Genomic DNA, 115320 nt, shown 5'->3' with positions numbered 1-115320 from the left:
TGGATTACTTAGCCCCAACCCTCTCCCGCGAGGAACAACATAATATCACAATAAATCTTCTCGCGGGCGAGGGGGTTCTCTTTGGTTTTGCCAATTTTTCTTATTGAACAAAAATATATCAGGATTCCTCAGAGTGAAACGGAATTCGGGGGGCTCGAAGATTAATACCCGGATTGCGGCTGCGCCTGCATCTGGGCTACAATCGATCACCATGATTCAGAACACCCAGATTTTATAAATCCCAGATTAGCGAAACGGAATCCGGGAGCAACCCTCGGCATGATAGTATCGCATTTGTCCCCAATTGTATTTCCACCCCCCTTCCGATAGACTGATAACCTGCTTTTAGAAATTCACCCATTTCAAAGGATAAGGATCAATGGCAACGCTTTTTACTAAAATTATTCAGGGCGAAATACCTTGTTATAAAGTCGCTGAAACAGATAAGTTTCTTGCATTTTTAGATATCAACCCAAATAGTTTGGGTCACACATTATGCATCCCAAAGTGGGAGGTCAATCATTTGTTTGATATGGGTGATGAGGACTATCTCGGCTTAATGCAGTTTGCAAAAGGGGTCGCTAAGGGGTTGCGAGCAGTCATCGCCTGTGAACGGATTGGTATGGCAGTGGTTGGACTGGAAGTGCCTCATGTGCATGTGCATTTAATTCCACTTCACACCATGGCGGATATGCGGTTTGATAAAAAAGTATCACTGAGTAAAGAAGAATTTGAACAGACAGCCTCGAAATTAAATAAGGTGATAGTTGGTAAATCGTATGTTGCCTGACGTGATAAATAAGTCGCGAATAATCCTACCATTTTGAAGTTAATTGAGTATATACTTTTACAACCCTATTTTCATCAAAAGAAGAAATTGATAAGGAGATTGATATGAGTGGTGATAAAAATTGTCAGGTAATTGAGTGCGCTGGTGTTATATTATTGCGATTAAGCCTTGTAGTCGTCTTAGTCTGGATTGGGTTAATGAAATTTACTGCCTATGAAGCCCATGCGATTCATGGATTGGCCAGTAGCTCCCCATTAACCAGTTGGTTATATAGTTTGATGGATACACAAACGACGTCTAATGTCATCGGTGTCATTGAAGTGGTAACTGGCGCGCTGATTCTGTTGGGCATGTGGGTAAAATGGTTTGATATTATTGGTTGTGCAATGGCTATCATCACCTTTGCCTTAACCACCACCTATTTATTCACCGCACCCGGTTGGGAAGGATCATTAGGCGGATTTCCAGCGTTGTCCGTATTACCCGGCCAATTTCTATTGAAGGATATCGTCTTATTATCAGCGGCTATCTTCTTCTTTGGTCGCGCGTTAAATAAATAAATCAAATGAATTCAACGTCGCCCAATAGCTGGCTTTTGGGCGACCCACTGGTTACAATGAGTGGTTGTATGTTGACTCACACTGGATGCCATTATGAATAAGCTAACGACGCTTTTATTGTTAATTATGTGCCAATGCGTCGTCGCTTTGCCTATTCAAGGGACGATGGATGCCGTGAATATCGACTTTCCACCCAAGCAGCCAGTGGTGATCAAGAATAATAAAAGTTCACCGGTGCAATATATGTGTGAGATGCACGTCAACACATCCTCTGCATCCGACAATACTCTATTCATCAAACAATTAAATGGGGATAGTGTGGTCAATGGCACAACCCTGCCAAAAGGTCATACCTTATACCTAACTATCCGACCCTTGCAAACGCTTTCAATTATCGCCAATCAAGCTGCTAATATTCAGTTTACCAATTTGGGTGCGTATTTGATGCGTGGTAATTGTTACATATCTCCCTAGCATTCCTAATAACGTGCTTTGATGGTCTATAATTATACAACATGCCCCTTCGGATTAATCATGGATGTATGGATATGGAGTCTTTCCACTTAAAACGTGCTTTCATTCTAACTGCCTTGATAGTGTTTTGTTCGGCACATGTCTCCTTTGCAGCAAGCTCATTTTCAACTCAGAAATCCAATGCCATCGTTGTCTCAGATCCATGCCCGGTTGTATGGGATAAATTAAGTGATAAATATAAAAAGCCGATTCAAGTGAAGGGTGTATCCATCGATGTCAAGAAAGTTTTCATGACAAAATGCGGGGAATATCGCGACAAGCTAATTGAGCAGGCTAAGCAGCCAATTACCGATGCACAGGCCCAAGCAAAGCAGGGTTTGGATGCCGCAGTCGCAAATGCGCGAAACATGTTTTTAAGTTGGGTCGCTGAAAAATTTCGCGATAAAATCATACCCACACTCCCGCCAGACATTCAAGCAAACTATGATCCCAATTCGCCATTGATTCAAGCGAAAGCTCAGGCCTGGTTAAAACAACCCGGTCAGGAAATTTCCACCTATGTAAATGAATACATTCAAGTGCATGCGCCAAGTATTGCTCAATTAATTGCAGTATATAGCGACTTAACAGCGGGAGAATCAGCTCAAATTATCTCGGGGATGAAGGCGATTTTGCAAAAAGCACAAGACCGACTGCAGCGGTTTGTGCAAGCGAAAAAAGAAATTGAAGCGAATCCAGAAACGCCTTATACCGAGATACTGGAAAAATATGGATTTAGCGGGGCGTGGCTGGATAAATTCAAACAGTACGAAGGTCAAATTAATGCCTTGGATGCAGCCACCAATATGAAGGCGGTAGTCTTTACAACCGTTGAAGCCTTTCAAACAGATGACCCCAAAATTAAAATAGAAAAGATGTTCGATATCATGGATGCAATGAGTTCGGCTGCGTCGAACAGTCAAATACCCCTGGTTTCATTGATGGGAGACATCGTCAATAACATGGCGCAAGTGGCTAAAAAAATGTTGGCCGAGGTTCGCTCGTTAGGGGAGTTGCTGAAAAAAAGAGCCGCCTATTGTGAAGGAACGGGTGCGCCAGGCGACGATATGCGTTCCCGTATATTGGATAAACGGGGTATTTTGGCTTGCCCTCTTTCATATAGCACCTTACCCTGGCGCAATATCTATGAAACCATCGAGCCACAACAAGGACAGTTATTGTTTTGGGATGGAAGTCAATTTATCGATGGTCGTCCTGAAGGAGGCTTTAAAGAGGGTTTACAGCAAACCATGAAACTCATGACAGCAGCAAAAGCACTCGGCTATTCTGTTAACACTGGTGATATTCAATCCATTGCCAAAGTGTATAACACACCCGGTGGCATTCCGGCTTTAATGAAAGAAGGAAGCCACGTGATCGGCGATATTGCTAGTCAAGCTCAGCGATTGAAGCAGGCAATGGGGACAAAAGGTGTGTGTAGTCAGGCATCGATTATCCATCAAGTAGAAGCAATAACAGGGCTCAATTTGCAAGCATTTCTCAATGAGTTGGAAAGTGAAGGTCAATCTCGATTAATAACTACTTATGCGGCATCCTATGTAGCCAAACAGGGCGGGTTTGGCGATGTGGGCGGGCAACGCACCCAGGCTTATGAACGCTATAAAGCAATTCATGAAAAATTAAAGTCCGTGCAATTGATGATTATCGATGGAAGCGTTCGTAGCCAAACAAATCCACAAGGTGCCTGTCAAAAATGTGCCAAAGCCATCATTAATGCTAAGCCCGTCGGTGCGGTTGAAGTCAGGGGGTGCGAAGTTTGGCAAGCCAACGATGTGGGTAATTTTGTTATGCATTTGGTTGGGACGCAGCCAGCAGCAAAAGTGGCTTTGCAGGCCGTGGTGGAGGGAGCGCAAAGTGAAAAACAAACCATTCATTTACGTTCAGGCCCCCAATATGTTCGTCTTTTAGTGGACATTAAAGATAATCAAGAAGCCGAAGAGGCCGATAAAAAGAAAGAGGAGCCAAAAACAAAAGCCAAGGATCTCAATTTATGTGACTTGGCACAGCTTAATGTGGCAAAGGTGGATGAATCGTTATCGGCTGAACAAAAGCAGGTTGTGTTAGAGCGAATTCAACTCATTGAGAAAGCCCAGTCAACGTTAAACCCAGCTATTACGTCATTACCGCAATTAATCAATCAAATAGCAAACCATCAACAACTGATGGCACAATTATCGAACTGCCCTAAAATCCATTCCACCTTAACCGAATCGTGGCAACGTTTAGATGCTTTGCATCAAGCAATGAAGCAAGCAGAAAAAGGCAAGCAGGCTTGCCGAATTTCCCAAGTTGAACAAGCGCTAAATGCAATCAAACCCTTTGACCAACCAATTATGGAGCCGTTAAAGCAAACTCTACAACAGCGAATCAGCGTATTAGAGACGGCAAAGTCGGTTTATAAACAAGCTGATCAGGCATTTCGAGCTGGCGATCCAGATTCTTCCTTAGCCCATTTGCAGAAAGTGAAACAGGCATTAGTGTCAATCCAATGCCCCACCGATATCGTTGACAATGCCACTGCCTTGGTCAATGAGATGGCGAAAGCCAAAAGCAATCCAAATGCGGCGCAATCAAGTTGTAATTTATCAATTATTAAAACCGCGGTGCAAGCAATTGGCAACAAACCGGGCAATGAGGATTTAAAAATTGAGTTATTAACAAGACAAAAAGGAATGAATGCGTACCACCAAGGGGTGACAGACTTCAATCAAGGCAATCTTGATAAAGCAGAACAGCTATTCAATGAAGCGAAGCAAAAAATACGAACATCTTGTAAAAATTACCAGGGTGCAATCGATGATTATTTGAAACGAATCGCTCAGATTCGCACCACCAAAGCTCGGATAGAACAAGCGATTCGAGACTGTGACCTGGCTGTTTTAGGGGTTGCTAAATCAAAATTAGCCGGCAAGATCAATCCTTATTTACAATCATTAATTCCGCAAGTCAATTACGCCCTAACCAGCTGCGATGAGGGGGCTGCAAGGCAGAACTGTGTTCGCGATTACGGTGAAAATATCATCATTCAATCGGTTAATGGCAAATACACCTGCGCTTGTGCACCGGGTTATGTTTTGTCTATACAAACGAGTCGATGTGTCAAAAAGCAATCGACCATTGAGGAAGGTCATCCTCAATGTCGGAAAATCTATGGCGATGGCGCTTATGCTATTAAAGTCAATGAAGATGGGACATTCCAATGCCAATGCCGGTCAGGATATCACTGGCAAGATTCACCCAAACGCTGTGTGCTAACCAGCATCAAAGATGGCCATCGACAGTGTCGCAAAGAATATGGTCGAGGAGCCTATGCCGTCAGTATGAATGCGGATGGGTCTGCGAATTGTCAATGCAGCGGAGGCTATGTTTGGAATGATAGCCGCAATTACTGTCGTCGCATCACCAAAGCGGATGGTCATCGGATGTGTAAGCAACAATATGGGAACAATGCCTATGCCACGCAATATCTTGGCAATGGACGTTGGAATTGCTATATCCCACAAGTGCTCCAGTGTCCCAGTGGGTATTATTTGCTTGGTAATCGTTGTTATCCCAATATTCGCCTCAATCCGCCAGAAATTCCACAGGGTGGTTGTCCTCCTGGTTATCATCGTCCCCCTGGAGGAGGGGAGTGTCATCGTGGTTAGATACTAGCAATTGATGAGGTCTATCAAATTTGATATAATGGTGGTCCTTTCATAAAAAACGAGGTCTCGACGCCAATGCGAATTATCTCTCAATAAATCTTGGAGCGTTTTTAACGCGAGCGTAATTTATTGTTGAGGTGGTTTATGTCGATACTTTGTTCAGTTAATCAATTATCATTAATTTTTCCCGAAAAAGTCTGTTTTGAATCGTTTGATGCGTCGATTTATTCTGGGCAGCGGATTGCGTTAATTGGCGATAATGGTTCGGGTAAGTCAAGCTTATTAGAATTGTTAGCGGGTAAACGAGTCGTTGCCGATGGCGATATCTATTTCTATCAAGCTATCCAGATTGGCTATGTGGCACAAATCCCAGCCATGGCCGATGGATTAAGTGGGGCAGAGCGATTTCAGAAAGCCTTATCCGATGCCTTGTCCGATAACCCGGAGTTATTAATCCTGGATGAACCGACCAATCATCTTGACAGTAATAATCGAAAACAATTGCTCCAATTTTTACGTTATTATTCGGGCACCCTAATCATTGCGTCGCATGATCCGCAATTATTATCGATGATCCCTGATTGCTTTTGGTCAATTCAAGGTGGAAAAATTGAGCCATTTTATGGAAGTTATGATGATTTTGTTCGTGAAAAGGAGATGAAAATAACGCAACTCGGACATCAGTTAGCGAGTCTGCAACGCGATAAAAAAGCCATACATGGGCAACGTATGAAAGAACAAAATCGGGCTAAAAACGCCAAAGAAAAGGGTAAAAAATCGATTCAAAACCGTAAATGGCCGACCATTGTGTCGCATGCGAAAATGTACCGAGCAAATCAAACAGCAGGAAAAAGAAGTCAGCAAATTCATGATAAACGAGAAGAAATTATCACAAAAATTAGCGAGATAGATAGGCCAGAAATCATTGTGCCAACGTTTCATTTGCCGGCTGGATTTATGACCAAAAAATCAGTGGTTATGGTAAAAGATGGTGAGATTGGCTATGGTGATAGCATCATTGCGAATCAGATTAATATCCAGCTATTTGGCCAAGGACGTTTGGCGATTATTGGTGCTAATGGAAGTGGTAAGTCAACGCTGATTAAAGGAATCATGAATCAATCGGGTGTGCTAAAACGGGGGGAATGGCAGGGACCCAGCACGCAGGATATAGGCTATTTAGATCAGCACTATCAACAATTATCTCGACATGAAACGGTATTATCAACCCTTGAATTGGCAAGACCGGATTGGAGTCATGCCCAAATCCGATCTCACCTAAATGACTTTCTCTTTAAGTCCAATCCGGTTGTTAATCAGTCGGTGACAAGTTTGTCGGGCGGGGAAAAAGCACGATTATCGTTAGCAAAGATTGCCGCTAATCCACCCAAATTATTGATATTGGATGAAATGACAAATAACTTGGATCTCACCACCCGCAATCATGTGATCCAATGTTTGCAAAATTATCCAGGCCCCCTGATTGTGATTTCCCATGACGAGGATTTTCTTAAGCAGATAAATGTGACGGAGTATTATCTTATGTAGGGGTAAAGATAACTGAGCCGAGTCATGTTCACGGCCCCCTACGAGCGTGGTTGTTAATATCTAACTCAGTCGCTAAGCATCGTTGCGACATTCCTTCCAGGGTTGGCTTAAAAAAGCTACCGACAGGCAACTGTAAGAACTCAAACGAATCAAGCACTGCCGATGGCCCACCTTCCTTGCCTGCTTCCACGGCAGCGTTAAAGTAATGGATAATATTGTTTACCGTGAGCATTGGATTAAATAGGCCTGTCATCACCAGGGCATTGAGTAAAACCAGTGGTTTAAAATCTTGTTTATTGGTGATGGTTTCTTTGATGGGAAGGTCAAATTGAAACACAAATCCTTCGGTGATGGCCACGGCTGGGCCAGTGATGCTACCCAAAAAAGCGCCACCAGCTTTCTTTAATCGGGATATCTTTCCCTGCGTCAAAGTTATGTCCTTATAACGTTGTCTTCTTCTCTAGCATAATCAAATGGTTGCTGTTTGAGTAGCTTTTGCAGGGTATTTTTACTTCAATTACAAAAACTCGGGATAAAAGTGAATTTTGTAGCGGACAAAAAACGAAGAACGAATACGATTATCATGATTATTCCTTAGCTTGACGGCTATGGGCTCGGGCACAGGCACGTTTTAGATATGAGTTTTTGACCGATACACTAAAAAGAAATTATCGCTTGATCTGTTAATATTTTGTTAATCCAATTAAGCTATAATTCCATCCATATAAAAGCCTTATTTTTATTCAATTTGAAAAGAAGATATTAACATGACAAAAGCGCAAGATATTTTTACCACCCGAGATCAAGAAGATAGTCGAAAGTTTGAAACTTGGTATCATAATGATGATGTGCAATGGTTGGTTTGGCAACATTATCAACAACTCCCTGAGTCTATCGAGGAAGTGATGCTTCCTCCTTATGTATTTTTTGATGGGGAATTTAGCCATAAGCTTGAAGATTTAATGTGGGAATGTAGTAATCAATTGCTAAACTCAGAGGCAACCTTTTTTCCAATCATTTTTAAACCAGAATTGGGTTCTGCCCATTACATGTCGGCAATTTTGCGGAAAAATCCCGATAATGATGAGACGTGCACAATGTTTTTATTCAATCCGACTGGTTTTTCCAATGAAAAACTAACACCGGAAGACTATGCGAAAGCAAGATTAGGCTTAGAGGAAAAAAATAAGATAGGTGGAATGGACTTGGTTATTTGTCATCAAGTTGCTCAGAAAGAAAAATTTGAGAAAGAAACGGCCTCAGGACACACATTAGTCTCTTGTGGCCCGATGAGTGTGGCATTCATTCAATATGCCATGAGTCACCCTGAATGGGTCGAAAAATTAGATACGAAGAATTTTGTGCTACCTCCGGAACTAGAAGCCTTTGCCAAACTAGACGATAAAGAGCAATACCGACAGGCAGTGGCGAAATTACGTGCTAAGCATTATGGTCAACTTTCTGATATCAATGATGATGATTATACCGAAGAAGAAGCAGCTAATTTTTTTGCACCGATTACTGCCGGACTTCTTGAAGTGATGGGCACTCAAGACCAATCTCACGTTGAAACACATTCGCTTGATTTCGATGAATATCTTGAACAGCAAGACGAACAGAAAGGCACAACGCCCGTGATAACGGAAGAAGATAGTCATGGTTCTTCCCAAAAAAGCAATTTAGGTAGCACAAGCTTGACACAAGAGCCTCAAAAAGACACGCAAAGTTCGACACCCGTGCCACAAAGCGATATCCCATCTTCAAATCAACAGGTTGGCGAAGAAGCAAAAAGTCCTTTAAAATCGGATGAGTCAGATCAAGAAGAACAATCAAAAGCTTATCGATTAGCGTTAGTTGCTTTTGAAACGCATCTTAAAGAACTCCAAAAAGTCACTGATTCACTGAAGAAAAAAGGAGCAGTTAGCGAGGCTGCTTATAATCCGGCTTATATGAATGTTGCTGAAAAGGTCAAGCAGTTTCATCAAAAGCTTGAACAAGCTAAAACGACCTTTGAAAAGAATTTGACCCAAGATGGTTTACAACAATTTAAGCAAGAATGTACCGATGCAATCACTGGGGCTCGGGATGAATTCGCCAAACACCGTGGCGTTTGGCATAATCTTCATCCGATCATCAAAGGCATTATCGGCGTTTTAGCCACCATCACCGTGATTCCTGCAGTGTTAGTAGCGATTTCAAAACAAGGCTATGTCGATACTTTCTTCCGCACGCCTAAAACAAAATCGGCGGAAGCATTGGATACTTTCGAAGAAAATCTGGATAATACTGTTTATCCGAAAAAGTAATTGATGGGTGGGTCCTTAAGGATAGACGATTTATTTAATTAATAGGCTAATCTGCAAACGCCTGCGCACAGAAGGATGTCCCGGAACGTTCCTGAGTTTTGAGATATCATCGAAAATTAGTCGTTGCGAGCATTTATACAGGTCCTGAAAAACGTCCCGAACTAACTTCGCCGTCGCTGCGAGCAGCGCGAAGCAGTCTAGAAGACCGATGCGTTAAAATTAGAGTGATGTGGTCAAATAGATCTTACCACGTCAGAGATCGATCTGGATTGCTTCGCTTATGCTCGCAACGACGGCACCTTTGTCCTGTAAAAAATCTCAGATGCGCTCAGGGACAACTTCGGTACGTCAGTGCTTAAGAGCTGCCCTCGCCTCGACAATTCACTATGATTATTCTTCCTCCGTGTGTATAATAAGCCCATGTTGATTTAAACGTTTCAATAGTGGCCATATTATTAATCATCTTAGCCATGCTTATTTTCAATGGTTTAGCTATTTTCATGATGCTAAACTACCATCGGCAAGCCAAATCTACTGGCCTTTCTTGGTCTGAGTTAAAAAAACTAACCGTTAGCGGCATTATTGCTTTCTTTGCCGATACCATCGGCATGGGTAGTTTTGCCGTGAATATCTTTTTAGCCAAAACGCTCAATACGTTTGAAGATGCTGAGTTTCCAGCCATGACAAACCTAGCGCAAGTCATCCCCGGTTTGATTGAGGCCTTATTTTTTCTAACGTTGTTCCAAGTTGATATGCTGACCTTACTCACCTTGGTTTTAGCAACGTGCATTGGTGGAGTTCTTGGCGGTTTGACAATGACCCGATTAAATAAACAACCTTTGTGCATTGCCATGATGGCCGCTTTTATGGTGATAATCGTTTTGCTGTTGCTAGCTCAATTTGATTGCTTACCCATGGATGGCTCGTTAACCACATTGCGAGGTTTGAAATTATTTTTTGGGTTTGTTGGCTTAGTCATAGCGGGCTCGTTAACGGCTGCCGGGGTCGGTTTATTCGTGATGGTGCAAGCGGTGTTATTTATGCTAAATATGTCACCCATCGTTGCTTTTCCAATTATGACCATAGCCGGCGCTATGCAGCAGCCGCTAACTGCGATGATATTCCTTAAACAACCCAATTTACCCATGGCAAAAATAGGCTGGCTAAGCCTCGTTGGTTGCTTGGGCGTATTTTTGGGATTAGGGGTTGTAAGCCATTTAAATACGGCATGGCTTCGTTGGTTATTGTTGATAATTGTTAGTTATAATTTTGTCGCTGTTAGCCGAACAGTATTCGACCGGCGAAAATTTAATGCCAATAGCGTGACACAAATGAGTGAGGCGTGACTTGCCTTTTAATCATCATGAAAACTTTACATATCAATGATAATGCATTAGGGTTATTCACGCTAAACACATTGACTCCTATCATGGCGTTTTCTGATTTTAAGAGATTACCAAGGTGTTGTTATGGGATTAGATTTAAGAAAGTCACCATTTAAGCGCAATCGTAACCGCGAAAAAAATGTCGGGGATATATTTAATAAGGCGTCTACCAGCCTAAATTCGGTGATGTCGTTTGCCGTCACCCTCTTTTTTACCCCAGCATTAATGGCCTCTAGTTTGTTTTCTCATGAAATTATCCTGATGTTGGCAAACATATCCTTGTGTTTGGGTAACATAACAAATTTCGGATATCGCATTTATCAGAACGACGTTGGCAAGGTCGAAATAATCGTTACCTTATTATTTTTGGCGGCCTTTATTGCAGGGTCCTATTTCTTATTTCCCACCATTATTTCGACATCAACTCTGCTCGGGGCTTTGGCATTAACGAATCAACTTTCAGTGGGTGTGAACTTATTTTTCCTATTAAGAAACAAAATCATTCCACCAATTTTAGGCGTGTTTAGAAATATCGCTAAGAACCTTGGGTTTGAAATGCGCGATCAATATTATCGATACAAGCCATTGGATTCTGAAGAAGATGAGAGTGTTGTAAATGCCTTGTTTCTAAAGCATTTTAATCATAGTTTATATGAGGGGGCTGTCGAAGATGATTTAAAAAAGCTGAACCAATTGCTGCAAATTCTCACGGAATATATCAACGACTATGATGAAAACATGTTTGGTGATATTAACTACAAAAAATCGGTCTCGGCTATCGAAGGGCACATCGCTAAACTGACATTGGAAGGAAACGCAGACTCAAGTTATGGGTTTATCCGACAGAAAATGGCGTATAAGCAAACTAAAATAAAGCGCTTAGAGAAAGCAAAATCCGAGTTAGATAAATCAGAAAATCATGATTGGCAACATTTTTCTAAGTTCTTTAAAGGCATATACCAATCAACCTATGAGCAAGAACGGGATAATTATCATCAAAAGGCGTCGCAACTATTTGATAAAGAAATCGAACGCCAACAAACTAAGATAAATCGTTTATCAAGTTGTTTACCTTAAACATTCATTTATGAATAACAAGGATAGAGTTATGGCAACACAATGCATGCGGTATCGAGTGTATGGAAAAGTGCAAGGGGTTTGGTATAGAGACTCTACTGTCAAACAGGCCATGCAAATCGGCGGTTTGACCGGGTGGGTTCGTAATCGGTCAGATGGCAGCGTTGAAGTGTTGGCGATGGGAGAAGAGCAACAGCTTGAAGCACTCTGGCAATGGCTTCATAAAGGCCCCGCATTGGCGAAGGTTGAGTCTGTCCACCAAGAAAAAGTAGAGCCCGAGCCCTTGACGGATTTTGCGATTCGTTATGACGAGGGTTGATTTCATATTATATACTTTGTACCGGATAAAACCTCATATCTAATACTTGCCCGAGCCCGAGCCCGTATTAGTTCCTTTTTTTTGTCCGGTACAAAGGCAATATTCAAACGATCAATTACCGCTTAAGAAAACCTTAATGTGGATTCTATAAAATACACTCCTTGATTTAAAATAAATCTATTGGTGTTGTTTTTAAAATAATCAATGCCTTTAATCTATTCACTTATCAAAGCAATGACGTCAAACCTCGTGAGAATGATATGCCCAGCAAAAAAGAGTCCCTTAAAGGAAAGCGCAAGACGAAACAGCCGAAGTGGTTAAACGATTTTCAAACCTCCGGCACGGCCGGGAAGTTATCCATATTTCAGCCTGAAAAAAAGAAAATTAAGTCTTATTCTCTCAAAGAGAAACGACAACTATTAAAAAATTTAAACATTAAAGGGATGCGTCCCGAAGATTATCTTATCTCACCATTAGACCAATCGGAGCTCGTTGAAGTAAAGCCAATTCATCTCTTGAATCAAATTGAAGGGAAAGGGCTTTTTGCCAAGCAACCCATTGAAGAGGGAACGTGTGTTGCTGAATATACGGGTGAGGAATATCCTTCAGCGAAGGAATTTAGCCAATACTTAGACAGCAGCGATGAGGCTAACAACCATTATGCGATGAGGGTTGGAATAAGGATTGTTGATGCCCAGTTTAAAGGTAACTTTACTCGATTTATCAACTATTCCGATACAAATGATAATGTGGTGTTTGTTGAAGCGACCTCCAAGGGTCGAAAAATAGTCAAAGTGATGACGACCCAGAGTATGAATGAGGGGGAACAATTTTTAGTTGATTATAATGCCTATGATGAAAGAGCTTCAAAAGAGTATTTATTTTTAAACCCAGAAGATAATGATGAGTCAATGACCCAGTTTTTACAAAATCACCAGCAGCACTATCAGTTAGCCTCAGTGCCTAAATCAAAGCCCTGCTTAGCCCTCTATCAAGGGGAAATGCTGATGATGACGCCTCTAATCCAAGCCATGTTGAGTGGTAAAACACTAGCGTTCCATTGGTTAGAGACCCAAAGCGCATTACCAGCGGTATTAGTCAATGAAATGAATCAACCCTTTGATAATCGCGAAAAAGACACGCTCATGCCTTTAATGATTGCCGCAGCGATGGGCAAAACAAAGTATATCCAACAACTATTAGATCATGGCGCGCGGGTTGATAGGCAACAGAACCATTCCGGTAAGACGGCATTATTATTTGCTTTGTTCAATAAGCGGGTGAATGCTGTGGTGCAACTCATCCAAGCAGGGGCTAATTGCTTAGTCCACGACAGAAAGGATAATACAGCGTTACACCATGCCATCGATCTACTCAATGCGAAGCAGTTCAAACAAGTGTTTGATGCCTTTTTAAAACAAACTGATGATCGGGTGAGGGCTTATAATTTTATTAATCAAGACGATGAAGATATTGTTTCTTTTTGCATTCGACAGGGGAAATTTGAGCACCTTCGCATTCTTTTAGAAGCCTACCCCGATTATTTTGAAGATAGCTTGACTCGTGGAACTAAATGCGATCGAAAAAGTAACTTTGCAATCATCCAACAAGCCATCGACAACCTATCCGATCCAGATGACTTGGGAAAATTATTGGAAATCTCAGAACATTTCCAACAGTTTATCAATGATAGGTACATGTTTCAAATTCAATAACACTGGCAAGAAATACTTGAACATTGGCTTTAATTAAGATTTAATGGAGACGCACTGAAGGGAATGAACGTTCCTTGATCTGCGGTGAAAATGGATTGAGGTCTGATTTTAGGGCATGCCCTTAATCACGCAATGATGTATAAAAGGATTTCATAGGATGTTCAAATTACGCTTATTCACTTTTCTCGTTTTGCTTACCAGCTTTTTTCAATCTTATGCATGTCAGAATGCGCTACCAACCAATCATCCTGGATTTTGTGCTTCGTTCCAAATAGCAGCAAGCTGCTATTGCCAGCAAACAGGTTTACCCAAAGGCATGTGCCAGGACATGAAGCAAATACTTAATCGCATGGTGGCAGCATATGGTTCCTTACAATCGGCCTGTGCCAACCAAAGGCATACCCCTGCGCAAGATTGTGTGGATAGTTGGAATTGTTATATCAACGGTGGAAGAGATTCTAAGAATCAACTTTGCAGTGGTGATGGTCGCCGATGTGTCTGACGTTTTCTGAGTGTCAATGATGCAAAAATTAGTCTTCATTTTGCTGATATTCTTAGGGATACAAGGTCCTATCAATGCGAAGGATGCCCGCACTTCTGAAAACCATCGTTTCTATTTTGGTGTTTTAGGCGGGGCTGGCTCAACGACTTGGCGAGGTTTAGTACCCAACCTAGAAAACCAAAATATGGCACTGTCAATTTCCACACCAATAGAGGCAAAAGAAGGTGGCGCCGTCTGGGGAGGATTTGTGGATTATGAGCTATCACCTTATTTTGCCATGGAAGCAAATTATATTCGCTTCCCCAATGCCACAGTGACGTTTGATCCATGGAGTTTGTTTGCATTTAATAACCATGGACAAACCCAACTCACTACCAAAACAGACACACTATCCGTGTTAGCAAAAGTCATGATGAAAATAGCCAATTCCAATTGGCGTTTATACTCCGGTGCCGGCGTCTCCAGGCTGCATCGTCGTGATTTCGTCGTGGATAAATCGAGTTACTCACCGACATTTATCGTCGGAATGAATACACCAATCCATCCCCATTTCCTGGCTGAAATTAGCGGCCAATACACCGCTGGGTATGGGGAATCAAATCTCAATCCAAGTGATACCTATATGCCTTTTTTGTATGCAATCATGGTTAAATTGGCTTATGTGGTATAGTCATAGTTTTCCTTCACGCAAGCCTTCTTCGATTGACTGTCCACTGGCAGATAAAACTGGCTTGCCCATTGACGATAAAAGGGAATAGGGCCATCGAGTTCCGATAAGGCAGGTTCACTTAAATACGTTTTTGTTTGCCAGATGGGTAAATCTTCGGCGACATTCAATAAAAACCCTTTAAATGACTGTCTGAAAACAAGCTTATTAGCCCATCGATTAGGCATGAAACGGAGAAGCGGGTGCACTTGTTTGACGTTATCCATCGATTTCATTTGTAATTGAAACCTAAGTTCAATATGGCGGTTATCGATGGGGGTTGGTAGGACGAACCCGCAAAACCGTATGCCTAATTCAGTCACTAAAATGTGAACATTCGCATAACCTAACCCATGATGGTGTGTGAGAGTTTCGATGTTCACTAGCCCGGAGCGCCCAAACAATTTGCCATCCCGTTTAATAGCAGTCCTAACTTGTAAGTACTGGCCATTTGCTTCATATTCAAGACAAGCCCCTCGGTATTGATGTAAGGCGCTGAAATGGCGTAAATCTAGGGTGTTTTCAGTTATTTCGTGAGGACTTGATTGAAGCGTAAAAAACGCTGTTCGTGAAGGCATATACTCACTTAAATCTACCGGGTCCATTTTCCAATGTGCAAAGGTCGACTCACTGTCAAAGGCACTAAAAATAATGCCATTTTGCTCGACTAGGGGATAGGTTTTTAAGCCAACCGCCTTGCCATGAGGTTGACTCATTTTTTTGAGGGTCGTTGAGCATTTGCCTTGACCATCAAAGGTTAAACCATGAAACGGACACTGGATTTTTTGACCAATGACTTTGCCACAATGGCCCAAGTGCGTTCCCAAATGGGGACAATACGCGTCCTGCAAATGGGCATTGCCAGCGTCATCACGCCATAATAGGAACTCTTTCCCCATTAATTTTCTTGCCCTCGCTTGCCCGGGCTGTATTTCTGAAGAAAAACAAACAGCAAACCACCCTTGAGGGTAGTGTGTATAGATATCCGCTTTGTGCATAGACAACCTCCTTCAGGACTTACGAAAAGCTCCCAATCTCTTCGTTAAATAAAGTTTATAATTCGGTCATTTAGTGAATCTAAACTCCCTCATTAAAAACTTTTTTTGCCTCGACCTTTGGGTTTTTCGTAAGTCCTGTCCTTGCGCCTATTGGACAACTGAATAACAACTTAGGGAGGATCCCTAATAATCCACATCCAATGTGAAAAAAATTAACAACTTATGGGTTCATTTTTGGGGCTGATAAAATCTCCTTTTTGGTATCGGCTTACTAGCCATTGTAATACGGATTTTGTGCCAATATCTATAAACGAATGGTTGGGTGGGCTTTGGGGTGCATGCGGGAACTTGACTAAATGTTTCGCAGCCCAACCGCTTCTCAATTCGGGCGTATGATGAATAGGGATGATTTTTTTTGGGTTTAACAATTGCAAGATACTTAACGTGTCTTGGGGTAAGGGGATATTAATTCCTTTTTGCGGCATTATCCAAGAAAGACGACCGAATGGGGCAAGCAGGGTTGGAGTAATGCCAATACAAAGTGTTGTGATGGATGGACAGTCCAGCGACAATTCAAATTGTTGGCAGATCCAGACGTGATTTGCTTTTAACCATGGCAGATCAATACTATGTGGGGCAATACAGAGTGTGTGTTTGCTAGGTATGTCTTGGAGTAAAAAAGGAGTACACCCGCCATAGCCGGATAATTGCAGGGCACGAAGATGTTGGTTGATAAGAAACAGCTGCCCAACCCGACTGGTATAAATCACCTCAAAGCCAATGTGGCGTAATTTATACGCCAAGGAAGCAGGCGCCCAAATAGGCAATAATGGATTTTTTTGATATATCGCCTGGAGCGTTTTCGGATCGGAATGATCGTTTTGTCGGCTAGAAAGCAAGAGACCATCTAAGGCGGGTAGGCAAGATAAATTAAGCCAAGCAGGGGTAGTCCGCTTACCTGAGTAAAATGCCGGGTGCAAAGCGACATATTGAGGCGAGAGCCAGCAGTCAAACAAGTAGCGATGCTGGCGATGAGATATCAGAATACTACTGCTTCCGTCATCGCTAACAAGCAGTTGAAAGGGGGATGCTGCTTTTGTCTCATGCACCGCCATGATGTGAAACTCCTACTTCATTTTCAATGAGTTTTTTTGTTCTCGGATGAGCTTCCCAACCTTGTCTGTGGATGTCGTCTCGAATTCGTTTGGCTTGTTGCCAGGAATAGTTCATGTGCGCATTTTCGAGCCGTTGTTGCAAACCAACATAAATCCAAGTATTCACCAAACGAAAAGGAAGTCCTGCGGCAAATTCAGAGAAAAAGCCAAGTAGGGTCGCGTTTAGCAAACGGATATGAAATCCCGCTTGCTTGAGTGAGACAAAGCTTACGTTGTTAATTAGTCCAGGTGGGATAGGCTCAACCCAATGGCCGGAAAACCGCCAAAATCCTAGGGACAGTAATAAAAGGATGCTCCAATGGTAGCAGAACTCGGCAGATAGAAGATAGGTTGCTAGCACCACCACGATACCCACGGCAAGCCACCAACTCGCCATCACTTGAGTGAAAAAACGTTCTTTAACGCTAACAGCTTGAAATAGCCACACCAATGAAAATGCGGTTAAAGCAATGAACGCCAGGGTCTGATTATAGGCTAGCGCTAAATGACTATATAAAACCAGCTGCCAAAGAAAAGCTTCTATTGGAAAGGCTGTGTGCGTGATATGGTTATACCAATGGGTATGATAACAAGCATAGGTCAGTATTTGAGTTTCCATGCCATCTGGGCCCCAATTGTTATTTAAATTAAACGTGTAGGGCATCGATTGAAGCTTACGAATGGTGGTGGGAATGATGGCACAGGCGACATAAAATAGGAGGGTTATGAAGAGGGTGAATTGCCAAATGGTTCTCAACCATTGATCGGTTAGTAATGACATAACGCTGATTAATCCGGCCAGTGGGATCAGTGCAAATAGCCAACGAGCAACCGTTTGAGGTTTGATAATTGCCATCATGTCGCCAACCCTTATGCCGTGTTAGTTATTTTTACACTATACTGTGATCCGCCTGGCGCTGGCAACGGAGTATATCTTGAGCATGATTAATCAACGATGCATTTTTCCACGACTGCATACTAAAATCCCAAAGCTGTTGAGCTAAGTTATCAGACTGGGCTGAAGCGGATGGGTCAATTTTTTGCTTATCTTTATAGAATAAACCACTACAACCTTCAACATCTGGGGAGAGAGCTAAGTATAAGGGGGTTTCTGCCCCTTTGGGAATGGAGCGATAAAACTGACGAAACACGGCGGACACAATTTGTTCTAGTTTGCCATTATTACAACCAATTCGGGTGGCCACAGCGCCCGGATCGGCGGAATTTATGGTCACGGTTGATGGTAATTGTTTGGCAATTTGCCTCATGAATAACAGATTAGCAAGTTTGGATTGACCATACACTTTCAGACTACGGAATTTTTTTTGCCAACCAATATTGTCAAATTGGATGCGGTCCACAAAAGTATGAGCATGTGAGCCAAGCATCACTATTCGCCCTGACCCAGATGCTGCTAAACGATCTAACAACAGTTGAGTGAGAATAAAATGGCTCATGTGATTGACGGCAAAAGTTAATTCAATACCATCCTCCGATAGTTTATGCGAGGTCATAAAGATACCGGCGTTATTAATCAAGCCATGTATTTGCTCACAATGGTAGCGTAGTTGTGAGGCGGCTGATTCAACTTGCTGCTGGCTGGCTAGGTCGGCAATGATGTAGGATAGTTGGCAGTGAGGAAAATCTCGTTTGAATTCGGCGATGCGCCTGTCGGCTAAATCGGGGTTCCTGACAATCATAATGACGTTTTTATTGGCTTGCAAAAGTCCTCGCGTGATTTCTAAACCAATACCTGAGGTGGCGCCTGTGATAACAAAAGTTTGCAGCGACTGATCCATGATATCCTTCCCAAAATCTCAATCCATTTTAGTAGCATATCACAGCTGCAAAAAGAGTGCTTTTGTTTTTGTCTTGTAGGTACCAAACTAAAAAATCACTCTACTAGGACTTACGTGCCCGTGCCCGGTTTTTTTAATGGTCATTACGAACTAGCTTAATGCTGAACGGCCTCCTAAGGATTAGCCTTAAAGCCCATTGATCAAAATAGTCTACACTCTAAGAAAGTATACCCGTGATCATTTAAAAAGGGAGATTTTATGTGTCGATTTGTGGCTTATATTGGACATGATGCATTGATTGAAGATATTTTGGTAAAGCCAGTTAATTCCTTGATCAGTCAAAGTCTTCATGCTCGAGAAACGGATATGCCGACCAATGGGGATGGCTTTGGCTTAGGCTGGTATGTACCGCAATTATCCACTGAACCGGCTTTGTTTAAATCGATTCAACCGGCCTGGAATGACTCAAATTTATTGCATCTTTCTGCGAAAATTAAATCGCCTTGTTTTCTATCCCATGTCAGAGCGGCCTCTCATGGTGGTGTTTCGCATGATAACTGTCACCCGTTTATGTATCAGGACTACCTGTTTATGCATAATGGCGGTATTTATAATTTCGCTAAAATTAAGCGTCATTTAAGGCATCTATTGGAAGATGATATCTATGAGTCCATTCAAGGTGAAACCGACTCTGAGCATGCGTTTCATTTATTTTTACAATTAGCCAAAGGTCGAGATTTATCCAATATTGAGGTGGTTGCTATCACCCTGGAAGAAACCATTGCCCAAATAGAACGCTTAGTTTCCACGCACGGTGGTCCGGGTGATTCAAATTTAAATTTTGTGCTGACCGATGGCAAGCAACTGGTTGCATGTCGTTATCACAGCGAAGAAAAACAAACCCCACGAACACTTCATTTCTCCGTTGGTGATGCGTTTGTGAAAAAAGGGGATCGCTATCATATGATTGAAGGCAAAGGAAACCCGCATTGCGTGCTGGTTACCTCTGAAAGGCTCACTGATTTTAACTGTGAATGGCAAGATGTTCCTGTGAATCATCTTGTGTGTGTTTCTCAAGGCATAGGCGATGAAAAAATCGTGAAACTGCGAAAGATGGCTGTGTAGCCGCGCGGCTATCCCTGTGTTGTTAACTTGGGTATAATGCATCTTTCGTCAATCAAGGATGTTTTATGTATTTTCATCGTGCTATTGTGCGAACTCCCTCACAATCGATTGCAAAAGGACTGACCAGCTCTGCTGAATTAGGCGTTGTTGATTACAGCAATGCATGCCAACAACATCACAACTATGTGGATGCTTTGAAGTGTTGTGGGCTAGAGGTCACGACCTTAGGGGCACTCGATGATTTTCCTGATGCGTGTTTTGTTGAAGACCCCGCCGTGTTAACGCCGGAATTTGCTCTGTGCACCCGACCCGGGGCGCCCTCTCGTATGGATGAAGTGGCATTCATTGAGCCTCTGTTGGCTGAATTGTATCCTCAGAATTTACATCACATCCAATCACCTGGCTTCTTGGATGGTGGTGATGTGTTACAGATTGAAAGGCATTTTTATATTGGTTTATCAGCCCGAACCAATCTAGCGGGTGCCGAGCAATTAATAGCTATATTGAAGCAATACGACTACCAAGCCTCCATCGTTTCTTTTGAAAACATGCTTCACCTTAAAACAGGGGTATCTTATATTGCCAATCAAACCTTATTGATCCAGCACCATTTGGTTGATTGTCCGACGTTTAATGAGTTTCATAAAATTATTGTAGAGCCCGAAGAATCCTATGCTGCAAACTCAATCATGATCAATGACAAAATGCTCATGCCAGCGGGATTTCCTCGAACAATCAAAGCGGTTGAACAAGCAGGGTATGCTGTGATACCGGTTGATTTGAGTGAGTTCCGAAAAATTGACGGTGGGTTGAGCTGCTTATCGTTACGATTTTAATCATGCGCCCTTTATCAACCTGGAGTTTGGCATTAATAACCATCGGTTCAGTGGATAGCATTCGTAACTTACCTGCTGCTGCGTTGGCTGGGCGTGCCTTGCCAGGCTATTTTCTGCTAGCATTTTTATTATTTCTTCTCCCTTGTGCCATTGTTTGTGGTTGGTTTTCCTATCAATCCCCTCATGGCATCTTGGGGTGGGTTCGAAAAGGATTAGGACAGCGCATGGGGATTGCATCCCTTTGGTTGCAATTTATGCAAAATATTTTGATTTACCCCACTTTTTTCGCGCTTATTGCCGGGTCCCTTTTATTTTGCATTAACCCAGCATCTGCCAATCATATCTTCGAGATCTTTATCCTAATTAATGGGTTAATCTGGTTGCTAACCATTATCAATTTCAAAGGCATTCAGCTATCGAGTCGAGTCAATACCTTGTGCACCACCATTGGGCTGCTTTTACCCTTTGCTATTTTACTTCTCATCGGCGTATATACCTTATGGAATGATCCGCACAGTCTCTCAACATTACCCAAACCTCAGGAAGATGGCTATACCAGTTTGACCGCCATCATGTTATCGTTTTGTGGCTTGGAATTGGCTGCTGTCCATAGTCATGGCACAAGTAAACATGCCTTTAGAAATGCCGTTGTGGTGGCGGTGATTGTCATTTTTATCACCTTGCTAATGGGAGCGGTGACTTTGGCCATGATTATTCCACTTAAAAAACTGAACTTTGTCAGCGATATTCCTCATTAATCACAATCCTCCTTTTGCCTGCATGGTTTATCCAGCCTTATCAACGCATTGGTAATTCAGTCACGACTTGTTAAAATTCCTACCAATTCTCAAAGTTAACTATTAGATAACTATCTGCTAAACCGTTCACATTTAATTGGAAATTAGTGCATAGTCTTGAGTTTAGCGCAAAAACTGTATAAATTTGCATTTTTATGATTATAAATAAATCAATATGATTTATGTAAGTGTATTTAAGGAGTGGTAGACGTGATATTAACCTTTAATGGCATCCAGTACAAACATAAAGCGATACTGTGGGATTATAATCCCGGCAGTGACAGTGCTTTATGTCAGCTGTCCGTGTTGGAACCTGAGCCCGATATTATCTATTCCCCCGATAGTATAAAAAACAAATTAAAAACGAAAGGATATGAATTTATCAATTTTGAATCGGGAGCTGTGGTCATTGCGAATGTCTCTTCGATGCTTAATCACTTTCCCATGCACCCTGTTCCCGAATTAAACAAAGCCGAATCGCCAAAGTTATCCAGGGTACGAAAGGAGAAAACTCGTTCTCTGAGCGGGGGGGCACCTTCCTCATTAACCCGAAAATTACAGCGCACAGCGAGTAGTCTGTCTCTTTTTTCAGGATTATCGCGAAGCGGTAGCGAAACGCATTCTGACTCCTCACCGGAAACGAAGCGGAAAACTCGAAAAGAATTAGTGCCAGAAACAGAATCAGATAAAGCGAAAGTTCCTGTATTGGAAAGTAAAAACCTTCAAGCACAAGCTTTGTATTATAAACTAGTCAATCACAAGGAACGACAGGATGCTAAACGGCAAAACTATACCTCGATTCTGATAGGACAGCTAATTTTGCCAGATTTGGATGAAGCAATTTGGCGACAGACATTGGCTTGCAAAGAGAAGTTTATTGAAGTAACGGAACGAGAAAAAGCACAATCAATTGATTGGTTGAGAACCGCAACTTTGGTCAGTAGAAAGCTTCAGTTGCAGCAAAATGAGCTACTTTATCCGATAAAAACTGAATTGGTTGATACCCTTGAGAGAATATTGATTGCTTTCAACAAACTATTTAATCAGAAACATTTAGAGCTCGGTATTCGGCATCGTGAAGTGCTCTATTTCTATTTACGAGACGCAGTGAGTGAGGCTATGTCTCATTCTCAGTTTTTTGAATTTCCAACGGAGGTTGAAACCTGGCCAGAAGATAAACGTCTCGAGGTATTTAAAGGGAATAAATTTGGGTTTGAAGCGCATAATATGCGCTACAAAAGGTTACGCGCGGAAGCCGCGATGATCAAAATATTAGCTTTAATGAACCCAAAGATCAGTCTTTCGGAAGTGAGCAAGCCGATATCTGAAAGAAACCATCGTTTTTTAATAAATCTTTACCTGCAGATTAAGCCAAGCTATACAACCCTGACCTCAATGGCAAAGTTGAAAGAGGCCGATCAACAACACTTTATCAGCATCATTCAATTTATTCATGGAATTGAAGAGTTGAGTGCTGAAGATGCTGTTTTTGCGAAGACATTACAAAATGAAGAAGCGGAGATGGTTGACATAAATAGGATTTCGTTAAAAAAACTATTTGATTCTGAAATGCAGGATTGCGTAGCTGAAGGTAAAAAGCTATTAGAACGATACTTTCATTTTCTCGCTTTACAAAAATTTAAGGAGGCAATCCTTAATGAGAATAACGCGAAGTTATGGAGTGATACTGAGCAAGCGATAACCTTGATTATTGGCTATGATAAAGCCTTGAAAGAATCCCTGGCTAAAAGTAGGAAAGCAAATCGTGCCTATGTTGATAAGCAAACGGTAATTGACGGTTTTCGCTCTTTCCAAAGGTTAGTCACACACTACCTGCAAGTCACGCTAAAGGATGAAGAGGGTATGCTTTCTGAGAAAATTGGCAATAAAGCAACAGAAGCTGCGATCGACTTGTTGAATAAGCAATGGACAGACCTACAAATTCCAGACGCAAAGACTCCCATCCCGAAATCGGGCTATGATCATGATTTTTATGTTTGCCAACAGTGGGTTGAAGCCATAAACCAAAAATTGTCTGAAATCGATTTGGCGTCATTGATAAAACATCCAAACCGAGAAAGATATCACAATCAATTTTGTGAAAAGGTTGCGAACGCGCTATTAGAAATCTACAGGGATGCAATCAATAACTACCAACCTCAAGGGGGATTAACCCTATAAGGTTTCAGGTTGATAGTAAGAAGTTAACATCGTGACAGTTTCACAGGCGATGATTTGTTTAGACAAACGGCGGACATTTGATTGCATATTGGAAATGTAGAATATATAATGACCACCTAATACACAATTATAGGCAGTATGTATGAATAATCTCACTGATAATCAATTAGCGCAATTATTCCTAGAATTTCAGAGTGACTTTCGCAAAAAGCAAAAAGAAGGGAGCGGAGCGGTAGAGATTACCCAAAACCTTGGTGAGAAACTATATTGGTCATTACAGCATGGCCACTTGCAAGAATTGCATCCAGCGGAAAAGCATAAAGCATATCAAGTGCTTGACACAGTGATTCAGTCGATGCCTGCTTATCGAAATCTACCCAAAACAGAAAGAAGGATAGAAATCCCAACTACTTATAAAGAAGTGAACCATCATCACTATCACAGAGATTATTATTGCGGTCATTCCGACCCATGGTTGAATTGGATGATTTTATCCAATCTTTCGAGACCCACTTATACGTATAACTACAACTATGGTGGTTCGTATGACAACCATCATCATGGGCGAGAAAAAGAGAAAAAAGACGGCGATCCATTAGCGCAGCTAGTGCTGTTATTAATCTTAGCTGCCTTAGCCCTATCGGCATTTGTACTCGCTTTTTATGCCTTACGCGAACTCATCGATTGCGGTGACAGAATTCTCCATAACGAAGGGATGATGAGAGCGCTTGTGTCATTATCCATGATGGCAGCAGCGGGTTTTGCCGGTGGTTTTATTGGTTCGGTCATGCTAGCCGGTCCGTTAACAGCACTTGCAATCGCTGCTGGTATCAGCCCCATTGGTGTCACCATTATCGCAACATCGGCTTTAGCAGTGATTGGTGCTGGCACGGTTGGTCTACTATTTAGTCAGTTCAAAGTTCAAGAGCTTTTCATTCGAGATAAGAATAAAGAGGCAATGGATCCCGCTGAGCCACAACGGTTTTCGTTAACAAATGAACAAGAAAATAAGTTAACCCGCATGGGCCTAGATATTATTAAAGTAAAATGTGCGATGGTGGCTATTCGTAATGAAATGGGGGCTGACCATGTGCAAGATAAATTATGGCGTATGTTTACCGATGAGGGTGAAAAACAGCAGCAATTGTTGGAAAAATTACGTCAATTAAAAGATGGGAAATTCACACGAGAAATCACGGTTGGTGATATGACAATTGATTTGCGCGCGCCGGTTAGGACAGCGGATAATCCTTACTATTACTATTATCAAGTGCCAGTTGGAGAAGTGGCTGAGCAACCAAGACCCTTTGTGATAGCACCATCCGCACCCCCGATGGAAAACCCAAATTCATTCTATAATGGTGCTAATGGTGTTACCAATGACTTACCACCGTCTCATCCAGCCTGGGAAAATAGACAAGAGCCGTTGTATCCCGATCTCGGAAATTTATACCCCGAATACCAATAAACGGTGGCCCGGATTAGGCGAAGCCATAATCCGGGCTATTTTCTTCCTCCGCCAATTCAATCCCATTCGTTGACAAGCCAAACCCAAAAATGCCATGATTTTGGGGTGGGACATTAGGGCGTGTCCTCATTCCATTAATTGGCTGCAAATGTGCCTAATTGGCACCAAAATAACTTTGAATTCGTTAAATAGAATAATCTATTCGCCTCATTCAAAGTCATTTTGGTGCTCAATTATTCACACTTTCGCTTCAACTAATGGAATGAGGACACGCCCTAGGGACATACCCCCGGATTTACAATTGATATTAAGGACGTATTATGATTTTCAAACAACGGCTCCTCCGCTATTCATCCTTGTCTGTTTTGCTATTGAGTGTGATTAATCCCAATATTTGTTTAGCAGCTTCTCCCTTAAAAGGAGACACTCCCAAAGAGCAATATATCCAAACCATTGATTACATCGCCCGAACAGCAAAGGATATTTACTGTTATTGGGATATTAAAAAAGAGCAACACCAGGTTGATTGGCAAACAATCATTGACAATGCGAAACGACAAATTGATGAAACGACAACCTTCGAGCAATTCCAACAAATTCTGACTCAAATAGCCGCAGGGGTTCATGATGGGCATGTTAATTATATTTATCCCGGTAAGTGGGCGTTTTATGCGCCAATAAGCGTTAAGAAACTGCCTGAAGGCTATTATATTGCGAAGGTAGAGCGCGATAAAATGGGCCCTTATTCTGTGGATGTTGAACCGGGCGATAAAGTGGTCGCGGTGAATAATAAACCCATTGATGACTATATTGAAGAACTTGGCCAAACGATTTCTGCATCCACCAATCATGCCCGCCAATCCTATGCCGCCTCGGCGTTACCCGCATTAAATAAATTCAAAGAGGCACCCGAAGATAATCTTAATTTGACTGTCGAAAAATACCTAAGCAAAGAAGTCAAAACGGTTAGTTTGCCTTGGGTTCGATATCCCAATTCCTCTGCAACCAATCCTGAGCTTGCCGACGTTGTGCAGACAAAAATTTTACCAGGCAATATTGGTGTATTAACCATTACGGCAATGTCATTTGGTGAAGAGCCACCTCCGATGATTGCTTATATTAAACAGCAACTGGCTGGACTAAAAAATACAAAAGCGCTCATTATTGATGTTCGCAATAATGGTGGAGGATGGGGCGAAATTGGTGATAGTGTCGTTGCTCATTTTATTACAGAAAAGGTGAAACGTTATAAAGCGCAATTAAAAAATTCTTACCAAGCGATCTATGACCGACCCGAATTATTGGAACGATTTGACCAAACTGATCCGTCAGTTTATGAATTTTCAGAATGGATCGATTTCGATATTCAACCATTAGCGAAGGACAAACCTTTATATGGCAAACCCGTTTATGTGTTAACCAATGAACGTTGCTTTTCTGCCTGTGATACCTTTGTGGATAGTTTTTCCTCCAATCATATTGGCAAGGTTCTGGGAGCTCAAACTGGTGGTGGAACAGGTTACCCGTTATGGTTTGAATTACCATGGCATTTTGGCAATTTCCGCTTTTCAATTTTAAGAGGCTACTCCAACCATGACCGCTATTTGGAAGGGGTGGGCACGATACCCGATATTTATACCTATCAAACACCCCGTGATTTGTATCATCAAGTCGATGGCGAAATGATAGGGGCTTATAATTATGTGATGAATGAATTAAGCGGTACCAAAGACATTCATTTTGCAGAAAAAGCCGGGGATTTAAGCGCCAACTTTGCCTTAAAGCAAGCGGAGATTGTGCCTTATTATCTCGAAGAAGCGTATTGGCAGAAGGTGCAACAATAGCCTTAATAATGGGGTCAGACTCGATTGATTTTTCTAAAAATCGAAGAATTGTAACCCGGATGCAGGCGCAGCCGAAATCCGGGAACATGGCCTTATTTTGGTGCTTTGCTTTCGGGAGAAACCACTGGTGATTGCTCGCTATCTGTGCCTGGAGCGAATAATTTTAGTTTATCTTTATAAAACGTTTCTGTGCTTTCCTTTCTAGAAAATAAATGAAACACATCCAAGGCTTTTAAGATAGACTTAATCCAATCAAACACCCCTTTGGGGACATCACGTTGTTGGATAACGGCTTTTGCATCGGCTACATCCTGTTTAAACGTATCAGGCTTGGCCCGTTGGCAGATGGCATAGAGTTCAGCGACATGATGAGGCATGACGACTTTTTTGTCGTTGCCAATATCCACGGTGACACCCCCAAAGAGTCCAACGTCCCATGTTTTTTCTTCAATCTCTTTTTTCAGCGATGGGAAGAGCGTTTGCTCGAGGCTTGGTTCGGGTGACTTGTGGGTTGTCGTATCTGCTTTATAAACTTCTGTAATAGCCAATGAAGGTGCTAAGTGTTCGTAATTCTCAATCATAAACTGAAACACATCATTGAATTGAAATGAGGCCAAAAGATCAGTTGGATTTGCGTTAATAAAATTGGGTGCAATGACAGTTGCTAAATTAGTAGCGTTCATTTTAGATTTTGGTTGTTTAGTAATGTCCGTGCAAAGCTTAAGCAGATTATTGAGTATTAATTTATCTTCGGATGGCAAGTCGCCAATCGCGCTTTTTATTCGTTCTAATTTATCCTCATGAGATTTATCCTCATTTGCCTTTAACAACTTATCACGTATAGGATCACTAACCAGTGGCAGTTTTTCGATGGCCCGTAGATCGCGTATCAGCTGCTTAAGAACCCCGGCCTTAAGGTTCGGTTCATCCTTGTCACTTAGTGCGGCGAAGTTTTCCTTGAGTAGCTCTCTGATTTTCGCTTGCTTTTCTGATTCAGATGGCGATACTCGAAATATCCCTTCTTCTTGACAATCGTTTATATTAAACAGCGTTAATAGCTTAAGAATAGCTCGTTTACGGATGCTGCTGATTTCTAATTCCTCCACGGAGGATGGTGCGCTTGTCGATGGTTGTGAGTCAGGATTTGTCATGCTCTCTCCAGTTAAAATCGTTTCTGGTTGCTTCTGAGTGGGAGCGGCGGTTTGCAACGCTGCCGGCTTTTTAGGCGGTAGTGTTTGTGTTTTGGTGCTACCTGGGTTTTGTAACCAAGGATCGTTTGACTGCATTTGTTGCCCTTTGCGATAGGCTGCAACGAGGTTAAGTTGATTTTTTCCTAACTCTGATAAAAACGTTGCTTCCTTCTCAGTCCCTTTCACCGCCATAAATTGGGCAAGGATATTTAATTGGTTAATATAAAACTTGGCAAGCGGTTTATTGGGCATTTTTTCAATTGCGCCCCAAAAACTGGGTTCAACAGGCTTTTCTATCATCATTTCTAATTTATCATCATACTCTGAGACAGTTGTTTCTAGTGGCGAATCAAAATATTTTTTATTTTCGTGATCTCTGACGGGTAATACCAAGTCATAACCAGCACCCACCGCCTTCCATAAATCGTCAACAGCGCCTTGTACTGTTTGTTTGATAATAGTATCTGTTGCCCATTTTCCCATGCCAGTGGTCGGTAAACTAAGAACGGGAAGGCCTTTATCGCCAAGCTCTCCAGAAAAGGCAGCTAAGCCACCGCCCCCTTTTTTTGTATAGAGATTGTGGTTTTTCCCATGATGGGAAGCATTCCCCGGAAAAAGAAATACTGCCTTATCAGGGGTCGTTCCATTTTTCTCACAGAACTTAACATAGTTTAAATAATTGGCCCAGCCGTAATAATAGAGAAGTGACATGATTTGATCTTTTGAGGTAAACTATGATTCATTATAGCACGAATGGGCCACGATATAAACATTTGTTAGTCAGAAAATAGGGTGGAATAAAGCTTTGTCTTGGACAATTTTTAAATAAGCCGTCGTTGCGAACGAAGTGAAGCAATCTAAAACCGACTTTTGTTCAGAGATCGAACTGGATTGCTTCACTTCGTTCGCAACGACAGTTCTTTTAGGAAAGTGTCCAGTATGAAGGTAGGGTTATAAGGAAAAAGCTATCTCAAGAACCGATGATATCTTAGAACCCTAAACCCGTATACCAATGTCCTTTTTCCGGCACTTCGGCGCTGTGGACATCGAAGAGGTTATTATAGCCAATTTTCTTTTTATGCCATCGTTCATCAAACCAATGCATGTATTCACTCACAGTGTAACCAGCATCATGTAGTTTTTCGAGGGCCTCTTCTTGAATCTGCTCATGCTGGTCGCTATTTGTCATCAACTCGGAATAGCGCAGGATATAAAACGGATTTTCAGGGACTAATTGGCTGGCTTTGCGATGACAGTCTATGGGGTTATGTGCCTCTTCGGTTAAGTTGAAGAACGATATAATATCCCCCAAGGTAAAATAGGCTTTCGCTAAAATTTTTTTGAGCGGTTTTTCCTTGGTTTCTTCTAATAGACGAATGACATTGCGAAGTGATTGACAGGCTGTTTGAATGTCATGCTTATGCTCTTGTTCATGCTTTTTTTGTTCATCGGGAAATTTATCATACAGATCATTTACCTGGAATTTATTGCATAGGCAGTCAATGGATAACATCAGGCCAGAGGCTAGCGCTCTAACAATCAGCTGTTTTTCGTTTTGGTCATCTTCATTGACATTCGCATGGCAATCTTGTAGAAATTTAATCGCTTTCAGAACTTGATCAACCCTGACGGATTCTATCGGTTGGTTCTGGTTGGAGCGAATGAGTACCTGGGCGTATAAACGAAGGTGCACACGGTATTCTCTACGATGATCCTCGCTTGGATCAACATCAAGGGCTTTTCGCTTGTTTAATGCGCATTTTAAATAATAGGTGCTTGCTTCTTTAAAAGCTTCCTTTTTAAGAAGGTCATACCCTTGCTGATAATATTTCTCTCCTTCTTCAGAGTAGTAATCAGCCAAGGTCTGTTTGGCGCTTGTATGATAGGCATCCATTTCAACGGGACTTTCCTTGATAATTTCATACGCCTGGTCAAAAAAGGACTTTTCAACCAAATAGCGAAACGCATGTCGCCGATGAATCGTACTGATGTTGCTAGTAAATTGGTTGGCTAGCTCGGCATTACTCGTCTTATAACTTAAGCTTAAGTAATAACCTGCTAAAGCATTCCCCAACGGTGAGTCTTTGATGACGTGGTTTTGCAAATATTCCGTGGTAAAGGGCTTTTTGGTTAAATACTGGATGGCTTGTTGCGTGTCCTCAAGTTGTTGGATTAAAGCAAATGCAAGATCCAAGTCATTATGCTGGCAATAATAATCGATATAGGGTTGTAAGTTGTCAATCTTGCAATTCGGGTCCAATTGCAATGCCCGTTTTAAATGCTTGTGTACTTTATTTTCTCTGATAGAGAGCCAACTTAATAAACTATTAAATGCCCCTTTATTGACTTCACTCAATTGGACGTTGTATTCCGCTGCTTGTTTTGCATAGTGACTGCCAACGAGAAAATCATAATCTATTCCACTGTCTTCTAGCTTTTTGACCGTGGATGTGATTAATTGCCTATTGGTTGGATCGATGCTGGGTATCGCGTCATAAGCATCACATCGTGTGAGACTAAGACCAAAAATATGGTATGCTGTGAGGGGAATCCAAGCCTCTTTGGATTTTAAAAAGTACTGATTATCGACGTAGTAACCAATTAATTGGTTTTGCAACTGCGCGGAGGTGTTGCTGGTTCGAGGTAATGTGAGCTGTTTGGTATAATCAAGGGGCAAAGGGTAATGAATGGGATTTTGAAAGGGGGTGTGATAGCCGTGAAGATAGCCATAATAACCAAGCTTCATTAAACCCATCGTCACTTTTTCTGGTGCGCAATGATTGGTAAATCCAAAAAATCCCTTCACTAACTCAAAGACATAGTGAAACCAACTGACCGGTTTGACCTCAACGCCATTGGAATAAATATACCGCGCTTGTGATAAAGCTAGCCAATGGTGTTTGAATGAGTTTTTATCATGTTGATAGGGCAGAATATCGGGATAGTAGCGATAGGCATCAAATTGATATTCAGGAAGTTTTTCAAGTAACTTATAATTAATGTAATGCATCGGACTGACTAAGACAATGTTAAAATGAGCAACATATTAACATATAGATCTCTGCAAGTACAGCAAGTTAGCTAAATAAAGCGGTTCTGATGGATGAGCCAGCATTGAATGGAAGGTGAACGCAGACGGTAGCGTCAGCGTTCAAGAATCTATCAAATTATTGTCATGCGCAGTGAATCGTTACTGAGGAAACTTTAAATTTTCAAACATATAAACAGCTTTTAGCTGCTCGGAATTATCGTAGAAGACAAATTCATCCACATATTCGCCATTACCTGTTTCTCCATCATATAGTTGATAGTCTAAGTGAAAGCGGGCTGCGAGCCGATTTGTATCCGTCACACTAACGAATCGTTGGTGTAATTGCGTATGGGCGGATTGAATCAGTGGGAAAAATCCTGCAAAAAAAGACAGCGCATTTTTTTCACCTGCCGAGGTTGAAACAACGGTTGCATCTCCGCTGAATATAGCTTGCATACCTTCTAAATCCGCTTGAGCTAGATTATTGACATACTTTGCGACAACCGCTTGCCGTTTTTCATCCAGCGATTGAGGTTCGGCATAAGCTTGAGCAAGATGACTGCCTAGTAAAATAAGCGTGGCGAAAGTTGATTTGGTTAATTTATTCATGTTTAATCCTAATTAAATTATTATGAAGGAATGGGCATCCTATCGTATCTCATCGATAGGATAAATTACTAACTTGCTATAAGTGCTATAGCTAAATTTTATGGATATGCAGCAAATTTCACTTCGAATTTACTAGAATTTAGTTTACTATGAGCGGCTTAGACTTTAAAATTGGGTGTTTACATGAGATGGATTTCTGTCGTTTTCTTCCTTATTTGCCACGCCACCGCGCAATCGTCTGTCTATAGTTCGCAAGAGCAAAATCGACTAGAATCGTATTGGTCACAAAATATGTTGAAAAATGGGGCAATCGTTGCCTCGCCCTCCACGGAGCATCCGGATTATTATTATGATTGGGTGCGAGATAGTGCTATTGCTATGGGGCTAATTAGCAAACGCTACCAAAATGAACAACGCCTGACAGATAAAAAGCGCTTATTGCACTATGTGGATTGGGTGATGTTGACACAAAACCAGGTCTCACCTCATGGCGTTGATGTGTTAGGTGAGCCTAAATTTTATATCACCGGTCAAGTGTATGTGGGGGCTTGGGGGCGGCCACAAAATGATGGGCCGGCATTGCGTGCTATGGCATTGATAGGTTTTGCTAATGCGTTACTAACCCGTGGTGAAAGCGAGTATGTGGGCAAGCACCTCTATCAGAGAAGTCTTGATCCAAGCACAATGGGGGTAATCAAAAAAGATTTGGAATATACAGCCCACCATTGGCAAGAAGCGAATTTTGATCTTTGGGAAGAAGTCTACGGACAGCATTTTTTCACAGCGATGGTTCAGCATCGGGCGTTAGTAGACGGTGCAAAATTAGCAAATCGCCTCAATGATCCGGAGGCTGCTAATTTCTACTCTCAACAAGCACAAGCAATCAAACAGCAGTTGAGTAACCATCTGAATCCATCCACTGGATTGATTGATGCGACGCTAAGTCCCCACCCAGGCCCACAAAAATTAAACGAACTTGATAGTGCCGTATTGCTTGGGGTGTTGTTAACGCTTGGCGATGACAATGTGATTGAATTAGATAACGCATATTTGAAAAATACCATCGAATCCTTGCATGATTATTTTAAACAAGCCTTCCCAATTAACCATTCGTTACAACATGCCATTTTGTTTGGTCGTTACCCGGGGGATACTTACGATGGCTATCAAACGGATGGACAGGGAAATCCGTGGTTTATACTGACGGCAACCATGGCAGAATACTATTATGCGTATGCTTACCAAATTGCAAACCAACAGGGTGCCTGCCAGCAAGCGGAGGAAATGGCCAAACTAGGCGATTCCTACCTTCGCCTGGTCAAGCGTTTTGCACCCCAATTGCGCATGAATGAACAGATTCATTTAAGCACGGGTGTCCAACAAGGCGCTGATTCGTTGACCTGGAGTTACACCGCTGTATTGCGTGCTATTGATGCTGAAAGGAACTATGAAAACCTTATCGCATCTTCAAGTAGAAAGTTGCACTATCATAAAATGGGTGCTTTAATTGATATATGAGTTAACAAATTGTAAACAAATATATGATTAATTTTACATTAAGGCAACTTGAAATATTTTTAGCAGCAGCGACCTACTCTTCGTTTAGCTTAGCAGCAAAATACCTACACATGAGCAAACCGGCGATTACCAAGCAAATTCAAGTGCTTGAATCGCAATTAAACCTCAAATTATTTAGGAAGTATGGGCGAGGGATGCGTTTAACCCCTCAAGCCAAGGAATTACTGCCTCAGGTGAAGTTGATTCTTGAAGAAGCCAATAATATGAAGAAAAGGGTTAGTTTAGGTTTTGAGCATACTAAACCCGTATTAAAATTTTCAACTGGCCATACTTATTCGGGCATTTTATTTAAAGCGATGAAGCATTTTTCTAAATTCGAGGAAGTGGAGTATGAGGTGTTTGTTGAACCCAAAGATCGGGGTTATAAGCGAGTCGAGCAAGGCAAGGTGAATTTTTTGGTCACCGGTGTGAAAATTGATGATCCGGATTTAGTGTTTGTCCCATTTTTTAATATCCATTTCTTCTTGGTTGGGGCAAAAGCAAATGCTTCAATCCCTCAAGGCAAAATATCAGTTCAAGATATTAAACACTTACCCTTTATCCAGATTAAAGCAGAGCCGCATCAAACCGTGTTACAGACGAAAAATGATTTTGTAAAGCGTCATTTTAGTAAAATCATCCAATTAGAGTCGTATTATTCAATCAAAGAAGCGATTAAAGCAGGTTTTGGAGTAGGGGTGTTGCCTGAAACATTACTACATGATGACATGGATAAATTCCACATTCTACCCATCAATACACTCCAGTTTCAACGGCAAATATATCTCATCACTAGTAAAGAAGAATTGGCGATTAAAGATAAATTCATCAACTACATACAAACAGATTTCAAAATCGAGCATATGCTTGATTAAATCATCAATCCGTGTGCGCTCCAGATGGGGCCTGAGAGTTACACCCGATATTAAAACCCCGACGTACCGCGCTTTATATTCACTTTAACACACCAAGTTACATTCAAATTTCGTGTGTAATGCTCAGGGAGAGGGCGCTAATCACTCTTTTTTAAGCGCAAGGTTAGGGCATTGACTATGACCGATACAGAGCTCAATGACATCGCCAGTGCAGCCAACATCGGGTTGAGTAGATAACCCCAAATTGGGTATAAAATGCCCGCTGCAATGGGCACACCAATGCCGTTATAAATAAAGGCAAAAAAGAGGTTTTGGTGAATATTTCGAACCGTCATTTTCGATAAGGTATGGGCAGATAATAATTTGCTGATATCGCCCGACAAGAGCGTTACTTCAGCACTTTCAATGGCAACATCACTCCCAGAGCCCATGGCAATGCCAATATGCGCTTTTGACAGCGCGATCGCATCATTCACGCCATCACCGACCATCGCCACCTGTTCATGGTCATTTTGGAAGGATTCAATATAGTTAGCTTTCTCATCGGGTAATACCTCTGCTATCACCTTATCAATACCCAATTTATCCCCAATATCCTTGGCATTATCTTGATTATCGCCGGTGAGCATGATGCATTTCACACCACGTGCTTGAAAACAGGCAATGACAGATTTTGCAGTTTCTTTGATACGATCTGCCACAATAAATAGCGCAATTGCTTTACTGTCTTCGGCTAAATACAAGTGACTTCCCCGCTCGTTACTATTTAACTGTGTGATGTCAATTTTCAATTCATGCATCCATTTAGCACTGCCCAGGTAGATCTTGTTACCATTCATTTCGCCACTCACACCTTGCCCAGAGTGCATGGCAAATTGTTTGATTAGGAAAGGGGAAAGCGATGAGGCTTCGGCTTTGTTTAAGATGGCTTTTGCTAAGGGATGCTCGCTTTCTTGTTCTAAACCAGCTGCTAATTGCAGCGCATGCATTTCAGAAAATCCCTCAGCACAAACAATGGCCGTGATTTGTGGCTTACCTTCAGTTAATGTCCCTGTTTTATCAAAAACAAGGGTATCAATATTAGCAAACCCTTCTAATGCGGTGGCATCTTTAATGAGAATACCTTGCTTTGCACACTGACCTATACCAACCATCACCGACATGGGTGTTGCTAATCCCAACGCACAGGGGCAGGCGATGATTAACACCGACACTAAGGCAATCAATGCATAAGATAGGGAAGGCGATGGGCCCACACTATACCAGATAATGAAGGCAAGAATGGCAATAGCAATCACGGCTGGAACAAACCAGGAAGCCACTTTGTCAGCAATTCGTTGGATGGGTGCTTGGCTTCTTTGGGCATTGGCGACTTGCTGAATGATTTTTGACAACATCGTATCTGTGCCTATTTGTCGGGCATGCATGATGAAACTGCCGCTGGTATTAATGGTTCCCGCGATAACTCGATCACCCGTCTCCTTTTTAACAGGCATTGGCTCGCCTGTGATCATCGATTCATCCACATAACTGCTCCCCTCGACTAAATCGCCATCCACGGGGATTGATTCACCGGGCTTAACACGTAATCGATCGTCAATCACAACATCATCAACCGAGATGTCGATGGTTTTATCGCCATCAACGCGATGAGCAATATCAGGATTTAGCTGCATGAGGGCCCGGATGGCGTCACCTGTTTTGCTCCTTGCTTTTAGCTCCATCACTTGTCCCATTAATACCAGGGCAATAATGACAGCCGCTGCTTCAAAATAAAGCGGGACCATCCCTTGGGCGTCTCGGTAGTGATGGGGGAACCAATCAGGGAATAGTAAACCAATGAAACTATATAACCAGGCGACAGTCGTGCCTAGGATGATAAGGCTAAACATATTTAGATTGAGGGTTCTAAATGAAAGCCAGGCCCGGCGAAAAAAATCGGCACCGCAGTAAAATAGCACCAGTGTGGTTAAAATCGCTTGAATCCACCCACTGGCTCGGCCATTTTCAATCAGTTGAAAGAGATGCTCACTCATTGCTAATAAGAAAACGGGAAGTGCCAGTATCACACTCACGATGAAACGAAAGCGCATGCGACGATAGTCGTCACTTTCGCCAGAACCCGACTCAGCAAACTCAGGTTCCAATTCCATGCCGCAAAGTGGGCAAATGCCAGGACCTTGTTGACGTACTTCGGGGTGCATTGGACATATATAGGTCGCATGCTCTGCATTGGATGGGTGAGACTTCTTCGCCTCTGTGTGGTGACCTTCATGGCAATTGTTCATACCGTTCCTTGATAATTAGGCTGATTTTAACAATGGGTTTATTACTATAATTAGATTTTTTTGTTGTTTATGCAAGCGTTGCTAAGGTAACCCCATCGGTACCTACATAGAGCGCAGCGCTGAGTAATCTTGGCGTTTATTTGTTCAAGAAATGCTAGGATCACTTAGAGAATAACGGTATGCGCTAAAATCGACTGGTTATTCTAGTTTGGGAGGATCAAGTTTGTCATGAATATCCGATTGCAACTGCTCGGCGTTTTCTAGGGCTTTGGCCTTATAAGGCCTAAAAAGGCCGCTACTAAATCCAAAGGATAGAATTTGCGTTAAAACATTGACGATTTTTATAGCCAAATTTGCGGCTGCTTGCAAAAAGCTGATATCTTTTTCTAACCGAGGCTTATATTTCTCAAACTCAATACCAACTTGGGATTGGAATGAACGTAGTGAATGGACTGTCGGATTATTAAAGGCTTTTTCTTTTTCGCTGCGAAGTGCTGCAAGCAGATGGTTGGCAGCCTGTTTTGCATCACTCTCATAATCACCGATTTGTGTAATTTGATGTTCAAATGCATTTAGGAGCTCGTCAATATTTTGTGATTTTTGCCCTAATAAAGCTTCGTTTGGTAGAGTCGCTTTGGCCGATGGGCTTGTGGTATTAGGCGATTGGTTTTCTTTATCGCTTTCTAAGAGTTGAGTATCCCGTTGTTGTTTGCGTTGCGCTTCTTTTTCCATTTGAATGGCGTCTTTGATGTATCTATCCATCGAATCAATTTTATTGAGTAAGCATGCAAACGGATCTTGCTTTAAATGGCCTTTTGGGCAAATAGCACCGACTAATAAAGAGGGTTTCGTTTCAGCAGTCAAATCTTTATCATCCAATGTTGCCAGCACCGATTCCCGATCGACTTTATAGTGGGCATAACTTGTTTCATAGCCCTTAAGTAAGGGTGCCGACTTTTCTGTTTTCAGTAAGTGGTAATGCCCTGCAAGGGCTTCAAGGGTCACTTCCAATTTGGGTGTATCGCTTACTATCTCATTGTCGACGATTACCCCGCCATCTTGATTATAGATGGTGAGTGGTTGCTTTAGCTGGATGATGACGGGTTGCACTTCTTTGTATGATAACTTTGTTTGCGGATTTGCTAATTCACGGCAATAGTTCTGATAGCCTTCAGCCTGCCAGTAGACTTTTAATGCCTTATCAATATCATTCTCTGCATCGGTAAAATAGCTTTCAAATCGCCGTTCTTTGTCAGATAATTTCAATTTTGGGCGTTGATAAAAATAGTCTAAAAATTCTCGGTTGGCCTGATATAAAACCCCTTCTGGCCCAGAAAGTAAGTCTTCGAAACTTGCACCGCCTTCTCTAAATTCTTTAAATTCCTTAAATGCGGTAATCGCCCCATTCGCCATGGCCGCTTTATTGCCGGCATCGGCCGCCATTTGTGTCGCAAACCACTCGCGAAACAAAAATCCTAACACCAATGTTTTTTCAACGATAAATTCGGGGGAGAAGGGTTCAACGTCAGGTGAGTGGCGTTTATGGTATTCGCCAAAGAGCGCAAGCGCGTCGTAATTTGGGAATCGCTGCATGAGCTTAGAAGCAGCACTGTCTTCACCTAAGATGGATTTAAAATTAAATAATCCATTAGGCAGTGGCAGCTTATTTGCTAGTAAATGAGCGGCATAGGTGTGAAAAAAGCAGTTATCAAAAGCGCCTGAGACGTCAACGGCTTCTTTTATTCGCGCATCGAGTTTCTGATTCATGGCTAATTAATTAAATGGGCTAATAGTAATTATAGTTTATCAATCGATACTTAAGGAAATATGATATTGATATGAAAAATTGGTCCTGTGCCCATTAAAACCGGGCACGGGCACGGACACGGACACGCTTACGGGCACGAATTCGTTCAGTGTTTTTATCTGGCACAAAGTGAATTTTCAACTGGGCGCAATACGTTGTAGAATATCGCCAAACTAGTTAATTAATGGTCTAACTATGACGAACAGAAATTTGAGTTACCTTTCTTTGATGATGGCCCAAATGATGGTAGGGATTAATATTGTTGGATCGAAATACCTTGTTCAAGATATGCCTGTCTTAATGATTTTATTTATCCGATTCTCCATTGCCTCCGCCTTTTTATACTTAATCCATTGCTGTGTTGCGGATCAAAAATCATTGAAACTCGCAACACTCAACCGACGAGATTGGCAATATATTTTTGCCCAAGCCCTGTGTGCAGGTGTTTTGTTTAATTTCTTTTTATTACTGGGACTCCATTATACGGAAGCAAGTGTTGCAGGCATTATCACCAGTGTCTTGCCTGCCATTATTGCGGTGCTTTCAGTCATATTTTTAAAAGAACGGCTCAACTTGTTCAGTGTGTTATGTATTATGTTTGCTATCTCGGGGCTTCTGATCATCAATGCCCCTAATTTTGCCATGGCCAAATTGGATGGTCTGTTGGGGGATGCGATTATTTTACTGTCACTGCTTCCAGAAGCGGCTTACTACGTTCTTGCCAAGATTTATGACAATAAACTGCCCTTATTTTTTGCCGCGACTTTGATGAATGCCATTAATTTGCCTTTCCTGCTAATCGCACTCCTGATTGGTGGCCATTGGCAAGTTCAGTTTACACTGGTTAATAGTTCCATCTTGTTGATTGCGGGTATTAGTTCTGGCTTATTTTATGTGTTTTGGTTTTGGGGATGCAAACAAGTTAAAGGCAGTGTGGCAGGTCTTTTCACAGCATTTATGCCAGTTGCTACCTTAATTGTTGCATGGATAGGACTTGGCGAAAGAATTACTTTACTGCAGACGATTGGAATGATTCTGGTGATGACCTCCGTTATCTTCAATGCGAAAAGGGATAACTAATCCATTCAATTGTCTTTGGGCAGTGATTGCAAAAATTGCGCTATTAACTGGTTGACTGCATCCGGCTCTTCAATCATAGCGCAATGGCCAACCTTTTCAAAAAGGGTTAAGGACGAATGGGCAATTTTCTCATGCATCAATTGGGAATTTTGGGGAGAAAGGGCGATATCTTCTTTGCCGCCAATGATGAGGGTTGGACAACTAATATTGGCCAATTCGGATTCCACACTGGCTCGATTCAGAACGGGATCAGCCGCTTGGATGATGGTTTTCGGCAAACTTGAAAAATGGTTTAACCAAAATCGACTGACTGCTTCTCGTTTCGGATTATGATGGAATTTTTTGCTAAAATTCAATTTGTGAACGGAGTTTGCTACGAATTTAACCCCCAACGCTTGCGTGATGAATCTTAATAACCTGTATCGCCACATATGCGCTTCTGCTTCCGCTGACGTATTAAGCAAAACAAGCGATTTCACTAAGTCAGGCCGACGAGCAGCGAGGCGAAGACCAATGAAGCCTCCCATGGAGTGACCGACATAATGAATTTTGCCGATATTTAAGAACTCTATCAAAGCGCTGATATCGTTTGTCAGGCTATCCAGTTCATAACCATTGTCTGTCGTTTGCGTTTTTCCGTGCCCACGGTGATCGAAAATAACCGTTCGATAGGTTGACTTAAAATAGTCAATTTGCTCTCGAAATGCCTCATGAGTCATCAACAACCCATGAGAAAACAAAATCGTCTCAGGGCTATCACCTTGACTCTCATAAAAGTATTCACATCCGTTAATCGTCGTTTTAGTCATCGTATATGCCTGCCGTAGCGTCGTAATAAAAAGATATTATATAAAACCATCCGTTTGTTGGGTCCAGAGTTCTACACGAAATTTGAATATAACCTGATGTTTTTAAAGGACTATACCATAAGTCCCGACGTGCTGCGACTCGTTCGCGGCATCCAGGAGATGCTTATTAGGGAACTGATGGTTCTAGTTAAAACGGATTGCCATGCTGGATACCGCGCATAAAGCGCGGTACGGCGGGGGTTTTAATTTCGTGTGGATCTCTCAGGGCCTGCCCCCCAGGAATCAAAGGATTAATCTTCCCTTAATTATTGGTTACCTTGTTGTTGCATATCATCCACGTTTTCTTTTGCTTTGTTTAGCATTTGTTCCGTTTTGGATTTCAAATTTTCTAACTTTTGTTTCGATGCGTCTTTCATGTCACTAGCGGCTGCTTTTGCATCTTCAACAGCAGCGTCGATGTGTTGTTTGGCATCTTCCATTTTTGTTTTAGCTTTATCATTGCCACAGGCACTCATCAATAAAGCGGCAAGCAGCATGACATGCACTGGTTTAATCGTCATGACGATTGATTCCTTTTGTTTTATCTTTGTTAGTTAACCTAAATCTGTCAAAATAGACGCAACGGATTAAAGTTTAGTAAATTCAACTTGGCCAGTTTTAATATTATGCATGGCGACCACGATAGCCAGATCACCTTTATCGACAAGCGATTTCAAAATAGGACTTTGTTTGGTTATTTGCTTAGCAACCGCGGCGGCATTGGCTTTGGCAATGGCATCCACCAAGGTCATATCTGCACAAGATTTATTAGGCATTAATTTTTTAACCGCAGGAATGACTGGCTTAATTTTATCCAATACATGATCCAAATTGCCTAGTTTCACATTATTACAAGCACCAGCGACTGCACCACACGCTGTATGACCCATGACCACAATGAGTTTGGCTCCGGCGGCTTTCGCGCCAAATTCCATCGAGCCAACAATGTCCTCATTGAGAATATTGCCTGCTACTCGTAATGTGAAAATATCGGCAATACCTTGATCAAAAATCATTTCGGGGACACTTCTTGAGTCCATGCAGTTAAGCACGATGGCAAAAGGAAATTGTCCATAAGACGATTGTTTCGCTTGGGCCAGGTAATTGCGTTGTATGCCTTGATCGGAGACGAACCGTCGATTGCCGGCTATCAATTTATTCAATGCTTCATCAGGGGTTATCTTTTCTTGTTTCGCTTGAGATATTGTCTTACCCAATAAAGGAATGTCATCGTTCGCAGCAAAAGTTGAAGGTAGAATAGCCACACACAACAGGATGGTAATTAATAAACGGTTCATCGTTACTCCCTTAACGTTAGTTTAATATGGTCAGCCGGTTCATGGTCTGACGTAAGCAAATTTTTACTCTACCGTGTTAATCTCAAATTAGCAATCCTGAGATGAAAGTGTCCCTATCGCGTTTGATTTATTGTTATAAAAAAAGTCAAAGTGATAAAAATGACTTGTTGCTAATGAACACCCATGACATAATGCGCAAAAATTCAACATAGGTGTCATGTATGAAAACAGTCTTTAATTCACAACTATCAATCGGTGCGAACTATCCCACCAAAACAGGTCGTTTAAAGCAAGTGGGTGAGATAGGTGAGCAAACACCCATCCGAGTTGCATTAGTCGGCGATTCAACGTTGGATAATGGTTTTTGGGTCCAGCAAGGTTTACCCTATTCGCAAAAAACAGCAACGGTTACGCATCAAGCAGCGATGGCACTAGCAAAAGCTGAAACTAATCATCCTTATTTAGTCGCAAATTTTGCTGTGGATGGTGCAACGACTGCTGATTTGGGGCGTGATTGCTGGCTTAATAAAGTGTTACCAGCTGATGCGGATCATCCATGGTTATCGGTGAATCAGTTACGCCAAGTTGAAGATTGGCAACCCAATGTGGTGGTGATGAGTGTGGCTGGCAATAATTATCGAGAAGCATTGCAAGGTGCGTTGATTGAGTCGTTAGGTTATCAAAACATACTTAGCAGGACGACACCGGATGATGCTAAGCACTATATTGCAACGACTTTTGCACAAGTGAAAAAAAATCTCCTAGCAGAATATAAAGCGATTATTGATGATCTTATCGAACACAACCCATCAATGAGTCGCTTAGTTTTGATGTCTCAGTATTACCCCGAGTTAACTCAATTCACAGGGTATATGATTTATACTGGTTTTTCTCATGTGGCACGGTCGGAAGGCCAAACGCGCTCGGCTTTTGAAGCCATGGAAAATACCATGAATGAGCTTTATCGAGAAATTCAAACGTATGTTAGCAGCAAAGATAAGCAAGTGGTGTTTGTGGATGTGACTTCTTCCTTAAATCCCCTTGGCGGAAACCATACGATGCAAATCGAGCCAAATCATAACGGGGCGAAAGAATTAGGCAAGTTAATTGCTGAAGCGGTTTCTATGCCCGAAAGAGACCATCAATGGGTGTTAACAAACGTTGGAGATACCATTGAGAAAAAGAGGCTCACTGACGATTTAGTTAACAATTACACCGTAAAACGTGTCGAGCAATTTATCCAAGAAAGTCGTTATCGACATGTGGGCTTATTTTTTGCGCCAAGTTCAAGTATGTCCCAGCGTTTTGAAAGTGCTTATCATCTGTTGGTAGGCAAGCAATTTGATGCACAATACACCGGTCTTTTTGCGTTTGGGTTACTCGATGCGAGTGTGGTCACGGTTTTAGCGCAGTATTTATGGCGTGCTGCACTCAATGATGACAATTCAAAAGCGGCAAGAATTACAGCCGCCGTGGTCGCTGCACCCATTTTGATCATTGAACACATTGTGGCATTGGCCCTATTATTGGCTCTAAGTCTACCAATTGTTGGCATGCACTATCTTGCCAAACAATTTGAGCATCAAGATCCAGCACCCACTTTAGCCCCAGCGACGAATGCCTAGAACTGATATTTTGGATTAGAAAACTGGGTCTATTTATGAAATCTTTTATGTTATGAAACCATTGAAATAATCTATGACCGTCGCCCTCCGCTTTATGCGGAGGAAGACGGAATAACCGTTGTATTTATCACGGTGTTGGTTTTGTATTTTGGATATCTTCTTGCAAATCGGCTGCCGCCTGACCCTCGTCGGTGTGTTTTAGTTTGAATAGCGTTCCATCGAATCCCGCTAGTTGGGCGGGTATACGGCAAACAGCGTTGACGAGTTGCTTTAACATATTTAGCAAAAAGGAACCCCAGCCTAGTTTTTTATCCAGCGTAGGGATCGATTTTTCTATTTCTGCTTTACATCCGATGACAAAGTCGTTACGGGCTTTGTCTGGATCACGACTTTTTGCTTGTGCATATGTATCTTTTAACTTGATTAATTCTATGTGCAAACGATTGACTTCTGCAATGGCATCGCTATCCGAGTTGTTGCTGTCTAATTTTTTGATTTTCGATTGAAAATTGTCGAGAATTTCTTTAATCCGAATTAAGTCATTCTCGTCAGTTTCTAGGCTAGTTGTTTCGATGGGTGATTTTTTCTTGTCGCTCGTGTCACTGCTTGTTGGTGTCGATGTTTTCTCAGGGGGTAAGCTTTCAGCCGGTTTGACAAAGGGTTTTAAAGCCGCTCGATTAGCTAAGTCCATGGCGACCAAATTTAAGCGTATGGTAAATTGTTCTCTGGCTTCTTGAGGATAGTTTTCAGGGTGATCCTGGAGCTTCTTGACCATGCATTCTAAGAGGTCTTTGAAAGTATGTTCCTTGCCCCCGATGGCTATCTTTTTGTCTTGTTCGAGAGCTGCTTCGATATGTGCGCGATCATAAAATAGATGGACAACGCGGCCGTCGAGTAGCGCATCGGGCGATTTTAAAAATTTATCTGCGAAGCTGTCTAAGGTTTCGTTTGCAAGGTCTTGTGATCCAATGATTGGCAAAATGGCGTTAAATCCCCATTCGACCTGGTTTCGCATATCTTGAGCTGAGTAACCGGGCACTTGCAGTAACACGTTACTGCCTTGGTTTTGCTTAATCACGGCGATTCGATTAACAATCGATGTGAATTTTTTATGTAAGTCCTCGGTTAAGCCGATTGGTTTTTCGCTGTGTTTTTGTCCACAAGCTTGCTCAATATTCTTTACAATTATTAAGGTGTTTTGTTCAAAGTTGTCTTTTTGTTGGCGATGCAGTTGATAATTATAATTCGATTCATTATTAGGCATGATGTCTTATGACATCGAGCCCATCATGAAATCCATAGTAGATGGCATCGCGCAAATTAATAGCACCACCTGAGTTACGATATATTTTTTCGCCGCTCGTTGGTTCATGGGTAAACAAATAAGTAAGTACCTCTGGGGTCAACAATTTGGCGATATCTGGGTCCAGCAGCATTTGTCGATTGAGTGCAGCGTTTCCATAAAAGGACTGATTTGAATAGCGAGCGTAGCATATTGCTTTTATTTGTTGGATATTTCCGTGAATCGCTTCCGATGGTTCATTCGGTTGGTGAATTTTTAATGAATTAAGAAGTTCCGTGATTGTCATGAGATTGCCCTTGCTATTAGGATATCTATAGTTTAGTAGAAAATTATCAACAAAATATTAGGTTGGTGGTCTTTTTCTTTGTGCCGGCTTTGTACCGGACAAAAAACAAAGAACTAATACGAGCCCGTGAGCGTGCCCGTGCCCGTGCCCGATTTTGAAGAATTAAAAGATAAACTTTGATCTTGAAGCAGATCACCGAAAAAAGTGATTTCTGCCCATTAAAAACCGGGCACGGGCACCATTAGCATTGGGCACGGGCACGTCTTAGATATGAGTTTTTATCCGGTACAAATACCAATGGATAAATCGAGTAAAAAATACACCATTAATTATATTTGCTTCACGATGACCATAAAACATACTATAATTCGGCTCTTTGCATTGAATGCACTTTCTCAATGATGTAAAACCTCGGCAGCAAAAGGCAAATATCTATGTTTGAATGGCTTAAAAATTATTTTGATCAAACTGAAGAAAATGCACCAAATGCACCAAATGAACCCAACAAAACGCCACTTCAATTTGAGGATCTCGGCGTTCAGCATGTAATTTTTGCACGACTTGATCTCCCAGATATCCAATCACTAGCAAGCAGCTGTCGTACTTTGAATGCATACTTTAAAAATGAAGATAGAACATACCAGGTTCAATTTAACCATACAAAACCCACAACATTTACCTACAAACAAATCTGCGAACAATTTAGCAAGCATGATGAGAGAGTTCAGACACATAGAAAAAGAATTAGTCAGCTGACTGAGACAATTCGCGAGAAGCAAGAACGTATCGACACCTATCCTAAGTTACTGCAAGCTGCTGAGAACCCAACGTGCAAACCTGTCTATTCATCGATGGTAGAAATAGAAAAAGTGACGACGCTTTCCGATGAAGACAACGACAACAGCGAGTGCTTATGCGGAACTGCTTGCGTCTGTGGTGCTTGTTGTGGAGCCCCTATTGGTGCAGGTGTGAGTGGCGGTATCACCCAGAGTTTTCTTTCATCGTTCGTATGGACTTTAGTCAGTGGCGTGGGTGGCGGTGTTTCTTGCATGATGTGGCTTTGTTGTTTCATGTCAACTCATGAACTGTGTATCAAACCCTTAAGTCACTATTCACACAATCAGCTACGTCAGATTAACAACGATGTGTTTGAAATAAAAAAAGACGCTAAATCGATTGAAGAGGATGAAGAAGCAATCACAAAATTGAAAAAGGCGATTGAAAAAGAAGAACAAGCTATCAAAGATGATAAAGCACCGGTTTATTCTGCGATCTAGTCGGCACTAATTCAATTAATGGGAGCGGTCGAGTAATTGACCTTTGATTTCTTCTAACCGACGTACGATGGCCTCATCGAAATCAACCACAATTTGCTTATGACGGCTTTTAGACCCTCGCAATAGCGTCACTGCATTTTTCGTTAGGCTAAGCTGATTAGCGATAAACGCAACCAATGCCTTATTCGCTTTCCCTTCATCGGGCTTTGCTTGGATAGCCACATGGATACCCCGTTCATCGATGGCAACGAACTGAGTTATTTTCGCATTAGGCTTGGCCCAGATGTTGAGGACGATCGTTTTGTCTTTGATGCAATACCATGTCATGATTTAATCGTGATTCGAGCGCTTTGGTTTATACTAACTGAATTTGAAAAAAATGCTATTTAGGCAATCTATCTTGTTTAGGGAACGTCCCTAATATTAAAGCCCAATTTGGGCCTATTATATTTCCTGCTTCTGACGACACTGTAATTTAATCGGTTTTTTGACAAACGTTCCACGCGGGCCAACCTGGGCTTGGCTCGGATCAACGCCATGATAATATGCCTGATAAGTCGCTTGATAGCCGTTGGCTGTTTTGGTGTAGTGAATGGTGTCGGGTATGGCATAGAAGGAACCCGTGTCAGAAAATGCGATTCTAAAAAAACGCTGTTTAATGTTGTCGGAAACGGTTAAGGTCTCTTTGGTGCGCTTCATTGTTTTGCATTCAAGGCCAACACATTCATCAATATAGTGTTTTTCTTTGCCATTAATAACAATGGTAAGATTATATTCTGCCATATCACCGGGAACGTGCCCAAAAATTTTTGCTTTTCCAAATTTCGATTCGCAGTTAATTTGAATATTCGCACTCCCGGCAAATGCTTCGCTAAGCAGGCATAATAAAATGAGACTGTATTTTTTCATCCTGAAACCATTTGTTTGATGGGCGATATCATTTAGTATAGACCTTGATATATACCCAATTAACTTCAAAATGCTAATTGGGTTAGTTTCTATTGTAAGCGTGATGTCCTGTTAAATCTTAAGGGCAAGGCAGTGTCTGTCTCTTGCTTCAATTTTTATCTAACAAATCAAGCGTCTGTGGATCATTGCTCGGAAAAAACCAATTTTCTATGCTCAGCGTTAATACTTCTTTCGCAGAAATACAGCGTTGCGTGGCTAATACCTGTTCTTTACCATTTTCATTTTCATTTTCATTACCATTTTCATTGACTATCGCGTCAATAATGATAGTGTTTTGGTCAGAAAGTAATATTTTAACCGTTTTTAAAAATGCGTCACGATCGGATTGCTGATGCATCCATTGAGCAATATTGCTAAGATAAAGAGTATCGATTTGCTCCATATTATCTTTCAGTACTTTGCATAAAGCCAAAAAGGTGTTCGGTTCACAAATACTTTCTGTGATGAGTACAATCTTATCCTCTAAAGCAAGCCTTCGTAGATGATTAAATCGAGATTCATCATATAACCAACTTGTCTCTCGTTTCAGTTCTAGCTTCATTTCATCAAAGACTGAATAATGGTCGCACTCTTCATTATATGGGTATTGATTACTAACATTTAAACAAAATTTAAGGCTTTTAGGGGCAACAACATTTAAAAATGGGTCTCTTTGAACATTTGTTCTGTTGCCTTCATAACAGTGCTTTTTCATGTATTGAGTAATATTCTCAATAAAGCTAAGCCTGTCTTTACAACGAGTTAACGCTTTCAAAACGTATGAAATAAAAAGCGCATTTTCTGGGTTGATATCGCAGATAACAGCCCTAGACGATTGTCGTTTAGCGATGATGTCAAAATTATGTAAGCCAGAAAAGCCAAAATGTAAAGGCTGATAAATAGGTGGAAACAGTCCTAGTTTTCGATAGCTTGTCGACGCACCGAGTTCATTGGTATTTAGATAAATTCCCGACTGAGAGAGGAAAGGCGTATCAATACTTAAATTATCAAAGTCACGCAGAATCTTAGATAAAGGGTTTTGTTTAGTGTATTTAATTTCTCGTCTTGGAACAGGAATAAGCGTTTCAGATTTTTTTTTCATGCAGGTAAACCATCTTCATCAAAATGAGCAATCATGATACTAAATTTAGCTTAAGGCAAAATTAGGAAACTCCCCAAGTGTGTTGAAAATGTTGTGCCGGACAAAAATCGGCTCCCCCGTATTCCGCTTCGCGCTGAGAGTGGGTTACGATACGATGGACTTTCTTAAACATCAGTGCCATATTAGGCAAAAAAATTTTTTAGGGAGCCTTATATTGTTTAGAGCAAAATCGTTGTTCGTCATGCTTGGGTTAATGTTGAGCTGCTTATCAATTAGCAAACAATCATGTGCACTCACTTCCCTAACCAACCAACTGCAAGCGATTGAGGAGCGTTCGGGGGGGCGAGTTGGACTTTCGGTTATTAATTTAGGGAATAACCAACGGATTAATTATCGAGCTGATGAACGATTTCCCATGGGGTGCACTTCAAAAGTCATTGGTGTTGCAGCAATCCTCAATCGCAGTCAGCATGAAAAGGCGTTGCTAAACAAGCGAGTTTCTTACAACAAAGCAGCCTTAACTAGTTGGAGCCCCATTACCAGTCGTTATGTGAATCAAGGAATGAGTATTCAACAATTATGCCAAGCAGCCATCAGTTATAGTGACAATACCGCCATGAATTTGTTGGTCAAAGAGCTTGGTGGGGTCAGTGCGATGAATGAGTATGCCAAAACCCTGGGAGATAAAGCCTTTCGTCAAGACAATATTTGGCCTGAGGAAGCCAAATCGGGCGGGAATGATAAGCGAGATTCATCCACGCCGGCGTTGATGGCGTCGAATCTTTATCAATTACTGATTGATAATACGTTGCAGGCAAAACAACACCAACTGTTGCAAACATGGATGTTAGAAAACACGACCGGCGATGCCCGTATTCGCGCGGGGGTGCCTAAGCAATGGCGGGTGGCTGATAAAACGGGGTCGGGGACCTTTTATGGTACGACCAATGATATTGGCGTTATCTATCCAACGCATTGCCCACCTATTGTGATGGCTGTGTATTTTACCCAACCTAACAACAAGCAAGCCAAGCCAAACAATCAAATCGTTGCTCTGGTGACAAAATCAGTAATACAAGCATTAGCTTCCCAAGATAAGTGCTTGAGAAATGACGCTTAATCGCAAAAAGACGGAAATTATTTGCATTATGTTGAATGGCAGTGTGCTTGCAAAAACTGATCGATTTGAGAAAAAAAATCAGGTGTCCATAGATTTAAATGCGTACCAAAAGGATAACTGACTAATTGCTTGGGGCCTTGCGCTTTATCAAATAACGATTTGCCTTGTTCAAAGGGAACAATGGTATCTTTGTTACCATGAATCACCAATAAAGGCGTAGCCACTGTACTGATTTTGCTAGCTGAATCAAATTTATCCCTGGGTGGTATGACTAACCAAGGATAATGATAACGAGCAATGGCTGGCAATGAGAGGAAGGGGGATTGTAATATCAGCGAGCAGACCGTATGTCGTTTTGCCATTTCAATGGCTATGCCTGTTCCTAACGATTCACCAAAGATGACTTGCTTTATTTGAGGGATCTGCTTTGATGCTAAAAACGCCATAGCCGCTTCACCATCTAAATACAGTCCTTTTTCAGAAGGCGAGCCAGGATTGCCACCATAGCCTCGGTAATCAACTAATAACATGCCATAACCCAATCGATTTAATTGTTGAGCAAGGTATAAACGCACACCAATATTGCCAGCATTTCCGTGAAAATGAACAATCGTTGGGTAATTCGCTTTCGCAGGATGGTACCATGCGTTTAAAGTTAGGTTATCTTGTGTTTGAAGGGTGACTTGGTCAAACCCCAATGCTTTTGCAGGAGCAAACAGGGGACGATTTCTATCGGGGAAGTAGATGAGCTGCCTTTGAAAAAGATAATAGAATAACGTCCCTAACGTAAACAAGGCGATAATGGTGATAATGAAACTTTTGATGATGGTTATCAATTTGCTATGAATCCTGTGTTATCCCTGATGATTAGACGCTACCATTTATACAGTGCGCTGAATAATATAATGACTAAATGACCTCAAAACCATTTTGGTATGAGATTGAGGGAAAAGGGGGTCGAATTGCTGCCAAGCGTTATCAATGATGGCTTGAGCTTCTTGACAACAAGCGTCGAAAACCCCGGAGGATTCTAATATATCGACGATAAGTTGGTGAGATTTCCGATCCTCAGAATGGCATTGCAACACTTCGACAATCCAAAATAACTCATCCTTGTTGAGATATTTGATGGCTTTAGCCATCGGATAAGTCACTTTGCCGGCGGTAATATCCTCAGCGGTTTGCTTATGGTTGTTATCAAAACCGCGTAAGTTAAGCACATCATCCATAATTTGGAAAGCGATACCAACGGCTTCAAAGTAGCGAGCAACGGCATCCGCTTGTTGTTGGGAACCTCTTCCAAGCACAACGCCCATCTTTGCTAATAATGAAGCAGGCACGGCCGATTTGAGCCGATGTGCGGCAGTTATCCTGCGTAGTAATGGTTCTCCGTTTCCGGATTCAATTTCCCGGATGAATTCTGGTAGAAAACCAATGAGATCGAGGGCTTGCCCAACGTGGGCGGCGCGGTAAGTATCAAAGAACAATTGATAAATTTGGCATTTGCTTTCTGCCGATAAGTCAGACTGATTAAGGACCACCTCAAACAATCCATACACAAAGGAGCCAGCATTCATGGCGAGAGGCTCACCAAATATCTGGTGGCAGGCAGGGCCTCCTCGTCTTATTGCGGATTGATCTTGGATATCATCAATGATTAATGAGCCGGTGTGAATGAATTCAGGAACAGTTAGCCAAGAAGCATAGTTGTCAAATGTCCCTCCCACTAAATGGCAACAGGCTGTTAATACATAAGATCGCCAACGTTTGCCTTTTCGATCGGTAATGGTTCTAATGGGTGCAACAATTGTGTCAGCCAGTTGTTGGCAATCCACATCATCCAGATAGTGGCTGTTCTCTTGCGAAGCAAACAAGGAAATACTGTGATGCTTATCAAGCTGCAAAGGCATCAATTTTTGTATTTCTTTATCAACTTGCTCACTGACTGAGTCAAATAAATCCGTCATTTTCCCCAAGCTTTCTTTTTGGAATTGCTCCACATAACTCATGCCCGTGACAGGTTTTCCCCGAATAGTCCCCTTAACTTGGCAGCGACCCTCCCAAAAGGCAGGATAGGCGATAAGCGTGGGAAACTCCTGGTTGTTGAATTGGGCATTCACCTCCAAGGATAATTCGATGTCATCAATATGGATGGTCCATTGGCATTCATAATCACTAAAAGTCTGTAGACTTTTCCAATGTGCTTTGACGCGAAATTGTGCGTGAGGGAAAAATTGCTGTTGACCGGTTGGGTCAACCAAAGTGCAATATAACGTTTCCTTTTCCGCATCATCTGTGGGACAAAGTTTATAGAGGGATAAGTCATACCCATTATCCAGTTGAATGGATATCCAAGTCCACTGATTGGATGAGGCATGTTTTTCATTGGCTTGATGAAAACCGAATTCATGATCATACCAACCTTGTCCATGCACAGAAACAGGCGGGTTTGCGCCTTCTTGGATTTGACCCAAAACTTGACAGCGTGGGATAAAATAATAGTACATGGTTTCTTGTCTTGGTCCAGCAATCACGCCGTTATCTCCCTGGTAACAAGCAGGCTTCACGGGTTTGAACTGCAATTGGACTTGGTGGTTTGTTTGAGGGTTTGTCAGGGTAAGAACATAGTCAAGTTCGCTTGTTTTACGAAGGTTTAATTGATCAAATTGTAAGTGTAGTTCATCGTCTGCAATGTTGACTGTCGTTAGCAATCGATCGTTGGATGGTAGGCGTTTTTGCTGAAGAATTTCTTCGATAGCTTGCTTAAAGCCAACATCAGTTTGCGCGTTTTTACTTAATTTTTGCAAGGCGATCGTGGGGGTATTTTTATCGACGCATGCATAGGTGGTATAGGATTCGGTTTGGCAGTCTGTTAATGCCCAGATAGCCGAATACGCCATGTCTGCTTGCTCTGGCAAACGGTACATAAAAAAACAAGCAAAGAGGCTAAACTCGCGCTGTTTACTATCCGCTAAGTGGCAGTTAAAGTACCACCATTCTGTGTCCGAACTGGGGTGGGGTAAATCGTGGACGCTCAAATCAATGGTGTCACCTTGCGGCCAATCAGAGGGTGTTTGCAATTCTCATCCTCGAGAAAAAACTATCTCATTAATGTATCGAATGCCTCCTTGCTCGTCAACCTATAGAACCTTAAGAACTGGCGAAGGAGACATACTATTTTTCATGATGTTCTCCTTAACAAAGCTTCAGCTTGGGGAAATTTTTTCAGGAGATCAAGGGCAATTTCCCGTTTTTCGAGGGTCTTCGACGCATTGGCTCGATTTGTAACCAAGCGTTATCTTTGACAAAGACAAGGTGCCATGATTATAGTTTTAAGATAGAACAGTCATTGTCGTAGGAAGCGCTCGTGATAAAATTTGTTAAGATATTTCGTTTCAGCGGTATCCTATTGGTCTCGCTCTTTATGAGTGCCTGCCAGGAAGACAACAAGCCATACCAAACCACGGGATTTGTTGAAGTGCGACCATTTTATCTGACCAGTCCACAAGGAGGGGAACTGCGACGATTATATGTCAACGCTGGCGAGTCCGTCAAAAAGGGGGCTTGGGTTGCAAAAATCAAAGGCCAAAGTACCTTGAAGTCACCTGCTTCTGGGCGTGTGTTGGAGACGTTTTATCTGCAAAAAGAGCATGTATCGCCAGGGTCTGCCGTCGTAAGTTTATTATTAAAAAATGAGGTGTTTATTGTTTGTTACATCCCAGAAAACGACCTCAACCGCATCCATGTCAATAAACGGGTGACCATACGCTATCGCGATCATGATTATCCTGCTGAAATAAAATATGTCGCAGCGCAAGCGGAATATACCCCGGATTCATTATTTTTGAGTAAAAACCGTCATAAATCGGTGTATAAAGTAAAAATCGCACTGCCTAAGTCGTTAGATGCGATTATTAAAGTCGGCCAAATGGTGGAAGTGATTTATGAGTGATGCAACTTCGCCTGCACCAGCCTATGTGCTTCATCAGATTTGTAAATCATTCAAGCAAATTAATGCCGTGGCTAATTTGAATCTAACCATTCCAACCGGCATTATTTTTGGGCTAATGGGTGCCAATGGCAGCGGTAAGACAACCACCCTAAAATTATTGAATGGCTTATTAATACCGGACAGTGGTTCTGGGTCATGCCTTGGACTCGATTTGGTTTCGCAAATCACGCAGATCCAAACAAATATTGGCTATATGCCGCAAAAATTTTGCCTTTATCAAAACTTGTCGGTCTATGAAAACCTTGATTTCATCGGCCGCATTTACGGGTTAAAGCAACGCCAAAATCGGTTGGGTGAAATCATCGAATTATTATCATTATCGGGTGTCAAAAATCAAATTGCAGCCACGTTATCGGGGGGATGGCAAAGCCGCGTTGCTCTTGCGGCAGCCTTGCTCCATCACCCGAAAATACTCATCTTAGATGAGCCAACCAGTGGCTTAGATCCTGAAACACGATTAGTCATCTGGGAGCACATCCAGCATCTCGCTACGCTGGGGGTTACCATTATTTTAACCACCCACTACATGGATGAAGCGGAGCGCTGCCATCAATTGGCTTATATGTCATTTGGCAAATTACTGATTCACGGGGCGAACGATGCGATTATCCAATCAGAAAAGCTGTTTTCCTGGGTGATCGATGGCCCCAATATCAGTCAATTAAAAGCGGTGCTAAATGGACTGGCGGTGCCAATGACGATTTTGGAAAAGGGTAAGAATTTGCGTGTCAGTAGCCAACTGTCAGATGCCTTATCTGCTTGTGACCCGGTGTTATTATCTCCCTATCATATCCAACCGAGTCAACCGACGTTAGAAGATGTTTTCCTCTTTAAAATTCAACATGAGGATAAGCAATGACTCGATTTTCGTTAAGTCGCTTATGGGCTATTATCCGCAAAGAATTCTTACTGATGAAACGGGATCCTGCCACAGTGATTATCATGGCAATTATGCCTTTGATTTTGGTGTGTATCGCTGGATTTGCCGTCAATACTTTTCCTGAAAAAGTGCCCACGGTCTTAGTTAGCTATGACCATTCCCCTTTAACGAGAGAACTTGTCCAACAATTGGAAAATACCACTTATTTCAAGTTTGTCACCTCCACAACCCAACCGGAACATGCCTATCATTTGCTGCGTTCTAACCAGGCATTAATGATTTTAACCATTCCCCCTAATTTTACCCAAGCGGTCTATCGTCATCAGAACCCGTCCTTATTATTAGAAGACGGAACTGTCGATTCTTTTTCGACAGCCAGGGCGGTGATTGCATTAGCCGGTGTCCAGAAAGCGATGCTGAAAAAGATGGCCAAGATTAATGCGCAGACAAAGGCACCAACATTTAATTATCGTATTATTAATCATCGTTTGTTTGACCCTGAATTGAACACCCAATTTTACCTTGTTCCTGGCATGATCGGGTTAGTATTAATGTTAACGATGTTGATGATTACAGTCATCATTGCTTTCCGGGATAGCCAAGGTGGGACCATCGAGTATTTGCTGGTTTCGCCCACGCGACCAACGGAAATTTTAATCGGCCAAATTCTAGCTTATATTTTAGTGGGATATTTACAGTTAAGTATGGGGTTGGTAATCGCCTATTACGTCTTTGATATTCCCTTTATTGGGGATTTATCCGTTCTCTACTTGAGTGTTTTACCTTATATCATTGCCGAGTTATCACTGGGGCTGACTATTGCTACTTTTTGTGCCACACAGTTTGAAGCTGTTCAGGTTATTAATGTGTTTATTGCCTTTTCGGTGATTTTATCGGGTTTCGTTTTTCCACTATTTGGCTTACCGGATTGGGCTAAAACCATTAGTCAGTTTTTACCGCTGACTTATTTTTTTAAAATATTATTTGCTGTTATGATGAAAGGCAGTCGCATCGAGGAAATATGGCAACATTTGTGGCCGTTATTAATCTATAGCACGGTGATGATTACCTTAGCTACCTATCGCTTTAAGTATCAGCAGCAGAGATAATATCCCAAGTTTCTATTTGCCATTTGTAAAGTCTAATGTGCGTTACATGGGAGATAGCTGTCCTCGCTATAATGCATGGTGTTTTGGATTTCAGCTAGTTTCAGCATTTTCTGAGCTTTATGAGGGTATTGAAAGAACATGCCATACCCTTGTTCATACATCATCCCCATCATGGTCTGGGCTAGGGGCAAACCTGCTTCAACGGCTGAGTGAATACTGGATTTCCCGCTGTAATATTCGCCCTGCTCCAGTTGACATATCCCATGATATTGTTTGGCTAAGGCAATGTCGCTTTGGCTTGCTTTGTCAAAGTGATTCGCTGCTTGAGCAATATCACATTGACCCGTTAGACCATAAAAATCGATCATACCTAAGAAGAGGTGGGCTAGATGTGAAAATGGTTTTTGAGTGGTGCAAGCGTTCAATTTTTCAATGGCGAGGTCGAGTTGTTTTGGTTGCCCAACACCAAGTAATAGCGAAAGTCCTTCCAGCAGATCATTACTAAATGACAGAGGTTTTTCTTCTTCCGGGTGGGGATAACTTGTAAACAGTCGGTTAATATGGCCGTGCAAAATTGCATGGAGATGATATTCCAAAGCGCTATCGATATCCCCAACATGCTCACATAAGGTTGCAATGTAATGCAAGCCTTCACTGTAGAGTGCGCGAACTTGGCAATAGCGCTGCTGTTGTTCAAAGGGAAGTTCTAAGTAGCTTTTAAATATTTCCCGCTGTACTTCATACTGAAAGCTATTTGGATTATAGACATAAATCGCGTCACCTTTTAGCATTGACTGGAGGGTTCTTTCTAGTAGTTCAAGGTGAAGTTGAGTCATGTCGATATAAAGTTTGAGCGGAATACTATTAAACATTACGACCTCCTGTCAGAAATGTATAGGTTGTGAGTCATCATTCGCGTATTATGGTTTTGCGAAATACGGGATACGATAACCACGTACAGTTTTAATATCCCATATTTTTGAAGTGATGCCTATACCTAAGATACTTTAAAATGACAGCTTTGAATGCTTAAATTACTATTTTTTCCATTTCTAAGTGGTCGAACGCGAGGAAAGGTGATTTTTTAAGATTCTGAATTTGTAACATTTTTTCTTCAAGACTTATTCTACCTAAATCAAATAAGAAGTTCAGATCACTGCCCGATCGTTGATACATTTTGTTATAATCATTGTTGGCACGATTTGCCATATACTCGAGGCGTTCTAGGATATGTTCCCTCATTAATTTTTCATCGGTTAAGCAACCATAATCCAGGTTTGCTATGAAAGGTAAAAAGCCATTCGACCTTAATTGGGCGCAACGTTTACATACGTTGAAGGCTTGTGTTTGCTTTTCTTCAAAGGTTACTGAGTCTGGGAGACGAAGGATCCAGTCTAACAAGCGTTTTCCATCCGTTCGTATGGCGATTGCCAACGCTTTATGTGTCATCCATGCGTGTTGGCCCCGCTCGCTTTGACTATTTTCGTATTTGGTCAGTGTTCTTCTTAGGTCGCCTAAAATATGGGGATCATTGAAAGGATTTTTTTTGTTAAACCCACCAATAATCCAATAAAGTAGGAAGGAATAGGCTTCTTCTCCTCGTAGGTGGTCAAACTGACTGGGTGCTTGGTATTTTTCTGGGGTTTTTAACCGCTTAATCAGCCTATCGAAATCCAACGAATGGTCCTTTAATTCGCTATTAGAAAAAATATAAATATGGCGCATACACGTTGATACGTCGATGGTATTTGCACTATTTACAAACTGGCGAAGGGGGCATGGTTGTCCTTTTAGTTTGCTGTAGGCGTAGATATGCAATACGTGGAGGTCATCAAATATCATAACGGATTGTAGAAAATTCACAAGACGAATCAAGGATTATGAATGAAAAATGGGATGATGTAAATGACAATGTGAGCAATAAATATCCATCTACACTGGTCAGTAGGAAGCGGCAGGAGCATATCCAATTTAGCAAATGGTCTGTTAAAGATTAATGCGATGTTTAATGGATACGGCACATCCCATTTTCAGTCCAATATTCACTGCCAACACAATGATGGCAATAGAACAAACCTTGTGGGTCATAGTGTTTTTTTAGCGCCAATAGTTTTTTATAGTGTTTTCCCCAAAAAGCCTGTTGCCAGTTTTTTTGGAAAAAATCGGCCTCATTGACATAGGCACCGCTGTTAGGTGAAAGACTCATAATGAGTGCCATTGCTTTGTCAATGCGGTGTTTACTCGTTTCAGCCGTCGTTGTATTTACTGCGTGGTTTTTAATACCCATAAATTGTTGATTTGTACCATCAGCAATGATGACTAGTGCGGGTGATTGATAGACGGATGGATTCATTGACGTTTGTGAACTTCGTTGAATGGCTTCGGGTGATGCGCCAGACAGGCCTTTATTGATATGAAAGCCAACACGGGCGAAACGAGATGCTTGAAAAAGGTGACTGACGAATGTATCGAGGTGTTGATCATCAAACACGGTTTTATCCAGCCACCAAGAGCGATAAGCATACCAATAGCGATAGATTTCAATGCTATTTGAAGCCCACCAAAATTGACCCTTTGGGGCATTTTTTCGATCATCCAGGGTAATGAATGTTGGGTGATGCTTTTTCAAATAGTGATAATCGAATAATTTATTGCCTGGGATTTCAATGAGACTGATTTGCTGTTTAAACTCGGTAGGATGTGCCGATAGCCAATCTTGGAAAGGAGCCCACAAGCGGGCAACGTCCCTTTTGGTTAGACCTTGAAATACCAGAGCCATTTCGACTTGGTTATTGGGCGTAAAAGTGATTTGTTCTCCCCAGTTTGGGTTGTTGAGATGTTCTCGAAAAAACAAGGCTATCTTTTTGATGAGCTTTTTATACGAGTCATCATTGTTAGCGGTGATAGTCCCTTTATAAACACCAAAATTTTGGGGAAGATCATGAGTAAGTAGCGTCATTTTAGTCACTACCCCATACGTACCTGCACCACCACCCCTGACGGCCCAAAACAAATCGGTATTTTGACATGCGTTTGCGATGACTTTTTTGCCATCGGCAGTCACCAGTTCCACTTCTAAAATCCCGCCAGCCCCTGTCCCAAATTGTTTAGAAAAACTACCAAATCCTCCGCCTTGAGTAAATCCACCGGCTGCCCCCACCGACGTACAACCGCCACCTTGGACATAGCGATGGTGTTGGGTTGTCACTTTTTGGTAGGTCTCAATCCACCGGGTGCCTGCTCCGACCGTGACGGCGGGTGTTGCTGTGTTTTTTCCACATCCTTGTGCAATAAAATGGTCTTGAAGGGTAATGTCTCGCATTTTATGCGTCCAGATTAAAAGCGAATCGGGGGCTGATGAGCGTCCCAGATAATCATGCCCAGTGCCTTTAATGACCAGGCGAAGATTATGGTTACGAGCAAAATTTATTCCCTCAATCACATCCTGGGTGTTTTCTGCTTCAATGGCATAGTTACTGGCTTTCCCATCCCAAGCATTCAACATGCCTTGACTCTGTAACCCGCCAGGGATTGATTCCAGGTAAAAAGGATTTTTAATGTCCTTGAGAGCGTTTGAACATTCTTGACTATTTGCATCAGTATAACAATCTGCTATTCCCAGCTTGGGCTTAACCAATTTTCCTTTGAGTTTGATTTTAAGTTGATGCCAGTCTTTTTCGCTGGGCCAACAAGGTTGGCTAGGCAAGCAACGACAAGATACATGGGGAGTTGGTGTGAGAGATGTGGCATAAGACAAAAGGCTAATACCATAAGCTAAAAACATGAAAACGGTTGGGCGAAGGGATATGCGCATGATCAATTAAATTCCTGAATCGTAAGTTCTGATTTGAGGCTTGCAAAGGATACTTTAATTTTTTCTAATAATTCTTCTGCATGACCTGACCAATACAAGGGTTGACCGACCACGACGTCAATGACAAAAGGGACCAGCAAGGCTTCATTTTTTGGTAATGCTTTACCTAATCCATAGAGAAAAATCGGATAAATAGGTACTTCTGGGTTTTGCCTTGATAAATGAGCAATGCCCTTTTTAATCTCACTCATTTTTTCTGGCTCACCACGAGAGCCCTCCGGAAAAAAGATAATAATTTGATTATTATTGAGTGCTGCTTGGATATTTTCAAAAGGCGACTGTTTTTTAGCAGGCCGCTTTCTTTCAATAGGAATGATGCCAATAATTTTTTGTGAGAACCAGGATAAATATCTATTTTTTAGAAAATAATCTGCTGCAGCAACGGGTTTGATTTGCCTCACCACTCGCCAAGGAAATAGGCTCATTAATACCATGGTATCAAGATGACTATTATGGTTAGCAAGTAAAATAGCGGGGCCTTTGCTCGGTAAACGAGCGCGGTGGCGTACATTAAGGCCCAAAAGAATTGTAATAATGGGCTTGACTAGTATTTGGAAAAAAATATATTTCAATATCGTATTCATCATCAATACACCAAATATCGTACGTAATGAAAGAAAATAGGCGCCGTAAAAATGATGCTATCTAATCGGTCGAGAATGCCGCCATGCCCAGGTAACAACTGTCCTGTGTCTTTGATACCCAAATCACGTTTGATAGCCGACATCGCTAAATCACCTAAAAACCCTGAAACGCCAATTAAAAAGCCTGCAAGGAGAGCTTGAGGGAGTGTAAAGGGAGTCAAAATAGGGCCCAGAATAAACCCCAACAGGCACGTGGTTAACACACCGCCTAAAAATCCTGCGACGGTTTTGTTTGGGCTGATGGCTGGAATAATTTTCTTATGGCCTAAAAATTTACCCCATAAATATTGGCTCACATCGTTAAATTGGGTCAAGAAGACGAGATAGATAATTAAGCTGATGCCCGTATTGATCCAATCAGCATCGGTGGGCAGAACACCTAAATAAGCGATATGACTGACAAAATAAACGGTTAACATTAAACCCCAGTGAATTGTACCGGTCGCCACCAAAAAGCCTTTAGATTCTTTCAATATGACCATGCGAATCGGGATAAATAAAAACATGAAGATGGGGATAAAAATGATATATAGTCCATACCAATGAATATGGATCAAAACATATTGGCAAGGAATGCTTATGTATGCCCAAAAAATGGCTCTTCTGTCCACACGTCTCGTCGGTATGACCGTAAAATATTCTTTTAAAGCCAAGTAGCTCACAAATGCAAAGAAAATCAACATGGAAGAGGGGCTAATGGAAAGTGCCAAAATAAAAATAGTGACCATGATCCACCATGAAACCATCCGGTCATATAATTCTTTCTGCGTTTTTGGTGAAAATTGATGGCGAAAAATAAAAATAATGAGGCTAGAAACGACTAATAAAGCAAGCAAAATACTAAAAGCAATGATATTAGTCAGATTTAAGTTCATATTGCTTCAACTTGTTTTAATGCTTGATAGCAGCGGTTGAGAACAGTCATGCCTAGCAAGATGAGCACCACCACGATTAAAAGGTTCAGCCAGAAATTGGCGTGATAAAAGGCAAGCCAAAGCGCGATAACACTGAAAATGAAGGCGCGATCACTTTTACCCATTGGTCCATCGTAGCGGCGACTGGCACCAATCAGTAAACATGCCAACCCGGCAGTCTCCGTTGTGATGGCTAAAATCACACAGAGAATAATGACGATCGGTTGCAAGCCTGGATGAAAGGCAAATGGTAAGTATAACGCCGCGTCAGCCAGGATATCTGTGAGTTCATTTAAGAGAGCACCTTGGGGTGATTTTTGATGGAATTCTTTTGCTAGCATCCCATCCACGGCATTGAAAGCCATTCTTAGAAATAATACCACCGGAAAAAGAACTAATATAAATCGATACTGGATAAAGATTGATAAGAGCATGCCATAAAACAAACACATTAAGAAGGTCAACAGCGTGACTTGATTAGCTGTGATACCCAATGAATTTAGTTTAGAGACAAATGGTCTAAGTAAGTTTTGGAATTTAGGTTTTAAGTCATAAATGCTTATCATGTTTTTCAATGCAAATTAATCGGTTACAAAAATTCATGGTAAAGGATAATCGTAATCGATTCAATGAGGGAGGCAGCGTTTCAGACACAAATTCAATTCTGCCTGTCGTTTGAATTTATATCGAACCAGAACCGGGCTATTTTCCTGCTAACGACGTATCGATTGATAGTGGGGACATCGGCTTGGTTGGTTCGCCTTTTTTTTGTAGTAGTTTAGGAATAATAATGCACAGTGCAATAACAATAATAGCTATGAGCTCACTAAAACTTGGAACTTCTTTGAGGAGTAAATAAGCAAAACTAAGAGAAAAAACAGGATTTAATAGGCTAACATTGCCAATGAAGGTAGCAGGAACTTTGTTAACCGAGAACTTCCATAATGTTTGTGCTAAGACAATGGCAAAACCTGCATACACCACCATTAATAACCAAAAGTTGCGACCAAATGCATCGGCAAAGTGCTCAGGCCCAATCAAAATATTTGCAATGATAAAGAATATAATTGCTGAGGTGAAATTGCGACAAAATACATAGGTTGGAATCGAGCATTTCTCAGAGATTTTATTGACCAATATGTCATTCACTGCAAAAAACAAAGCAGAGCACAAAAGCAGCCAATCGCCTTTTGCAAAATGTAACCCTTTGTTTGTATAAATAAGCAGGGAAATGACCGTTATACCGATAATTGTATAGCCGATAACTTCATTTCTGGAAATGCTTATACCCAGGGCAAAAGTGGCAAGTATGATATACAGAATGCCATTAAAGCGACTAATTAATACGAAATTAATAACGCTGGTGTGCTCTAAGGCCGTAAATTGTAACGCCGGGTATATGGTGCTTGTGATCGTCATTGTGGCCAAAAAATATTTGGTTTTTCTGGGTAGATTATGTACTTCCTTGATAATATTTTTCAGGCTGTAGAAAGCTAATGCAATTAATCCTGCGCAAAAATTACCCACAAAGAGGACGTTACAAAACGAAATAGCCCCTGGCGCAAAAACTTCCGTGCTATAATCTTGCTCAACCATCATTTTTATTACCACCGGCGCCAAGGCGAACAGCACAGCGGCGAATGTCAGAATAATCTTATAGCGCCCCGTAGTTAACGAGCTGGTATTAATGTTTGTTTTCATTGGCATCCAAGATTACGTTATGATTCATAATGAATGAGCGTTACAATAAAACTATAAGGGAGGGCTTGTTACTTATCAAGTATGCCTATTTGATAAGAGAGAGTCCTGGGTGAAATAAAACACTCTAATCGATTTAATTGTATACTACAAATTAATTATGTTAGATCGATATACACTGAGGTAGTTTATGCCTGTCCCAAGAGAGGTGGATGTTCGACATTTTGTGAAAAAAAATGATTCCTTTTTTCGTACCCCGATAGTCAATCAAGCTGAATTCGCCCAATTTTTTTCTGATAAGGGTAAAGTGGATGAAATTCAGGATTATTCAGAAAAATTGATGAAAGTATTGCAAAAAACAATTCATCAAGAAGGGAAATATAATGCCCCAGCGATGGTTTGGTGGCTGAAAGGTGATTTTGAAAAAGTGCTAAAAGAACCGGCAATACCTAAGTTTTTGATGGATTATCAGAACCATCCCGCCTTGTTAATTTGGCTAGAAGACCACCCTCCAGCTGATATTCCTCCCCCGCCATCTTTATCGGAAAAAGAAATTCAGTGGTTACACAAATTTGCCGGCGGTTTAAATGAAAGATTAGAACAGGCTAGAACTGAAATTCAAGCACACATTATTCAATTGAAGGCTATTAAAAACCCAGATGCCCAAACCCAAAAAGATATCGCTGGTTTGAAGAAGGCAAGAGTTAATCTTGATGATGCCCTTAAGGAACTAAAAAGCATTCAGGAGGAGCTATCCGGGAAAAATGGGCGACCACTTCCTTCCGAAGTTAAATCAAAATTTGAAACTGTTGAAAATACATTAACTGTTAGTTTCAAAAACAATATTCTTATAGTTGAAAATAAACATGTTAAAGGATGGGGCGAACGTCTCCTCGATTGGATTGCAAAAGCGGTTGGTTTTGAAGGGTATCAAAGTGATGCAACAAAAAGAGGGCAGAGCATAAGCAAATTAGCGCAACAATTGCCATCTGCTATGCAAAATACAGTTTTAAAAATGACGGAGTTCAAAACAAAAACACGGGAAATTCGAAAAGCGGATGAAGATCCTCCCACATCAGTTCAGAACAACGATCCAAATTTACCCTTTTCGCAAAGCACATAAATCTACCTAGATCAGATGAGTGCCTGAGAAGTTTTTTAGCGATGCTTTTTTAGCCAAAAACAATGCTGCTCTAAGGGAAGGGCTTTGGCAATGTACCATCCTTGCAGATAATCGCAGCCAAAATCAGCGAGTATGCTTGCTTGTTCTTTTGTTTCAACCCCCTCGCCAACCACTTTTAAATTCATACAGTGTGCCATGGTGACCATGCTTTTAACGAGATTAGCATAGCTAGAATCATTGGAAAGATGTTTAATAAACGACTTATCAATTTTTAAACAAGAAAATGGGAAGTCTTTGAGATAGCTGAAAGATGAATAGCCGACGCCAAAATCATCAATCGCGATAGCAATGCCAAGATCGCGTAATTGGTTTAATTGATGATGAACTTCTTCTTTACCTAATAGCAGCGTTGATTCGGTGAGCTCAATGATGAGTTGTGTCGGATTAACGTTGTATTCATTCAAAACGGATTTCATGTCGTCAACAAATGAGGCGTGATTAATTTGCTGTGCGGAAACATTCACGGCGACTTTGATTGGGTGTTGACAATGGTCTTGATGTTGGATAGCTTGTCGGCAAATTTGTGCTAAAATCCAGCGGCTTAAGCGTTTGGCTAGTCCTAATTGTTCAGCAAAATCAATGACAGTCGTTGGTTTCACTGCGCCTAATTCTGGGTGAACCCAGCGCAGCAATGCTTCAAAACAAACGAGCTCGCCATTCTGACTATCGATGATGGGTTGATAATGAATATCAAAGTCTTCATTTTTTAATGCTTGGCGAAATGCATTTTCAAAGTGTAAGTCTTTCATGGCTGAATTAATCATATCTGGCACGAATGTTTTCCAACCACCTCGCCCGGATGATTTGCTTTGATACATAGCAATGTCTGCATGACGTAATAACGTTTCACTTTTCTCACCGTCAATTGGGTAGTGGGATATGCCAATGCTAGCGGATATATGAATAATTTGCCCTTCAATTTGAAAAGGCTGGGCAAAGGTTAATTGCAATCGCTCAATCATACTATGGATTTTATTATCATCTTCCGTTTGAGGCATGACAATCATAAACTCATCACCACTTAATCGTGCGACAAAATCATTTTCCCGAACCACATTTTTTAATCGTTTGCTCACGTGTAAGAGCAATTGATCGCCAGCAAAATGGCCCAGTGTGTCATTGACTTGCTTAAAGTTATCTAGATCGAGAAATAAAACAGTGACAGAAAGTCCGTTGTCATCTGCATAGTCCAATGTTGTTTGGAGATGTTTTAGTCCGTATGCACGATTTGGTAGTTTTGTGAGATCATCGTAATTTGCTTTATATAATAATTTTTCCTCATATTCCTTTGCTTCGGAAATATCTCGAATCAAGGCTATAATTAATTTCTCATCGTCCATGACTAAACAGGTCAGCCTCACTTCAACAGGAAACTCACTCCCATCTTTTTGCCGGTGGCGTCCTTCAGTAATATGGTCTTGGGTCAACAATAAATTCCAAATGTTATGTAAATCATGCTCTTGCACACCGACTTCAATATCACGGACATGCATTTGCAATAACTCACTTTCATCGTATCCAAGAGACTCGCAAACGGCGCGATTGACTTGAATAATATTCCCTTGTAAGTCATGAATGACAATACCATCAAAGGTTGAATTCATGATGCTTCGGTAACGCTTTTCACTTTCAAACATCTGTTGTTGCTCAAGATGCTGTTGCGTAATATCTTGCTTTATCGCCAAATGCTTGATGACCTCTCCTGTGAGGTTTTTAATGGGGATAATCACGGATTGCGCAACCCATTCACCACCATCTTTGCGATTAGAATGGATAATCCCTTTCCAGGTTTTGCCTTCGGATAGTGTTTGATTGATGTGACAAAAAAACTGGGGATCGACGTTTGGGCTGCGTATGAGCTCTGCAACCGATTTGCCTTGCGCTTGTTCTAAAGAGTAACCGGTAATTTTTTCAAACGCAGGATTGACATATTCAATGACTGCGTTGGCGTCCGTTAATTCAACGGAATCACCCGCCTCTTTGAGGATGGTCGTTAATAAATGTCGGTTTGATTTTAGCAAGTGATTTTGCAAAAGCAAGGAGATGGTCGAAAAGATTGTCGCTATCTCGTCAATAAAAGCGTCATCACTGCTAATCGCAGAATGACATTCGATGACCATCGCCCGGGCGGTGGTTTCATCTGTGTGAAGTATGACACCAATATGTCGATTGCTATTTTTCTTGCGGGAGACGTATAACGGCTTACCGATATCGGATGGCCCAACTTTTCCAGCAATCCATTGCTGGCAACAATAACTTGCTGCCATTTGTTTACAATAGCATTGATTCTCATTGAGACTAGTACACCAATGCAGAAAACCATTGGTCATTATTTTGCAAGCTGTGATATTGACTATTTGCTCAAAGAAAGCAGTTGAAATAAGTCGAATGACTTCGTTAAGCCATGTTTTGGTATTGTAATAAATGGGGGGAGAATCCAACAACTTCTTAATTAATAGCGTTGTTGGCGAATGATGAGCCGCTTCACGTTCAGATATATTCGAGTTTAAATTCCTTTTTATTGGAGATGCCATAGAGAATGATTTTCAATGTTTCCTTTTTATAAGTATAGCGCGAGATTGTAATTTTTCAGGATTGCTTTCAGGATCAACTTTTTTTAAGATGACACTCTTATTTCCAATGGATGCAGTTTATGCTGACTCAGAATCAAATTGATAATTTCCACAACAATGGCTATTTGATCCTCGATGATTTTTGTAGCGCTGAACAATGTCAAGTTTTGATGGATAAAATACAAACAATTATCGAGGAAAACCAAGGGACCTTCCCGAAATTAGCGTTTTCTACGCAAGATAATAAACATGCTGAAGAGGCATATTTTATCCAATCAGCTGATAAAATTCATTTTTTTCTTGAGCCGGATGCAATTGATGACAGGGGGGAGATTCAAGTACCTCTGACCAGAGCAATTAATAAAATAGGGCATGGCTTACATGAACGAGATCCACTATTCAAAGCCTTTTCACAAGATAAACGATTGAAGTCGATTTGCCATCAATTAGGGTTTGTGCGAATTGGATTAGTTCAATCGATGTACATTTTCAAACAACCCGAAATTGGTGATGCGGTGAGCTGGCATCAAGACAGCACTTATTTGTATGTTGAGGGGGATGATGTTATCGGTTTTTGGTTTGCTTTAGAAGATGCAACCATAGAAAATGGCTGTTTATACGCTATTCCAGGCACTCCGCCATTAAGGCAACGCATGATTGTCGAGGATCAGCAAACTTATTTTAAATCTGAGAATGACTATGAATGGGACCAGCAACAGCAGCTTGCCTTAGAGGTAAAACAGGGAAGCTTGATTTTATTACATGGAAGACTACCGCACGCAAGTGGGCCAAACCATTCAAGTAAGTCACGCCATGCTTTCGCGCTTCATGCTATTGATTTGTCAAAACATTATCCCAAAGACAATTGGTTACAATGGCCACAAGGTATTCCCGAGCTATAATTCTCGTTTCGAGTTGAGCATCGCGTAATAACTAAGATACCAATACTATGTCTTGAGTGAATATTTATGTTAAATTGTTTCTCCGACAATCTCCTGAAAGGAAGGATATGATATGAAATCTAGACTGTACCGTTTCTTAACCATCATGCTTTTCACTTCGCCTATCTATGCAATCCCAGCCAGTTGGATTAAGCATTGTACTGATAACAACGGAACCGTTGAAGTGATGCCTGCAGAATTTCAAACCGGTGGTGGCACAGCCTATGGCTTTAATCAACATTTTTGTACCTTTGACATCAATGGCGGATTCGCAGTGATTGGTTTGGAAACGTTTGCCAGTGATAAATCAAATATTGCGGCAAGTTTTACGGCTACATTGCCAACGATTGATAAAAATTCATCTTTATGGAAAGGACCATATGCTAACCCATCCGCAAATGTGTGCAAAAATTTAGGGGGATCGAGTATTGGCTTCAATGTTGCGAGCGGTGGATTTAGTAATCGTTTAGGTCAATGCGATGTTTGCGTTTTTGGCGATGGGTCAATGGTTAGCAGTTGGACGCTCATATACATTGCCAATGGGCGCGAAGGGTATGATAAAATTCGTGGTGCCATTCAATCGACACCTTTGCGATTGTCTTATTAGGACGTGCGCGTGAATATATATTGATTAATGCGTGAACGATTGCGTTATCGAAAAGAGCTTGATTCTAGCATTAAGGCTTTATTAACCTTTTGATTCTTAAAAACCGGATGAAAATAAACCATACTTTGATATTTCTAGTTGGGAACGGCTCCGTTCGGTAACGCAGACGGTCACGCAAACGTTTACGTATAAAAACACCCCAATATACATGAAAGTGTCATTTTTCCTCCTATAAGCTGGTGTCCCAATTGTTTGAAATCTATGATAAATTGTCAAGATACTAGCTTACAGGGATGTAGGAACACTTCATGAAATTACGGCAATTGTTTTTTGGGAAATCGATTGATCCTTTAGACAAAAAAGCACGTCAACACATTGCTTTGACGGCATTTCTAGCATGGGTAGGGATAGGGGCTGATGGTTTATCCTCTTCCTGTTATGGCCCGGCTCAAGCGTTTTTAGCGCTGGGACAGCACAATCAATTAGCCTTATTCTTATCCATACTCATCATCTTTACGGTCTTTGTTATATCCTTTGCCTATAACCAAGTCATTAGCCTCTTCCCAAATGGCGGCGGTGGGTATAAGGTGGCAACGGAATTATTAGGTTCTAAACCGGGTTTAATAGCGGGAAGCGCTCTATTGGTTGATTACATGCTGACCATCGTTATCTCGATTGCCAGTGGTGCGGATGCATTATTTAGCCTTTTACCCATGCATTATCACACCTATAAATTACATTTCGAAGGGCTGGTGTTAGGGGTCCTTGTCTACATTAACTTACGTGGCATGAAAGAAGCGATTACCGTGTTGTTACCCATCTTTTTGGGTTTTGTTTTCACCCATGTATTTATGATAGGGTATGGCATTCTTAGGCATGGTCCTCAATTACCCAACCTAATTAATAATGCAATCGACGAGTCCTTTAATATTGCCCATTATAATGGATTATTTTTTGCGATAGCCTTATTCTTACACGCGTATTCGATGGGGGGAGGGACTTATACCGGATTAGAAGCCGTATCCAATAACGTCAATATGCTACAAGAGCCTCGTGTACGAACTGGCAAATGGACCATGTTTTTCATGGCTGTTTCCCTTTCGCTCACGGCAGGCGGGCTCATGATGCTCTATCTCTTATGGGAAGTAGCTCCCATCGAAGGGCAGACGTTGAATGCGATTGCATTTCGTTCCTTGCTGTTTGATTGGCACTCGGGAGGGGCCATAGTCACCATCACCCTCCTATTTGAATTTGGCTTATTATTTGTTGGTGCCAATACCGGCTTTATTGGGGGACCTGCTGTGTTATCAAACATGGCAATGCACCAATGGGTGCCTAGCAAATTTCGTAACCTCTCCAGCCGGTTAGTCGCCCAAAATGGGATCATTGTTTTTGGTCTAGCAGCCTATGCTTTGTTAGTTCTATCCAAAGGGTATGTGGGTTTTTTAATTATTCTTTATGCCGCTAACGTGTTTCTCGCTTTTTCAATGTCCATATTAGGACTATGTAAACACTGGGTGATGAATCGACCACAAGGTTGGGTAGCTAGTTTTAGCTTGGCTGTTGTTGCGTTTATCATTTGTAGTGGCATATTAGCATTCATCGTGATTGGCCAATTTTTTCATGGTGGCTTTGAATCAATGGTGTTAACCTTCAGTGTGGTTGCACTTTGTTTGTATGTGAAACGGCATTATCAACGGATTAATAAAGAGTTAATCGAAATCGATAAAACATTGGTGGATATTAAACTCGAAAAATCGGACCATTTGCCTGAATTTGATAACCATGCCAAGACAGCTGTCTTTTTCGTTACCAAGAGTCGTGGCATTGGCATTCACACGATTCAGTGGGTGTTGCGTTTATTTCCGAACATATTTAAAAACTTCATTTTTGTCTCCGTTGGCGAAGTGGACGTTGAGAGTTATGGCGGTGAGAAAAACTTGGCGTTAATGGAAGCTCGCGTGCAGATGCTTTTAAGTTACTTTACCCGTTATTCAAACTCGCTTGGTTTTCCTGTGATGACCTATTCAGCCTATGGAACCCAACCCGTTGACGAGGCAGTGGCCATCGTTGAAAAAATCATTAAGGATGTGCCAAATAGCGTTTTCTTTGCTAGCCAATTGATACTTAATAACGAGAATTGGCTGAAGCGCCAGCTTCATAATAACTCAGCCTTTGATTTACAGAGGCGGCTAAGTGAGCTGGGGCAGCGCATGATGATCATTCCCATGAACCTATAGCGTTTGATAGCGGATGCTTTCGCAAATAAACTTAGAGATCTTTTAATATTTTAGGATGCTCTAAATTGATATAATCCAGGCTGTTCATTTTCAATAATTCGTGATGATTGCCCGCATTGAAGGCGATCCAGTTTTGTTTTGCCAGGCTGCCTGCAATATAAATATCCACATTATATAATTCACCCAAAGGTGGCATGGCGCCAACTTCACAATCGTCAAAACGGTCTTGAAATTCATATTCGCGCATGACTTCAACGTTATTTGCATTGGCCGCTTTTCGAAAGGTACGAATATTTAACCGGCGATTGGCGGGTAAGGCAACCAACGATACTTTTCCATCGACTTTAACCGCAACACTTTTAGCAAGTCGTTTGCCTGATATATGTGAGATTTGGGCTATTTCACTGGCTGTGATGGCATTGGCATGGGGGATGGTTTCATACTGAACGTGGTGGTCTTTCAAGTATGACGCAATTTTTGGACTTAACATGACACTTCTCCTTAAATCCCTATCGAGCTTGGATAGTTTAAGTATAGTCTATCGAAACGCAGGTTATTCGATTTGACAGGCGATTGCATTTCATTTAGCATTCGGACCATTAATAACTCAATGGTGGGTGCAAATGAGACATTTTTTTAAACGAGATAATAATACAGACAGAAGAAAGCCAACGCTAAGCGGGCATTCATCTCAGCATGAAAAACGATCGGACATTCGAAGCGATATTAAATCGGATCTAAAAACATATTATGATGGCAACGAGATTTATGATGATGAATTAGATTTAGACTTAGATTTAGACTCAGAATCAGAAGAAGAAACCAATTCCGTACCAAGCATTAACATTTGATCTAAATTGCAATTCCAAACTATGCTACCGTAACGGTAGCATAGTGCCTCTGCTTTTAGGTTAATCGCTTATTCCTGTTGAGCGACTTAACAATCTTAGCGAAAATCTGATCGGGATTGCCGGTGCCGGAAATTTTATAGAGTTGCGGGGCACTTTCGTTGTGGTCTTGCGCCCACTTTTCATAATAATCAATCAACGGTTCAGTTTGTCGGTGATAGATTTCTAAACGGCTTTTCACTATCTCGGCGCGATCATCCTCACGTTGAACTAAAGGTTGGCCAGTCAGATCATCAAATCCTGGTTTTTTGGGTGGGTTATAGGTTAAATGATAAACTCGACCAGAGGGTTGGTGTACTCGTCTGCCGCTGATTCGATTAATCACTTCGCGATCATCGATTTTAATTTCAATGATACGATCGATCGTGATATGACTGGTTTTAAGTTGTTCAGCTTGGGCTATCGTCCTTGGATAACCGTCTAATATAAACCCATTGGCGCAATCGGGATTTTTTAATCGCTCTTTAAGCATCGAAAAAATGATGTCATCTGAGAGCAGCTGTCCAGATGCCATGATCTCTTTTGCAATAAGACCTAAATGAGAGCGCTTGGTAATTTCTGTTCGGAGTAGGTCGCCGGTTGAAATATGGGGAATGTGGTATTGCTTGGCTAAACGATCTGCTTGTGTTCCTTTCCCAGCACCGGGTGCGCCTAAGATGATAATGCGCATTCCGGGTTTTTCATTTTGACTTGTTACCCATGCATGTGAATTGGGTGTCACACAGATTGCTAACCCCAAAAGAGGCAAGAGAAACGTTAAATATTTCAGCTTTATCATGATGAGTCCGATTCCTTGGTCAATCGATAAGTGGATGAACGATAATGATATTCTAATGATATTTCAGGTGAGTTGACAATAGGTTAGAACTTCTATAGAGCTTCCCACAATATTCCCATTGCCCTGGGGGTTTTTCGTAAGCATTTTAGGCACTCGGTGCCACACATCAGGATATAATTTCATTTCAAAAACCCCTCTCCCGCCCTTTGGGCACCCTCTCCCCGTTTCCGGGGAGAGGGGAACAATGAAGGAAGTTATATATAAGTCCTGTCGCTGCAATTGACAAGATTTCATTCAAAATGGCTTCATACTTTTTCTTTGCAAAATTGTAAAGACCATTTTAACCCTGCAAATAGCATGTAAAGATAAATTAATGGTTTAAAAATAGGAGGTTTTATTGAGGGATTGATTTAATACACGTTCTGCTGTGTTTTGAACTTCAAAGAGCTAAGTAATATAAGGATATATTATGTCTAGTTTTCATTTGAACGATAAACCTGAATTCGGAAGAATTCGCGGTGCCATATGGCCCATTCATGCCCATGAGTTGAAAAAATTTCTACCGATGGGTGCCATGATGTTTTTTATTCTCTTTAACTACACCATTCTACGAGATACCAAAGACTCGCTCGTTATCACAGCTTCAATCAATGGTTCCGCGGTGATTCCCTTCTTAAAGATTGGTTTTGTGTTACCTGCCTCCATATTATTTGTCGTGCTTTATGCCAAATTGGCCAATATGCTGAGTCGGGAAAGGTTGTTTTATCTGCTCGTTAGCTCCTTTATTCTCTTTTTTGGGGTATTTGCTTTTGTTCTCTATCCCAACCGGGCATTGATTCACCCATCCCCTGAGACCATTCACACACTCAAAGCCACGTTTCCCCATTTTCAACATATTTTTCCTTTATGGGGGACATGGATGTATACCTTGTTTTATGTCATGGCGGAGCTTTGGGGCAGTGTGATGATTTCTTTGTTATTTTGGCAGTTTGCCAATGAGATAACCCGCACCAATGAAGCGAAGCGCTTTTATGGTCTGTTCGGATTATTAGCCAATGTTTCCTTGATCTGTTCCGGGTTTACTGTGCGCTATTTATCCGATATTCGGCAATCCTTACCGCCGAGCGTCGATGCTTGGGGTGTTTCGTTGCGGTATATGATGACAGCGGTAATGATCTCAGGCATTGTGATTATGATGATTTATCGCTGGATGAACCGTAACGTCCTCACCGATGCTCGTTATTATGATAAAGCAGCCAGTGTGGGGAGCACAAAAGACGATAAGCCAAAATTATCACTGGCTGAAAGCTTTAAATATATTTTCTCATCCAAATATTTAGGCTTAATCGCCATCTTAATTGTGGGCTATGGCATTTCTATCAATCTGGTGGAAGTCATTTGGAAGGGGATGTTAAAAGAGCAATATCCCAATCCCAATGATTATAACGCCTTCATGGGCGCATTTTCTGTGACAACCGGAATTGTGACCATGACCATGATCATGTTGTTTAAAGGGATCGTTAGGCGCTATGGCTGGTTTGCAGGCGCTATCATGACCCCTGCAGTGTTGTTGATTACAGGCGGGTTGTTCTATAACTTTGTTCTGTTCCGCGATCATATGCAAGTGGTTGCAACCATGTTTGGGACAACCACCTTGTTTATGGCGGTTATCTTAGGCGCAATTCAAAACGTTGCCAGCAAAGCCACCAAATACTCCTTGTTTGATCCCACCAAAGAGATGGCTTATATCCCGCTGGATCAAGAACTGAAAGTGAAAGGAAAAGCGGCTGTTGATGTGATTGGTAATAGTTTTGGTAAAGCCGGCGGCGGATTGATATCGGGCTTTATCTTAATCATCACGGCTGCAAGCAGTATCATCACCATCGCTCCTTACCTGGTATTGATTGTATTGTGCACAACTTTAACCTGGATGTATGCTGTGAAAGGCTTAAGTAGGCTATACAACAACGCACTTCAATCGAAACCTTTGGTAGAAGAAGCGCCCAAAGAAGCGGTTGAAACAAACGAAGAAAACTTGGCGAATCCTGCTACAACCTAAGCAGTCGAAAATCAAAAGCCTGTTTGACGTGTCCTTGTCAAACAGGCCCGTTTTGCCAATGGTAGGGATGAGATTATGAGGAAAGTTATACGGTTAATCTTATGCTAGCGAGCGATATTTGATTTAGATTTTGAGACATTCAGCAATCATGACAGTCCTGGTGTTATCTCCGTTCATTGTATTTCACCTGTTCCTGGGAAAATGATAGCAACGGTTTTACCACTCGGTGGCAATCAATTTTTAAATCGAGTGAGCTATCGCTACAAAAAACCGAGTCTCAAGTATCCTATTTCCTATATTCTAAAACCGATTGTTGCTGCAAAAATTTTGAAAGAATCCTTTGAAGATTGCAGGATATGGAAAAATCAAATCAATTAAAAACCTATGATTCTTGGTTATGAGGGGCCTTATATTCAATATAAGAACTGGTTTGATAGATTTTATTCGCAGGAATAGAAAGTGAATGCATAGAGAGGGATGCCAGTGCGGTTGGGTGACAATTTTTTAAATCGCCCTTAGCTTAAAACGTTATCGAGATGTTGGTCTTTGTACCGGACAATTTTTAAAATAAGCTGTCGTTGCGAACGTAGTGAAGCAATCCAGAATAGATTTTTGTTCACAGATAGAACTGGATTGCTTCGCAAAGCTCGCAACGACAGTGCCTTTAAGAAAATATCCGGTACTGAGGACTTTGTGCTTAACAAACGATCAATTAAGACTTCCTTAATGTTCGTGGATTATACTATTTGATAAAACGTGACAATGTATCCGATTTATATACTTAAGGAAGCACCATGAGTCTACCAACGATAACAGCCCAATCTGATAACATCATTTACCTTGATTTTGACGGGACCCTAACAGGCATTCGCGGTAGCCAAGTTATCAATACCCCGCTTTGCAACAATCTTGCCGTGGCTGATACCCCTGAAAAAAGAAGTCAATATAAAAAGGACTACCTTGAATCGGATGACGCTGTCAAAATTACGAAAGAGGCGGTAGTCTTCTTGAATAGGATGACAAAACTCCACCCGAGTGTTCAAATTGTTATTATTAGTCGAAATTATGAGAACTATATTCGTGGGTTATTAGAATTTGAAGGAATTGATACGGCTAATATCACAATCTATCCTCGTGGTGAGGGGAATAAGTTGGGGCCCGGAGAAGATAAAAGACAGGCGGTTACAAACCATGAACAATCCCATAAACCCGGACTTCGATTTGTCTGTGATGATGATGAAAGTGATTATTTTGAAATGATACATGGCGCAAAATCAGAAGAAAATACGGTTATAGGACATCATGCGTCTGCAGGTCAGTTTAAATGGCTAGATTTTATTAAAGAGATTATACAAAAACTACAACATGTATTGCCCATATCCGAATACTTGAATGGAAGAACAACCAACCGTTTTCATTTATTTAAAGCGAATGTGAATTCGGTTTCCTCCTCCCCTGAAAGCCACGCGGCATTTAAACAAAAATATCAAGGCATTGAAGGCGATGATTTAAAAAGAGCCATACTTAACAATTTAAAAGCCGACATTTCAGGATTAGACAAGCCCGCTCTGGAGACCTTTAGGCAAGAGTTTTTAAAGAGCCTAGAATATAAGCTGATCTCAACAGGACAAGGTCTAACTACTCGAGTATTTGGTTTGCAAACAGACTCTCAACGAGCCGTTGAATTGATTTTTAATAAGCAAGCTGCCTTGTTGGAAACAGGATTAGCACAGAAGTTGTAGTCGTTGGTCTGGTACTGAAGGAAAGACATATTTTCTAAACTTAACATTAACCCCAAACACTGACGTACCGCGGAACTCGTTCGCGGTATCCAGGGTTGTTCTTTTAATTCTAAGTTTTGAAAAAAATGCACACCTCTTAAGGTCCCATTGACGGCTATAATCTCACATCCGCTAATATCCCCCCTTTATAAGTGGCCTTTATTAAGTCAAAATGATATAATATAATGCATTTATTTCAACCTGGATCGCATATGACTAAACACAGCCCAGAAGACACTGACCAATTGGAATTGAGCTATCAGCCTCAACACAAGACGATTAAGCTATCAGCCTTAAAGGGGGAAATTGACACTGACACGTTGATATCTCAGATACAAACATCCGTCGAAAGTCATCCAGATTCTGAAATTTTGGATTTAACGTCACTGAAATTAGAAACGTTTTCCCAAAACGAACTATATCGAGTTCTTGCCCAGCTACCCGTCACCCTAAAAGAAGTGTTATTGGATGATTCTTACAGTGTATTTAAAGGGGAGCTTTTGCATCAAGTCAACCCTGAGGTTCAGCATTTAGTTCTTGTTTTTGAGAACAAAAAACGAGCTGAAGAAAGTACCGATGTGTTTCAATTATCAAAAAATTTAAACGACTCGAATGCAAAAATCACCTGGGTAAGAGAAAGCAACCAGCACGCTATACTCCTGGTTGAAATGCTGGAAAAGGAGCAGCATAAAGTCTACAAAGTTCATTTGCGCGGTGACCTGGTGGTGAGAAATCCCTTCAATTTATTAAAAGGGCGATTTTTTTGGGGAATGCATTATCGAGATGGCCGTGTTGAGGTAAAAGATCTCACTGACAAAGCCATTCATGTTGCTGAAATATTAACCGAATGGACGATTGATAAGGATAAAGCCTTGCGTCTTATCGACTATGCCAAACGCAAAGAGCATGAAAAGCAATATTTCAACCTCCTAGGCGAAGGAGCCATTTCCAGTATGTTTATGGCGACGGTGGCTAATCAACTTTCACATAGTTGCGTTACCTGGTCACGAGAAGCATTGCTGCATGCGGGCATTAATGTTCCGCTGTCTCAATTAATCAATCTAGCCACGATTACCAGCCTTGAAGCCAAAGGGGCTAAAGATCATCCGATGGATGCGAGTGGGATGGCGAGACTTGCAAGGGTCAATGAGCATCAAACCATACAAGACTATTATCCGAAGCAACAAGCAACCCTCAGTGCCGAGGGTTATGTTGATCCAAATTCAATATTGCATCGAGTTAGTCGCGGCCCAGTTGAGTTTGTGCTGGGGATTTATTCGCCATTCATGTTAGCTGCATCCTATGGTCACATTGATACCATTAATACGCTAATGCGTGGTTATGGGGCAAACCCTTATGTCAATGTGCACTCGAAATTTTGTTTTGGCATATTAGGTCGATACAGCGCGTTTGATTGTGCGCAATCATTAATGTTTAGGCCTTATATTTCTCGTGAGGAACAACAAAAAACCTTAAGCACATTAAAAACCATCGATCATAAAAAAATGATGCTTGATGCGCTGGAAAGATACATCCAAACACGTGAAAAAAATACTGACTACCAAACAACCATCGGCTTCTTTGGCCTGACGGTGTTAAACTTAGGCTATAGCCGGCATCAAAAAATTGAAGCAGCCACTGCCTTTAAAAACGCACTTGAAGGGAATGATTCTGCCATCGATAGCAAGTTTCAAGGGGCATTGAATCAGGGAGAACTCGGGAAACTATTCAAAGATTACAAACGTTATAGTGGTAATGAACCAATAACCTTTGTTCGACACAATGATAAACAGACGGTTGACATAAAGCCCTAATCGCTGCGTTAAAAAGGAATTGTGGTGAAGTTTAAACCTGAGGGATAGGCACTTTTTTAAAACATAGCGTTCGTGCAATATATTAATATAGTGTTTAATCCGACGTCCCGCGGCTTGTCCGCGGGATCCAGGGTTTTCGACCAATACGTTATTATTTTGTGCGGCAAGTGGTCTCTGGATACCGCGGACAAGCCGCGGTACGTCGGCGTTTGAGGATAAGTCTAAGTTTTAAAAAAAGTGTCTATCCCTCAGGGCCTGTCCCTAAAAGTTCCACACTAAATTTGAAAATAGCATGATGTTTTTGAATAAATATATTATACGTCCCGACGTGCCGCGACTCGTTCGCGGCAACCAGGAGATGTTTAATAGGTACCCAATGGTTCTGTTAAAAAAGGACTATCATGCTGGATACCGCGGACAAGCCGCGGTACGTCGGCGTTTGAGGATAAGTCTAAGTTTTAAAAAAGTGTCTATCCCTCAGGGCCTGTCCCTAAAAGTTCCACACTAAATTTGAAAATAGCATGATGTTTTTGAATAAATATATTATACGTCCCGACGTGCCGCGACTCGTTCGCGGCAACCAGGAGATGTTTAATAGGTACCCAATGGTTCTGTTAAAAAAGGACTATCATGCTGGATACCGCGGACAAGCCGCGGTACGTCGGCGTTTGAGGATAAGTCTAAGTTTTACAAAAAGTGTCTATCCCTCAGGGCCTGTCCCTAAAAGTTCCACACTAAATTTGAAAATAGCATGATGCTTTTGAATAAATCAGGACTTACGAAAAACCCCAAGGTCGAGGCAAAAAATATTTTTAATGAGGGAGTTTAGATCAACTAAATGACCGAATTAAAAATATTTTTTAACGAAGAGATTGGGAGTTTTTCGTAAGTCCTGTAAATATATTATACGTCCCGACGTGCCGCGACTCGTTCGCGGCAACCAGGAGATGTTTAATAGGTAACCAATGGTTCTGTTAAAAAAAGGACTATCATGCTGGATACCGCGGACAAGCCGCGGTACGTCGGCGTTTGAGGATAAGTCTAAGTTTTAAAAAAAGTGTCTATCCCTTAGGGCCTGTCCCTAAAAGTTCCACACTAAATTTGAAAATAGCATGATGTTTTTGAATAAAAATATTATACGTCCCGACGTGCCGCGACTCGTTCGCGGCAACCAGGAGATGTTTAATAGGTAACCAATGGTTCTGTTAAAAAAGGACTATCATGCTGGATACCGCGCATAAAGCGCAGTACGTCGGCGTTTGAGGATAAGTCAAAGTTCGAATACTAGCGTCTATCCATCTGGGTCTAAATTCCCCCCATCAATATTTCCTTTTTGCCTTGACCTTAGGGTTGTTTGTCAGTTCTGGAACAGCCGTCCTACCCCATTCTTAAACACAATGAATACCGAGAGCGCCGAGGAATCGGCGCATTCGTTAAATAGGGTTTGGCTGTGTTGTTAATTCACTTATAATTGAATCAATGCTATCAGGCGACTCGGCATCATTTAGAACATCACTGATTCGGGTTCGTGGTTTCTTGTTTGTCAAATCCCCTAGACTTTTATTTCCTCGTCGAATGCTGGTTCGAACACTGGCATATTTATTATCACTAAATAACCCTGTTTTTGATGCGGTTGTCTTTGTCTTGGAAGGAGCACCTCCCTGGCTACCCTCATTGAAATTGATTGGGGTAATCGATTGATTGGGATCGGTTATGATAGCGGAGCTAGTGGCATTTTGCTCAAAATCAGAAGATGATTTTGGAAACTCTGTCGTCGCCGAGGAGGATTCGTGATAGAGCGTCGTGTTTACTTCCAAAGTTGTTTCAGAAGATAAGGATGACGTTGATGATAACGTTTCGCTACTTAACATTGGGATGGATTGATCATCAACGGGTGATTGCTTTTCCACTTGTTTATGAATCACATCCGCATGAGAGTCGATGAAATAGGCAAAGTTCTCGGCTAACGGTTGAGCATAGCAGTTGAGGATGGAGAAGTCGATAAAATTGAGTTGTGGGTAATGGCGATAGAGTGCATCGAGTTCATCCTTTGATAGTGTTACCAGCGGCTCGCCTTTTTCATTCGTTTGTTTCGAGCGATAATAAGCCCCTAATAAGGCGGAGTAATCAAGTGGAATGTTTTTTTTCTGTCAATGTGGGACTGGATAATCGTTGTTTTCCCCTTGGATTAAAACAGTCTAAGATATTTTGATAGACACGAGAATAATCATCGGCAACATTGTTGCCATTGACAATCGACTTTCCCTTGGATTGTTTGGTCGTTTTGTGTTGTAAAAATGCAAATGTCTGAAGCAACATATCCGAAACGATAGATGGTTTACCAAATGACCACTGGGGCTGTTGCTCTGTTGATAAGGTCGAGGAAGGCATAACTGCTTATTGATATCACTTCTTAAAAGTATAGCAAACGACATAAAATGCTTTCTAAATATTCACATTGAGTTAATAAATAAAATTACTTGTTTAAGGAAAATACGCTTTATGGTAGATTAGCAACTTCATTAACCAATTGAGGCAGTCTTATGCTATTTTTTAATCGAGGTCCTGGTTTAACGCTTTTACAGATGATAAATGTTGGTGCATTGGGTCTATCCTTGTATGAACTATCCTCAAACCCTGATTCGAACCGTGGTCCGTTAGTCACGGATGCCCTCGTTCATGGTTTAACGACATTAAGCTTGCGGCAAGGTTCGAACTTTCTTGAGAATATGGGTGTATCCACGCTTAACGTCTTACGCGCTGGCATGGTTTTACAAGCCGCGATGACAGGAGATACCTTACCTATCGCTGTGCTAGCGGTTGATTTTGCCCTTCATTCTCTGAATGGGTTGGTGAGCCTCCTAAATGGTGCTAATACTCCGAATGTAAATGACAAAGATGACACACCATCAGCTGCCAAAAATAAATAGTATTCATTTTTCAGCCAAATCGGGGTTGGCTATTTGAGTTCGGGGGTTTTAGATTTTGGGAGGAATTCCCCCTTGATTTCTCTGAGGCTTTTTTTAAAATCCCAAACTTTTTCCTTGTTGACTGCCTTTTCATCAAAAGAAATATGTTTTGTTAAGCCGAGTTTAATTTTGATGTATTCAACAAAGGATGTTAGTTTAACCCCTAGGATGGAGGTCGAACTTAGTTTATGTGTCTGTTTGTCTTTCATGACCATTTTTACGGATCCTGAAAAATCAGCCCCGTTTTTTTCTAAGCTATTTAGAATGTGTAAGTCGGTTTTTTCTGCCTGAGATACGCTTAAATTTAGTCTCACGATTATTGACTGTTTCTGACGTTCGGGCATGTGGTTGAGAAGATGGTCGACCATCAAGAAATTATTTTTTTCAATAGCTAAGCCAAGCAACGCTTCATACTGCTTCACATCAACATCAAATTTTTCAGATGACAAGCGCTCAAGCAATATTTTTAGACACTCCGAAGAACCGCCCTCAATGGTTGCTGTCAGGGTATTTCTCCCAATTTTATCAACAGCGAATAGCTTTTCTGCTAGGGTAACTGGCGAAGGAACGCTATTATCCATATCTTGCAATATCTGCCGTAGCAAATCAGGGTTGCCGCCTTGGGCTGCACTTTTAATAATAAAGTTTGAGGAGCTTGATGTTGGGTTGATAAAGGAACGATATGCCGAGTCCCCGGTTGGCTCTTTGAGGATCACCTTGAAGCATTCCATACTGCCATTTTTTAATGATAGGAGGATTGCTAAATTGACGCTATCAGGTTTGGTAAATAGCCGATTTCCGTCGATATCTTGGTAATTTAAAATCGCATCCAGTGTTCTATCGGCATTTAAGGATGTTGCGATAGCAATTGAATTTTCCAGTGTGTCTAAATCAATCTTTTCACTCTTTTTAAATAGGGTCTTTAGGAGCGTATCATCATTTTCGGTGCAAGCTAATTGCAAGGTTGTCACTTCATGATTGTCATATTTTGCTTTTTGTTTGACATCTAAGTATCTATTATAAAAATCCTGCGCACTGCGCCTATTTGCATTGGCGGGTTTGTCTGCCGGTCGAAGTTGTTTTAATACTAATGCTAAATTTCCACCATCAAACACAAAGACATTTTTTCTAAGCTCTTCAACTAATTGTTCTTCATTGTTAAACGTTTTTCGTCCCAAGTTATAATTTGGATCATAAACCACGTACTGCCCATTTTTCCGATAGATGGATATGGTATGATTGGGACTTGACGCATTAAATACTTCGCCATCTTGCATGTTGAGTTCTTTAAATATTGAAACCCAGTTGGTTTTGGAGGTTACCAGTGGAAGGGTAAAATCGGATACAAGCGGATGCCCGGCTACTTTGATAATCTCATGGGCGTTTCGTTGGGTGTAACGCTTATCATAAACATCTGGCTTATAAGCGATTAAAACTTGAAAGATAAAGTGATCAATATCACCGCTCAATGGGTCATCGGATGTCGTTATTTCCGTAAAGTTACCTTGGCTCATATCGACAATTTTCTCGAGCATCTTGAAGAACTCTTCTTCCTTACCTTCAAAAATATATTGAGCACGGATGATTGCAAGGCCATGGCATACCCCATTTCGATTAAGCTCAATTGGCAGATTGTGCCAGGCTAGATAGTCATTAATGATATCGATGGCATTGCCTTGAGAAATGGTTGATTTTGGCATATTCATTTCCATGATTATATGTATTAAATTATATCATATTGTTTGGCAGCCGCGCCTTGTGCGGTATTCATGGGTAAATGCTCCCTAATATGGTTTGTCGTATTGATGTCGTTACGCCAATTATTTTACTATGTTATTTCAATAACGTTGGTCGGGTAACGAAAGGAGGAAGTGAATGAAAGGATGTCGAAATTTGAACAAAACCAGACTAATAACCGGGAGTATTTTCATGCTTTGCTCAATAAAGGCTTGGTCTTTGCCCTGGTTTCAAACGCCCATCGCCCAAAGAATAGATTTAGTTCAAACTGGCAAGAAAACCGCTGTTTCCAATACAAGGGACATTAATTTTTCTGGCGATTGGCAAGGACAATGCAATAATCAGCCAGTTATCGATATTTCGATTATACATAAACCCGATAGCATTACCCTCTCCTATGGGTTTATGGAAGAAATTTACCCAATCGGTGTATTGAAATCTGAATCAAAGTCAAGCCAACAACAGTCTGAATCCGGTAGTAGTGCTGCGACTTGGTCGCAAGATGAAAACGCCTTGATTTTTATCAATAATCAGCAATACATCAATGGCGAAGGTCACATGAGCGTGTTCTTTAGCAAGGTTGCCATGAGCCTAGAGGATGATAATTTAGTCATCAACGGGGACTATTTTCAAAGTTCAAATAAGTTAGGAGACGTCATTAAAGATAACTTGTCTTGTATTTATCGGCGAAAATAAAGCACTATTGAATGATCACGTGGTGATACCCGTTATCATTCAAAAAATAAGGGGGTTTTTAACTTATCAACATGATTTTTCAAAAAGTTAAAATCTGCTTTACTATACTATATAGTATCAGCGTGGTTTTTTATGGAATTAGAAGGTAGTAAGAACAATACCTAACAACAATGGAACATATGAACTCATTCAATAAAAGGAAGCGTTTAATTGTCATATTGCTTGCATTTTCATTGATATTATCTGCATCCATTATCGTGGTGGAAGAGCTGCATTTTTTGCACAATGTTAAAGAGATAATGCGTCAAAATGCATTTAATATGATGAAGGAGCGGGAAAATTATTTGCGAGAATTCATTCGCCACTCACAGCAGAATATCCAGGCAATAAGGCAATCGCTCGCTTTCAAAAATTACTTAAAACACTTGAACCATTCAGCTCAAATTGAAGCCATTCTCATCGCCTATGCGAAGGAACATCCGGATATTATGCAAATACGATTTATTGACAAAAAGGGGAATGAAACAATCCGGGTTGAGCGTAGAACTGAGAAAGATAAGCCTTCTGTTGTTGATAACGATAAACTCCAAAACAAAGCGGCGCGCTATTATTTTGTTGAATCAAAACTAAGAGAATTAGAAAAAGTATGGTTTTCTGCCATTGAGCTAAATATTGAAAATGGAAAAGTTGAAGTACCCTACAAACCGACGTTTAGAGCGGTATTGCCAATTAAAAAGGGTGATGAGTTTGGGGGTATTTTAATCATTAATTATTTCATGACCGACTTTATCAAAAATCTATCCAGTGCAACGTTGTATGACACGATCCTGTTCAATGACAAAGGGAATACCATTTATCATTCCAAGGATCAAAACAAAAGTTGGGGAAATTCATTAGCCAATCAATATCATATCGCCTCTGAATTCCCTCAGGGATATGCCCAAATACTCTCCTCACCGATGGTGCGATCGAATTATTTCATTTCAAAAAAATTCGATATGCCGATTCATGGTGGTGTGCATCTCATTTTAAAACTGAAAGAGTCCTATTTAGCACAACGACAATCTAATGCCTTGATGCGATATCTGTTGGTGTCTTTTATTGTACTTATTTTATCCATTATTCTCACGTATATCATTATTAAAATATACAGCCGAACACTGCTTAATTTGGATGAGGTCGAGGCGTTAAATGAATCACTGAACGAAGCATCCATTGTTGCAAAAATTGGATTTTGGCAGTTAGATAACAAGTCTCAAAAAGTAGCATGGAGTGATAGTGTCTATGAGATATACGAAATGCCACAATCCGATAAACATATCACGTTTGATACGTTATTAGCATTCATGGATGAAGAAGAACGTGAAAAATTGCAGCTTGAATTTGCAAACTCAATCATAGAAAAACGCGATTATTTTATGACGCATAAAATCATAACCGGTAATAATCGCGTTAAATTTGTTGAAGAGAGAGGGCGGCATTATTTTGATAAGCATGGAAAGTTAGAAAAAACGATTGGCAGTGTTTATGACATCACTGAAAAGTATTATTCCGAGCAAAAATTTCTATCCTTATTAGAAAATGCGTCTGATGGTATACATATTTTAGATAAAGAAGGGAACTTGATTCTTTATAGTAAATCATTTGCTGCTAATTTAGGCTATAGCATGGAAGAAGCAAAGCATCTAACCGTCTATGACTGGGATGATAAATTAACAGAACAACAGATAAAAAGTGCAATCCAAGTTCTTTTAAATTCCCAAGAAACATTTGAAACAAAACATCGAAAAAAAGACGGCACTGTCATTGATGTACAAATCAATGCGAAGGGTGTTGAAATTGAAGGTGAAGCCTATGTTTATGCATCTCAACGGGATATCACCTTGCAGAATAACTACCGAAACGAACTCGAGAAAACGAAAGAGAAGCTCGAATCAGCCAATGACGAGTTAAAGAAAAGTCTTGAAAGTTTGCAGCTGACCACGAATCTTTATGAAAATGAAAAGTTCAAATACAAAGGCATCTTAGACTTAGCCTCTGATGGCATTTTTCTCATGGATACCGATGGCAAGTTAGTTGAATATAGTAAAAAAGCCATAGAACTGTTGGGGTATTCACATTCTGAAATGAGCAACTTAACCGTCTATGATTGGGATAAGTCAATCACAAAAAAGGCATTAAAATCAATTGTAGATGCTTTGTACTCACATCCCATTGAGATCGAGCGCGTGCACACCAGAAAAGACGGTTCAACCTATATCGCCTATATTACTGCCAATTTACAGTTGATAGAAAACGTTCCCTATATTTATGCGTCGGTTCGAGATATCACGGTGCAAAAGGAAAATGAAAGTAAGATTTTAAACAGCAGAAATGAGCTTGAAACAATCTTTAATACCGCTTTAGAGGGAATTGCCTTAATCGATTTAAATAAAAAATATAAGAAAGTGAATCGAAAATATTGCGACCTGTTAGAGTATAGCGAAGAAGAAATGTTTCAATTAGATTTCTTTTCCATATCCGATCCGCAAGATATTGAAAAATCACAAGAGGTGTTTAGCGTTGTCTTAGAGAAAGGCTATTATGAAAATTTTGAACGCTTTTGTATCACCAAAAATGGAAAAAAACGACGATTTAGAACGTCCATTGCATTAATGCCTAATAAAAATGAATATTTGATAACCACCATTGATAATACCGATCTGTATGATGCGTTTAAAACGATTGAACAGCAATCGTATACCGATGAACTGACACAGTTGCTTAATCGCAAGTCATACAATGAAAAAATCGATGAATTTTTGGAACAGTATACTCGATACCATACCCCATTTTCGCTAATGATATTTGATATTGATCATTTCAAATCGATCAATGATAACTATGGTCATGATGTGGGGGATAAAGTGTTAGTCAAATTAAGTAACGTGGTGCAATCAATCATACGAAAAAATGATTTTTTCTTCCGCATAGGGGGCGAAGAGTTTTTAGTGCTTATCAATAATACGACTCTAAAGGGAGCGGCTTCCTTAGCGGAAAAGGTGAGAAAAGCGGTTGAAAAAAAGGTGAATACTATCAAAAATCAGAAAGTCACCATCTCCATCGGTGTCACTGAAGTGCAAAAAGACGACACCGACGATACCATCTTTAAACGAGCCGATGAATACCTTTATTATTCAAAAGACCATGGCAGAAACAAAGTGACAGCGATGCTACCCGAAGCTTTGAACTAATCATGTTGTTGGCGGGATTAATTAAACAAATGCCATTACCATGTTCTTGCTTTCTTCGATCATTGCCATTCTCCTAACCAAAAAAATTAAGTTGGATCAAGGGACCTTGTTCATCCCAAACTACCACCCGGCGTTGCCAATAGCGTTTAACACATTGGGTATGGACAGCGCTGACAAAATGAAATAACATTGCCCTTTATGATATAAAGTTGATTAAATATGAAAAAAATAACCCTGGTTGTACTAATTTCATTACTAACGATGCCCGTTTATGCTAGTAAACTAAGTCAGTATCTGCGCAAACACAATGAGCGCGAGCAAGCACGGGAACAAAAGCAACGCCAGTTGGACCTTAGCTTTTCTGACTATAGCTTCCAACAAGAAAGACGGTTTAGCGATCAGTCTGGTAAAGAATGCCGTGAATATTATTTTCGCAGCCGCACAACGCCATTCCGACAAGGTAACTTAACCGTTTGCGACGAATAAGGCCCAAGCCTGAGGGATAACCACTTTTTAATAAAATACTATTTGCTCAAAATATTACCAAACACATGCCCAACATGCCACGGCATTTCCCCGAGAGTTCCACACGAAGCTTGAATATAACTTGATATTTTTTAGATAAATATTCCATATGCCCGGCGTGCCGACTCATTCGCGGCATTCAGGGATTTCAGTCATCATGTTATTATATGGTTCAGACTCGCGTAACTGGATACCGCGAACGAGTCGCGGTACGTCGGGGTTTGGTGGCAAGTCTTAATTTCAAAATAGGGTCTATCCTTTAGGGTTCGAAAAAACATAGCTAAAGCGTTCATTTTAGGGGTTTAGGAAAAATCACTCTAAACCCCGGCTCTAAAATCTGACCCAATGGGTTTTTCGATAATTCATTCTCAAAAACCGCCTGCCTTGAATCTATTAATTGTTGAAATATCGCCTGTTGTCCCTCGGATGTGTTGCTTTTCTTGTGAAGGGATTGCTTATACTCAGACAAGATTTGGTGAAAATAGGCTGGGTGGTATTTTTGCGGATTTGATAAATAAGTGGCTAATACGAATGCAGCAGGTTGGATTTCTTTTTCAGCTTGAAGATGAGCGATGAAGGTGGCTACCCAGTTGGGATCAGACTTATCTGGAACTTGCTTTAAAAGATCACAGCGTTGCTGAGAAAATAGTGGGTGTTGATAATCAATCATTAAAACGCTCTGCGCGAATTGTTGCGTTATGCGATTATCCTTAATCAGTTGCAAAATGGCATGGATGTCATTTATCCCGTTGACAGGGGTGAGCCACGCATGATCCGCATCAATTTGACTGGTTTCTGGAAATCGCATCCTATTTTGGATAAGCAGGTTTTGATAAGCGTGAGCGGGAATAACAATGTTCACTTGGTCAAGCAATGGATTGAGAAAAAATGAGGAAGGGATGGTAATGGGATTGTCTAAACCGGGAGTAGTATTGGATGCGATATTGATTTCAGTTGTGCAAAATAGAGGGCGCAGTTGTTCTTGAAGGGATAATGAGTGCGAAAATTGTTGATAAGGAGCACTTTGGGAGAGTTGTTGGATGCCATCGTTCACCTCCTCTGCAAACACGTGCGCATCGACCAGTTCATTGACCAATTCATTCACCTCATCATCCAAGTGATTGGGTAAAAAGATCAGTTTGTTGGAATAGCGCCACCAGTCATTATGGGGTGATTGAATTTCTTTAAGGATAGGGCCTCCTGAATTATGGCAAGCAGAGCAACGCATTCGCCTGCCAAATTTGGCTGAGTTGGCAGGCGGGGTGCGGTATAAATATTGGTTATCTAAAAGCGCGTCGTTCGAGTCACCGCGATAATACCACCGCGTTTTAACGGAATCTAAACCGCGTAATTCATAAAAGTTATAAAGCTTTTTTTGATTATCCCAGGCAATCAATTCAATGAGCAGTTTCTTGCTCTCACTGGATTGATCTAATTGGATTTCGTCCTTTGCAAGGGCAGTAAAATAGCCCAGATACAAGTCGCCCGGTTTAATATGAAAGCCAGTTAGTAGCGTCCCATTAATCGATTCAAAAAAACTAAAACTTCCCAGATGAGGATTGTTTTTCCCTCGATTGGCAACCATGCTGGTTTTAATCTGTAGCTGGTTTTTTTGTATTAAATGCTGAAAGCTTTGAATGGATTGTGGGCAGGATGAGGCAGTATCTAAAAGATGGGCGACCGCATCGTCATTTTGTTGGGTAAGTGGTGATTCATGGTAATAAATAGCACATCGTGCATGAGCTATGGAAGAGAGCACGATAAATAACAGCATTATCCTTAAACGGATCATGGTAATACTCCATTAAATTTGTTCTTACAGGACTTACGAAAAGCACCCAATCTCTTCGTTAAAAAAAGTTTTTAATTCGGTCATTTAGTTAATCTAAACTCCCTCATTAAAAACTTTTTTTGCCTCGACCTTGGGGTTTTTCATAAGTCCTGTCTCATTAGCTTGTTTAGGGAATCATCTTAATTCCTAAAACGCCTGTAATAATCAAGCCGATACAGCTTAATTTGCTCAAGGTCGCAGGTTCACCAAAGCCTATTATGCCTATTAAGGCTGTGCCGATAACGCCAATACCCGTCCAAACCGCGTAAGCGGTTCCCACCGGAATGTCTTTCATGGCAATGGACAAAAGTAGGATGCTAATAATCAGGATGATTATCGTCACAATAGACAACGGAAGATTGGTAAAGCCATGGGTATGTTTGAGTAAAATAGCCCAACAGACTTCGAGTAAACCAGCGAAAATGAGAATAAACCAAGACATAGGACACCTCCTTAAAATAGTGAGGCCGTCCTCGATGAAAAAAAAAAACGAAACAGGGTCGTCCCTGTTAGTCAAATAATAGCAAATTGTTTCTAGTCAGACAATCTTGTTTTGCGATATGCCATGATAGAGTAATGAAGGTTTAACTTTAGGACCGATTGATTGAATGCTATCCAATAGCATTCAATAAAATGACCGATACCAATTAAATATAGAAGGGGATAGCCGTATTGATATCATGGATACCATGATCTTCACTGTCTTGCATCAGCTTCTTTTTATTGCAGAACTTTGCACAAAAATTATTTTGCAATAGTCGGTTATACTGTATCTAGGGATATTCCCTCGAGGTGTGATGGATTCCATGAATTGAATGGAACATTGTTTCAATCAAAGAGGCATGGTTATGAGAAAAATAGCAATGGTTTGCTTAACAGTTATCCTGCTAACTAATGGGTATGCGGAGGGTCTTCCTAAGTCGGCTGTCAAATTAGATGGTGTTAATAATCCGGATTGTGTTGAGTATTTTAGTTATCAAGGGGAATCGTATTGCACAACGGATAAACATCAAATCACCCCGTCTCAGATCAACTGGCCTCAAGATGAGCAATTAAACATACAGTTTGATGAGAGGCTATGGAAAATGGCGTGGGGGAAGAAAAATGAAGCCTTTACCACGATTGAGTATATCCCCGATGGCGATAGTCTGAGCAATTGGGGTGAATTAATAACGAGTCAATATATTGCTAATGTCCCTGAGGGGGTCACACCGCAAGCGTTTATGCTAACCATCGAGCATAAATTAAAAAAGGTGGGACTCAATCCAGACGTTCATGTTCTTTACGCTAGCCCAGACCAAGTTATCTTCGAATTTCGGATTTATGAGCCAAGCAGCATGCGGCAAAATGAGATTCAAAAAGTGTTAAAAACGCCCAATGGGTTATATATATTGCATTATGTTATTAAAGAACCAGACATGGGTGAAAAAAGGCGAAGTGCCTGGTTGGAGCGGCTAAAAAATAGCAATCCTAAAGAAGATGACGTCCCTAGATCAAATTAGGTTTGAATTAACGTTGTGAAGGCCTTAATCATCGCCACAAAGTCTTGGCATTTTCTTTGCTGACAGCGACAATAACATCGTCCATGGGCTAGCCATATAAGCCCTTCATAAATGCTTTTTTGGTATCTGCGGACATGTCAATATCTGCCAGTTGAATTAAGACTCTTTTGGGTAACTGCCAAAACGCTTGCATCACTGCCACTTTTCGCGGGTTCTTCCAATTTATTATTCCAACTCGCTTCAACAACAACCTCCACCGGTTTAATTTGTTGTGATGGTTGGGTTTTGGGTAAACTTTTTTCTGGAATACCTGTGATTTCCATCCTATTGATAGTCGAACCTGTTTTAATGATGCCATGAACATTGGTTGCCTTCATTAGCGGTCTTTCAGGCGATTCTGGTCTAATACGAGCCCGTGAGCGTGCCCGTGCCGGATTTTGAAGAATTAAAAGATAAACTTTTATCTTGAAGCAGATCACCGAATAAAGTGATTTCTGCCCATTAAAAACCGGGCACGGGCTGGGCACGGGCACGTCTTAGATATGAGTTTTTGTCCGGTACAAAGAACAAGCCCTTGGCTAATGTACTAAGTTAATAAAATCTTAATAAACATAATTTATAATTGGACGGTCTGATTATATATGGTTCCATTTGGTTTATTTATGTCTGGTAAAAAGATAATTATTTCCCTCGATGCGGATGGTTGTGTTTTTAATCCACTTTTTTTCACTTCCAAGCTTGAGTTGTCTGCACTATTTATAAAACAGGAAATAGAACGGTTAATAAAAGAGAGCCCATCCAGTGTTAATAAAATTGAGACATTAGAGGGTGAGTTGAATTCCATTGAATCAATTCTTGGAAGAAAAATACACCAGCAAGATACTATCGATAAAAAACTCGATAATCCCCAGGTAATTGCCGACATAATCATCCAAGCAAACGATGCTTTAATCAACAAAATTTGTGACAGATTATCACAAGGCCAATATGATGAGGTTATTTTTCTCGATGGATCATTAAGGCAGTCTTTAGCGCAAGATTGGAAAAATGCAAGCGTTCAAGACATTCCTCAACTCGTATCGTTATCGATTTGTAAAGCGGTGGAAATCATTCAAGATGAGGTTCAGAGGAGACATTTACAACAACATGGAAACTCAACGACTAAATTCAGTATCGACAAGACAACCTTGTCAGCCGCACACCCTCTGCGCCCACGCGATGACAAAATGAACAAATATGCGAATACAGTATTCGATGATATGAGTCGCTTTATGAGCTACAATGAACAAGGTGAACTTGTCTCGAAAGTTGGTACAGATTCCTACCAATACACCAATAATAATGATAGAAACAGGATCTATAGCAAATTCCCTGGCTACGTCGCAGATACAACCAAAGGGAGCATTCTTTATTATCAAACTCACCGTTGCGCTTCTAAGTTTAGTAGCGACAAAATTGATTTTTGGTTTGTCGATGATAGTGTTAGGGTTTTAAACTGCCTAAAAGATTTTGGTCATGAGATGTATCCGCACAATGTCACGTTAGAGCTAATCCATCATGCTGCTGAGACAGTGGGAAATCAGTATGTTATGTTTGTGACACCCTATGCAACGATTAACGGTTCAAGCGTCATTGATAAAAATTATAAAGAAAATTTACAAGGCTTGTATGATCACTCAGAAAGTGAAGGCCTTGAAAAATATCGTAAAGATTTGTATTACCAAGATGCGAGTAGCGATGTAACATCCACCTTAAATAAAAATTCTTTTCTAAATAAAAGAAAAACGGACAAATCGAAACAACCAGCTAAACAAGAGATGGATGAGCCTCATCAATTAAGTGAAAAGAATTATTGTCAGTAGGGACATTCCTAAGCATGAGGATTAAATCCGTTATTCCGCACTAGGAACCAGGATTTATTTATGAAATCATTTCGGTTATGAAACCATAGCAAAAAACCATGAACGTCGCCCTCCGCTTTATGAGGAGGATCCAAGAACTGAGGTGTTTTTAATAGTAACGATAGTCCGTTGTCCCTGGATCCTCCGCATAAAGCGGAGGAAGAGGGGAATAGGTCTACAGCAAGATTGAATTAGGGTTTTATTTTTATTTATGTTGAATTAAAAGTAAACTATCATTTTAGGGTGCGGAATCTGGGTAAAATCCCTCGCATTTTGAATCAGGCACACGCAGCATACCCTGGCTTATAGAAGGTGCAATTTCGTGTTGCCACAGTCTTTAAGAAAATAAAAAACCAATTAACAACCATGCTGTTAATTGGTTAAAGAAATGGTCAACGAAATTCAATTAAATTAAATATACATAGAAGGTTTAATTTCTTCGAAACGCGCATTATCTGCCTCTTCCATTTTCTGAGCCAATTCTGATTCCATTTTCTCTTGTTCAGCTTGAATTTGCAGTTTCATTAACTCAATTTTATTACGCGTTTCTAATGTTTGGAGTATCGCTGCTAATAAATACTCAACCGTGGTTTGCACTTTAATCTCTTGAACAGGTTGCTGTTTTTCCAACGTAGGGGTTTTTTCCGGATTTTCCGGCGGTGATTCTGCTATTTTTTGATTTTTTTGCGGAGGAAAAAACTGTGGACTCAGCTCTGATGCAGCACGCTTTGTTTGGGAAGTTCCATTATTTAAGGCAACATTTTTAGCCATGATGATCTCCTTTTCCATATAAACCACTTCCAGATTAAACCTACTTTTGACTAAAATGCAAATGATTTCTTCAATAAAGGTAAAAAATATAATTTGTTATTCAATCTTGCTTATATCGACTAAAATATATCATGGATGTTTATTTCCTATGTTTATCAAGCGTATTTTTTTTGCTAGTGAAGGTTACAGTTAAATCTAGTGTCGTTTCAAATGGTTTATTTATCGCTTTATACACAAATGGAAAGTATTTTATATTGACAATATCATGAATTAAGTCGATGTTTTTATCAGGAAAATCCCATTACCCGGTAGGAAATGGCCAAGCGGTTAACATGATATCTACGATGACTTTTAAATTTCGCTGAATTCCGATAGGATAATCTCAGATGTCATTACACGGAGATGTAACGCAATGGAATTAAGTAAACTCGATGCTAAAAAAGCAATTGTTGCTAACCTAAAGAAGCATGGTATTCAAGCTGAAATTGTCAATTGGGAAAATTTTATGGGAACGGTTGAGTCGCCTTCTTCCGTTGTGATAGAAATAAAATCAGCCAAACAAGCAAAAAGAGCCACTCAGGTTATCAATGAGGTCCAAGCGAATTGTGAACAACTATTAACAAGGAGTGGGGTTGCGGGTTGGAAAGACACCACCACTTGCCCTGTGGTTCGGTTTTTTAAGGATATATTTTGTCAGCCTACTGAGCGTTATAATGAGTCTTTCACTGCTAACGCTAGTTCAGCGGGTGATATTATCTTTCGCTTTCCCCCGGACTATCAAAAAAATAAATTAAAAATAGTTGCTGATGGCGAGGAAGTTGAGATTCCAGCGGGAATACAAATCAGTAAACTCCAACAGTTTTTGGGCAAGCATAAACGCTCGCTTGGAACGGCGACGATGATCAATAAAGTCAGTGGGGTGGGCGCAATTTTAAACGGATGCCAAGGGACAGGAAAAGATCAACCCACCTTAGCGGGTTTGGTGACTCAGTTAACCATTCTTAAACCGGATGGAACCATCGTTAAGCTGAATAAATCCAATGAGGATTTTGATACATTGAAAGGTGCCAACTTGGGACTAACAGGAATCGTTTTATCAGCACGATTAAAAACAGTTCCTCAGTTTAAGCTCAGAGAAAAAGTGGATCACTTTACCCGCTTAGCGGATCTTCGTGAGCACCTGTCAGAATGGCTTCAGAGTGAATATTTCACTGCGATGATTACGCCCTTGTATGGGGTAAGACAAATTGATGACGCGTTGGTGCCTAATATCCAAGTGCGTCGTTGGCAAAGAACCTCAGATAAAATCACAGAACACCGCGATGTCCATGATTATACCGTCGAAGATCTTGCTTCTGAGATAGGAGTACAAATAGGTGATGAAGTACAAACGCTTTTATTAAGAACCGATTTGCACCTTATTCTTGAAGCGTATTTAGCACTAACAGCCGTTATCGTTGCTGCACAGCGAGGTGAAAAAGACAAAGTCGCAACCGCTAATAATATGATGCATTATCAACGTTCTTTTCCAAAATCTTTAAACTTAGTGAGTTTTCAGCTATCGGTGCCTGATGATAAAGCCGGCGAAATCCTTGATAGCATATTATCGGAAGGTGAGCGGCTACAACAGAAAATGAATAATTCCGAGGATCATCTTCTACCTGTGACCTATGCTACTTATGTTAGATACATCAAAGGAACATCGGGGGGGTTGTCAACTTGTCCCGAAAAACCAGGACATCATGTGCTTATCGTTGAATATGTCACCCATCCATTAGCCCCTGGCTTCAATCAATTTATCGATGGAATGCGGGCTTTCTATCAGAAAAATAATTGGGATCCTAAATTTCATTTAGGGAAATCATTGCCTGAGGAAATCAGTCAGTTTATTGATTCAAAGCAACTCGAGGAATTTAAACAAGCTCTCACAAACTGGTATGGTTCTGAAGAAGCAGCTTTTGAGAAAAATCCCATGTTCAATTCTTTTCTGAAAACCCAATTCGGCATGCCTTTATCAGAAGCTGATAATCAATTAATGGCACGTGAAACGGTAGCGCCGGTTATTGATGATGAGAATGCAATAAAGGCGATGCATAAATTAGTTGATAAGCTGAAAAAGCGGCAGCCCTCGTGCGATTCTGAAGCATCGGCGATTAATCAATTTTGTGCGTTATGCACCGATAAGATTAGTCAAATGGAATCACAACTGAGAGAATCACAGGCTGTCAGCATATAGAAATGGTCAGCTAGCAAAGGCACAATATTGGCTTGTTCTGCTTGCTATACTCATTGATAAACAGCAGTAGGAGATGCTATGTATGACCGTAAAGTGGGTGGTAAACCGGCAACGGTTACTCGGTTTTTTGCGCTAAGACTTAATAACCAGGGCGTTGAGGATATTTCGAAACTCCAATTGTTATTAGCCAAACAGTTAAATGACGGCAACGTTACTGAGGTAAATCCACACGATTTTCACGTGACTATGCTGCATATGAAACAAATGAACAGCGAGCAAGATAACACTGCCGCTCAAATGATCGATGACATTGAAAAACAATCAGATATTGTTGTTGCTTTGAGTCATGTTAGGGTCCTTGGTCAAAGTATCGTGTTGGAATTTAAAAACGATGAGGTTGATCAATTGCGCGATAGCTTGGTGACTCTGCGAAATGAACGTTTACCAACAGTACAAACCAGTGGGCTTGATCAGAAAACTGGGAAACCAACGCAAAGCTTTATATCCCATATCAGTCTTCTAGAGTTCAACGAAAAACCGCACGATATTGCCCGTTATGAGAAGGTATTAAACAAAGCGCTACGCGCGGAGTTACCGTGTCAGGTAACATTGAATAAAATAGAGTATCTTGAGCATATCGCCTCTATGCAATCACCAGCGATTGTTTATCAAGCGATTCAATCCAGGCCATTGATAGAAGATGAATAGAAACCGAGTCTTAAGTGGTAATCCTGAGCACCAATCGGAAGCCAACATTAGTGACGTTTATTGTCTGAACAGCCTAGTATGATAACCTTGCCTGAGCTAGGCTGATAATTTACCATTCGAACCCTACCTTCCTCATTCTAAAAGAATGAGGAGGAAAGGGTTTTAAGTGCAGGGTCAACGCATTGTTGAAGATAAGACATCCGAATGTTTTGGTAAGGTGCCAGCTTTAAGTTCCTCTATTTTTCTTTGATAGGAAGCGACATTTTGTTTGTCACCCATCGCTTGATAAGCCTGCTTAATCCCTGTCAATGACCAGATATTATGCGGATGGATTTTCAAATCACTTTGAAATGTTGCGATTGCCTGTTGATATTTTCCAGCGCTTAGAAATGCAAACCCTAACCCTTGGCTGGCAGGGAACAGCCATGATGGTGGATCACCCCCTGCTTTTTCAGTCGCAACAGCCTGATGCCAAAAATAAATGCTTTTGTCAGCATTGCCATTCATGTCTGCTTGATGGGCAAGAAGGATGTTTTTGGCTATCTTGAGGTTGTTTTCAAATGCATCTTTCGTGTCGGTATCTTGGTTGTTTGCTTGGGCAGCTTGGTGGAATAAGCGGATGTACCGTTTTGCCGAGGCTTTATCATTTATCTGCATCGCATGAAGGGCCTGCGCATAAGACCATATCGCCTTCAAATAGGGGTATTGGATTCCTGGTTCCGGAATGCTCGTTAACGCATCCCACATACCAAAATGAGCGATAACGAGCATTAACTCTGCGTGAAAACGTTGAAGGGATGGTACTTTCATCAACCAATTAAACGGGGTGATATTTTTTAATTTTAGCGCAGCTTGGTAGGCAATATCGCCATTGGCATTCAGAGTGGCTGAATATAACAAATAATCGAGATTATGCTGGTTTAGTAAGTTAACTTCAGGTTTAAAACCCTGTTTTCGGCATAATGATTCGTATTTGTCTGAAACAGCGACGGCTTTTTGATTCAAGTCCACCGCCTGCTGGTACTCACCCATTCTTATCATAATGTGAGTTGGCATATGGACCAAATGTTCAGCCATTGGGGTAAGCTCTGGAAGTTTGTTGGCAAATTTAACGGCTTGTTCTGGGTGCCTTGACCATTCCATCAGGTGAATATAATAATGGATGGCCCCAGGATGGTTGGGCTCTATTGCTAATACCTTTTCAAGGGATTGTTTCATCATCAAAGCATAGGGTTTTATGTCTAATAAGTTGTCATAAAAGTCCCAATTCTCAACGGCAAAGACACTGTATGCGAATAGCGTTTGGATGGTCGTATTATCCGGATGCTGAAGGGACAGATTATGTAGGGCGTTTGCAAAGGCAAGATTATTTTCTGCAGGCAGGCTCACTTCAAGGAAAGCGCAATGATGACCATTTGACGCATGTGATGGTGTTTGGCTAAGTTGATATCGTCGTTTTAGTGCTTGAATAAGACCTAAATCAATAGGGTTTTTAGGTTTAAGGGAGTCGGCTTTTTCCAGTATTTTTAAAGCCTTTTGAGGTTCGTCCCCTTTTAAAAAGAGATTGGTGGCAGAGCCCATGCTCAAGGCCAAACCAATATAGCATCTGACACAGTTTGGATCAGCTTTTGTTGATGCTTGAAACGAGCGAGTCGATTCCCCATAATCAAACCCATAGAATAAGACCATGCCTTGATTAAAATAGGTCTGTGCTTCTTTATTTTGCGTATCCGCTTTGAAGTACGCCTGGCCTAAACCATCAAAGACCGGTGCAAGCGGTTTGGCCCCTAATTGAAATGATACGAAACAACTAAAGACTATCAGCAAAACTCTCATCGATGATCCAATTATTGGTTATTCCCATTCATCGCTTTGGTGCAATGAGACAACGAACGTATTTATATTACCAAGCTAAGGCTTAATTCACCAATAATGAATGGCAAATATTTCATTTTTAATTTATAACAAACAACAATCGCTTTTATAGTCCATAATTTGAATATAATGAAGCAATTGGTGTTAGGCGTGTTAATTAAAATTAGCAATCGCGCGTATGATTCTGACGCAGTTTCTGAAATTACTATTCAAGATAGGCATTTTTTAAATGCCGCTATTTCTTCGGTTGCACCTAATCGACATTATTCTGAAATTCAATATGAGAATGAAACAATTTATTTTTCTCCCCCTGTCTTTATTCGAGCATCGAAAAAATATACTGGAAAGCATACTATTTTGGTGGAAAAGGAAGAGTTGGGGCGAGGTAAATTTGGCGTTGTTACTGAATATGAAAAAATATATTTAGAAGAAAAAACACAATCGAAAGAAACGGGTTGGGTAATTAAGCAAGTCAGATTAAACGATAAAGAGGAACGAGCTAAATTCAGACAAGAGTGTGAGTTTACAAAACGCGTCTATCCAGATGTGTTTTTTGATATTGAAAAAGGCTACCTAGTCATGCCAAATCTAGGGTTAGAGCTCTATGAAAATATTATCCAAGACATGAACCATAAAACATTACCCTATAAATCAAAAGCTTATGCTTTTCATGGATTTTTAAAATCACTTAGATGGATTCATGAACAGGATATTATTCATCATGATTTAAAGCCTCAGAATACATGTTATCAAGTCGTCGATAAGCTTTTAAGAATTAATATCTTTGATTTTGGATTGAGTAGATTCACAGGAGATGATTTAAATCCTATTGGGACACCTGCCTATTGCGCGCCTGAGAAATTGTCAGGCAATTATTATGCAAATGAAAAGTCAGATGTGTTTTCAGCAACCTTGTGTATGCTCGCTATGTTTCTTGGTGATGGTTTTGAGCGAACCCAATATGAAGAAATTGCTGTATTAGATGGAATGCTATTTAGCGCATTTGACTTGTTGGGGGTTAAAAAAGACAGCTTAAGCCCTAGCGAGTTTAAAGAGCAAGCTTATTTGGCAATCGATAAGCTTGACCCCGAAAATGATTTGCTGGCAAGGATTGTATCTAAAAATGATCTAAAGAAGATTGTGGATAATTATGGTGAAGCTTATTTAAAAGGTGAATTACATCATGCGATGTTACATAACCTTAAAAATCATTTCGAAAAATTTCACTATGTTATTGCCAAGTATCAAGCTGATTTTTTTATCAGTCTATTTGAGAAAGGGACTGCATTTAATCCTAGCAATAGGCTATCCCTTGATCAACTACTATATGGTTCAAAATTATTTTTTCTTAATGAAAAGCAAGTCGATTTCTTACGTGGCGTGCAGGATGTTAAAAACCTAGAGGAGTCGGAAAAGGTACACCTAAAAATTCTTATTAGTCAAGCGAATCATTCGCCAGCCTTTGAAGAAATCTTGGCATTATATGGGGGAGTCAATACAACTAAACTATTAACAGCGCTTGAAGAGGTAGATTGTGAAGGGTATCTCTTTAAAACAATTGATGATGCAAATCAAAAAATGATTTTAGCAAAATTATTTGAAAACGATTTGAAACGACTGAATAACAATTTTGATGCCAAGCAATATGCTCGAGGAGTGATTGCGGATTATCTTAATCTTGCAAAAAATAGCAAAAAATTTTACAGCCAACTTGAAATAAAAGCTTACAATTTTCACCATGATAGAGGCCTGGATTATGAGGAAAACGAGTTGCAACGCTACTGGAATGAGTTTATATATGAAAGTTATCAATCTTGCCCAAACAATGACAAGCTTGTTTTCTTCAGATTACTACCAAGAGGGCAACAAGAATTTATTCGCGCAAATGAGATTAAAAAGGGCAAACAAGATTGCATTCAGTTAATCCCAGGCTTTCAAAGTACGGTCGAAAGTCCTGAAAGCGCAGAGGCATTATTATTAAGCCAAACTGAGAATAGTTTGATTTTGTTTTTTGATGAAGCAAGCAAAGCGTATTATCTATCTTTTCTGGATGCACAAGAGAATCTCCAGTCTTTTCCCATTCATGTTGATAGCGGGAAGTTGTCAATTGGTGATACGACTTTTGACTCATTAGAGGATATTTATAATACATTGTCACAAAAGCAAAAAAATCTGTCTCCGTTGATTGAGTCTAAAGAACAGCCTGTGACACCAAAGCAATCCAGGTTTCGATTTTTTGATGTTTCCTCAAAGACACCCCATGATTCAGGCAATGAAAGTGAATTACCCACCACGAAGAAAAGCCCTTGATATGCCCAGGCAAATGCCCACACATCGTTAAACGACTTTATTTAGCCATCACGATGGAATAAACATTGGTTAGTTTCTTTTGGATAAATGCTGAATTTCAACAATTGCAAATAAATTTATTCATGAGGATCTTGCCTTTAGAATCCCTTTTGTCTCTGAATCTTCGTTAAAAAATTTAACGAAAAAAGTCTTACTTAATTTTGGGTTTTTCTTATTTAGTCTGGTGAACTCTGCTGTATAGCCACACTTCTTATAGAAATCTGGCGCTTGAAAAGCACTTGTCACTAAATTGATATTATTAAACCCCTGGCCTTTAAAATGATTTTCAAGTGCAAATAATAACTTCTTACCAAATCCTTTGCCACGGTAGGCACTGTCCACCCAGATATCATCGACATAGATTTCTGCATACGCTGTATAAGCATTTATTACTCCAAAAATTACTTCATTTTCATCAGAGATAACCACTGAAAACCGATGATAATTGACATCGATACCGTGATTTGCTTCATAATCAATAAGACCATAGGTCATTCTGCTTTCAGTTTCAGCATCTATTACATCAACAAATTTGATCTGATATTTGGTCTTATCGCCTAAAGACTTATAATCTTGGAATTCTGGTATATCAAATTTTGCTGATGGTTTCAGTTTTTTTGTGAACCATAAAACTAAATCATCATCTACTGGAACGTTGCTACCTGGATTAACAGCTTGATATTGATAAGTTAGACCGCGCCCATCAGGTGAGTACCCCTTATTAATATATAATTTTTGTGCATTTCCATAATCACGATATAGTCCAACACCCAAGCCAACAATCTCACTGCGCGTGGCGGCCAATTGTTCAGCCATTTCCAAAAGTTGTGACCCAATCCCTTTGTTTCGATATGGAGGAAGAACATTTAAGTCCATAATTTCAGGAATTTTTTTTTCTCTGAATGGTTGGTAAAGGGATTCCCATTTTAAAGTGGCATAACCAGCCAATTGGTTCTCATAAAAAGCCAGCCATATGATCCTCTCATTTTCAGTTTGTTCATGAAAATACGATTCAAATGTTGATTTCGGTTTAGGCCAATTATGTCTTGCGAATGTATCTACCAATGGGGCTATATCTTTTATGGTAAGGAGACGAATTTTGATTAGATTCATATTTTTGTTATCTCCACTTAATTAAAAGGCTTAGACCAATGATTTTATCATGATAAAGTGATTTGGATCTTGACTAAATGTTGTCTTCGTAAAGCCCGCTTTTTCATAACAGCGAATAGCTTGGAAATTATTGATCCTAGGATCGACGATTACGACTTTAAACTGAGTAAGAAACTTTGAAATAAATTGATTAATCAGTGACACGTATAATTAAGCGTTGGCAGTGTACTTATGTATCCAAACATTTCTGAAAGAGGACCTTCCGCTTTAATGCGAATGCCTGCTGCACTGGACTCTTGGCCAGAAATCATGCCACGACAGCGGTTCAAGTCACCGATAACGTTACCGACGTCTTCTTCCGTATTGTAAACATCGACTTTCATGATAGGTTCAAGTAATTGTGGGCTCTATAGATTTATTTTATAACTTGTTCAGGATTAAAAGATCTCCTTTATTTCTCTTTTCTCCTCTATTTAGAATAAGGATTCGGCACAGTGCGGCATGGTGTCGGAGTTTGGTAAGTTTTTGCTCCTTCTGGTGATAAATTTGAGTGAGATTGAATGGATTGGTTTTCCTTTGAATCTTTATTTCTTGAATGACAATTGGGCTGTGGTTTTGGAGGAGTTGGCATTCGTTGTAGCATTTTCGACGTGCTTTCTTGTCTTCTCACAGCATCCGAACTCGTACTTTTTGGATGTTGTTCCAAGATTTGATTTCTTAATTGAGAAAACATTTGCTTATCACTGGGTGACACCCCCAGTAGGTTTGCCACACAAACCTGAGCTTTAGCGGGATTGTTGGGATTTGCAGCCAACGCAACAAACAATTCCTTTTTAACATGTGGAGCAAGATCCTTCATAAGCTCGTTCGTATCAATATATTTCATATAGTCTCTTGTGATTGAATCACGAAGCTGGTGTAATCGATTCATATCTTTGGGATTTTGCAAGTTCATTTCCGACAAATCAACATTCACCATTCTGGGAATCACCTGCAGTAAAAATGCATCCGAACCTTGTTTAACCATTTCCATAATCATCATAACCTTGATGTTATCGTTATAAGGACCGTGCGCTATGTCATGCTGAATGGCTGGCATATTTTTAAGGGCTGGGGTTGAATTTGTTGACTTAAAAAAATCTATTAGGTCATTAAATTGCTTGTTGTGACAAAGCATAGTCAAGGCCTGTTTTTGGACTTGGGTAAAGTACTTATCTACTTTTTCTTTATTTGCCGATAATATATCTCGTGTGACATTGGTATATAAATCACCTTGAAATAGATTGAGCATATCTTGTTTTTGCTTTGAACTGAGGTGATTGATAAAATTTGGTTGATTGACATTTACACCTATCGCCTTCGCATACTCCTTAGCAACAGACTGGTAATCTTTATTAATAAGTCCTTCTGTCTTTGCCCACTGAAATAAGGCATTAAAATTATGTTTGCTATAAATATTAGCATAGGCGTCATTTTGTAAGGTCGCTGTTAAAAACCCACTCCCTGTTTGATAGTGGGGTAAGTAACGCCTATCGCCATGGTTAAATATGGCTGAACCCTTGTCAGTCTGATTCATTGCTAGTCCTGTTTCACCCCGATTCGTTAAGAAAAAGCTCGGTGCATTAACCCCGGACTTATTAGCAGGTAAGCGTTCTATGTCATTGCTAAACTGAGGCAACATCAGTTTAGCAATGGTTCGCGTATAATCAATCTGCATTTGTTTATAAAGTTCGTTAGGCCGACCATTCTTATCAACTTGCTTTGCATAACTGGCTGGGATTTCCGTACCCACATAAAGGGTATCATTAGCATAAAACAGCCTAACTCGTGGAGGTCTAGCTAAATTCCAACCATGCTTAGCTAATTCAGATTGCCAGTTTGTTTTATCTAGGCTAACTGTTTTATCACTGAGATCTTTAGGTTGAATACGACTATTTTTAAACGAAAACGTGGCTGTGCCATGCATGGCTGTGACTGGCATGGATGAGAGATCAATGGAGGGGATAGACGTGTTTTTTGGTTGCTCACTCATGGGGCGATAGATAAGGGTATCAGGCGTGGTACCTTTTCCTTGTGGGCCTTCTTTCAGTGCCCCCGCGGCATTATGATAGGTGATATTTGCACCATTTTTGACTGACATCAATAATTGAACGCTTTTTTGCAAATAATCTAAACGGCTTAGTTTAGACGCTTTATCAAATTGACCTTTTTCACTGTTATCGTCTCTAGAAATTTGAATTTGATGTTCAAGATCGCAGATTTCTTGGTTTAAAGGTGATAAAACAGTATCACGAAGATTGCTATGTGTATTGACTTGATAAAATGAATTAATATCAACATCAGCATCAACGAACGTAACATTGCCACTTTTCTTTAGATCATTTAAGTATAACTGTTGCAAATCCCGAATTTGTATTTGTGTAAAGCGTTCATTCCCGAATACTTTTGTATCACCATACTGAAACCCGGAGTCTTCCGAAAAATTCCGCTCTGTCGATAGACTATTAAATGCTTTGGCAAATTCTTCTTTATTAAAGGCATTTTGGATAATTTTATCCCGTTCGCTCAGAGGAAATCGAAAGATGTTAGCTCGTGCTTGAGCCCTATCTAATTCACCAGAAGGCGATACCCGCTTATCAAGGAAAATAAGCTTGGCATTAGGATCTTGTTTTCTAATTTTCAACGCCCGATCTAAATTTGCGGGTCCTGCGCCAATAAATACATGAGTATTCTCTTGCTTTGCTTTCGTTTCAGTAGAACTGGCAATATCCATAACTGAAGATTTGGTTGAAGGCAGGCGGGTACTTATTTGATTACTATGGCTTTTTTTGCTGCTTTGAATGGTTGAGTTATCGGTTAGAATAAAGTTTGTTTTGTTTTTATGCTCATCTCTGTAATAGACGAAATAAGGCCGAATCCATTCATTAAACTCGGAGTATTGTTTTAAAAGCCAACGAAACATTTTTTTTAAAAAATTAAACATTATACCCCCGATCTATATCACTTAAGTATTAAATACTAAACTAATTGATTAATTATAATTTACATAGATATAAATAATATCAATATGCACATATGTTTACATATTCTTTACTTGCTTAAGATATTTTTTTATGGATTTTGACTGGAATAATGGCCTGCTCACATTCACCGGAGGCATATTGTGGAAATCTGAGGGAAGCGTGTAAAATGGATTAATATGTGCGGCAAGAAGCTTTATGGCCTAAACAGCCTAGCAAGCCTACATACAAACCAGCATGGATGCTGCCTATTGTGCTCTAATTTATCGTATTCAGGATATTGAGGGATCGTCTCATGAAGTGTTTATTGAATATAATCGCCTTCTTAGAGCTATCTTCTGCTCTAATGCAAAAAAAACTTGCGGTGAAAATCCTATTGAATATTGATAGCTCAATCTAATTTTTTAATAATGTCTGGTATAAAATATAAATACCGTTTTTTCTATTATTAAGTTTGTCTTAAGGTATTCCTGATATGCTCCCGTTTATCTTTAGAATTTTCTACAGTATTTTGGTTATCGAGAATAGTGAGGTTGTTGGTGAAGTTCAGCAATATTGATGATTTAATGGCCGATGATGATAAGTTATCGACGAAAGGGATGTATTTGCTTCACGATTATTATAAAGGTAAATCAAGTGGCTCATACCCTGTTTATGTCCTTAACCACTATTCAGACTTAGTCGTGATGATTACCATTGCTCCCAAGGATACCATTTATGGGGTTATCATAAAAAATGGTGGCTTACCTCATAAAACACCGATTATTGCTAAAAATAATGAATATATCCTACTTGATTCCTTAGGGGCTACGGGGACGATATATGCCAAAACATTGCAGCAGGAATTAGAGAAATGCCTAAATGAACTGGGCATCACGCACGCGACTATTACGAATGTTGACTATCAACGACAGTCTGATTTTGTTTCTTGTGGGACGGAAGCATTTTTAGTGATGAAAGAAGCACTTAAGTTAGGTGACTCATTGTTTACTCTTTATCAAAATCAACCGGTAAATTATGTTCCGCCTGAGATTGCTAAATATACCCAAGGGATTGCGCGTTTGTGGCCTGTTTGTAAAAAAGGGATCACCACCAACTTATCTCAAACCGTGTCGGGGCTAAAGATGCTATCGATACCGGTTAATAAATCGGGTTCGCACGTTAAAAGTGAAACATTAAAGTCTTATGTAGACAGGCACGCTTCCCCCAATGGCAAATTCAATCTTGCAGTTGATAATCGGCGCGCTAAGCATCGAGAAATCCTCCAAGTCCTTCTCGCCACAAAGGAGGAGAAGACGTTGACAAAAATGGCGATGGAGGCTTCCGGTTTGAATTCTTTATTGTCCCATCCTTCTGCCTTAAATGCATTATTTCCTTATGAAAAAATAGACGTGTTGTATGAGATTGCTGGGATTACTAATTCGTTCAATACGAAAGAGGGAAAAATGGTAACTTATCATTTCAGTGCATTAAGGGACGCAAACGAGTTGCAAAGGGTTGTGAAAGGGTTGGAAGAAACGCTAATTGATTTAGTTGATAGATATCTTGATGATGATAATCATGATAGTAATATTAAGCTTTATGATTTGGCAAAATTTGTTTATGCAAAATACTATTTCCAACAGATATTAGATAAGCTGTTGCTTAAGCAATCCTCTCAATCTGATAGTTTAGAAAGTTCAGCACTATCACTTAATAGCATGTTTTCAATAGTATCAGATAACAAGCAGCCGAGTCTACCAACACGTGAAGCTATATTTCACCACTAATTTCAGGGACTCAATCGACATATGCCTAACTATTGCGGGGTCTAGGAAATGGTCAATTCATACATGGGCGGCAATCGCTATCAATAGCGAATGGAGGGAATACAAACAAGCAATGACCAATCATCCAAGTATACCAAGCCTTAATTGAATTAGTTTGCATATTCAACTTCTGGTGTTGTTTCAAATTTCAAACTTTAAAAGTCAGCTTGTTTCACCTACTTTTCCATAGTCGCGCTCTCCGAAGATAGCGCTTTGATTTGTATAATATTTAAATTCAAGTAAATTGTTGCTTGGGTCTTTTAGAAAGAAGCTTTGGTGCTCTATAGCTGTGTTTATGAATCTTGTTTTTAAAGGGATCTCAAATGCGACATTGTGTTTATTTATGTGAAAAATAAACTTATCAAAATCACGCTTATCAAGAAAAATCAGGCCAAAATGACGGGGGTAAATCCCTATTTGTTCTGGCAATGGACTATCTATTTTATGCGCAACAATTTGATGATTATTAAACTCAAAAATAACAGCGCTATTCGATTCACGACCAACATTGAAACCAAGTTTTTGCTGGTAAAATTGTTTGGCCAGTGTGAAATCATGTACCGGGAAAGCCAGATGAAATAGAGTGTTCATAACTGCTTCTTATTTCTTGAAACAATTGGCATCAATATCGGACTGTAGTTGCATTATTTGTTTTACAGTTAACAAAGATTTCATTTTAGCCCCATACTTGATAGCCAGTTGGTTAAAGCAGGCGAGCTTTTTTTCGTTTACAGTCGTATCAAGCAATAATCCATTGAACTGGATACCAATGAGTTTGTAGTCAGCATAGTGAAAACTGCCAATGCAACAGACTGCGCAATCAGGTAAAAGCGCTTGTTGATTAACTTCCACATTTTTATTGTTTACCTCATATAAGGATTGTGGTGTCATATTGGTTTTATACAAAATCAGGTTATTTTTTACCAATGCGTCTATAATGCCACCATTGCACCGATCACCTGAGGCAATGGTTTTGCTTGATTTTAAAATATCGTTATCTAAAGTCATGGTAAGTAGCTCAGTAAAAGAACCTGTGCCGCCGCCACTCCAGGAAATTAGAAAAACATACTCAGGCTTACCATTTCGTGTTAATTTTCCAATATACCGGTAGAAAATATAAGGGAGCTTCATGCCAGGTTGATCCGTGTCGATATTATAACCGATAAACCCGTTTTCAAGCGCATATCTATTATATGTTTGATGATATTGAATGCAGGAATCCGTTTTTAAGTTTATCGAGTCTTTTTTGTCAGATAATTCAGTAAATCGGTTAAAACATAAAGGGGCGATCACACCATATTTTGTCATTAACTCGGGTGGTAATTTAAAAGGGATCTGAGTAGCATGTGTTTTGAAGCATGTCAGCAGTGTTAGAATAAATATTGATATGTGTTTCACGTGTATACCTATTACTAATGTATTTTGACCAATAATATGCGAGAAATTCAACCCGGTTCGAACGATCATTTGAATATTAAAGAGTAAAGCTATATTCAATATTGATTATGACACTTTATCAGACAAGAGAGAAGTGTCTATGATTATATGAAAATAACGGGATGCATGACAGAAACAAGGGGGGGGGGGGGGTGACACAAAAATATTACTGAGCCCTGATTAGCGAGTTTGATGTGGTACATTTTCCTTATTTAAACACGGGAAAAGTCATTTTAAATCCTATATGATAAACACAGGGATGTTTGTATGAAATAATATAAGGGATGATAATATGAAGTCAAAATCAATTCTAAAAAAAGTCATACTTGTATTGTCTGTTTTATATGGCATTAGTGCATATGCTGATTCCACCAACCTAAAACATGATCTAACCCGCGAACAAAAAAAGCAGATAGCTGCATACAATAGAAAACAAGCGCTATCCAACAAAATACCCCCTCACCAACCTAATATCCATGTTAGACCCTTTAGTGATTATGAAAAACCAGGTTATTTGATAATGACCTCTAACTTTTCGTTTAATTCCAAAGATGCAAAACTTGAAATAGCGAAAGCACTTGGTGAGGATGCAATATTAGTATTGATTACCGAGTCTTCCTCAAAAAATGAGATAGATAAACTCTACAAGATATACTCAGATGTCGTTCCGAAAGATCGTATGCGAATCATTAAGTTAAACAATGCCAATAATGGATTTTGGGCGCGAGATGCGTTTCCAATTCCGCTTGTCGATGAGTCTGGCCAGTTAGGACTCCTATCGTCCCTCTATTATAAAGACATCAAGCCCGGATTAGAGTTTACCCACCATTTCAGTGATAACGTTATTTCAAATTATTTTTATTTTGAGGGAGGCAATCTTCAAACGAATCACCTGGGTGTTTGTATGATCGTAAATAATGATAGTCACAGGATCATTCCTGATTCGGTCTTTTCAAAGAAATTTGGCTGCAAAAAACTAATACGGCTGCCTCATCTAAAGGGAATAGGTCATATCGATGAACATGCGCGCTTTATTAATGAATCAACGATTATTACTGATCTGGATGAGTATGCGGATACCTTAAAACAGGAAGGGTTTAATATAACAAAACTTCCACGCCCAGATAATTACTATGAGACCTACATTAATTCTATCCAGTTGGATAATCAAATTGTTGTACCAATTTTTGGGGGAAAGTCGGATAAAAAAGCGATTTCAATATATCGCAATCTAGGGTTTGTGGTTACAACAGCTAATTCATCGTCTTTGTCTAATGAGGGAGAGGGCTCCCTTCATTGCATTACCATGGTATATCCACCGGTTCCTTACTATCAATTACTCGAATCGATTAATGCGGTAGATGTTGGTAATCAAGAGCATTAGCCCCTAGCTTGATAGCCCATTCACTTAAGCCAGAATATCGCTTTTATACTGTATTGATGAGTCTCACTATTCTTAATTATAGTGTCTTGAGCCGGCTTTTGAACAATAAATGGTCTCTATTTAACTTCTATAGACTCTTATTTTTCAGGTTGGTTTAACTGATTCTTGATTTGATGGGAGAATGCTATGAGTTTTTTAAAAGTTTGCGAGGAGTTAGTATAGGGTTGGTTGCAGCCCCTTTAATTACTGCCGCTGAAAGCAAATCATATGTTATCGATAAGGCTCTGTGGGATGATAGTGGGCCCAAACACGGAGAATTGAAATTTAACCATCCTCCCACGATGGGTATCGTCGTTAACCTTTTAGGATTGGCTGTTTGCGGCGTGCCATTTGCTGCTAAGATCTTGACAGAATCGGTTAAAGCGGGTTATGAGGATGGTCCTGATAGTGTGTAAAAAAACTTCAGGGACGTTACCTAGTATCATATCAAAAACACCCAACACAAGAAGGCTGATCTCTTGAGTATTTTCTTGCAGTTAAAAGCTTACATGATGGCACAACTGCTACTAATACTAGGAGGTTTGGGGGTAATGGTTGGGCCATTTTTGTATTCTAAAATAGCTTCTTTCAACATATGCGAAACGGCTGAATAATTAGGATTATCAGCTGAAAATGAGCATTCAAGGTAAAGCATGCCTTTTGACTGAGCATATTGAAGGGCTTGTTGGTTGCTAACAAAACTGTTTGCTTTAAACATTTGATTGTTTACAGATGGATTATCTCTAAAGTGAGTATTCGTTCCAACTAGAACAAGTGTCGCATCAGGACAATAATGTTGTACTTCACGGATCCATTTAGACTCAATCTCTCTAAATGCGTTTTGGTCGGTTACTGAAAAACATAATAAGAAAATATCAGTATTTGGATAATCTAACACTCTTGTTCTGTCAAAGTCATTTCCGCATGACACGCTTTTAATCATTAGTTTCACGGCGGTCTCATCAACTAAAAGAGTTGAAACATGTTCACCGAAAATATTCATTCCTGAATAGTCACCTCTAGGATGTTCTCTCGTCATGATAATATTAATCATCTCCAGGATTCCAGGATTGCCACTGCCAACGGGAATTAACTTTAAATTAAAAGGTATTTTTCTTTTCTGAGATGGATCATTTGCTGAGGGATTTCTTTTCATAAATTTCTAGAGAGGAGTGAAATAATGTAGTAAATAATAGCACAAAATATAAGCAGAGCAAATAAAAATAAATCAGCCCTAATTCATCGCTTATTCGATTTGCCTTTTCCAATTGGGTTTCTTCATAGCATGGATAATGATTGGTATCACTGAAAAAATGATAAATCCACCCGATACGACGGCGATATAGGTTGAGGGACGGGTGACATTTAACGAAGTGGGTGGGAAAAATGCCAAAATAAAGGCAAATGTCACTGAGGATATACCAACGAGGCAAATAAACCACATGCCTGGCATACCGCCTGGTACACGATAAGTGCGTATGACATGAGGTTGGCTGTAGCGAAGTCTTAAGGCAGATAGGAATATCAGAAAATAAACAACTAAATAGAGCGCAATCGTCATGGCGGAAAGCAAGAAAAATGCGATGTTGACATTTTGCATTACCAGATACAAGGAGGCGAGTAATGTGACAATGACGCCTTGAACTAATAACATATTAGTTGGCACCCCATTTTTATTAACATACGCTAAAAAGGGAGGAATTTCTCCTTCGGCAGCTGTAGCCAGCAACCCTTTGCTTGGCCCCGAAATCCATGCCAACACGCCACCGAGAGCCCCAAAAGCAATCAATGCTCCTAGCAGGGGTAATAACCCATGCAACTGAAACTTAATTAATTCTTGATCGAACGTTTGTAATATCCCTGCTGTTAAACTAATTTCCGATTTTGGGACAATCATAGCGACAGCAAAGGATCCTAAAGAAAAAATAGTAATGATAATAAGCAACGCCAGAAAGATGGCTTGTGGGTATTGTCGTCTAGGATTTGCCATATTTTTAACATGCACAGCGCCAACCTCGATTCCTGCAAATAACAACACGATCCCTGCTAAAAATGACACATTGGAAAATTGAGAGAAGTCAGGAATTATGGATTGGTGTGTATCGATATAAACTGGATTGCCAAGCATTATCCAAGCAAAACTTAATATCAATAAAAAAATCACAGGTACAACAGTTCCCAATAATACAGCGTAGGAGGTAATTTTCTCAACGTAGTGCATACCAAATAAGGTAATCCACGTTGATAACCAATAGGCAACAATGATAAAGACAGCTGAGTAGATATTGTTGTTGGATAACTCGGGATCACCAACAGCATAGGCAAATGCACTGGCAGCAAATGCCAAAATGACAGGGTACCAGATTACGTTTTGCACCCATTGCATCCAAATGGCGATAAATCCCCAAAGACCGCCAAAGGCTTCTTTGACCCAACGATAAACCCCACCTGCGAAAGGCCAACCTGTGGCCAGCTCAGCTGACACTAAGGCGCATGGCAATAAAAATAAAAATGAGGAAAAGGTTAGATAAAATATCATTTGCATGCCAGTATCTGCCATCATGGGTAAGCCGCGCAAGCTCAACACGGCGGCCACATTAAACATAGCCAATCCAAAAACAGATAACATGGGTTTATTCATGGAGGCATCCAAAGTCCGTATTTTTTTAGTCTATAGAATCTCCATTTGTAATGCCACTGATAATTGGTCTACGCTTTAATACATAAAATCTTTTGTGATAGGGATGACATGATGGATAAAGATGATAAGGCCATTGAAGATGATGTGGTCTAATGGATCTTCACACCCCAGTTAAGCGATAATAACTTAACTGGAGGTAATAGTGAAAACTAAAAAAAATATACAAAAGAGTTCAAGCTTGATGCAATTGGTCTTGTTACGCAACACGGGTACAAAATAACAGAGGCCGCCAAGAGCTTAGGGTTAAAGCCTTATTTACTTGGGCGATGGATCAAAGAATCAGAAGAAGCCGAATCAGAACCATTTCGAGGCAATGGCCAATTGACTGCCGAACAGACTGAAATTCGACATCTACGAGAAGAAGTAAAACGTCTTACTATGGAGAAAGAAATCTTAAAAATGGCGACGGCAGATGCCTGACGGTTCTCCTGCGCGAAAACAATTAAAAGAATGGGTAATTAAAATAGCTGCGGCAAGTGGATTTTCATATGGCTATGTGGCAAAGAAGACCTTCTTCAGGGTTAATTGCGCATTCCGATCGCGGCTCTCAATATGCTAGCAACGAGTATCGGAAGTTACTAGAACAGAACGGATTTTTTTGGCAGCATGAATCGCAAAGGTGATTGTTGGGATAATAGTGTTGCGGAAAGCTTCTTTTGCCGCTTGAAAGAAGAGCGAACACGATGGCGACACTATCAAACTAGAGAAGAAGCCCGGCAGGATATTTTGGATTATATTGTGATGTTTTATAACAGTCATAGATTGCATTCTACGATTGGATAGGTCAGTCCCAATCAGTTTGAAAAACGATATTGGGGCCGGATGGAAAAAGCTGCTTAACTGGGGTGTGAAAATTTAGTTGACCACCTCACATATGATTGGCTCCCTAGCATGACTCGGATTGGATATTAACAATGACAAAAATAACAGCAATTGAACTGAAATGTTGGATAATAATAGGCCTTTCATAACAGATTCCTTTTTGTAAATGATAGTCAAATACCCAAGATAACTTGCTATAGGAAATTATTAAAGCATTTCTACGACATAAAGCACGCATAGCCCGAATGAAGTGAAACATAATCTGGGAGGTTCAAATATTCCTGAGCACAATGCTTGACTTACTATAGCTATCTATAGATACTTGCGTACTTCGTTGCTTCTGATAATGAAAAGGGCGCAGGTTGGTTAGTGTGAATATTTGAAATACTTCACACCAAAGGATTAATAAGGAGTTTTGCATGATTAATTTCAAGCGGTTAACCATTTCGATAGTTGTGTTAGGAAGTAGTTCGCTTTTTGCTGGCGGATCGTATACTTGTAGCCCAGAAAATGTATCGGTGCCTTGTGAGTTTACGGCGATAGACGTTGGTATTCAAGGTTTGTATGTTAAGCCGGCTTATAATGGTGACTTTGGATATTTTGGAGATACTATCGTCAACAATGTCCTGGTTGGTCAAGATGTTGATCTGGATTGGGATTTTGGTTTTCGCTTAGAAGGCTCATACCATTTCAATAATGGCAACGATATTAATCTTAATTGGACCTACTTTAAAAAGACCACCCAGTTTAGAAATGTCGTGTTTTCGGGAATTACGATTAATTGGGAACCAAAATACTCCGCGCTTAATATCGAGCTAGGCCAACATGTTGATTACGGCGAATTGAAAAATATTCGTTACCATGGTGGCTTTCAGTTTGCAAGCATCGAAACCGACATAACAGCGACCGTTGGCAATTTTCGCCCGATGGTTGATCTAAAATTCAATGGTTTTGGGCCTAGGGCCGGTCTTGATATGTCCTATGATCTGGGTTATGACTTTTCCGTGTATAGTAATTTTGCTGGGGCCATATTAGTTGGTGATGGCGAATACACGGGTAACGTCACAGCGATTGGCAACAACGTGATACAGTTGCTTCGTGGGTCCAGAACAGCCATTGTTCCTGAACTTGAAGCAAAGGCTGGTATCAAATATAACTGGGCTCTTTATCAGGGTGATTTCATATTTGATTTAGGATGGATGTGGATAAATTATTTTAATGCACAACACCTGGGTTCTGGTAATAACCAAACAGATTTTGGCTTTCAAGGGCCGTATGCTACAGTAAAATTTATTGGTGGAATTTAATCGATTTCCTTTTCTGAAATAGCAGAGTAAATCGATACTAGGCTTTGAAAAACAAGCGTTGTCTAAAAAATAGGGCGATATGTTTATCGCCCTGGCTAACACACAAATTTTGCTCAAAAGCCGTTCTTTTGTCAGTATCGAGATCACAAAAATCCAAACCAAGCAGCTAAATCTTTAGGCCAATCTTGACTAAAATGCACCATATGGAAAGATTTTTGATACCCATCTTAATCTAAACTATACTAAACAAGAATAAAATTAAAACAGACTGTTTCATGAAAAAAATAATCATACTGATTCTTTTGTTACTAAAAAGCCACATGTGCATGGCTTTTCGCTGCAATGGTCAGCTAGTGTATGAAGGTGATACTCAGGATATAGTGATACAAAAATGTGGTGAACCCGAAGGGAAAAAAGTGATGAGTACCTCTCAGGCGCTCTATAATGATGCTGGGGTGAGGTATGGGTCGACGCCTTATTTGACAGAAGTATGGACCTATCAATCAACCCCTCAGGATTTTGTATATAAAGTCTACTTTACCAACAAAAAAGTCACCTCCATTTCTTCTAATTTACCGACTCCTTAGATAAAGACCCATAAAAATGGTGGCCAAAGACAGAATCGAACTGTCGACACAAGGATTTTCAGCCACTTAATTAAATAATTATTATGGTCCGACCCCTTATGGTATGGCAGTATAAAGTGCCATACATCTAAATCCAATCTATCGCAAAATAAAAATCTTGAGGCAGCTTCTCTGCCTCAAGAAAGGGGTTAAGGGGTTAAGGGGTTAAGGGGTAAAAGCCCGGACACATCGAACTCGGTTGACTAAGTCCTTACTGCCGCCGAACCGGGCGCCATTGAAGAAGTCCTGGAGCCGAGCGAAGTTCGCATTGAGCTCGGTAGAACTCCAGTAGACGACATTGGCAAAACCGCCAATGGCAGCTCTATTAAACCACAAACAGTCTAGCTGAGATGTTGGGCTTGATGGAATACCACCTACAGCTGGTGAGGCCGGCAAGAACCAATCATCATAACAGGTGTTTCCGGATACACAGGGTGTGTTGCCTTGGTCATCGACTTCGTAAGTAGAGCATATGCCTGCAGCGTAGGTATTAACATCAATACCGCCAGCACAAGCGCCTGCACCATTCGTTAAACAATCAACGATGGTTTGTGTATTGGTAGCCCCATCGGTTGTACTGGTTGCGCCGGTTGTTGCAAAAATACCCCATATGATGGTGTTACCGTTATTATTATCAACCGTTGCTGCTATTAGATTATTTTTACCCCCATTAAGGCAGGCCACAACCCCACCCTGAAATGGTTGGCCTATGGTTAAATTAGGTAGTTTGACAATATGCAATGCATTGGCTTTAGATGGCTGATAACATTGATTCGGATTGGCACTGCCATTGGCATTGGCTTGACATATCTTCGGGCCACTTTGGATTCCGCCTGCGGGGATGTTGCTACCATTAATGTTAATGGTTAATATACAACTACTGCCTGCACTACCTTTGGGCGCTAAATTACAATCACCACCCTGGCTTAAGCCGGAAGTTGGTAATAGCATTAACTTTTTTGGCCGAGATGATTGATTAGTCACGGTGTACTGGACACTATCGGTTGTGCCAGGTGGTACTGCAACTGTAGTTGCTGTTCGTGGGGTAAACGTCCACATTGGCCCACCTGCATGCGCAGTTGGTACTAGTAGTCTTGTCATCAGTATTGCTAATAGCAAGTTTTTAAATGATGTTTTATTCGTTCGCTCCATGATGTTCTTTCCTTATGCTACATATGTG

At 40.6% G+C, this 115320-nt stretch carries 95 protein-coding genes and 2 pseudogenes; 51 read left to right on the top strand and 46 right to left on the bottom strand.

Translation table 11 applies throughout. From position 1 onward, the window contains the following. Window positions 1-379 precede the first annotated feature (379 nt). From AB3348_RS03625 to AB3348_RS03605, 5 genes are all read left to right on the top strand, one after another. Window positions 380-790 carry an HIT family protein gene (locus AB3348_RS03625; RefSeq protein WP_367606188.1) on the top strand — a complete coding sequence of 137 codons (411 nt, stop codon included), beginning with the start codon at window positions 380-382 and terminating at the stop codon, window positions 788-790. Window positions 791-894: 104 nt separating this feature from the next. After that, the gene (locus tag AB3348_RS03620; RefSeq protein WP_367606187.1) at window positions 895-1350 is read left to right on the top strand and encodes a YkgB family protein; all 456 of its coding nucleotides are present in this window, start codon (window positions 895-897) and stop codon (window positions 1348-1350) included. A 93-nt stretch (window positions 1351-1443) separates the two neighbouring features. Further along, complete coding sequence (locus AB3348_RS03615) at window positions 1444-1824, top strand: hypothetical protein (protein ID WP_367606186.1); 381 nt, start codon at window positions 1444-1446, stop codon at window positions 1822-1824. Window positions 1825-1898: 74 nt separating this feature from the next. After that, window positions 1899-5531 carry a hypothetical protein gene (locus tag AB3348_RS03610; protein WP_367606185.1) on the top strand — a complete coding sequence of 1211 codons (3633 nt, stop codon included), beginning with the start codon at window positions 1899-1901 and terminating at the stop codon, window positions 5529-5531. A gap of 144 nt (window positions 5532-5675) precedes the next feature. Next, window positions 5676-7079, top strand: a complete 1404-nt coding sequence (locus tag AB3348_RS03605; RefSeq protein ID WP_367606184.1) for an ATP-binding cassette domain-containing protein — start codon at window positions 5676-5678, stop codon at window positions 7077-7079. A 28-nt stretch (window positions 7080-7107) separates the two neighbouring features. Here the strand turns inward: AB3348_RS03605 and AB3348_RS03600 are convergent, their stop codons facing one another. Then, the gene (locus AB3348_RS03600) at window positions 7108-7509 is read right to left on the bottom strand and encodes a hypothetical protein (protein ID WP_367606183.1); all 402 of its coding nucleotides are present in this window, start codon (window positions 7507-7509) and stop codon (window positions 7108-7110) included. A gap of 337 nt (window positions 7510-7846) precedes the next feature. On the opposite strand from AB3348_RS03600, the gene AB3348_RS03595 reads away from it, so the two are divergent. The 7 genes from AB3348_RS03595 to AB3348_RS03565 all read left to right on the top strand — a co-directional run bounded on the left by AB3348_RS03595 (window position 7847) and on the right by AB3348_RS03565 (window position 15053). Next, on the top strand, window positions 7847-9385 hold the full coding sequence (locus tag AB3348_RS03595; RefSeq protein ID WP_367606182.1) for a hypothetical protein: 1539 nt from the start codon (window positions 7847-7849) through the stop codon (window positions 9383-9385). Window positions 9386-9885: 500 nt separating this feature from the next. Continuing rightward, entirely contained in the window at window positions 9886-10731 is an 846-nt protein-coding gene (locus tag AB3348_RS03590; RefSeq protein WP_367606181.1) for a sulfite exporter TauE/SafE family protein, read from the top strand. 123 nt (window positions 10732-10854) lie between these two features. After that, complete coding sequence (locus AB3348_RS03585) at window positions 10855-11847, top strand: hypothetical protein (protein WP_367606180.1); 993 nt, start codon at window positions 10855-10857, stop codon at window positions 11845-11847. Window positions 11848-11878: 31 nt separating this feature from the next. After that, window positions 11879-12166 (top strand): acylphosphatase, encoded by a 288-nt coding sequence (yccX, locus tag AB3348_RS03580; protein WP_367606178.1) that lies wholly within the window; start codon window positions 11879-11881, stop codon window positions 12164-12166. A gap of 260 nt (window positions 12167-12426) precedes the next feature. Continuing rightward, the gene (locus tag AB3348_RS03575; protein ID WP_367606177.1) at window positions 12427-13881 is read left to right on the top strand and encodes an ankyrin repeat domain-containing protein; all 1455 of its coding nucleotides are present in this window, start codon (window positions 12427-12429) and stop codon (window positions 13879-13881) included. Window positions 13882-14038: 157 nt separating this feature from the next. Continuing rightward, entirely contained in the window at window positions 14039-14383 is a 345-nt protein-coding gene (locus AB3348_RS03570) for a hypothetical protein (protein WP_367606176.1), read from the top strand. A gap of 16 nt (window positions 14384-14399) precedes the next feature. Further along, window positions 14400-15053 (top strand): outer membrane beta-barrel protein, encoded by a 654-nt coding sequence (locus AB3348_RS03565; RefSeq protein WP_367606175.1) that lies wholly within the window; start codon window positions 14400-14402, stop codon window positions 15051-15053. On the opposite strand, the gene AB3348_RS03560 is transcribed toward AB3348_RS03565, so the two are convergent. The 4 genes from AB3348_RS03560 to AB3348_RS03545 form a co-directional block, all read right to left on the bottom strand. Beyond that, window positions 15041-16087 (bottom strand): Rieske 2Fe-2S domain-containing protein, encoded by a 1047-nt coding sequence (locus AB3348_RS03560; RefSeq protein ID WP_367606174.1) that lies wholly within the window; start codon window positions 16085-16087, stop codon window positions 15041-15043. The genes AB3348_RS03565 and AB3348_RS03560 overlap by 13 nt on opposite strands. 212 nt (window positions 16088-16299) lie before the next feature. Continuing rightward, a complete protein-coding gene (locus tag AB3348_RS03555; RefSeq protein WP_367606173.1) occupies window positions 16300-17202 on the bottom strand; it encodes a hypothetical protein in 903 nt (300 codons plus the stop codon). Then, window positions 17189-18100, bottom strand: coding sequence for a hypothetical protein (locus tag AB3348_RS03550; RefSeq protein WP_367606172.1), 912 nt, complete (start codon window positions 18098-18100; stop codon window positions 17189-17191). Before AB3348_RS03550 ends, AB3348_RS03555 begins: the two co-directional genes overlap by 14 nt. A 31-nt stretch (window positions 18101-18131) precedes the next feature. Further along, window positions 18132-19040, bottom strand: coding sequence for an SDR family NAD(P)-dependent oxidoreductase (locus AB3348_RS03545; RefSeq protein WP_367606171.1), 909 nt, complete (start codon window positions 19038-19040; stop codon window positions 18132-18134). Window positions 19041-19298: 258 nt separating this feature from the next. Between AB3348_RS03545 and AB3348_RS03540 the strand changes: the two genes are divergently transcribed. The 6 genes from AB3348_RS03540 (at window position 19299) to AB3348_RS03515 (ending at window position 27291) form a co-directional block, all read left to right on the top strand. Next, entirely contained in the window at window positions 19299-20165 is an 867-nt protein-coding gene (locus AB3348_RS03540) for a class II glutamine amidotransferase (RefSeq protein WP_367606170.1), read from the top strand. Window positions 20166-20230: 65 nt separating this feature from the next. After that, window positions 20231-21001, top strand: coding sequence for a dimethylarginine dimethylaminohydrolase family protein (locus AB3348_RS03535; RefSeq protein WP_367606169.1), 771 nt, complete (start codon window positions 20231-20233; stop codon window positions 20999-21001). A gap of 2 nt (window positions 21002-21003) precedes the next feature. Further along, on the top strand, window positions 21004-21759 hold the full coding sequence (locus AB3348_RS03530; protein ID WP_367606168.1) for an amino acid permease: 756 nt from the start codon (window positions 21004-21006) through the stop codon (window positions 21757-21759). A 249-nt stretch (window positions 21760-22008) separates the two neighbouring features. Next, window positions 22009-23979, top strand: a complete 1971-nt coding sequence (locus AB3348_RS03525) for a hypothetical protein (protein ID WP_367606167.1) — start codon at window positions 22009-22011, stop codon at window positions 23977-23979. 142 nt (window positions 23980-24121) lie between these two features. Further along, window positions 24122-25447, top strand: coding sequence for a hypothetical protein (locus AB3348_RS03520; RefSeq protein WP_367606166.1), 1326 nt, complete (start codon window positions 24122-24124; stop codon window positions 25445-25447). A 320-nt stretch (window positions 25448-25767) separates the two neighbouring features. Next, on the top strand, window positions 25768-27291 hold the full coding sequence (locus tag AB3348_RS03515) for a S41 family peptidase (protein WP_367606165.1): 1524 nt from the start codon (window positions 25768-25770) through the stop codon (window positions 27289-27291). A 92-nt stretch (window positions 27292-27383) separates the two neighbouring features. Here AB3348_RS03515 and AB3348_RS03510 read toward each other — a convergent pair whose 3' ends face one another. The 3 genes from AB3348_RS03510 to AB3348_RS03500 form a co-directional block, all read right to left on the bottom strand. Continuing rightward, window positions 27384-29192 carry a Rho GTPase-activating protein gene (locus AB3348_RS03510; RefSeq protein ID WP_367606164.1) on the bottom strand — a complete coding sequence of 603 codons (1809 nt, stop codon included), beginning with the start codon at window positions 29190-29192 and terminating at the stop codon, window positions 27384-27386. A 277-nt stretch (window positions 29193-29469) separates the two neighbouring features. Beyond that, entirely contained in the window at window positions 29470-31491 is a 2022-nt protein-coding gene (locus tag AB3348_RS03505; RefSeq protein WP_367606163.1) for a hypothetical protein, read from the bottom strand. A gap of 180 nt (window positions 31492-31671) precedes the next feature. After that, window positions 31672-32121, bottom strand: coding sequence for a hypothetical protein (locus AB3348_RS03500; protein WP_367606162.1), 450 nt, complete (start codon window positions 32119-32121; stop codon window positions 31672-31674). A gap of 183 nt (window positions 32122-32304) precedes the next feature. On the opposite strand from AB3348_RS03500, the gene AB3348_RS03495 reads away from it, so the two are divergent. Both AB3348_RS03495 and AB3348_RS03490 read left to right on the top strand, forming a co-directional pair. Continuing rightward, on the top strand, window positions 32305-33639 hold the full coding sequence (locus tag AB3348_RS03495) for a glycoside hydrolase family 15 protein (RefSeq protein ID WP_367606161.1): 1335 nt from the start codon (window positions 32305-32307) through the stop codon (window positions 33637-33639). Between the two features lie 23 nt (window positions 33640-33662). Next, window positions 33663-34553 carry a LysR family transcriptional regulator gene (locus AB3348_RS03490; RefSeq protein ID WP_367606160.1) on the top strand — a complete coding sequence of 297 codons (891 nt, stop codon included), beginning with the start codon at window positions 33663-33665 and terminating at the stop codon, window positions 34551-34553. A 137-nt stretch (window positions 34554-34690) separates the two neighbouring features. Here the strand turns inward: AB3348_RS03490 and AB3348_RS03485 are convergent, their stop codons facing one another. Together AB3348_RS03485 and AB3348_RS03480 are read right to left on the bottom strand one after the other, a co-directional pair. Next, window positions 34691-36841, bottom strand: a complete 2151-nt coding sequence (locus AB3348_RS03485) for a copper-translocating P-type ATPase (RefSeq protein WP_367606159.1) — start codon at window positions 36839-36841, stop codon at window positions 34691-34693. Between the two features lie 198 nt (window positions 36842-37039). Next, window positions 37040-38608: a hypothetical protein gene (locus tag AB3348_RS03480; RefSeq protein ID WP_367606158.1), complete on the bottom strand. Its 1569-nt coding sequence runs from the start codon at window positions 38606-38608 to the stop codon at window positions 37040-37042. 235 nt (window positions 38609-38843) lie between these two features. On the opposite strand from AB3348_RS03480, the gene AB3348_RS03475 reads away from it, so the two are divergent. Continuing rightward, window positions 38844-39728 (top strand): DMT family transporter, encoded by an 885-nt coding sequence (locus AB3348_RS03475; protein ID WP_367606157.1) that lies wholly within the window; start codon window positions 38844-38846, stop codon window positions 39726-39728. 5 nt (window positions 39729-39733) lie between these two features. Here AB3348_RS03475 and AB3348_RS03470 read toward each other — a convergent pair whose 3' ends face one another. The 3 genes from AB3348_RS03470 to AB3348_RS03460 form a co-directional block, all read right to left on the bottom strand. Further along, window positions 39734-40537, bottom strand: coding sequence for an alpha/beta fold hydrolase (locus AB3348_RS03470; protein WP_367606156.1), 804 nt, complete (start codon window positions 40535-40537; stop codon window positions 39734-39736). A gap of 305 nt (window positions 40538-40842) precedes the next feature. Next, window positions 40843-41097, bottom strand: a complete 255-nt coding sequence (locus AB3348_RS03465; RefSeq protein WP_367606155.1) for a hypothetical protein — start codon at window positions 41095-41097, stop codon at window positions 40843-40845. 66 nt (window positions 41098-41163) lie between these two features. Further along, window positions 41164-41874: a carbonic anhydrase family protein gene (locus tag AB3348_RS03460; RefSeq protein WP_367606154.1), complete on the bottom strand. Its 711-nt coding sequence runs from the start codon at window positions 41872-41874 to the stop codon at window positions 41164-41166. A 221-nt stretch (window positions 41875-42095) separates the two neighbouring features. Between AB3348_RS03460 and AB3348_RS03455 the strand changes: the two genes are divergently transcribed. Further along, a complete protein-coding gene (locus AB3348_RS03455) occupies window positions 42096-43499 on the top strand; it encodes an SGNH/GDSL hydrolase family protein (RefSeq protein WP_367606153.1) in 1404 nt (467 codons plus the stop codon). A 127-nt stretch (window positions 43500-43626) separates the two neighbouring features. Here AB3348_RS03455 and AB3348_RS03450 read toward each other — a convergent pair whose 3' ends face one another. Both AB3348_RS03450 and AB3348_RS03445 read right to left on the bottom strand, forming a co-directional pair. Next, window positions 43627-44763: a hypothetical protein gene (locus AB3348_RS03450; RefSeq protein WP_367606152.1), complete on the bottom strand. Its 1137-nt coding sequence runs from the start codon at window positions 44761-44763 to the stop codon at window positions 43627-43629. Next, window positions 44756-45088 carry a hypothetical protein gene (locus AB3348_RS03445; protein WP_367606151.1) on the bottom strand — a complete coding sequence of 111 codons (333 nt, stop codon included), beginning with the start codon at window positions 45086-45088 and terminating at the stop codon, window positions 44756-44758. Before AB3348_RS03445 ends, AB3348_RS03450 begins: the two co-directional genes overlap by 8 nt. Before the next feature lie 434 nt (window positions 45089-45522). Between AB3348_RS03445 and AB3348_RS03440 the strand changes: the two genes are divergently transcribed. Next, the gene (locus AB3348_RS03440) at window positions 45523-46365 is read left to right on the top strand and encodes a hypothetical protein (protein ID WP_367606150.1); all 843 of its coding nucleotides are present in this window, start codon (window positions 45523-45525) and stop codon (window positions 46363-46365) included. Window positions 46366-46380: 15 nt separating this feature from the next. On the opposite strand, the gene AB3348_RS03435 is transcribed toward AB3348_RS03440, so the two are convergent. The 3 genes from AB3348_RS03435 to AB3348_RS03425 form a co-directional block, all read right to left on the bottom strand. Further along, entirely contained in the window at window positions 46381-46692 is a 312-nt protein-coding gene (locus AB3348_RS03435) for a DUF167 domain-containing protein (protein ID WP_367606149.1), read from the bottom strand. Between the two features lie 117 nt (window positions 46693-46809). Next, window positions 46810-47274 carry a hypothetical protein gene (locus AB3348_RS03430; protein WP_367606148.1) on the bottom strand — a complete coding sequence of 155 codons (465 nt, stop codon included), beginning with the start codon at window positions 47272-47274 and terminating at the stop codon, window positions 46810-46812. Between the two features lie 148 nt (window positions 47275-47422). Beyond that, window positions 47423-48415, bottom strand: coding sequence for a hypothetical protein (locus AB3348_RS03425; RefSeq protein ID WP_367606147.1), 993 nt, complete (start codon window positions 48413-48415; stop codon window positions 47423-47425). A gap of 214 nt (window positions 48416-48629) precedes the next feature. On the opposite strand from AB3348_RS03425, the gene bla reads away from it, so the two are divergent. Continuing rightward, entirely contained in the window at window positions 48630-49535 is a 906-nt protein-coding gene (bla, locus tag AB3348_RS03420; protein ID WP_367606146.1) for a class A beta-lactamase, read from the top strand. A 26-nt stretch (window positions 49536-49561) separates the two neighbouring features. Here bla and AB3348_RS03415 read toward each other — a convergent pair whose 3' ends face one another. After that, window positions 49562-50371, bottom strand: a complete 810-nt coding sequence (locus AB3348_RS03415; protein ID WP_367606145.1) for an alpha/beta hydrolase — start codon at window positions 50369-50371, stop codon at window positions 49562-49564. A gap of 45 nt (window positions 50372-50416) precedes the next feature. Next, window positions 50417-52615 (bottom strand): polyprenyl synthetase family protein, encoded by a 2199-nt coding sequence (locus AB3348_RS03410; RefSeq protein WP_367606144.1) that lies wholly within the window; start codon window positions 52613-52615, stop codon window positions 50417-50419. A gap of 287 nt (window positions 52616-52902) precedes the next feature. Here AB3348_RS03410 and AB3348_RS03405 point away from each other — a divergent pair, with 287 nt between their 5' ends. Genes AB3348_RS03405 through AB3348_RS03395 form a run of 3 tightly spaced genes read left to right on the top strand, consistent with a single transcriptional unit; the run spans window position 52903 to window position 55536 of the window. After that, window positions 52903-53487, top strand: a complete 585-nt coding sequence (locus AB3348_RS03405) for an HlyD family secretion protein (RefSeq protein ID WP_367606143.1) — start codon at window positions 52903-52905, stop codon at window positions 53485-53487. Then, the gene (locus tag AB3348_RS03400; protein ID WP_367606142.1) at window positions 53480-54406 is read left to right on the top strand and encodes an ABC transporter ATP-binding protein; all 927 of its coding nucleotides are present in this window, start codon (window positions 53480-53482) and stop codon (window positions 54404-54406) included. Before AB3348_RS03405 ends, AB3348_RS03400 begins: the two co-directional genes overlap by 8 nt. Next, entirely contained in the window at window positions 54403-55536 is a 1134-nt protein-coding gene (locus AB3348_RS03395) for an ABC transporter permease (RefSeq protein WP_367606141.1), read from the top strand. Before AB3348_RS03400 ends, AB3348_RS03395 begins: the two co-directional genes overlap by 4 nt. A gap of 32 nt (window positions 55537-55568) precedes the next feature. Here the strand turns inward: AB3348_RS03395 and AB3348_RS03390 are convergent, their stop codons facing one another. The 7 genes from AB3348_RS03390 to AB3348_RS03360 form a co-directional block, all read right to left on the bottom strand. Beyond that, entirely contained in the window at window positions 55569-56408 is an 840-nt protein-coding gene (locus tag AB3348_RS03390) for a hypothetical protein (RefSeq protein WP_367606140.1), read from the bottom strand. A gap of 157 nt (window positions 56409-56565) precedes the next feature. After that, complete coding sequence (locus AB3348_RS03385) at window positions 56566-57378, bottom strand: hypothetical protein (protein ID WP_367606139.1); 813 nt, start codon at window positions 57376-57378, stop codon at window positions 56566-56568. A gap of 163 nt (window positions 57379-57541) precedes the next feature. After that, a complete protein-coding gene (locus tag AB3348_RS03380; RefSeq protein ID WP_367606138.1) occupies window positions 57542-59350 on the bottom strand; it encodes an FAD-dependent oxidoreductase in 1809 nt (602 codons plus the stop codon). A gap of 2 nt (window positions 59351-59352) precedes the next feature. Beyond that, window positions 59353-59997, bottom strand: a complete 645-nt coding sequence (locus AB3348_RS03375) for a lysophospholipid acyltransferase family protein (RefSeq protein ID WP_367606137.1) — start codon at window positions 59995-59997, stop codon at window positions 59353-59355. Beyond that, entirely contained in the window at window positions 59997-60929 is a 933-nt protein-coding gene (locus AB3348_RS03370) for a phosphatidate cytidylyltransferase (RefSeq protein ID WP_367606136.1), read from the bottom strand. The genes AB3348_RS03375 and AB3348_RS03370 overlap by 1 nt, the downstream gene beginning before the upstream one ends. Further along, complete coding sequence (locus AB3348_RS03365) at window positions 60926-61534, bottom strand: CDP-alcohol phosphatidyltransferase family protein (protein WP_367606135.1); 609 nt, start codon at window positions 61532-61534, stop codon at window positions 60926-60928. Before AB3348_RS03365 ends, AB3348_RS03370 begins: the two co-directional genes overlap by 4 nt. 136 nt (window positions 61535-61670) lie before the next feature. Next, window positions 61671-62669: a DMT family transporter gene (locus tag AB3348_RS03360; RefSeq protein WP_367606134.1), complete on the bottom strand. Its 999-nt coding sequence runs from the start codon at window positions 62667-62669 to the stop codon at window positions 61671-61673. Window positions 62670-62892: 223 nt separating this feature from the next. Here AB3348_RS03360 and AB3348_RS03355 point away from each other — a divergent pair, with 223 nt between their 5' ends. After that, window positions 62893-63789, top strand: coding sequence for a hypothetical protein (locus AB3348_RS03355; RefSeq protein WP_367606133.1), 897 nt, complete (start codon window positions 62893-62895; stop codon window positions 63787-63789). Window positions 63790-63824: 35 nt separating this feature from the next. Here the strand turns inward: AB3348_RS03355 and AB3348_RS03350 are convergent, their stop codons facing one another. Then, the gene (locus tag AB3348_RS03350; RefSeq protein WP_367606132.1) at window positions 63825-66383 is read right to left on the bottom strand and encodes an EAL domain-containing protein; all 2559 of its coding nucleotides are present in this window, start codon (window positions 66381-66383) and stop codon (window positions 63825-63827) included. A gap of 119 nt (window positions 66384-66502) precedes the next feature. Between AB3348_RS03350 and AB3348_RS03345 the strand changes: the two genes are divergently transcribed. From AB3348_RS03345 to AB3348_RS03335, 3 genes are all read left to right on the top strand, one after another. Beyond that, the gene (locus AB3348_RS03345) at window positions 66503-67324 is read left to right on the top strand and encodes a phytanoyl-CoA dioxygenase family protein (RefSeq protein WP_367606131.1); all 822 of its coding nucleotides are present in this window, start codon (window positions 66503-66505) and stop codon (window positions 67322-67324) included. 112 nt (window positions 67325-67436) lie between these two features. Continuing rightward, window positions 67437-67970 (top strand): hypothetical protein, encoded by a 534-nt coding sequence (locus tag AB3348_RS03340; RefSeq protein ID WP_367606130.1) that lies wholly within the window; start codon window positions 67437-67439, stop codon window positions 67968-67970. Window positions 67971-68278: 308 nt separating this feature from the next. Then, window positions 68279-70210, top strand: coding sequence for an APC family permease (locus AB3348_RS03335; RefSeq protein ID WP_367606129.1), 1932 nt, complete (start codon window positions 68279-68281; stop codon window positions 70208-70210). Between the two features lie 31 nt (window positions 70211-70241). On the opposite strand, the gene AB3348_RS03330 is transcribed toward AB3348_RS03335, so the two are convergent. Beyond that, window positions 70242-70700, bottom strand: coding sequence for an aminoacyl-tRNA deacylase (locus tag AB3348_RS03330; RefSeq protein WP_367606128.1), 459 nt, complete (start codon window positions 70698-70700; stop codon window positions 70242-70244). 133 nt (window positions 70701-70833) lie between these two features. Between AB3348_RS03330 and AB3348_RS03325 the strand changes: the two genes are divergently transcribed. Beyond that, window positions 70834-71061, top strand: coding sequence for a hypothetical protein (locus tag AB3348_RS03325; protein WP_367606127.1), 228 nt, complete (start codon window positions 70834-70836; stop codon window positions 71059-71061). 55 nt (window positions 71062-71116) lie between these two features. Here the strand turns inward: AB3348_RS03325 and adk are convergent, their stop codons facing one another. Then, window positions 71117-71788 (bottom strand): adenylate kinase, encoded by a 672-nt coding sequence (gene adk / locus AB3348_RS03320; protein WP_367606199.1) that lies wholly within the window; start codon window positions 71786-71788, stop codon window positions 71117-71119. Between the two features lie 577 nt (window positions 71789-72365). Here adk and AB3348_RS03315 point away from each other — a divergent pair. From AB3348_RS03315 to AB3348_RS03300, 4 genes are all read left to right on the top strand, one after another. Further along, window positions 72366-73955 (top strand): NTP/NDP exchange transporter, encoded by a 1590-nt coding sequence (locus tag AB3348_RS03315; protein WP_367606126.1) that lies wholly within the window; start codon window positions 72366-72368, stop codon window positions 73953-73955. A 794-nt stretch (window positions 73956-74749) separates the two neighbouring features. After that, on the top strand, window positions 74750-75697 hold the full coding sequence (locus tag AB3348_RS03310) for a hypothetical protein (RefSeq protein ID WP_367606125.1): 948 nt from the start codon (window positions 74750-74752) through the stop codon (window positions 75695-75697). Window positions 75698-75948: 251 nt separating this feature from the next. Then, on the top strand, window positions 75949-77550 hold the full coding sequence (locus AB3348_RS03305) for a hypothetical protein (RefSeq protein WP_367606124.1): 1602 nt from the start codon (window positions 75949-75951) through the stop codon (window positions 77548-77550). Between the two features lie 72 nt (window positions 77551-77622). Then, window positions 77623-77763 (top strand): palindromic element RPE4 domain-containing protein, encoded by a 141-nt coding sequence (locus AB3348_RS03300; RefSeq protein ID WP_367606123.1) that lies wholly within the window; start codon window positions 77623-77625, stop codon window positions 77761-77763. Window positions 77764-78983: 1220 nt separating this feature from the next. On the opposite strand, the gene AB3348_RS03295 is transcribed toward AB3348_RS03300, so the two are convergent. Further along, complete coding sequence (locus AB3348_RS03295) at window positions 78984-79475, bottom strand: hypothetical protein (protein ID WP_367606122.1); 492 nt, start codon at window positions 79473-79475, stop codon at window positions 78984-78986. Window positions 79476-79677: 202 nt separating this feature from the next. After that, window positions 79678-79941 carry a hypothetical protein gene (locus tag AB3348_RS03290; RefSeq protein ID WP_367606121.1) on the bottom strand — a complete coding sequence of 88 codons (264 nt, stop codon included), beginning with the start codon at window positions 79939-79941 and terminating at the stop codon, window positions 79678-79680. A 152-nt stretch (window positions 79942-80093) separates the two neighbouring features. Here AB3348_RS03290 and AB3348_RS03285 point away from each other — a divergent pair, with 152 nt between their 5' ends. Beyond that, the gene (locus AB3348_RS03285) at window positions 80094-80480 is read left to right on the top strand and encodes a hypothetical protein (protein WP_367606120.1); all 387 of its coding nucleotides are present in this window, start codon (window positions 80094-80096) and stop codon (window positions 80478-80480) included. Window positions 80481-80509: 29 nt separating this feature from the next. On the opposite strand, the gene AB3348_RS03280 is transcribed toward AB3348_RS03285, so the two are convergent. After that, window positions 80510-82219 (bottom strand): hypothetical protein, encoded by a 1710-nt coding sequence (locus tag AB3348_RS03280; protein WP_367606119.1) that lies wholly within the window; start codon window positions 82217-82219, stop codon window positions 80510-80512. Between the two features lie 175 nt (window positions 82220-82394). Here AB3348_RS03280 and AB3348_RS03275 point away from each other — a divergent pair, with 175 nt between their 5' ends. The 3 genes from AB3348_RS03275 (at window position 82395) to AB3348_RS03265 (ending at window position 86671) form a co-directional block, all read left to right on the top strand. Then, window positions 82395-82952: a hypothetical protein gene (locus tag AB3348_RS03275; protein ID WP_367606118.1), complete on the top strand. Its 558-nt coding sequence runs from the start codon at window positions 82395-82397 to the stop codon at window positions 82950-82952. 179 nt (window positions 82953-83131) lie between these two features. Beyond that, a complete protein-coding gene (locus tag AB3348_RS03270; protein WP_367606117.1) occupies window positions 83132-86185 on the top strand; it encodes a diguanylate cyclase in 3054 nt (1017 codons plus the stop codon). A gap of 219 nt (window positions 86186-86404) precedes the next feature. After that, the gene (locus AB3348_RS03265; protein WP_367606116.1) at window positions 86405-86671 is read left to right on the top strand and encodes a hypothetical protein; all 267 of its coding nucleotides are present in this window, start codon (window positions 86405-86407) and stop codon (window positions 86669-86671) included. Window positions 86672-86999: 328 nt separating this feature from the next. Here the strand turns inward: AB3348_RS03265 and AB3348_RS03260 are convergent, their stop codons facing one another. Both AB3348_RS03260 and AB3348_RS03255 read right to left on the bottom strand, forming a co-directional pair. Then, complete coding sequence (locus AB3348_RS03260; protein ID WP_367606115.1) at window positions 87000-88502, bottom strand: hypothetical protein; 1503 nt, start codon at window positions 88500-88502, stop codon at window positions 87000-87002. Window positions 88503-88668: 166 nt separating this feature from the next. After that, on the bottom strand, window positions 88669-88983 hold the full coding sequence (locus AB3348_RS03255; RefSeq protein ID WP_367606114.1) for a multidrug efflux SMR transporter: 315 nt from the start codon (window positions 88981-88983) through the stop codon (window positions 88669-88671). A 406-nt stretch (window positions 88984-89389) separates the two neighbouring features. Here AB3348_RS03255 and AB3348_RS03250 point away from each other — a divergent pair, with 406 nt between their 5' ends. Continuing rightward, the gene (locus AB3348_RS03250) at window positions 89390-90043 is read left to right on the top strand and encodes a hypothetical protein (protein ID WP_367606113.1); all 654 of its coding nucleotides are present in this window, start codon (window positions 89390-89392) and stop codon (window positions 90041-90043) included. A 137-nt stretch (window positions 90044-90180) separates the two neighbouring features. Here AB3348_RS03250 and AB3348_RS03245 read toward each other — a convergent pair whose 3' ends face one another. Next, complete coding sequence (locus tag AB3348_RS03245) at window positions 90181-90420, bottom strand: hypothetical protein (RefSeq protein ID WP_367606112.1); 240 nt, start codon at window positions 90418-90420, stop codon at window positions 90181-90183. 285 nt (window positions 90421-90705) lie between these two features. Here AB3348_RS03245 and AB3348_RS03240 point away from each other — a divergent pair, with 285 nt between their 5' ends. Beyond that, window positions 90706-91905 carry a hypothetical protein gene (locus tag AB3348_RS03240; RefSeq protein ID WP_367606111.1) on the top strand — a complete coding sequence of 400 codons (1200 nt, stop codon included), beginning with the start codon at window positions 90706-90708 and terminating at the stop codon, window positions 91903-91905. A 450-nt stretch (window positions 91906-92355) separates the two neighbouring features. Here the strand turns inward: AB3348_RS03240 and AB3348_RS03235 are convergent, their stop codons facing one another. Beyond that, window positions 92356-92715 (bottom strand): hypothetical protein, encoded by a 360-nt coding sequence (locus AB3348_RS03235; protein ID WP_367606110.1) that lies wholly within the window; start codon window positions 92713-92715, stop codon window positions 92356-92358. A 412-nt stretch (window positions 92716-93127) separates the two neighbouring features. Here AB3348_RS03235 and AB3348_RS03230 point away from each other — a divergent pair, with 412 nt between their 5' ends. Continuing rightward, window positions 93128-94951 carry a hypothetical protein gene (locus tag AB3348_RS03230; protein ID WP_367606109.1) on the top strand — a complete coding sequence of 608 codons (1824 nt, stop codon included), beginning with the start codon at window positions 93128-93130 and terminating at the stop codon, window positions 94949-94951. Window positions 94952-95029: 78 nt separating this feature from the next. After that, a complete protein-coding gene (locus AB3348_RS03225) occupies window positions 95030-95659 on the top strand; it encodes a hypothetical protein (RefSeq protein WP_367606108.1) in 630 nt (209 codons plus the stop codon). 174 nt (window positions 95660-95833) lie between these two features. On the opposite strand, the gene AB3348_RS03220 is transcribed toward AB3348_RS03225, so the two are convergent. Then, window positions 95834-97495 carry a hypothetical protein gene (locus AB3348_RS03220; RefSeq protein WP_367606107.1) on the bottom strand — a complete coding sequence of 554 codons (1662 nt, stop codon included), beginning with the start codon at window positions 97493-97495 and terminating at the stop codon, window positions 95834-95836. 168 nt (window positions 97496-97663) lie between these two features. Between AB3348_RS03220 and AB3348_RS03215 the strand changes: the two genes are divergently transcribed. Then, window positions 97664-99844 carry a protein kinase gene (locus AB3348_RS03215; protein ID WP_367606106.1) on the top strand — a complete coding sequence of 727 codons (2181 nt, stop codon included), beginning with the start codon at window positions 97664-97666 and terminating at the stop codon, window positions 99842-99844. A 120-nt stretch (window positions 99845-99964) separates the two neighbouring features. Here the strand turns inward: AB3348_RS03215 and AB3348_RS03210 are convergent, their stop codons facing one another. The 3 genes and pseudogenes from AB3348_RS03210 to AB3348_RS03200 form a co-directional block, all read right to left on the bottom strand. Continuing rightward, on the bottom strand, window positions 99965-100996 hold the full coding sequence (locus tag AB3348_RS03210; RefSeq protein ID WP_367606105.1) for a GNAT family N-acetyltransferase: 1032 nt from the start codon (window positions 100994-100996) through the stop codon (window positions 99965-99967). A gap of 212 nt (window positions 100997-101208) precedes the next feature. Next, a pseudogene (locus AB3348_RS03205) lies at window positions 101209-101400 on the bottom strand (hypothetical protein); the annotation flags it as partial. A 65-nt stretch (window positions 101401-101465) separates the two neighbouring features. After that, complete coding sequence (locus tag AB3348_RS03200; RefSeq protein WP_367606104.1) at window positions 101466-103958, bottom strand: hypothetical protein; 2493 nt, start codon at window positions 103956-103958, stop codon at window positions 101466-101468. Between the two features lie 597 nt (window positions 103959-104555). Between AB3348_RS03200 and AB3348_RS03195 the strand changes: the two genes are divergently transcribed. Beyond that, window positions 104556-105785 carry a hypothetical protein gene (locus tag AB3348_RS03195; RefSeq protein WP_367606102.1) on the top strand — a complete coding sequence of 410 codons (1230 nt, stop codon included), beginning with the start codon at window positions 104556-104558 and terminating at the stop codon, window positions 105783-105785. Between the two features lie 201 nt (window positions 105786-105986). Here the strand turns inward: AB3348_RS03195 and AB3348_RS03190 are convergent, their stop codons facing one another. Together AB3348_RS03190 and AB3348_RS03185 are read right to left on the bottom strand one after the other, a co-directional pair. Continuing rightward, complete coding sequence (locus AB3348_RS03190) at window positions 105987-106415, bottom strand: VOC family protein (protein WP_367606101.1); 429 nt, start codon at window positions 106413-106415, stop codon at window positions 105987-105989. Window positions 106416-106424: 9 nt separating this feature from the next. After that, window positions 106425-107222: a hypothetical protein gene (locus AB3348_RS03185; RefSeq protein ID WP_367606100.1), complete on the bottom strand. Its 798-nt coding sequence runs from the start codon at window positions 107220-107222 to the stop codon at window positions 106425-106427. Between the two features lie 331 nt (window positions 107223-107553). Between AB3348_RS03185 and AB3348_RS03180 the strand changes: the two genes are divergently transcribed. Next, window positions 107554-108645: an agmatine deiminase family protein gene (locus tag AB3348_RS03180; protein ID WP_367606099.1), complete on the top strand. Its 1092-nt coding sequence runs from the start codon at window positions 107554-107556 to the stop codon at window positions 108643-108645. A gap of 173 nt (window positions 108646-108818) precedes the next feature. Then, window positions 108819-109100 carry a hypothetical protein gene (locus AB3348_RS03175; RefSeq protein WP_367606098.1) on the top strand — a complete coding sequence of 94 codons (282 nt, stop codon included), beginning with the start codon at window positions 108819-108821 and terminating at the stop codon, window positions 109098-109100. An 89-nt stretch (window positions 109101-109189) separates the two neighbouring features. Here AB3348_RS03175 and AB3348_RS03170 read toward each other — a convergent pair whose 3' ends face one another. Both AB3348_RS03170 and AB3348_RS03165 read right to left on the bottom strand, forming a co-directional pair. Further along, window positions 109190-109840, bottom strand: coding sequence for a hypothetical protein (locus AB3348_RS03170; RefSeq protein WP_367606097.1), 651 nt, complete (start codon window positions 109838-109840; stop codon window positions 109190-109192). Window positions 109841-109930: 90 nt separating this feature from the next. Then, a complete protein-coding gene (locus AB3348_RS03165) occupies window positions 109931-111325 on the bottom strand; it encodes an amino acid permease (RefSeq protein ID WP_367606096.1) in 1395 nt (464 codons plus the stop codon). A 213-nt stretch (window positions 111326-111538) separates the two neighbouring features. Between AB3348_RS03165 and AB3348_RS03160 the strand changes: the two are divergent. The 3 genes and pseudogenes from AB3348_RS03160 to AB3348_RS03150 form a co-directional block, all read left to right on the top strand. Next, a pseudogene (locus AB3348_RS03160) lies at window positions 111539-112168 on the top strand (transposase); the annotation flags it as partial. A 458-nt stretch (window positions 112169-112626) separates the two neighbouring features. Further along, complete coding sequence (locus AB3348_RS03155) at window positions 112627-113514, top strand: Lpg1974 family pore-forming outer membrane protein (protein WP_367606095.1); 888 nt, start codon at window positions 112627-112629, stop codon at window positions 113512-113514. 275 nt (window positions 113515-113789) lie between these two features. Further along, complete coding sequence (locus AB3348_RS03150) at window positions 113790-114101, top strand: DUF2845 domain-containing protein (RefSeq protein WP_367606094.1); 312 nt, start codon at window positions 113790-113792, stop codon at window positions 114099-114101. A 204-nt stretch (window positions 114102-114305) separates the two neighbouring features. Here the strand turns inward: AB3348_RS03150 and AB3348_RS03145 are convergent, their stop codons facing one another. Continuing rightward, window positions 114306-115292 (bottom strand): hypothetical protein, encoded by a 987-nt coding sequence (locus AB3348_RS03145; protein ID WP_367606093.1) that lies wholly within the window; start codon window positions 115290-115292, stop codon window positions 114306-114308. Window positions 115293-115320: the final 28 nt, after the last annotated feature.

Origin of the sequence: Legionella sp. W05-934-2, assembly GCF_964199965.1 — a bacterium.
GTDB lineage: Bacteria > Pseudomonadota > Gammaproteobacteria > Legionellales > Legionellaceae > JAFIFT01.
Note: the sequence above shows the minus strand (reverse complement) of the source record. Positions and strands in the feature narration are given on the sequence as shown.

What these genes read in the sequence shown, in the direction of transcription:
- AB3348_RS03625 (WP_367606188.1), top strand. Translation starts at nt 380, where the DNA reads ATGGCAACGCTTTTTACTAAAATTATTCAGGGCGAAATACCTTGTTAT.
- AB3348_RS03620 (WP_367606187.1), top strand. Translation starts at nt 895, where the DNA reads ATGAGTGGTGATAAAAATTGTCAGGTAATTGAGTGCGCTGGTGTTATA.
- AB3348_RS03615 (WP_367606186.1), top strand. Translation starts at nt 1,444, where the DNA reads ATGAATAAGCTAACGACGCTTTTATTGTTAATTATGTGCCAATGCGTC.
- AB3348_RS03610 (WP_367606185.1), top strand. Translation starts at nt 1,899, where the DNA reads ATGGAGTCTTTCCACTTAAAACGTGCTTTCATTCTAACTGCCTTGATA.
- AB3348_RS03605 (WP_367606184.1), top strand. Translation starts at nt 5,676, where the DNA reads ATGTCGATACTTTGTTCAGTTAATCAATTATCATTAATTTTTCCCGAA.
- AB3348_RS03595 (WP_367606182.1), top strand. Translation starts at nt 7,847, where the DNA reads ATGACAAAAGCGCAAGATATTTTTACCACCCGAGATCAAGAAGATAGT.
- AB3348_RS03590 (WP_367606181.1), top strand. Translation starts at nt 9,886, where the DNA reads ATGATGCTAAACTACCATCGGCAAGCCAAATCTACTGGCCTTTCTTGG.
- AB3348_RS03585 (WP_367606180.1), top strand. Translation starts at nt 10,855, where the DNA reads ATGGGATTAGATTTAAGAAAGTCACCATTTAAGCGCAATCGTAACCGC.
- yccX (WP_367606178.1), top strand. Translation starts at nt 11,879, where the DNA reads ATGGCAACACAATGCATGCGGTATCGAGTGTATGGAAAAGTGCAAGGG.
- AB3348_RS03575 (WP_367606177.1), top strand. Translation starts at nt 12,427, where the DNA reads ATGCCCAGCAAAAAAGAGTCCCTTAAAGGAAAGCGCAAGACGAAACAG.
- AB3348_RS03570 (WP_367606176.1), top strand. Translation starts at nt 14,039, where the DNA reads ATGTTCAAATTACGCTTATTCACTTTTCTCGTTTTGCTTACCAGCTTT.
- AB3348_RS03565 (WP_367606175.1), top strand. Translation starts at nt 14,400, where the DNA reads ATGATGCAAAAATTAGTCTTCATTTTGCTGATATTCTTAGGGATACAA.
- AB3348_RS03560 (WP_367606174.1), bottom strand. Translation starts at nt 16,087, where the DNA reads ATGCACAAAGCGGATATCTATACACACTACCCTCAAGGGTGGTTTGCT.
- AB3348_RS03555 (WP_367606173.1), bottom strand. Translation starts at nt 17,202, where the DNA reads ATGGCGGTGCATGAGACAAAAGCAGCATCCCCCTTTCAACTGCTTGTT.
- AB3348_RS03550 (WP_367606172.1), bottom strand. Translation starts at nt 18,100, where the DNA reads ATGATGGCAATTATCAAACCTCAAACGGTTGCTCGTTGGCTATTTGCA.
- AB3348_RS03545 (WP_367606171.1), bottom strand. Translation starts at nt 19,040, where the DNA reads ATGGATCAGTCGCTGCAAACTTTTGTTATCACAGGCGCCACCTCAGGT.
- AB3348_RS03540 (WP_367606170.1), top strand. Translation starts at nt 19,299, where the DNA reads ATGTGTCGATTTGTGGCTTATATTGGACATGATGCATTGATTGAAGAT.
- AB3348_RS03535 (WP_367606169.1), top strand. Translation starts at nt 20,231, where the DNA reads ATGTATTTTCATCGTGCTATTGTGCGAACTCCCTCACAATCGATTGCA.
- AB3348_RS03530 (WP_367606168.1), top strand. Translation starts at nt 21,004, where the DNA reads ATGCGCCCTTTATCAACCTGGAGTTTGGCATTAATAACCATCGGTTCA.
- AB3348_RS03520 (WP_367606166.1), top strand. Translation starts at nt 24,122, where the DNA reads ATGAATAATCTCACTGATAATCAATTAGCGCAATTATTCCTAGAATTT.
- AB3348_RS03515 (WP_367606165.1), top strand. Translation starts at nt 25,768, where the DNA reads ATGATTTTCAAACAACGGCTCCTCCGCTATTCATCCTTGTCTGTTTTG.
- AB3348_RS03510 (WP_367606164.1), bottom strand. Translation starts at nt 29,192, where the DNA reads ATGTCACTTCTCTATTATTACGGCTGGGCCAATTATTTAAACTATGTT.
- AB3348_RS03505 (WP_367606163.1), bottom strand. Translation starts at nt 31,491, where the DNA reads ATGCATTACATTAATTATAAGTTACTTGAAAAACTTCCTGAATATCAA.
- AB3348_RS03500 (WP_367606162.1), bottom strand. Translation starts at nt 32,121, where the DNA reads ATGAATAAATTAACCAAATCAACTTTCGCCACGCTTATTTTACTAGGC.
- AB3348_RS03495 (WP_367606161.1), top strand. Translation starts at nt 32,305, where the DNA reads ATGAGATGGATTTCTGTCGTTTTCTTCCTTATTTGCCACGCCACCGCG.
- AB3348_RS03490 (WP_367606160.1), top strand. Translation starts at nt 33,663, where the DNA reads ATGATTAATTTTACATTAAGGCAACTTGAAATATTTTTAGCAGCAGCG.
- AB3348_RS03485 (WP_367606159.1), bottom strand. Translation starts at nt 36,841, where the DNA reads ATGAACAATTGCCATGAAGGTCACCACACAGAGGCGAAGAAGTCTCAC.
- AB3348_RS03480 (WP_367606158.1), bottom strand. Translation starts at nt 38,608, where the DNA reads ATGAATCAGAAACTCGATGCGCGAATAAAAGAAGCCGTTGACGTCTCA.
- AB3348_RS03475 (WP_367606157.1), top strand. Translation starts at nt 38,844, where the DNA reads ATGACGAACAGAAATTTGAGTTACCTTTCTTTGATGATGGCCCAAATG.
- AB3348_RS03470 (WP_367606156.1), bottom strand. Translation starts at nt 40,537, where the DNA reads ATGACTAAAACGACGATTAACGGATGTGAATACTTTTATGAGAGTCAA.
- AB3348_RS03465 (WP_367606155.1), bottom strand. Translation starts at nt 41,097, where the DNA reads ATGACGATTAAACCAGTGCATGTCATGCTGCTTGCCGCTTTATTGATG.
- AB3348_RS03460 (WP_367606154.1), bottom strand. Translation starts at nt 41,874, where the DNA reads ATGAACCGTTTATTAATTACCATCCTGTTGTGTGTGGCTATTCTACCT.
- AB3348_RS03455 (WP_367606153.1), top strand. Translation starts at nt 42,096, where the DNA reads ATGAAAACAGTCTTTAATTCACAACTATCAATCGGTGCGAACTATCCC.
- AB3348_RS03450 (WP_367606152.1), bottom strand. Translation starts at nt 44,763, where the DNA reads ATGCCTAATAATGAATCGAATTATAATTATCAACTGCATCGCCAACAA.
- AB3348_RS03445 (WP_367606151.1), bottom strand. Translation starts at nt 45,088, where the DNA reads ATGACAATCACGGAACTTCTTAATTCATTAAAAATTCACCAACCGAAT.
- AB3348_RS03440 (WP_367606150.1), top strand. Translation starts at nt 45,523, where the DNA reads ATGTTTGAATGGCTTAAAAATTATTTTGATCAAACTGAAGAAAATGCA.
- AB3348_RS03435 (WP_367606149.1), bottom strand. Translation starts at nt 46,692, where the DNA reads ATGACATGGTATTGCATCAAAGACAAAACGATCGTCCTCAACATCTGG.
- AB3348_RS03430 (WP_367606148.1), bottom strand. Translation starts at nt 47,274, where the DNA reads ATGAAAAAATACAGTCTCATTTTATTATGCCTGCTTAGCGAAGCATTT.
- AB3348_RS03425 (WP_367606147.1), bottom strand. Translation starts at nt 48,415, where the DNA reads ATGAAAAAAAAATCTGAAACGCTTATTCCTGTTCCAAGACGAGAAATT.
- AB3348_RS03400 (WP_367606142.1), top strand. Translation starts at nt 53,480, where the DNA reads ATGAGTGATGCAACTTCGCCTGCACCAGCCTATGTGCTTCATCAGATT.
- AB3348_RS03395 (WP_367606141.1), top strand. Translation starts at nt 54,403, where the DNA reads ATGACTCGATTTTCGTTAAGTCGCTTATGGGCTATTATCCGCAAAGAA.
- AB3348_RS03390 (WP_367606140.1), bottom strand. Translation starts at nt 56,408, where the DNA reads ATGTTTAATAGTATTCCGCTCAAACTTTATATCGACATGACTCAACTT.
- AB3348_RS03385 (WP_367606139.1), bottom strand. Translation starts at nt 57,378, where the DNA reads ATGATATTTGATGACCTCCACGTATTGCATATCTACGCCTACAGCAAA.
- AB3348_RS03380 (WP_367606138.1), bottom strand. Translation starts at nt 59,350, where the DNA reads ATGCGCATATCCCTTCGCCCAACCGTTTTCATGTTTTTAGCTTATGGT.
- AB3348_RS03375 (WP_367606137.1), bottom strand. Translation starts at nt 59,997, where the DNA reads ATGATGAATACGATATTGAAATATATTTTTTTCCAAATACTAGTCAAG.
- AB3348_RS03370 (WP_367606136.1), bottom strand. Translation starts at nt 60,929, where the DNA reads ATGAACTTAAATCTGACTAATATCATTGCTTTTAGTATTTTGCTTGCT.
- AB3348_RS03365 (WP_367606135.1), bottom strand. Translation starts at nt 61,534, where the DNA reads ATGATAAGCATTTATGACTTAAAACCTAAATTCCAAAACTTACTTAGA.
- AB3348_RS03360 (WP_367606134.1), bottom strand. Translation starts at nt 62,669, where the DNA reads ATGAAAACAAACATTAATACCAGCTCGTTAACTACGGGGCGCTATAAG.
- AB3348_RS03350 (WP_367606132.1), bottom strand. Translation starts at nt 66,383, where the DNA reads ATGGCATCTCCAATAAAAAGGAATTTAAACTCGAATATATCTGAACGT.
- AB3348_RS03345 (WP_367606131.1), top strand. Translation starts at nt 66,503, where the DNA reads ATGCTGACTCAGAATCAAATTGATAATTTCCACAACAATGGCTATTTG.
- AB3348_RS03340 (WP_367606130.1), top strand. Translation starts at nt 67,437, where the DNA reads ATGAAATCTAGACTGTACCGTTTCTTAACCATCATGCTTTTCACTTCG.
- AB3348_RS03335 (WP_367606129.1), top strand. Translation starts at nt 68,279, where the DNA reads ATGAAATTACGGCAATTGTTTTTTGGGAAATCGATTGATCCTTTAGAC.
- AB3348_RS03330 (WP_367606128.1), bottom strand. Translation starts at nt 70,700, where the DNA reads ATGTTAAGTCCAAAAATTGCGTCATACTTGAAAGACCACCACGTTCAG.
- AB3348_RS03325 (WP_367606127.1), top strand. Translation starts at nt 70,834, where the DNA reads ATGAGACATTTTTTTAAACGAGATAATAATACAGACAGAAGAAAGCCA.
- adk (WP_367606199.1), bottom strand. Translation starts at nt 71,788, where the DNA reads ATGCGCATTATCATCTTAGGCGCACCCGGTGCTGGGAAAGGAACACAA.
- AB3348_RS03315 (WP_367606126.1), top strand. Translation starts at nt 72,366, where the DNA reads ATGTCTAGTTTTCATTTGAACGATAAACCTGAATTCGGAAGAATTCGC.
- AB3348_RS03310 (WP_367606125.1), top strand. Translation starts at nt 74,750, where the DNA reads ATGAGTCTACCAACGATAACAGCCCAATCTGATAACATCATTTACCTT.
- AB3348_RS03305 (WP_367606124.1), top strand. Translation starts at nt 75,949, where the DNA reads ATGACTAAACACAGCCCAGAAGACACTGACCAATTGGAATTGAGCTAT.
- AB3348_RS03290 (WP_367606121.1), bottom strand. Translation starts at nt 79,941, where the DNA reads ATGCCTTCCTCGACCTTATCAACAGAGCAACAGCCCCAGTGGTCATTT.
- AB3348_RS03285 (WP_367606120.1), top strand. Translation starts at nt 80,094, where the DNA reads ATGCTATTTTTTAATCGAGGTCCTGGTTTAACGCTTTTACAGATGATA.
- AB3348_RS03280 (WP_367606119.1), bottom strand. Translation starts at nt 82,219, where the DNA reads ATGCCAAAATCAACCATTTCTCAAGGCAATGCCATCGATATCATTAAT.
- AB3348_RS03275 (WP_367606118.1), top strand. Translation starts at nt 82,395, where the DNA reads ATGAAAGGATGTCGAAATTTGAACAAAACCAGACTAATAACCGGGAGT.
- AB3348_RS03270 (WP_367606117.1), top strand. Translation starts at nt 83,132, where the DNA reads ATGAACTCATTCAATAAAAGGAAGCGTTTAATTGTCATATTGCTTGCA.
- AB3348_RS03265 (WP_367606116.1), top strand. Translation starts at nt 86,405, where the DNA reads ATGAAAAAAATAACCCTGGTTGTACTAATTTCATTACTAACGATGCCC.
- AB3348_RS03260 (WP_367606115.1), bottom strand. Translation starts at nt 88,502, where the DNA reads ATGATCCGTTTAAGGATAATGCTGTTATTTATCGTGCTCTCTTCCATA.
- AB3348_RS03255 (WP_367606114.1), bottom strand. Translation starts at nt 88,983, where the DNA reads ATGTCTTGGTTTATTCTCATTTTCGCTGGTTTACTCGAAGTCTGTTGG.
- AB3348_RS03250 (WP_367606113.1), top strand. Translation starts at nt 89,390, where the DNA reads ATGAGAAAAATAGCAATGGTTTGCTTAACAGTTATCCTGCTAACTAAT.
- AB3348_RS03245 (WP_367606112.1), bottom strand. Translation starts at nt 90,420, where the DNA reads ATGAAGGCAACCAATGTTCATGGCATCATTAAAACAGGTTCGACTATC.
- AB3348_RS03240 (WP_367606111.1), top strand. Translation starts at nt 90,706, where the DNA reads ATGTCTGGTAAAAAGATAATTATTTCCCTCGATGCGGATGGTTGTGTT.
- AB3348_RS03235 (WP_367606110.1), bottom strand. Translation starts at nt 92,715, where the DNA reads ATGGCTAAAAATGTTGCCTTAAATAATGGAACTTCCCAAACAAAGCGT.
- AB3348_RS03230 (WP_367606109.1), top strand. Translation starts at nt 93,128, where the DNA reads ATGGAATTAAGTAAACTCGATGCTAAAAAAGCAATTGTTGCTAACCTA.
- AB3348_RS03225 (WP_367606108.1), top strand. Translation starts at nt 95,030, where the DNA reads ATGTATGACCGTAAAGTGGGTGGTAAACCGGCAACGGTTACTCGGTTT.
- AB3348_RS03220 (WP_367606107.1), bottom strand. Translation starts at nt 97,495, where the DNA reads ATGAGAGTTTTGCTGATAGTCTTTAGTTGTTTCGTATCATTTCAATTA.
- AB3348_RS03215 (WP_367606106.1), top strand. Translation starts at nt 97,664, where the DNA reads ATGAAGCAATTGGTGTTAGGCGTGTTAATTAAAATTAGCAATCGCGCG.
- AB3348_RS03210 (WP_367606105.1), bottom strand. Translation starts at nt 100,996, where the DNA reads ATGAATCTAATCAAAATTCGTCTCCTTACCATAAAAGATATAGCCCCA.
- AB3348_RS03200 (WP_367606104.1), bottom strand. Translation starts at nt 103,958, where the DNA reads ATGTTTCGTTGGCTTTTAAAACAATACTCCGAGTTTAATGAATGGATT.
- AB3348_RS03190 (WP_367606101.1), bottom strand. Translation starts at nt 106,415, where the DNA reads ATGAACACTCTATTTCATCTGGCTTTCCCGGTACATGATTTCACACTG.
- AB3348_RS03180 (WP_367606099.1), top strand. Translation starts at nt 107,554, where the DNA reads ATGAAGTCAAAATCAATTCTAAAAAAAGTCATACTTGTATTGTCTGTT.
- AB3348_RS03175 (WP_367606098.1), top strand. Translation starts at nt 108,819, where the DNA reads ATGGGAGAATGCTATGAGTTTTTTAAAAGTTTGCGAGGAGTTAGTATA.
- AB3348_RS03170 (WP_367606097.1), bottom strand. Translation starts at nt 109,840, where the DNA reads ATGAAAAGAAATCCCTCAGCAAATGATCCATCTCAGAAAAGAAAAATA.
- AB3348_RS03165 (WP_367606096.1), bottom strand. Translation starts at nt 111,325, where the DNA reads ATGAATAAACCCATGTTATCTGTTTTTGGATTGGCTATGTTTAATGTG.
- AB3348_RS03155 (WP_367606095.1), top strand. Translation starts at nt 112,627, where the DNA reads ATGATTAATTTCAAGCGGTTAACCATTTCGATAGTTGTGTTAGGAAGT.
- AB3348_RS03150 (WP_367606094.1), top strand. Translation starts at nt 113,790, where the DNA reads ATGAAAAAAATAATCATACTGATTCTTTTGTTACTAAAAAGCCACATG.
- AB3348_RS03145 (WP_367606093.1), bottom strand. Translation starts at nt 115,292, where the DNA reads ATGGAGCGAACGAATAAAACATCATTTAAAAACTTGCTATTAGCAATA.